The following is a 114,211-nucleotide window of genomic DNA, read 5'->3' on the forward strand; positions in this document are numbered from 1 at the left end:
CCAGGATCACGCGGATGCCGTACCCGACCGCGAGGGCGCCGCCGACGAGGGTCGCGATGAGCCAGATCCGCAGGCGCTGCGCCATCGCGTCCGCGCGTTCGAACTCGGCGCGGGCCTCCCGCACCTGCAGGTCGGACAGCTGACCGATGGCCTCCGTCGTCGGAGCCATCGCCCGGAGCAGGTCGTTCCGGGCCGCGTTCACGTCGGCCCGGTCCCCGCTTCTCAAGGCGCGGACGACGTCGGCGACGATCGCCACGTCCCGGTCGAGCTGCGGCGACAGATTCGCGACGAGCCGTGCCTCCTCGGGCGTGAGAGAGGTCGCCAGGTAGGCAGCCCAGCTTTTCGTCGCCCGTGCCAGCTGGCGCTCGAGGATCGTTGCCGCTTCGGCTGCCGGGATCGCGTGGAACTCGAATCCCCGCGCCGCGCTCAGGATGCCATCGAAGGCGTCGCGCATGGCGCCGAACTGGCTGAGCGGGATGACCCTGTCGGCATAGATCGATTCGAGGCCCCTGTAGTTCTTGTAGAGAGCGTAATTACTGAACGCTGTTGAGGTTATGAGGAGTGTACCCAGTGCCGCCAGAAGCGCGAGCAGCCTGCCCTTGATCGTGATCATCATCGATGGCGACCGTGTCGTTGTCCGAAGTTTGAACAACGTTCGCGGTCTAGCACCCTGCATGAACGTTTCAACGGCTTTCGCCGATCATGAAATAGAAATCCGCGGCCGTGCCATTCGAGTCATGCCCGATAATAACGCGGAAATGAGCATCGTTATTCAATAAATTGGCAAGTACTGACAGATATGCGAGGCGCAAAGCCAATCATACCTCCTGAGCGAGCTGTAGAGTTCGGGTCTCTGGCAGATCCGTCCCGTCCGACGACCGCGATGCCGCGCCGCCGGTCCGGTCCGCGCGGCACCACCTGATCGGCTGTCCCGATCGCATGATCCGGGTGCGCCGCCCGCATCGCGGCGTCAGTACGCTTCTGAGGTTGCGCCGCGCAGCCGGGACCGAGCCGGATCGCGGCGACGACGGCCGGAGGCCGCGGTGAGCACGCTCGAGGCGGCTGGGGATTCCGCATCGCGCTCGACAGTTGGCGCGAAGCCGGTTCGTCCGGACTGCACCTTGTTCTGACCGCGGAGGTCCCTCAGCGAGGGGCAAGTCCGAGTAGGCTCGGGTCGCGCGTCGACCTCCCGGGCCGGGGGCGCCCCCGAGCCGGCCGTCCAGACACGGGCGCGAGGCGGAGTCTGAAGGCGGCGGCCGCTCAGCTTTGCACCGCCTCGATGATTTCCTCGCCGATCGAGCCGGCTGGCGAGCGTGCCACGCCGTATCGCGGACAGGGTCGATGACGGCCGACGCGACCGCCGGACGATCGATCACATCCGCCGCCCGCGCCGATCCGGTGGCGATCCCGGAGCGGCGTCACCGGCCATCGCGGGGCGGACGCCGCGATTCGGATCGCCGGGGGGCCCCTGGTCCTGACCCGGGCCGTTTCCGGATCGGTCTGGCCATCGGGCGCCGCGGCGCGTACGGCAGGACAGCGCCGAGCGCGGCCGTACCGCGGCGGTCACGGCCGGGTCTCGGAGCCGGGCGGCACCGTCCGGCGCAGCAGATCGCAGTCCGGGCGCGTTCGGCGAGACCGGCGGCAAAGGATCGACGTCATGCTCTACATGGTCCACATGCAGGTCAACCTTCCGGCGTCCCTGCCGAAGGCGGAGGCGGATCGCCTCAAGGCCGAGGAGAAGGCCTACGCCCAGAAGCTCCAGCATGACGGGACGTGGCGGCACCTGTGGCGCATCGCCGGTCAGTACGCGAACTACAGTGTCTTCGACGTGGCCGGGAACGACGAGCTCCACCGAGTCCTGAGTTCGCTGCCGCTCTACCCGTTCATGGCCATCAGCGTGACGCCGCTGGCACAGCATCCCTCCGCCATCGCGGCCAACTGACGGGACCATCGCCATGCCCTTCATCATCGAGACCTTCGACAAGGCCGGCAGCCTGGACGTTCGCAGAGCCAACCGGGCGGAGCATCTCGTCTACCTCGACCGGATCAAGGACCGGCTCCTGGCCTGCGGTGCGAAGCTGAACGACGACGGGAGCGACGCCGGCGGCGGCCTGTACGTCGTCGACGTCGAGACCCGCGCGGAGGCCGAGGCGCTCATCCAGGCGGATCCGTTCCACACGGTCGGCCTGTTCGAGCGCGTCGAGATCAGACGCTGGCGCAAGGCCTACCTCGACGGCCGCAGCTATCTCTGAGGCCCGGAACGCGACCTTTCGAAGTGACGGCGGCGCTCCGGTTCGGGGTGACCGCACAAGAACCTGAGAACAGGAGGATACAATGATCCGTCGCAGCTGGGTGGCGGCCGCCGCATTCGGTGCCGCTGCCCTGACCGCCCTGCCCGCCTCCGCGCAATACGCGGATGGCGGCATCAAGATCGGCATCCTGACCGATATGTCCGGCGGCTACTCGGACCTGGCCGGGCGAGGCTCCGTGACGGCCGCGCAGCTCGCGGTGGAAGATTTCGGACGTCCGATCAATGGTCGGAAGGTCGAGCTGATCTTCGCCGATCACCAGAACAAGGCAGACATCGCCTCGTCGATCGCGCGCCGGTGGTTCGATACCGAGGGCGTCGACGCGATCTTCGACACCAACTCCTCGGTTGCCGGGCTGGCCGTGCGCGAGGTCGCGCGCAGCAAGGGAAAGATCGACATCAACTCCGGCGCCGGCTCCATGGCGCTGACCAACGCCGCGTGCTCGCCGACCGGCGCCCACTGGTCCTGGGACACCCACGCGCTCGCGGCCGGCACCGCTTCGGCGCTGGCCGACGATCCCAAGAACACGTGGTTCTTCATCACGGCCGACTACACCTTCGGGCACGATCTGGAGGCGCAGGTCGCCCGCGTCGTGAAGGCCAAGGGCGGCACGGTTCTCGGCTCGGTGAAGCACCCGTTCCCGAATCCCGATTTCTCGTCCTACCTCCTGCAGGCACAGGCCTCCGGCGCGAAGATCATCGGCATGGCCAACGCGGGGGCCGACACGATCAACACCATCAAGCAGGCGAGCGAGTTCGGGATCCTCCAGGGCGGGCAGAGGCTCGGCGGCCTCAACATCTTCCTGACGGACGTCTACGCCGTCGGATTGCCGGCGGCGCAGGGCATGATCCTGACGACGGGCTTCTACTGGGACTTCGACGAGCAGACGCGCGCCTTCGCCCGGCGCTTCGGCGAGCGGATGGGCGGCCGGATGCCGACCATGGTGCAGGCCGGCGACTACTCGGCGGTGCTCCACTTCCTGAAGGCGGCCGAAGCCGCCGGCACCGACGACGGCCTGACGGTGATGGCCAAGATGCGCGAGCTGCCGATCCAGGACTTCTTCGCCCGCAACGCCACGCTGCGCCCGGACGGTCGGATGGTGCACGACATGTACCTCGCCCAGGTAAAGTCCCCGGCGGAGTCGACGGGCCCGTGGGACTTCTACAAGATCCTGAAGACGATCCCGGGCGACCAGGCCTTCCAGCCGCTCTCCGAGAGCACGTGCAAGCTGGTGAAGGGCTGACGCGCGCCGTCGCGGCCGTCCGGCGCCGCGACGACGGTCGACAGCGGTGAGCGCCGCCCCTCGAGGCCGGCGCCGCGCGATCGGGACCGCCCAGAGGCGTTGATCGACCTGGGCGGGGCTGTGGCAGGACCACGAGACGTTATGGCCGCCGGGCCTGATGCGAAGTGCGACTGAGACCGTGGGCGGTAAGCCGCACGGTCCTCAGCACATGATTTCCCGGCAGCTCGATCCAGAAGATCTCGATCTTCGGACGATATGCCTCGGGCTGCCGCGAGGAAGCGCCTTGCCGATACGGGCCGGGCGCTTGCGCGGCATTGCGTGTCAGGCGCGCCTCACACGTCCAGGTTCGCGACGCTCAGCGCGTTCTCCTGGATGAACTCGCGCCGCGGCTCGACGACATCGCCCATCAGCTTCACGAACAGGTCGTCGGCGTCGGTGACATCCTTGACCTTGACCTGCAGCAGCGAGCGCACGTCGCGGTCCAGGGTGGTCTCCCAGAGCTGCTGGGCAGTCATCTCGCCCAGACCCTTGTAGCGCTGGAGCTGCAGACCCTTGCGGCCGAAGGCCATCACGGCCTCGAACAGCGCCACGGGCCCGTGAAGCACGGTCTCGTCGGACTTGCGCATCAGCGTGGCCGGCTCGCCGTAGATCTCGCGGAAGGCGTCGGCCCGCTCGGAGAGGCGGCGGGCCTCCTGCGAGGTGATCAGGCCGGCGTCGAGGGTCGACACCTGGCGGACGCCGCGGAGCGTCCGGCTGAGGCGATAACCGCCATCGAACGACTCGCCCTGCCAGCCGCGCTCGATCTCGTCCGCGATGGCGTCGAGACGGCGCGCGGTCATGTCGGCCAGCACCTCGGCCTCGCCCGCCCGCGACGCCGCCTCGGCGTCGAAGGCCCCGGCGAGCACCGCCTGCTCGACCACGGAGCGGTCGTAGCGCGTGTGCAGGCCCTGCAGGATGCTCCGGAACGTCCGGGCCTCCTCGACGAGGCTCTTGAGCTGCGCCCCGGCGAATTCCGCGCCGGTGGACAGCCGCAGGACCGCGCCGTCGGTGCCCTGGTCGATCAGGTAATCCTCGAGGGCGCGCTCGTCCTTCAGGTAGATCGCCCGGCGGCCGCGCTCGGCTTTGTAGAGCGGCGGCTGCGCGATGTAGAGGTGGCCGCGCTCGATCAGCTCCGGCATCTGCCGGAAGAAGAAGGTCAGCAGCAGCGTCCGGATGTGGGAGCCGTCCACGTCCGCGTCCGTCATGATGATGATGCGGTGGTAGCGCAGCTTCTCCGGATTGAAGCCCTCCCGGTCCGTGGAGGAGCGCCCGATCCCGGCGCCCAGCGCCGTGATCAGGGTGCCGATCTCGGCCGAGGACAGCATCCGGTCGGCGCGCACGCGCTCGACGTTGAGGATCTTGCCGCGCAGGGGTAGCACGGCCTGGAAGGTCCGGTCGCGGCCCTGCTTGGCCGAGCCGCCGGCGGAATCGCCCTCCACCAGCAGGATCTCGCACTTGGTCGGGTCGCGCTCCTGGCAATCGGCGAGCTTGCCGGGCAGCGAGGCGATGTCGAGGGCGCCCTTGCGGGTCACGGTCTCGCGCGCCTTGCGGGCAGCCTCGCGGGCGGAGGCCGCCAGCACGACCTTGCCCATGACCGACCGCGCCTGGCTCGGATTCTCCTCGAGCCACGTGGACAGGCCCTCGTTGAGGACGTTCTCGACGGCCGGGCGCACCTCGGATGAGACGAGCTTGTCCTTGGTCTGCGACGAGAATTTCGGGTCCGGCACCTGCACGGAGATGACCGCGGTGAGGCCCTCGCGGCAATCCTCGCCGGTCAGCGAGACCTTCTCCTTCTTGGCGATGCCCGACGACTCCGCGTAGCCGGTGACCTGACGGGTCAGGGCCGCCCGGAAGCCGGCCATGTGGGTGCCGCCGTCGCGCTGCGGGATGTTGTTGGTGAAGGGCAGGACCGTCTCGTTGAACGAATCGTTCCACCAGAACGCCACTTCGACGCGGATGCCGTCGCGCTCGGAGCTGACGACCACGGGGCTCGTCATCCCGTCGATCGGCTTGCGGGAGCGGTCGAGGTACCGGACGAAGGCCTCAATGCCGCCCTCGTAGTACAACTCCTCGCGCTTCTTCTCGGCGTGGCGGGCGTCGGTCAGGACGATGCGGACCCCGGAATTGAGGAAGGCGAGCTCGCGCAGGCGCTTCTCCAGCGTCCCGTAGTCGAACTCGATCATCGTGAAGGTCTCGGTCGAGGGCAGGAAGGTGACTTCCGTGCCGCGCCGGCCGTTACCGGGCCCGATCACATCCAGGGGCGCCACGGCGTCGCCGTGGCGGAACTCCATCGCGTGCTCCTTGTCGTTGCGCCAGATGCGCAGGCGTAGCCACGACGAGAGGGCGTTCACCACCGAGACACCGACGCCGTGCAGGCCGCCGGAGACCTTGTAGGAGTTCTGGTCGAACTTACCGCCGGCGTGCAGCTGGGTCATGATGACCTCGGCCGCCGAGACGCCCTCCTCCTTGTGGATGTCCACCGGGATGCCGCGCCCGTTGTCGGAGACGGTGCAGGAGCCGTCGGCGTTCAGGGTCACGGTGACGAGGTCGGCGTGACCCGCCAGAGCCTCGTCGATGGCGTTGTCCACGACCTCGTACACCATGTGGTGCAGGCCTGAGCCGTCGTCGGTATCGCCGATATACATGCCGGGCCGCTTGCGAACGGCGTCGAGGCCCTTCAGCACGCGGATGGATTCCGCGCCGTAATCGGCGGGCTCGGTCTGGGGGGTGTCGGCCATGAACTTCCTCGGGCAGGCGGGCCTGATCGCGTCGGTGCCAGATGCGCCGTCGGGCGCCCGCGCCTGAACTCTCGCTTGGTCCGCCTGATATAGGGGTTCCGCGTTGAGATTGCACGATTTTACGGGTCCGCGGCGGACCCGTCCCGCCGCTTTTGTGACGCCCGTCGCTTAACGCTGCGTTAGCCCTCGATGCCGCCCGCGCTCGCCGCGTCCAGGCGGTCGATCGCCTCCGGCGCGAGGGTCAGCCGGACGGCGCCGAGCAGCTCGTCGAGCTGCGCCACAGAGGTGGCGCTCGCGATGGGCGCGGTGATGCCGGGGCGGGCGATGATCCAGGCGAGCGCCACCTGGGCCGGGCTCGCGCCGTGGGCCCGCGCGACCGAATCGAGGACGTCCAGGAGCGCGAGGCCGCGCGGGTTGAGGTACTTGGCGACCCGGTTCTCCCGCGGGCGTCCCGCCGCGTCGTCGGCACTGCGGTACTTGCCGGTGAGGAAGCCGGCCGCCAGGGAGAAGTAGCCGATCACGCCGATCTGCTCGGCCCGGCAGAGCGGCTCCAGCTCGGCCTCGTAGCCGCGCTGGGCGAGACTGTAATCGGGTTGGAGGCACTCGTAGCGCGGCAGCCCGGCGGCGGCCGAGACCGACAGCGCCTCCGCGAGCCGGGCCGCGCTGTAGTTCGAGGCGCCGATCGCCCGGACCTTGCCGGCCGCGATCAGGCGCTCGTGGGCCCTCAGGGTCTCTTCGAGGGGCACCGTCGCGTCGTCGAGATGCGACTGGTAAAGGTCGATCCGGTCGACCCCGAGGCGCCGCAGCGAGGCCTCGCAGGCCCGCTCGATATGGGCCGCCGACAGGCCCTGGCCGGCCTCGCCCAGGTCCATGCCGACCTTGGTCGCCAGCACGATCCGATCGCGCGCACCCGACCGGGCCGCGAGCCATCGACCGATCACCGCCTCGGACTCCCCGCCGCTGTGGCCGGGGGCCCAGCGCGAGTAGACGTCGGCGGTGTCGATGAAGTCGAAGCCGCTCTCCACGAACCGGTCCAGGATCGCGAAGGACGCGGCCTCGTCGGCCGTCCAGCCGAAGACATTGCCGCCGAGGCAGAACGGCGCGACCGTCAGGTCGGAGCGGCCGATGCGTCGCTTGTCCACGCGCGTCAATCCTGCAGGAAGGGGTTGGACACGCGCTCCTCGCCGAGGGTGCTGGTCGGTCCGTGGCCGGGGATGAACGCGACGTCGTCGCCCAGCGGCAGGACCTTGTCCTTGATCGCGCGGATGAGCTGCTCGTGGTTGCCGCCGGGGAGGTCGGTGCGGCCGACCGAGCCCTTGAACACGACGTCGCCGACGAGGGCGAAGCGGGCGTCCCGGCTCACGAACACGACGCTGCCGGGCGAGTGGCCGGGGCAGTGGAGGATGTCGAAGCCGAGCCCGCCGACCGTGACGGCGTCGCCCTCGTCGAGCCAGCGGTCGGGCGTGACGGGCCGGGCGGCGCCGAGGCCGTAATTGGCCGCCGTCTCCGGCAGGGAGTCGAGCAGGAACTTGTCGGCCTGATGCGGGCCCTCGATCGGCACGCCGAGGCGCTCGCGCAGCTCGTCGGCGCCGGCGGCGTGGTCGACATGGCCGTGGGTCAGCAGGATCTTCTCCACCGTGACGCCCTGCTCGCGGATCGCCGCCTCGATCCGATCCAGATCGCCGCCGGGATCGACCACGGCACCGACCTTGGTCGTGTCGTCCCAGATCAGGGTGCAGTTCTGCTGGAAGGGCGTGACCGGGATGATCCCGGCGCGTGGCGTACCTGGCATGTCGTCCCGCGTGTTGGCGGCGCCGCTCCGGACGCCCGCGGCGCCAGTCTAGCGCAGAACGCGGATGGGCGGCACCCTGTGCGGCACGCTCAGGCCGCGTCGCCCCTGGGGCGGCGCAGACCGTCGTGGAGCGCCAGCATATCGGCCATGCCGAGCGCCCGCGAGCTCCAGCGTGTCTCCGAGGCGTTGACCTGCGTGAACCGGTCGTGGGACCGCCCGCCGTAGGCGCCGAACAGAGCCCGGCCCGCCTCGCAGGCACCGTCGCCGGGCGCCGTCTCGTCCGGCCGGTCGATCCGGTAGGACGGCGTCGGGGATCGGCCGGTCACGCCGATCCGCACCCAGGCGTCGCCGTGATGCTTCTGGCACATCCGCATCGTGCTCAGAACCTGGCGCAGGTAGGCTTCGCCGTCGGCGAGATCCGGCAGGACGTCGGCGATCGTCGCGTCCGGGGGATAGTGCTTCGTCCGGGCCATGTCCCACCTCGCTCCGGCGTGTCCTAACGCGTCGGCCGGCGGAGGGCGAGCCGGATTCCCGTCTTCCTCAAGCCGGCCGCCGCTTCAGCAAAGCGTCGAGCCCGCCGACGCGGAACCAATGGTAGCCGTAGCCTTCCAGGAACAGGCAGTGGCGGCCGTCGTCACCGACCTCGCTGCGCGAGCCGGTGAGCACGTCGACGAGGATGTCGTGCTCCGGATCGTCGGTTCCCGACGCCATCGCGACCTCGACGGGTTCCGGCGCGAGGTTGTGGACGCACAGGATCGCGTTGCCGCGCCATTCGTAGCGCAGCGCCAGGACCGACGCGCGTCCGGTCTCCAGCGCGACGACGTCGCCCCAGCCGATCTCCGGCGCCTCCTTGCGCTGCCGGATCATGCTCTGCATCCAGTTGAGCAGCGAGCCCTCCTCGTGTCGCTGATCGGCGACGTTCACGTGCGCGTAGCCGTACGGCCCGTGGTCGATCAGCGGCAGCACGGTCCGCTCGGCCGTCGAGAACCCGCCCTGGTGCTCGCTCGTCCACTGCATCGGGGTGCGGGCGCAGTCGCGCTCCGGCAGTGCCAGCTCGTCGCCCATGCCGATCTCGTCGCCGTAGCGCAGCACGGGCGTGCCCGGGAGGGTGAACATCAGCGAGTAGGCGAGCCGGATGCGGCGCGGATCGCCCGCCAGCATCGGCGCGAAGCGGCGGCGGATGCCGCGGTCGTAGAGCTGCATCCCCTTCTCGGGCCCGAAGGCGTCGAACACGCTCTGGCGCTGCTTGCCGGTGAGGCGCCCCAGGTCGAGCTCGTCGTGGTTCCGCAGGAAGATGCCCCACTGGCAGGAGAGCGGGCGCGGCTTCGTCTGCTCGATCGCCTTGACGAGGGGCCGGGCGTCGTGGGCCGCCAGGGCGTAGAAGGTCGCCTGATTGACCTGGAAGTTGAACATCATGTGCATGCGGTCGGCGTCGTCGCCGAAATAGTCGAGGTCCTGTTTCGGCAGGATGTTGGCCTCGGCGAGGATGATGGCGTCGCCCTGGCGCCACTGCAGGAACTCGCGCAGGTCGCGCAGCATCTCGAACTGCTCGCGGGGCTTGCCGCCGACATGGGCGCCCTTCTCGGCGATGACGAACGGCACCGCGTCCATGCGGAAGCCGGAGACGCCGAGCTGGATCCAGAAGCCCATGATCTTCAGGATCTCGGCCAGCACCTCCGGATTGGCGGTGTTGAGATCCGGCTGGAAGTTGAAGAAGCGGTGGAAGTACCAGGCCTTGGCCTTGGAATCGTAGGTCCAGGTGGTCTCCTGCACGCCCGGGAAGACCATGCCCTCGTCGGCGGTCGCGGGGCGCTCCTTCGACCAGACGTACCAGTCGCGGAACGGCGAGTCGGGGTCGGACCGCGCCGACTGGAACCAGGGATGCTGGTCGGAGGTGTGGTTGACCACGAGGTCGATGAGGACGCGCAGGCCCCGCTGCTTGGCCGCGTGGGTGAAGGCGACGAAGTCGCCGAGCGAGCCGTAATCCGGGTCGACGCCGTAATAATCGGCGATGTCGTAGCCGCCGTCCTTCTTGGGCGAGGGCTGGAACGGCATCAGCCAGACCGCGGTGGCACCGAGCCCCTGGATGTAGTCCAGGCGCCGCTCGAGTCCGGCGAAATCCCCGATGCCGTCGCCGTTGGCGTCCATGAAGGTGCCGACGGACAGGCAGTAGATGATGCCGTTCTTGTACCACAGATCGTTGATCATGAGCCCCCCGGCGTCGTCGCGCCTCACGAACGTGGGAGCCGGCCAAAGCGTTGCCGTTCGGCGTCACCTTAAATCAGCCGCGTTGTGCACGCCCTGTTCAGGCGCGCTCCCGAAAGGTCCGCGCCCGCCCCGTCGCGTCCCCCGAACCCGGCCCGTATGAACGCCATCCTGATCAAGCTGTTCGCGACTGCCCTGACGCTGAGCCAGGTCACGACACGGCCGGACGCGGTCCGGACGCAGTTCGATCCGGCGACGGACGGACCGGAGGTGGTGCGCCTGCTGCGCGACGGCTGCGCCCACATGCGCAAGGCCTTCGACATCGAGGACATCAATCTCGACGAGTTGATCAGCACCGCGATGGAGGATCCGTCGACGGTCGCCGGGCCGGCGGCGCCCAAGATCCTGCACGGGCTCGATCTGAACGAGTTGAACACGAGCTACAAGCAATTCTGCAAGGGCGAGAACCCCGCGAACTCGCCCTTCGACGCGAAGGCGGTCATCGAGTTCTACGACAACGCCACGAAGGACCTGCCCAGCGCCGAGGCCCTGCGCGACAAGGCCCTGCCGGGTATGACCCGGATCCTGGACGGCGCCGGCAAGCCCTTCGCGGAGGCGTCGGAGCCGAACGGCCGCCGCGTCGTGGTGCCGATCACGGCCGTCCCGAATCTCGTGCAGAAGGCCTTCATCGCCGCCGAGGACAAGCGCTTCGAGACCCATCACGGCATCGACGAGCGCGGGGTGATCCGGGCCTTCATCGCCAACCTCGCCTCCCCCGGACGCCCCGCGGGCGGCTCGACCATCACCCAGCAGGTGGTCAAGAATCTCTCGGTCGGCGACGACGTCACCTACGAGCGCAAGATCCGCGAGATGATCGTCGCGTCGCGGCTGGAGCGCATCCTCACGAAGCCGCAGATCCTCGGGCTCTACCTCAACGGCATCTATCTCGGGCGCGGGGCCTACGGCATCGAGATGGCGGCGCAGAGCTATTTCGGGAAGCCGGTGAGTCAGCTGACCCTGCCGGAAGCGGCGCTGCTCGCCGGCATGCCCAAGGGGCCGAACTTCTACAGTCCCGACAAGTATCCCGACCGGGCGCGGGAGCGGCGCGCCTACGTGCTCGCACGCCTCAAGGAAGAGGGCACGATCACCGAGGCCGAGATGAACGCGGCGATCAAGTCCGATCTCGGCCTGAAGCCGATCGAGACCGCGCGGCGCGACTCCGGCTTCTACGTGGTGGACTTCCTCAACCGGGAGGCGCGCACCTTCGCGGGGGTGGATTCGCTGACCTCCGGCTCGCTGACCGTCCGCTCGACGATCAACGCGGGCCTGCAGCGCGCCGTCGAGGAGGCCCTGCAGGACGGCCTCGCCAATTACGAGCGCGGCACCGGCCGTCAGGTCTTCACGGGGCCCGAGCTCAACCTCGCCGACAGCGTCCGCCGGATCCAGGCCGCGACCCCGGCACCGGAGGGCTCCGCATCGGCCGCGCCGGCGGTCACCGGCGCGCGGCCGGAGGCCGCGAAGCCCGACGCCAGGCCGGAGGCCGGGCCGGCCACGAGGCCGCGCCGCGGCGAGAAGGTCGCGGCCGTGCCGCTGAAGAAGCCGGCGTGGCTGCTGGCGCTGGAGAGCGCCCGCCCGGTGCTCTACGACGTCCACTGGCCGATGGCGGTGGTGCTGGAGACCGGCCGCGGCGGCATGAAGGTCGGCCTGGCTGACGGCCGCACCGCCGTCCTGGATCCCGGGATCGCCCGCGGCAAGCTGCAGCTCTACGACGTGATCCGCGTGAAGGTCAGCGCCGGCAAGGGCGGCCCGCGCGCGCAGCTCCGCGTCCGGCCGACCGTCCAGGGCGCGGCCCTGGTGCTGGAGAACCAGACCGGCCGGATCCTCGCGATGGCCGGCGGCTTCTCCTATCCGCTGAGCCAGCTCAACCGTGTCACCCAGACCGTGCGCCAGCCCGGCTCGACCCTGAAGCCGCTGACCTACCTCGCCGCGCTCAACGCCGGCCTGCAGCCGAACACCCTGGTGATGGATTCCGCCGTCACCCTCCCGCCGATCGGCGGGACCGGCGATTCCTGGTCGCCGAAGAACTACGAGGGCGGCGGCTCGGGGCCGACGACCCTGCGGCGCGGCCTCGAGTTCTCCAAGAACCTCGTCACCGCCCGGCTCCTCCAGGGCGGGATCGCCCCGAAGGCGCCGGCGAGCCTGAAGCGGGTCTGCGACATCGCCCTCGAGGCGCAGATCTACGCCGAGTGCGAGCCCTACTACCCGTTCGTGCTCGGGGCGCAGCCGGTGCGGATGCTCGACCTCGCGGGCTTCTACGCGGCTGTGGCCAACGAGGGCGCGCGCCCGGCCCCCTACGCGCTCGAGTCGGTCGAGCGGGACGGCAAGCCGCTCTACACGCACGCCACCAAGGAGCCGGTGCGGATCGCCTCGGCGGACCGCGTGGCCTTCTACCAGCTGAAGACCATGCTGCAGGGCGTGACGCAGCACGGCACGGCCGCGGCGCTCGCGAAGGTCTCGGCCTACGTCGCGGGCAAGACCGGCACCTCGGAGAACGAGAACGACGCGTGGTTCGCCGGCCTGACCAACGAGATCAGCGTGGTGGTCTGGGTCGGCTACGACAACGCCGACGGCACCCGCAAGACGCTCGGCCGCGGCCAGACCGGCGGCCACGTCTCGGTGCCGATCGCCTCGGCGATCCTCCAGGCGGCCTGGGCGAACGGCGTCGCCAAGACGCCGCTGCGGGGCCCCTCCCCCGAGGCGCGCCCGTTCATCGCCGACCTCCCGATCGACCCGCGCAGCGGCGTGCGGGTCGCCGGCGGCGGCTTCCTCGAGCATTTCCGCACCAGCGGCGACGGCCGGATGGCGGACACCCAGTACCGCCTTGTGCCCCGCGAGACGCTCTACGCCATGCGGCCCGACGCGCAGGACGGTGACCTCGCCGGCGACGACGGCGCGAGCGTCGCGGGCGACTACTACGGCAACATGACCGGCGAGCGGCCGCGGTCCGACTTCCTGGACCCGTTGGGCGAGCGTCCGGCGCCGCGCAGCCGCCGCGCGCAGGGGGACGTGGATCTCTACGGGCAGGATCCCTACAAGCCCTGGCCGGGCCAGACGAATCGCTCGCCCTTCGGCGGGGACGACGACGCGCGCCGCCCGCGCCGCCGCGATCCCGACTACCTGTTCGGCGAAGACCCCGGTTACTGACAGCCCTCCCCGACAGACGAGAACAACGTTGCGCCAGCAGCTCCCCGCGGCCCTGGCGGCCGCCCTCACGGCCGCGCTCCCGGTCCTCCCGGCCCACGCCCAGACGCCCGCCGCTAACACCGCCCCGGCGCCGGGGCCCGAGCGGATCAAGGAGGTGCCTTCGGTCACGGCCGTCGATCCGGCCGCTATCAAGCCGGGCCAGATCCTGTTCACCGACCATCGCGACAACCCGTCGACGCCGGAGAACGGCCTGATCCCGTATCTCGACTGGCTCAAGGCGCGGCCAGCCGAGGCTGCGGCGCTCGCCCCCTATCCGGGCTACAAGGAGCCGGACTACACGGTCACGGTGAACGGCGTGGCCAAGCCACGGCACGAGACCCTGAAGGTCTACGTCGCCGAGGGGCGCTTCGTCGTCCCGCGGCCGCCCGAGGCGATCGACCTGCAGGCCTTCGCGAACCTCGCCTTTGTCCAGAAGATGGATCCGGCGATCAAGCACCACACTCTGGCCGTCGCCGACGTGACGCCCAACAAGGACCCGGCGGCCGCCTTCGCCAAGCGGCCCGACCGGCTGTGGTGCGAGGGCGCGGGCGCCTGCATCGAGTCGCGCTACGACCTCGAGGGCAAGCTGCCGCTTGGCGTGAAGCTCGCCAACAAGCTCGAGGACGGTTCGGCCAAGAAGATCGCCGAGTTCGTCTCCTTCCAGAGCGAGCTGCGCGTGCTCGGGCCGGACCAGGGCGACCGGTTGAAGGCGCTGACGAAGATCGACACCGCGGTGACCGGCGGCCTGGAGCAGACGATCTTCTGGGTCAACCAGATCCTGCGCTTCGGCAAGTTCCTGGCCGTGTTCCAGCCGATGCCGAACGACCCGACCAAGACGGTGGTCACCGCCTACATGGCGCTCGCCGTAAAGGGCGACGTCCTCGACCGGAAGGCCGAGTACGCCCGCGTGCCGGTGCTCAAGAACCTGCTGCCCGCGCAGGTGCTGATGGGCAATTCCAGCTTCAACACCGGCAACTCGATCAGCGCCGGTCTGCCGGTCTACGCCCGCAACCGGATCGCCACCTTCGCGGACGCGCTCACCAAGCGGTGACGCGCCGGGTGCGCGTCACATCCCGCGGTTGCCGATCGTCGGCAGCGTCGGCTGGGTGTAGGCGCGGTTCACGTCGCGGCGGGTCTGGGTGCCGTTGGTGTTCCCGGAGGCCCGATAATTGTCGAGGTTGAAGGTCTCGGCGAGGCCGCTGCGGGAATCCGGGCCCTCGCTGGTGCTGCAGGCACAGAGGCCGCCGAGGGCCAGCGCGGAGAGGGCGAGAAGGGTCAAGCGCATCGCAGATCCTGAAAGCGTGCCGTATGCGGGCGGCGCCCGGCAGCGACCGGGCGGGGCCCGCGCGGGCTGTCTCGCGGCATGGTCAGTGCCGCGGCGCGCCCGTCAAGGTCGCGCGCAAGATGTAAATCGGTTCTGCCGTCTCCGATGCGCAGCGGCCACGGAAAATCCACCACAGGTCCCGAATGCGGCGGATAGGGTCGGCCAATCGTGTTGAGTTCGGCCCGCTCCCTCTGGCGAATCCCGGTCGTTTCGGGCGACAACCCTCCGCGATGAGCAACGTCTTGCCCTTCCGTCCGCGCCCGACAGTCACCCGCCTCGCTCGCTGCGAAGTTGTGACCGTGGCCGGCGATCTCCTCGCTCTGCTGGAGCAGCTCGAGGATGTGAGCGCCCGCGCCGCCGCGATGGGGCGTCCGGCGATCGAGGTCGAGCGCACCGTCCAGCATCTCCTGGATGCCGTGAGCGCCGTGGAGCGCGCCCTCGACTGCATCGGCGAGGGCGAGCAGTCGGCGCCGGGCTAGGCCCGCGTCTCCGGGCGCCTCGGAGACGCCGAGATTCGGCCCGCGGCGACGTCGGATCCTGCGCCGGCAGACCGCCTCCCGGCATTTCTATGCAGACAGTCAATCATCCGGAACCCTCCAGTACGCCTTGCGGTTGAGGGTCGGATGCTCACGTCGGGCGTCGGTTCCGGAGGGTGCTATGAGGCTTCGCACGAGCAGCTTGCTGGCCGTCATGGCGGCCGGCGGTCTCCTCGCCGGGACGGCGCTGCGCGCCCAGGCCGCGGAGGTCGGTTTCCTCGAGATGCTGTTCGGCGCCCGGCCGGCGCCGCAGCAGGCCCAGCCCGCGCCGGCCCCGGTCCCCGCCTTCGACGGCCGCGCCTTCGGCCGCCACGCGACCCCGCGGCTCGGAGCGGCGCGCCGCCGCCTTCAGACCCGCTACGCGGCGCTCCCGCTCAAGATCCGCGTGAAGGAGCGGGAGATCAGCGAGCGCCAGACGCCCATCGACATGACGGCCGGCGCGACGGCGGCACTCCTCAAAGACGAGACGCTGCGGCCCGGCGACATCGTGGTCCTGAACTCCGNGGTCCCCGCCTTCGACGGCCGCGCCTTCGGCCGCCACGCGACCCCGCGGCTCGGAGCGGCGCGCCGCCGCCTTCAGACCCGCTACGCGGCGCTCCCGCTCAAGATCCGCGTGAAGGAGCGGGAGATCAGCGAGCGCCAGACGCCCATCGACATGAAGGCCGGCGCGACGGCGGCACTCCTCAAAGACGAGACGCTGCGGCCCGGCGACATCGTGGTCCTGAACTCCGGCGCCCGGGTCTTCACCGGGAACCCCGACAAGCGCCACGCGATCCGGGATTTCGAGCCGGTCCAGAACTCCCGCTTCGTGAGCCGGGGGACGCGGAAGGTCCTGGCCGGCCTGTTCACGCCGGTCGGTGCCGTGCCGGCGCAGGAGGCGCGGCGGATGATGGCTCGCGCCCGCCAGCCGATGCCCGAAGTGGCGACCCCGATCCCCGCGCAGAAGACGGCCATGCGGGTGATCAACCCGTGGCAGAGTGGGCAGTGACCGGCGCGTCGGCGCTCAGAAGAACCGTTCCTTGATGACGATCGTGTCACCCGGCCGGACCGCGTAGGTCATCGGCACGATCCCGGAGATCAGCGACCCCCCGGCATCGCGGGTCAGGACGGCGTAGTCGCGCGCCGCCCGGGGCCCGAAGCCCGCGGCGATCGCCACGGCTGTCTCGACGGTCATCCCGTTCACGAACGGGTACTGGCCGGAGGTGGTGACCTCACCGAGGATGTAGAACGGCCGGTAGGCGTCCACCTCCACGGTGACGTGCGGCTCGCGCACGAAGCCGCTCGCGAGCTTGGCCTCGATCGCCTTGGCCGCCTGCGCGGTCGTCTGGCCGCCGACCTGCACGGTCCCGATCAGCGGCATGGCGATGCGCCCGCCGCCGTCAACCGCGTATATGTTGGACAGGTTGTCCTGACCGAACACGATCACCCGCAGCTTGTCGCCGGCCGCAAGCGTGTACCGCGCCGCGATCGAGCCGGTGCCGGTGGCGTCGAGCTGGTCGGTGCGGAAGCTCGGCCGCAGACAGCCGCCGAGCGCCAGAGTCGAGCCGAGTGCGAGGAGCAGAGCGCGCCGGTTCATCACCATCGCCGTCATGGATGCAGTTGCGGGACGGTCTAGGCCGTTAAGGTTAATGAAACTTGATCACCGCCCGGTCCGGGCGGAGCCGTCCCGGGCCGGCGGCACCCTTAACTCTTGAGCAACCTTAACGTCCACTAATGGCGGCGGGACGGCAGTAATGCCCGCCCGCTCAGTCTCCGCGTTCAGAGCGTCCGCATGTCCACGATCCGTCAACGCTCGACCTACGCCGTGCCCGGACCCCAGCCGCGCGCCGAGGAGGGTCTCGGCCTCGCGCAGCTCCCGCGGATCCTGCGGCGCTCGATCGGCTGGATCGTCGGGCCGACCCTGGTGGTCGCCCTCGGTGCGAGCGTCTTCGTCAACGTGGTCAGCCCCCGCTACACCGGCGAGGCCAAGGTCCTCCTGGAGAGCCGCGACCCGGCCTTCGCCCGCACCGCGCAGGAGCGCGGCGATCAGCTCGCGCCGATCGACGAGCAGGCGGTGGCGAGTCAGGTGCAGGTGGTGATGTCCCGCGACCTCGCCCGCGAGGCGATCCGCAGGCTCAAGCTCGTCGGCAACGCCGAGTTCGATCCGGGCGCGGGCAGCATCGGCGCGGTCCAGCGCGTGCTGATGATGCTCGGCATCGGCGCCAATCCCCTGGACCGCCCCGCCGAGGACCGGGTGCTCGACGCGTATTTCGACCACCTGCTGGTCTACCCCGCCGGCAAGTCGCGGATCCTGACGATCGAGTTCCGCGCGAAGGACCCGAAGCTCGCGGCCGAGGCCGCCAACACCATCGCGAAGCTCTACATCGGCTCCCTCGAGGCCGATAAGGTCGACACCGCCCGCTACGCCTCCACCTGGCTCGGCGGCAACATCGACGGGCTGCGCAAGCGCGTCGCCGAGGCCGAGGCCAAGGTCGAGGCGTTCCGCGCCAGGAACGGCCTCGTCGGCAGCACCGGCCTGGCCGGCCGGCCGCTGAACGCGCAGCAGCTCGGCGAATTGTCGAGCCAGCTCTCCGCGGCGCGGAGCCTGAAGGCCGACCTCGACGGCAAGGTGAAGGCCATCAAGGACCTGATCAAGGACGGGCGGGCCTTCGAGATCCCCGACGTCGCCAACAACGAGGTGATCCGCCGGATCGTCGAGAACCGGATCGCGGTGCGCGCGCAGCTCGCCCTCGAGTCGCGGACGCTTCTGCCGGCCCATCCGCGGATCAAGGAGCTGAACGCCCAGCTCGAGGACCTCGACGCGCAGATCAAGGCCTCGGCCGAGCGCGTGGTGCGCACCATGGAGAACGACGCCAAGATCGCCGGGGCCCGGGTCGAGAGCCTGCAGGGCGCCGTGGACGGTCAGCAGGACGTCGTCGTGCGCGGCAACGCCAGCGAGATCCAGCTCCGGGCGCTGGAGCGCGAGGCGAAGGCGCAGCGCGAGCAGCTCGAATCCTATCTCGGCCGCTACCGCGAAGCGGCGGCGCGCGACGGCGAGGCCGCGACGCCCGCCGACGCCCGCATCGTGTCCCGCGCGGTGACGCCCGAGGTTCCGTCCTTCCCGAAGAAGCTGCCGATCGTCGCCTTCGCGACGCTGCTGACTCTGATGCTGGCGGTCGGCGGCGTCATCGCCAGCGCGCTGCTCACCGAATCCGGCCGCGCCGCCGGTGACCGCGATGGCGATCCGGCGGACGATGACCGCCGTCGGGAGCCGGTGCTGGATCGGCCGTCCTTCACCTTCCCCGAGGCGACGCCGGCCGCGCGCTGGTCGGAGCCGTCGGGCGCGGCCGCTGCGGCGACAGCGGCCATCGGGCCGGCGGCGATCCGCACCGCCGACACGTTCGATCTGACGCCGCTCGTCGCCCGCATCGTCGCCGCGCCCCGCGCCCCGGAGGCGCAGACCGGTCGCCGGATCCTGATCGTCGAGACCGAGGCGCGTCGCGGGGTTCCGACGCTGCCCGAGGCCCTGACCCGCGCCCTCGGTGGCGAGGGCAGCCTCGTCTCCGTCGACCTGAACTTGCCGAGCGACGGCACGGCGCGGCTCGGCTTCTCCGACCTCATCGCCGGCGAGGCCGCCTTCCTCGACGTGATCCAAGCCCGCCGGGAGAGCGGCCAGCACCGGATCGAGGCGGGCCTGCAGGATTCCGCCGTCCTGTTCGACGAGCCGGACGCCCTGGCGCTGACCTTCGAGGCCATGGCCGAGGCCTACGACTGGGTGATCTGCCGGCTCCATGCCGCGCCGGGGGCCGTCGACCTGCTCGAACTCGTCGCCGGTTTCATGGACAGCGTCGTCATCGCGTCGAACGCCGATGCCGAGGACCCGGCGCTGGCCGACCTCTACGCCCTCGCGGAGGAGGCCGGCGCCGGCCAGATCCTGGTCGCGCAGGATCGTCCGGCCGCGTCGGAAGTCCAGGACGCCCGGGCGGAACTGCGCCTCAACGCCGCCTGAACCGGGACGGTCACGACCGGCGCCAGGTGCGGAGTCGTTTCAGGACGGCGTAGAGGCGCGGGTCGCGCTTGATCCGCCGCTTGGTGCGGGTCAGGCCGCGGCGGAGGGCGCCGTAGGTCCTGCCCCGGAGGGTGACCGGGATGATCGTCTCCACGAGGCTGATCGTCTCGTCGCAGATGCTGGCCTTGTAGCGGGCCTCGCCGACACCGAGATCGAAGCCCTGCCGGCCGCGGGCGGTCTGGTCGCGCACCAGATGCTGCAGCAGCAGGTCGCCGGGGCTGTACCGGGCGATCTCGGGATCGCCGTCGAACGCCGTCATCATGCCGCTGAAGCGCCGGTCGCTGACCGCGCCGCCGAAGGTCGCGAGGACGCGGCCGCTCTCGGCGAGGCACAGCGCGTACAGCTCCACCGCGGGCTCGGCGCCGGCCGACGCGGCCGTCAGGAAGGCCCGGATCGCGGGATCGGCGTAGGGGTCGGAGACGCCCATGCCGGCGAAGCGGGCGGCCTTCTGGGTGAAGAACGCCGTCAGCAGGCGCGCCGCCTCCTCGGCGGTTTCGGCGCGGCGGTAGGCGATCGCGCCGTGCGCCTCCACGAGGCGCTTCTCCTTGGAGCGCAGCTTCTTGCGGGCATCCGCGCTGAACACCCGGCGCACGGTCGCCTCCGGGTCCGGACCGAGCATCAGGCCGTAGCCGTCGCTGGCCTCCGCCTCGCCGCTCGCGGCGAGCGGGTTCGCCGTCCCGTCCCACATCCGGGGCTGATGCGTCAGCGCGAAGGCGTCGATCCCGTCCGCGCGGCCGGCGCGGATCAGGGCCGCCACGACGCTGCCGGGCGCGATCGCCGCCGCGTCGCGGGTGGCGAAGAGCGGCATGTGGTAGTTGGCGTGGGTGTCGCCGACCGTGCGCGCGAGGCGGAGGCCGCGCTCCCGCTGGATCGTGAACGGGATGAGGATGCGCGGCCGACCGTCCGCGTCCCGCAGCACCGCGACGCGCGCGCGCTCGGCCAGCCCCGTCGCCCGCAGGTAGGCGCTGATCCAGGCGAACCGCTGGTACGGAGTGCCGAGACACGCCGGATCGGCCTCGATGCGGCGCCAGAGCGCCTCGGCCGCGGCCAGATCGGGGATGATCTCCGCGACGAGCCCCCCGGCGATGCGCGAATCGACCATGTCCGTTCCCGCTACCTGGACACCGACCGCCATGACCCGATCTCCCGGGGACCGCTCACGGTCCCGTGCCGCCCGAACCCTGACGGGAGGCGACTGAACAGCCCGTGACTTCAATCGACGATGGTGCGATCCCGGCGCCGGACGGTCTCGCAAAGAACAGTCGTGGCTAACGACTGCTTGCGATCGCCGCCGCGCCGCATGCTTTCGGGTTTATTTACTTCGGCGCGCCAAGGCTGTGCCGAGCTGGGCCGCGGGCCCGAACGGTTCAGGGCCATGCTGTCGTCGCGTGCCAAGCATCGGGTCTTCGCGTCCGGCTTCCGCGCGATCCAGGCGCTCGGGGCGGATCGCTGGCTCAGCCCAGCGGCCCGCGGCCTCGGCGTGATCCTCACCTTCCACCACGTCAGCCCCGACCCGGTACCGGCCTTCGCGCCGAACCGCCTGCTCGGCATCACCCCCGAATTCCTCGACCTGACCCTGCGCGAGCTCGATGCCCGCGGCTTCGAGATTATCGGCCTCAATTCGGTGCCGGAGCGGCTGGCCGAGCCGGATTACGGGCCGCCCTTCGCGGTCCTGACCTTCGATGACGGCTACCGCGACAACGTCGTGCATGCCCGCCCCGTGCTGGCCCGGCACGGCGCGCCGTGGACGCTGTTCGTCACCAGCGGGTTCGCCGACCAGGCCGGGCGGCTCTGGTGGATCGAGCTGGAGCGGGCGATCGCGCGCCTGGACCGGGTGCGCATCGACGTCGGCGCGCGGAGCCTCGACCTTCCGGCGCGCAGCCCGCAGGAGAAGGCGCTGGCCTTCGAGGCCCTGTACCGCGACCTGCGCCGCGGCGACGAGGCGGATCTCCTCGACCGGATCGCCGCCCTCTGCCGTCAGGCCGGCTTCCCGCCGGGGCGCCTCGCCGCCGATCTGTGCCTGTCCTGGGCGGAACTGCGCGATCTCGCCGCCGACCCGGCCGTCACCGTCGGCGCGCACACGGTGAGCCATCCGATGCTGGCCAAGCACGCCAATGGGTTCGCCGCGCGCGAGATCGCCGAGGGGCGCGCGCGGATCGAGGCTGAACTCGGGCAACCGGTGCGGCACCTCTCGTACCCGGTCGGGGATCCGACCTCCGCCGGCCCGCGTGAATTCGCCCTGGCGCGGGAGATGGGCTTCGCGACGGCGGTGACCACGCGGCCCGGCCACCTCTTCGCCGAGCACGCCGCGCACCTCCAGGCCCTGCCCCGGGTGTCGGTGAACGGCTGCCACCAGACGCGCGCGGCCCTCGCCGGACTGCTCTCCGGCGTCCCGTTCCTGGCCTGGAATCGTGGGCGACGCCTCAACGTCGCCTGACGCCACGGCGTGCCCGCGAGCGGCCTCAGCGGAACAGCGCGTCGAACAGGTTCTGCGGCTGCTGCTGCGGCGGCGGAGCCGGCGCCGGCCCCTCGTTCGACGGGAAGAACTTCCGCGAGGGCTTCTGGCGAGGCTGCACCGGCACGCCGCGCGGCGCCTCCACGTCCACCTGACCGTTGGCGTTGAGCTGCTGGGCGGTCTTGGTCGCGTCCTTGCCGGGGCGCTTCGCCTTCTCGGGCTTGGCCGCCACGGCCGGGACGTCCTCCTGCTCCTTGGCCTCGGCGATCACGTCGCTGCCGCCCTTACAGTCGACCAGCCAGACGTCGTAGATCGGGTGCTCGATCGCGTGCAGGCCGGGGCTCGACGCGAACATCCAGCCGGTGAATATCCGGCGGTACTTGTTGTCGAGGGTGACCTCGTCGACCTCGAGGAACGCCGTGGTCTTGGCGCTCTCGGTCGGCGGGCGCGTGTAGCAGACCCGCGGGGTGAGCTGCAGGGCGCCGAACTGCACGGTCTCGTCGACCGCCACCTCGAAATTGACGATCCGGCCGGTGATCTTGTCGAGGCCGGAGAACACCGCGGTCGGGTTCTTGATCTTGTCGGCGGCGGCCGGGCCGGCGCAGACGAGGAGCGCGAGGCTCGGGGCGAGCGCGCGGCGTGCGAAGGCGGTGATGCGGCTCAAGGCTCGGACCCCTAGACGAGGGTGGCCGGCCGCGCCGAGGGCTGCGCGGCGGACGATCGGGATTGGCCCGTCATGAACACCGGAACGGTGGCGGCAAAAGGGCGCCCGGTCCGCGGCGGAGCGCGGCTCTACTCGCCCGGCGTCCAGGACACGTAGTCGCCGGTCGCGGCCGGTCGCTGGCCCCAGGACAGCTGCGAGCCCGCCGGCCGGTACGCGTTCGCGGTGCCGGTCTGGTTATCGATATGCGGCTTCTGCCACGCCTTCGGCTGGTAGTTCTCCTCGCTCGGCGCGACGTCGACGTTGTGGCAGAGCCAGCCGCGCCAGCCGGGCGGAACCTTCGAGGCGTCGGCGTAGCCGTTATAGACGACCCAGCGCCGCTCGGAGCCCACCGAGCGGTCGATCAGCGCGCCCTCCGCCTTGTAGTATTTGTTCCCGAAATCGTCCTCGCCGACGAAGATGCCGGTGCGCGCGGTCTGGAGCGCGAGGGAGACGGTTTGACCGTTCCACCACGTGAAGATGCGCAGCAAAGTGTCCTTCAGCGCCATCGCCGGTCCCGGAAATCGTGCCGCGCCGCGAGGGCGCCCGTCGGCGCCGTTATGGTGACCGCGCGCGTGCGAGTCCAGCGGCATGACCGAAGTGTCGCCCCGGGGCAACGCTCGGCCCGACGTTTCGGGCCCCGGTTCCGGGCTTGCGCGGGTTCCGCTCCTTACGGTTGTGAATCTAAAATTTTCCCGATCCGATTCCCGAAAGCCGGAAGGACACTTATCCCGGCCCGGGACGATATCCACAGGCTTTTGCGAGCCGGCACAACATCTAGCGGGGAACAAGGCCGGCGAACACCACTTGTTGACGTGAGAGTGAAGGCGGCGGTAATCTCCCTGCATCGGTCGCGCCCCGCGGAAGTGGTGCGTTGGGCAGGGGCGACCGTTCCTAATTTTCGTTCGCGGGACCGAGGCACGTCTCTCAGCCGGGCGTGGTCGGCCGCGAATCCCACTATCGGGCTAGACCCCGCGTCGCGCGGGGCCGGGACCCTTGTGTCCCGTCGGGAGAGGTGTGTTTCATGCGGTTCGAGCGTCGCTACACCACGGCCGGACAATCGCCCTACAGTGGGATCCCCTTCCGCAAGGCCCTGAGCGAGATCCGCAACCCGGACGGCTCGGTCGTGTTCCGCCTCGACGGCATCGACGTGCCGGAGAGCTGGAGCCAGGTCGCGAGCGACGTGCTCGCGCAGAAGTACTTCCGCAAGGCCGGTGTCCCGGCCCGCCTGCGCAGGATCGAGGAGAACGCGGTCCCCTCCTTCCTCTGGCGGTCGGTGCCGGACGAGGCCGCGCTCGCCGCGCTCCCCGAGGACGAGCGCTTCGTCTCCGAATCCTCGGCCACACAGGTCTTCGACCGGCTCGCGGGCTGCTGGACCTACTGGGGCTGGAAGGGCGGCTATTTCTCGTCGGAAGAGGACGCCTCGGCCTTCATGGACGAGCTGCGCTTCATGCTGGCCCGCCAGATGGTGGCGCCGAACTCGCCGCAATGGTTCAACACCGGCCTGCACTGGGCCTACGGCATCGATGGCCCGAGCCAGGGCCACTATTACTGCGACCCGCAGACCGGCGCGCTGACGAAGTCGGCCTCGGCCTACGAGCACCCGCAGCCGCACGCCTGCTTCATCCAGTCGGTCCAGGACGACCTCGTCAACGACGGCGGCATCATGGACCTGTGGGTCCGCGAGGCGCGCCTGTTCAAGTACGGCTCGGGCACCGGCTCGAACTTCTCGATGCTGCGCTCGGAGAACGAGAAGCTCGGCGGCGGCGGCAAGTCGTCCGGCCTGATGAGCTTCCTGAAGATCGGCGACCGGGCGGCCGGCGCGATCAAGTCGGGCGGCACCACGCGGCGCGCCGCCAAGATGGTGATCGTCGACATCGATCACCCGGATATCGAGGCCTTCATCGACTGGAAGGTGAAGGAGGAGCAGAAGGTCGCCGCCCTCGTGACCGGCTCGAAGGTCGTCTCCAAGCACCTGACCCTGGTGATGAAGGCCTGCACGCAGTGCGAGGCGGAAGGGGATGCCTGCTTCGATCCGGAGCGCAACCCGGCGCTCAAGCGCGAGATCAAGGCCGCCCGCCGCGCCTCCGTGCCGGACTCCTACATCAAGCGCGTCGTGCAGTTCGCCCGCCAGGGCTTCACCAAGATCGAGTTCCCCGTCTACGACACCGACTGGGATTCGGAGGCCTACCTCACGGTCGCCGGCCAGAACTCCAACAACTCGGTCTCGCTGACCGACGACTTCCTCCGCGCCGTCGAGGCGGATGCCGACTGGCAGCTCACCGCCCGCACCACCGGCAAGGTGACCAAGACCCTCAAGGCCCGCGACCTGTGGGAGCGGATCGGCGAGGCCGCCTGGGCGTCGGCGGATCCGGGCCTGCACTTCAACACCACGATGAACGACTGGCACACCTGCCCGGCGGGCGGGCGGATCCGGGCCTCGAACCCGTGCTCCGAGTACATGTTCCTCGACGACACCGCCTGCAACCTCGCCTCGGCGAACCTGCTGACGATGTATGACCGGGGCACCAAGCGCTTCGACGTGGAGGCGTTCGAACACCTCAACCGCCTCTGGACGGTCGTGCTCGAGATCTCCGTGATGATGGCGCAGTTCCCGTCCAAGGAGATCGCGGAACTCTCCTACCGCTACCGGACGCTCGGCCTCGGCTACGCCAATATCGGCGGCCTGCTGATGACGATGGGCCTTCCTTACGATTCCCACGCGGGCCGGGCCCTCGCCGGTGCGCTCACCGCGATCATGACCGGCGTCGCCTACGCGACCTCGGCCGAGATGGCGGCCGAGCTCGGCACCTTCCCGGCCTACGACGAGAACGCCGACGCGATGCTGCGGGTCATCCGCAACCACCGCCGGGCCGCCCACGGTGAGGCCGAGGGCTACGAATTCCTGAACGTCGCGCCGGTCGCCCTCGACCACGCCAACATCCCGCAGGCGGATCTGGGCGATCACGCCCGCGCCGCCTGGGACCGGGCCCTGAAGCTCGGCGAGGAGCACGGCTACCGCAACGCCCAGGCCACCGTGATCGCGCCGACCGGCACGATCGGACTCGTGATGGATTGCGATACGACCGGCATCGAGCCCGACTTCGCCCTGGTGAAGTTCAAGAAGCTCGCCGGCGGCGGCTACTTCAAGATCATCAACCAGGCCGCCCCGGACGCCCTGCGGGCGCTCGGCTACCGCGAATCCGAGATCGCCGAGATCGAGGCCTACGCGGTGGGCCACGGCTCCATGGGCCAGGCGCCGGGCATCAACCCGACGACGCTCCGCGCCAAGGGCTTCACGGACGAGAAGATCGCCGCGGTGGAGAAGGGCCTGAAGTCGGCCTTCGACATCAAGTTCGTGTTCAACCGCTGGACGCTCGGCGACGACTTCCTGACCCAGACCCTGAAGGTCCCCGCGGAAAAGCTGTCGGACCCGACCTTCGAGCTGCTGCCGTTCCTCGGCTTCACCAAGAAGGAGATCGAGGCCGCCAACACCCATATCTGCGGGGCGATGACGCTGGAGGGCGCACCGGGCCTGAAGCTCGAGCACTACCCGGTCTTCGACTGCGCCAACCCGTGCGGCCGGATCGGCAAGCGCTACCTATCTGTGGACAGCCACATCCGCATGATGGCGGCGGCCCAGCCCTTCATCTCGGGGGCAATCTCCAAGACCATCAACATGCCGAACGACGCGACGGTGGAGGATTGCAAAGCGGCCTACCTGCTGTCCTGGCGCCTCGCCCTGAAGGCGAACGCCCTCTACCGCGACGGCTCGAAGCTGTCGCAGCCGCTCAACGCCGCCCTCATCTCGGACGAGGACGACGAGGCGGATGAGGGGATCGAGGCTCTGATCCAGGCGCCGGCCGCCGCCAAGGCCGCCGCGGCCGCGGAGAAGATCGTCGAGCGCGTGATCGAGCGCGTCGAGCGGATCCGCTCCCGGGAGAAGCTGCCGGCCCGCCGCAAGGGCTACACCCAGAAGGCGGTCGTGGGCGGCCACAAGGTCTACCTGCGCACCGGTGAGTACGACGACGGCCGCCTCGGCGAGATCTTCATCGACATGCACAAGGAGGGCGCGACCTTCCGGAGCCTGATGAACAACTTCGCCATCGCGATCTCGCTCGGCCTCCAGTACGGCGTGCCGCTGGAGGAGTACGTGGAGGCCTTCACCTTCACGCGGTTCGAGCCGGCCGGCTTCGTGCAGGGCAACGACGCGATCAAGAACGCGACCTCGCTCCTCGACTACGTGTTCCGTGAGCTGGCGGTCTCGTATCTCGGCCGTGCCGACCTCGCCCATGTCAGCCCCGCCGAGATCGGCGGCACGGTGATCGGCGGCGGCGAGAGCGGCGACACGACGCGCGAGGGTCCGAAGCCGGCACCGGCCTCGTCGGTCGTCTCCCGCGGACTGCTCCGCGGTTCGGCCGACCGGCTGACGCTGATCCAGGGCGGTCCGGCCGGTGCCAGCCTCGGGGTCGGCGCGGCGAGCGCCGGGCAGTCGACCCCGGCCGGCGGCACGGTCCACGCGATCCGCGGCAGCACGGCGCTGAAGGCGGAGCCCGTGGCGGCCGGTCAGGCCGAGACGATCGCCGACACCCTCCCCTTTGCCAAGGCGGAGCGGAGCGTCGCCGACCGGCGGGCCGAGGCGAAGATGAAGGGCTACGTCGGCGAGGCCTGCCCGGAATGCGCGAACTTCACCCTGGTCCGCAACGGCACCTGCCTGAAGTGCGACACCTGCGGCTCCACGACGGGGTGCTCCTGAGCCCCGACCGTCCCGGCCTGAGGTGATCGGGCGAGCCATCGGGTGCGATGGCTCGCCCGACCCGTGTCCGCGATCTTGAAACCGTGATTCTCCGGCGGCGGCGGAAGGTCGTTCTCCGGCGCCGAGATGTCCGATCGACCATAGGGGCGACGACGCGGCCGGCCGCTCGGACAGGTCGGAGGCCCATCGCGTGGCCGACGCGCGATCAGTCCGCGTCGTCCGCGACGTAGGACGCGAGGCCGGCGCCGAAGGACCAGTCGTCGCGCCCGTTCGGCGACAGCACGATCAGCACATCCTCTGGACGAAGGCCGGGATCGGCGACGAGGTTGTCGGTGATCGCCCTGTAGAGCGCCTTCTTCCGCGCCGTGTCCCGCCAGTTCCCCGCGATGATGTTGATGATCACCACGTCGTCGGTCCGATGCAGGCCGAGATAGTCGGAATCGTAGATCAACTCGCCGGGCGCGTGCTGGTGGATGAGCTGGAAGCGGTCGTCGGCCGGGACGCCGAAGGCGTCGCGCAGACCGCTATGGACGCCGTCGGCGATGGCGCGGATATGAGCCGAGGATTTGCCCTTGAGGAGCGAGATTCGAACGAGGGGCATGGCTGGTGATCTCCCGCGGAGGCGAGCCGCGCGACCCGGCTCGCTTGACGGCCCCTCCGTACGCGCCCAGGATCGTCCGGAAAATTTGAAACTCCCGAACAGATCCTTCTGCAAAATCGAACGATGGCGGTGCGCACCAACCTCGACATGGACGTGCTCCGGACCTTCGTGACCGGGTTCGAGCTCGGCAGCTTCGCGCGCGCGGCCGACTGGCTGGGCCGTTCGCAGTCCGCCCTCAGCACGCAGCTCCGGAAGCTGGAGGAGCAGGTGGGCCAGCCACTCGTGCAGAAGGCCGGGCGCGGTCTTGCCCTCACCCCTGCCGGCGAGAGCATGCTCGGCTACGCGAAGCGTCTCCTCGAGCTCAACGACGAGGCCGTCGACCGACTTCGCGGCACGGAGCTCGAAGGCTGGGCGCGCCTCGGGCTCGCGCAGGATTTCGCCGAGAGCTGGCTTCCGGCGGTGCTCAAGCGGTTCTCGAGGGCCTACCCGCGGGTGCGGGTCGAGGTTCAGGTCGGGCTCGGCGCGCAGCTCGTCGAGAAGGCCGTGAAGGGCGATCTCGACGTGGCGCTGGTCTGGGGCGATGTCGGCGATGCGCCGCACGCGCGGCGCGTCACCGAGGTGCCGATCCACTGGATCGGGCGGCCGGACTGGCCGGGCCTCGCGAGCCTGGGGCGGGAGCCGCTGCCGTTCGCGGCCTTCGCCCCGCCCTGCACGTTCCGGTCCGCGGCCGTGTCCGCCCTGGACGGGAAAGGCCTGCCCTGGCGGCTGGTCTTCACGAGCCCCAGCCTCTCGGGCCTCTGGGCCGCGGCCGAAGGTGGCCTCGGCATCACCGCGCGGACCGCGATCGGCCTGCCGAAGTCGCTCGGCGTCCTCGATCCGGACGCGACAGGCCTGCCGCCACTCCCGAACGCGCAGCTGGCGCTTCATCAGGCGGAGGCCGAGCTGTCGCCGGCCGTCGCGCGGCTCACCGACATCCTTCTCGAAACGATCCGGGACCACGTCGCGTGAAGCTTGGCCGGTCCCTACCGGCACGCCGGGTGAGAGAGCCAACGTCATCGCCGCGGCGAGCACGCTGCGGACGTCTGTGCTCGGGACCGATCTCGCCGCGCTGTCCTAGATCGTCGTCCACGCGGTGCCGACGGACAGCCGGGGGGTACGGTGGTCTGACCCAGGCCGAGCGTGGGCGGCGTCGCCGAGCGCGGGCCCGAAGCCGAGGGCCGGCCCTGCTGTGACCGCCCCACCCTGCTGCCCCGGGGCGCCGGATCATCAATACCCCGTGCGGCGGCGTCCCCCGCACCACGAACCCGCGCGACGCTTAATCCGATTCCGGCACGGCCTGCCTTAAATTTCCTCACCTGTAGCTTTTGCGGCAATCCGAGCCGACATTCTGTATTAATCGTCTGGGATCCAGCAAAATCGCAGCTTGACGGCCCGACCTGAGTCGGGAGATCTGCCTCCCAGAGTGCCACGTCGAAGGGCACACCGCGCGAGCGGAATCTTGGAGAGGAAACGATGGTCTTCGCAGGTCGCGCTGCAGCCGCGGTGCTTTTATTGACGATGGTGTCGGCCCCGGCGCTGGCCGCGGACCCGATCAAGATCGGGCTGAGCGGCCCCTACACCGGGGGCTCGTCTTCGATGGGCGTCTCGATGCGGGACGGCGCCAAGCTCGCCGCCGCCGAGATCAACAAGGCCGGCGGCGTCCTCGGCCGGCCGATCCAGCTGATCGAGCGCGACGACGAGGCCAAGAACGAGGTCGGTGCGCAGGTCGCGCAGGAACTCATCAACAAGGAGAAGGTCGTCGCCACCGTCGGGTTCATCAATACCGGCGTCGCGCTCGCGGCCCAGCGCTTCTATCAGGAAGCCGAGATTCCGGTGTTCAACAACGTCGCCACCGGGACGATCATCACCAACCAGTTCAAGGAGCCGGATTACGACGCGAACTACGTCTTCCGGAACTCCGCCTACGACGTCCTGCAGGCCGGCCTGATGGTCGACGAGGCCCTCGCGCAGGGTCACAAGAAGATCGCGATCCTCGCTGACTCGACCAATTACGGCCAGCTCGGCCGCGAGGACATCGAGAAGTACCTCGCGACGAAGAACGTGAAGCCGGTCGCGGTCGAGAAGTTCAACATCAAGGACGTCGACATGACGGCCCAGCTGCTGAAGGCGCAGCAGGCCGGCGCCGAGGTGATCCTGGCCTACGGCATCGGGCCGGAGCTGGCGCAGATCGCCAACGGCATGTCGAAGCTCGGCTGGAAGGTCCCCATGATCACCAGCTGGCCGTCCTCGATGCAGAGCTTCATCGACATTGCCGGCCCGAACGGCAACGGCGTGATCATGCCGCAGACCTTCATCGAGGATCAGACCCTGCCGAAGCGCAAGGCGTTCCTGGAGAATTACTACAAGACCTACGGCGTGACGAAGATCCCGACCCCCGTGGCCGGCGCCCAGGCCTACGACTCGATCTATCTCCTCGCCGCGGCGATCAAGCAGGCCGGCAGCACCGACGGCCCGAAGATCCGCGCCGCGCTGGAGAACCTGAACGAGAAGGTCGAGGGCGTGGTCACCACCTACGACAAGCCCTTCACCGCCAAGGACCACAACGCGATCTCGCGCAACATGGTCGTGTTCGGGAAGGTGCAGGACGGCAAGATCGTCTACGACAAGGCCGAGGACGCCAAGAACGCCGGCGTCGTCCGGCTGAAGGAAAAGTCCTCGAACTGAGGTTTTGGACGCCGCGCCCGCGGGCGGTGCGGCGTCTCTTCCCGGCCCGGCGGCCCCTCGACCGGCCGGCCCAGCGCAGAGCGGTCCCGCGGCGCCCGCCGTGCGACCGGACGTCCCTCCGGCGACAGCGATCCCATGGAAATCCTGCTCCAGCTCATCGCCTCCGGCGTCGCGGTCGGCATGATCTACGCCGCCATCGCGTTCGGCTATCAGCTCACCTTCGCGACCTCGAAGACGCTCAACTTCGGCCAGGGCGAGGCGCTGGCGCTGGGCGCCCTGTTCGGGCTGACCCTGATGCCGTTCGTCGGCTACTGGCTGATGATCCCGCTGGTCCTGGTCTTCGGCTTCGCCCTCGGGGCGGTGGTGGAGCGCCTCGGCGTGCGCCCGGCCGTGAAGATCAAGTCCGAGTACGGGTGGATCATGGCGACCATCGCCCTCGGCATCATCTTCAAGAACGTCGCCGAGAACGTCTGGGGCCGGGACGACCTGAAATTCCCCTCCCCGCTCCCCGAGACGGCGCTGCAGATCGGCGGCGTGCGCGTCCTGCCGATGGAGCTGCTGATCGTCGCGGGTGCGCTGCTCATGATGCTCGCCGTCGAGATCTTCAATCGCAAGTCGATCTGGGGGAAGGCGGTCGTCGCCACCTCCAACGATATCGACGCCGCCGGGCTGATGGGCATCAACACCCAGAAGGTGATCACCCTCTCCTACTCGATCAGCGCCATGACGGCGGCCTTCGCGGGCGTGCTGGTGGCGCCCGTGACCCTGACCGGCGCCACGATGGGCTCGGTGCTGGCCCTGAAGGCCTTCGCGGTGGCGATCATCGGCGGCCTCGAGTCCGGCCTCGGCGTCATCGTCGGCGGCCTGATCCTCGGCGTCGCGGAGACGCTGACCGGCTTCTACATCTCGACCGGCTACAAGGACGTGCCGGGCCTGATCCTGCTCCTCGTCGTCCTCTCCATCCGCCCGGTCGGCCTGTTCGGCAAGGCCGTCATCAAGAAGGTCTGACCGTGACCGCCCGCGCAACCTTCACGGCAGCCTGAGCCATGGCGCAGACCCTCGCCCCCGCCGACGCGCCCGTCCCGGCCGCCGCCACGAGCCTGTCGCGCCACATCGGCGTCCTCGGCGCCGTGCTGCTGGTCGTCGGCCTCGCCGTGTTCCCGCACGTGGTCACGAGCTCGTACTACATCCACCTGATGGTGGTGATCGCCATCTACGCGATCCTGATCCTCGGGCTCGACATCGTCGTCGGCTATACCGGTCAGGTGAGCCTCGGCCATGCCGGCCTGTTCGGCATCGGCGCCTACGCGGCGGCGGTGCTATTCCTCCACTTCAAGCTCGGGATCTGGTGGGGGATCCTGGCCGGGATCGGCGTGACCTCGGCCTTCGGCGTGCTCCTGGCGGTGCCGGCCCTGCGGGTGACCGGCCCCTACCTCGCCATGGTGACGCTGGCCTTCGGCACGATCATCCAGATCTTCATCAACGAGCTCACGCCGCTGACCAACGGCCCGTTGGGCATCACCCTGCCGCCGGCCCGGGTCCTCGATTTCTCGCTCCTCGGCCTCCAGGCGCCCTGGGGCGCGGCCGGCCGCAAGCTCGAGTTCTACTACCTCGTCTGCCTCGCGCTGCTGGCCACGATCCTGGTGGTCAACCGGGTGGTGCGCTCGCCCTACGGCCGCGCCTTCGAGGCGCTGCGCGACTCGCCGATCGCCTGCGACTGCATGGGCGTCAGCGTCTACCGCTACAAGGTCTACGCCTTCGTGATCTCGGCGGCGCTGGCCGGCCTCGCCGGCGCGCTGTTCGCGTGGTCGGAGCGCTACGTGGCGCCGAACTCCTACGGGTTCGAGCTCACCGTGCTGTTCCTGCTCGCCGTCACGATGGGCGGCCGCAAGTCGCGGGCGGGGCCGATCATCGGCTCGGCGATCATCGTGATGATGCCGAACGTCCTCGCCGATATCGGTCTGGTGCGGATCATGGCGGGCATCATCGCCGCCGCGGCCCTGGTGGTGGGCGTGCTCGCCTTCCTGCGCCGCCGGGAGGACCGGTTCGCCCTGCTGGTGCCGGTCGGGCTCTGCCTCGCCTTCTTCCCGGCGACCCTGGCGCTCGAATCCGTCACCGACTTCCGGCTGACCGTGTTCGGCCTGATGATCCTGTTCGTCGTGTACTACCTGCCGGACGGGATCGTGGGCTTCCTGCGCGAGACGATCCCCGCCCTGCGCCCGGCCCACACCGCCGCGGGCAAGAGCCTCCACGCCGAGGGCGCGGCGCTGAGCGTGCAGAGCGGCGACCGTGGCGCCGACCCGCTCCTCTCCGTCGAGCAGGCCCTAATGCAGTTCGGCGGGCTCAAGGCGCTGGCCGGCGTCGACCTCACGGTGCGGCCGGGCACGATTCACGGGCTGATCGGGCCGAACGGCTCCGGCAAGAGCACGATGATGAACGTGCTCACCGGCATCTACCGGCCGACGGGCGGCAGCGTGACCCTGGCGCGCGGCCAGGGCACGAAGCGCCTCGACGGGCGCACCCCGTCGGAGATCGCGGCCGCCGGCGTCGCCCGCACCTTCCAGAACGTGCAGCTCTTCCGCGAGATGACGGCGCTGGAGAACGTGCTGGTCGGCCTCCACCACAGCTTCCGCGGCACCCTCTTCGACGCGATCCTCGGCACGCCACGTCGGCGCCGGGAGGAGCGCGAGCAGCGCGCCCGCGCCATGGCGATCCTCGACTTCGTGGGCCTCGGTTCCCTGGCGCAGATCGAGGCGCGCAACCTGCCCTACGGCAAGCAGCGCCTTCTCGAGATCGGCCGGGCGCTCGCCCTCGACCCGGTCCTGCTCCTCCTCGACGAGCCCGCCGCTGGCCTGACCGCCCCCGACATCGCCGAGCTGACCGCGATCATCCGCAAGATCCGCGACGCCGGGATCACGGTCATCCTGATCGAGCACCACATGGATGTCGTCATGGGCCTGTGCGACCGCGTCAGCGTCCTCGATTTCGGCCACAAGATCGCCGAGGGCAGCGCCCGCGAGGTGCAGGCCGACCCGAAGGTGGTGGAGGCCTATCTCGGCAGTCCCGTCGCCGACGAGGAGACAACCCATGCTTGAGGTCACGGGTCTGTCGGCCGGCTACGGTCAGGTCGAGGTCCTGCACGGCCTCGACTTCCAGGTCCCGAAGGGTCAGGTCGTCGCGCTGATCGGCTCCAACGGGGCCGGCAAGACCACCACGATGCGCGCCCTGTCAGGCATGATCCGCCCGCGGGCCGGCTCGATCCGCCTGAACGGGCGCGAGATCGGCGGCCTCGACAGCCACGACGTCGCCCGGTTCGGCCTCGCGCACTCGCCGGAGGGCCGGCGCGTGTTTCCGACGCTCTCGGTCGAGGACAACCTGACGCTCGGCGCCTTCCCGCGGCTGACCGGCTCGCGGCCGAAGGGCGACGTCGCGGCCGACCGCGAGCGGGCCTTCGAGATGTTCCCGCGACTCAAGGAGCGGCGCGCGCAGCTCGCCGGCACGCTCTCGGGCGGCGAGCAGCAGATGCTCGCCATGGGCCGGGCCCTGATGCTGCGGCCCGAGATCCTCCTGCTGGACGAGCCCTCCATGGGGCTCGCCCCGAAGCTGGTGGAGGAGGTCTTCCGGATCATCCGCCTGCTCAAGGCCGAGCAGGTGACGATGCTGCTCGTCGAGCAGTTCGCCATGGCGGCGCTCGGCGTCGCCGACCACGCCTACGTGCTGGAGAACGGCCGGATCCGCTTCCAGGGCCCGGCCCAGCAGATGCGCAACGATCCGGCCGTGCGCGCGGCGTATCTCGGCGGCAGCCACTGACGCCTGCGCGCCGATCCGTGCCGCCGCGCGCGCGCTCGGTCACGCGGATGCCCGGCGCACCGGCCCTCGCGCGGATCGGATCGGCCCCGCGGTCGACGAGGTCGCCTGCGGCCGCGCAGGTCCGCCCGCGCTCGAACGAGATCGAGGGATCGGCCGGGAGCCCGGGCACCCGCTGCATCAGGCGCGAGCCGGAGGCTCACCTTGCGGACCGGTCGAGCCCGGAAGCCCGTAGGCCGCGCCGCCGCTCTCCTGTAGACACCGACGGGACGCGGGCGGCGCGCGGGCCACACGGGAGGTTTCGATTTTGGACGACGGTTGGGCGACTGCCTTAGGCTTGGCTGCCGTCCTCGCCCTGGTTCTGGCGAACGGCTTCTTCGTTGCGGCAGAGTTCGCCCTGGTCGCGGTGCGCCGGAGCCGCGTCGCCGAACTCGTCGCCGAGCGCCGCGTGAACGCGAAGGCGCTGCTCTGGGCGACGGACCACCTCGACGCTCACCTCGCGGCGACGCAGCTCGGCATCACCATCTCGTCCCTGGCCCTGGGCTGGGTCGGCGAGCCCGCGCTGGCCCACCTGATCCTGCCAGCCCTGACGTGGCTGCCGGACATGCTCTCGACGGCGGCCGCCCACACGGTCGCGGTGGTGGTCTCCTTCGTCATCATGACGGCGCTGCACATCGTGCTGGGCGAGCTGGCACCGAAGAGCCTCGCGCTCCAGCGCAGCGAGCGCACCGCCCTGGCGGTGATCCGGCCGCTCAGCGTGTTCCTGTTCGTCTTCCGCCCGGCCATCCTGTTCCTCAACGGCCTCGGCAACGGCGTCCTGCGCCTGTGCGGCTTGCAGCCCGGCCACGGCGAGGGCGGCCACCACTCGACGGCGGAGCTCAACCTGCTGGTCGAGGCGAGTCGCGAGGCGGGCCTCATCCGCGAGGCGCAGCAGGAAGCGGTTGAGCGCATCTTCCGGCTGGGGGACCGCCGGATCCGCGAGATCATGACGCCGCGCCACGAGGTGGAGTGGGTCGACCTCGACGGATCGGCCGACGAGATCACGCGGGCGGTCCGCGCCTGCAGCCACGCCCATGTCGTGGTGAGCCGCGGCGGCATCGACGAGATCGTCGGCGTCCTCCGGAAGCAGGATCTGCTCGATCAGATCCTCGACGGGCGGGCCCTCGATATCGCCAGCGCGATGCGGCCGCCGAACGTCGTGCACGAGGGCATGACGGTCTTGACGGCGCTGGAGAGCTTCCAGCGCAACCCTGTGCAGCTGGCGGTGATCGTCGACGAGTACGGCAGCCTGGAGGGCATCGTCACGCAGACGGACCTCCTCGAGGCCATCGCGGGCGACATTCCCGAGATCGGGGAGGATCCGGCCGTCGTCGAGCGCGAGGACGGCTCGCTGCTGATCGACGGGATGATGCCGGCCGAGGACGCGTTCGAGCGCCTCGCCTTCGCCGATCCGCCGGACACGGACGACTACACGACGCTGGCCGGCTACGTCATCTACCAGCTCGGCCGCATCCCGGCAGCGGGCGACGCCCTCGTGGCGGAGGACTGGCGCCTGGAGGTGGTCGACATGGATGGCCGTCGGATCGACAAGGTCCTGGCCACCCCCCTCCCGGGGCACCGACCGGCGCGTGCTGTAGCCGACGGCCCGACCCCCGCGTGACGGTCCGGCATCGTCAGCACCGGGACCCGCAGCGGCGCGCCTCGGCCTTCTGCCACGCCGGCAAGGCGCCGCTCGCGACCGCAGGCGCGGCGGTGCTGGCNGGACCCCCGCCGGAGCGGCGCGGGCTCGCCTGCGAGCGGCCGGACCCCGCGGCCCGGAAGTCCCCGGGTCTATTCAGGAACTCGTGCTCCGGCCGGGCGTCGTGACCGTCGACGCACCGGCATCGGCCGCCGCCTGGGCGGCGGGTGGGCGCGTCAGCCAGCCGCCTGCCAGCGCGCCGCGTCCATCCGACGAGGTCGGCGCAGCAGGAAACGTAGCGCGCGGGCCCACTCGTCAGTAGCGCTCGTAGCGGTAGCCGCCGGAGCGCCGCCCTTCGAAGAAGCGCGCATCTCTGCGTCCGTAGCCGCCGAACTCACGCTGGCGGCGATAGCCGTGGGCGGGCGCCCAGGGCGGCGGACCGCCGTGGTGGAAGCCGCGCTCTCCGCGGGCCCAGGGCGGATCGGCCATCGCGGCCGAGGATGTCCCGAGGATCCCTCCGGCCAGGGTCAGTGTGCCGATCAGGATGACGATTGGCGTGCGGATCATGGATGACACCCTCTCAGCGGGGATGGCCCCGCGTCGGTCCAGATACGGCGTTCGACCGCAAACCGTTCCCCACCGCCGCGGAGGCCGATATCCGATCAGACCGGCGTACCCGCGAGCAGAAGCGCAGTATTCGGGCTCGCGTCGAACCTGCCCCCGACCTGGGCGATGATCTGCCCGCATCGCGCGCTCTGGAACGAGCGTGCTGAGCTTGGATGTGCGCCGTCACGACGGGGCGGGAGGAGCGAATCTACGGAACGGTATCGGCTGGCCTGCCGTTGAGGGGCTCCAAAACAGGAGACGCTCGATGACACGCTTGCCGATGATCGTTCTCGCTACCCTGGCTCTCGGGGGCAGCGCGCTCGCTGCCGAGCAGGGAGCTTCGTCCAAGACCCCGGGTCACGAGATGCAGGATCGTGGCAGCCGCGCCGGCAGCCCCGGCGCGTCCGGTTACGCACCCGGCCACGAGATGAAGTCGGGCGGGATGGAGTCGACCGGGTCGACCACCCATAGCGGAGGCAGCGGCACCAACACTTCGGGAACCAGCTCGACCGGCACCCGTCGCTGACGGAATCGTCGCCCCGTTCGGTCGCTCAGGCCGGACGGGGCGAGTGCGGCGCGGACGGAGCATCGAAATCGTGTCACCGCTGACGTTCGGCTCAGGACCCGCGTCTGCGCAAATAATCGATATTCGATTGAATTGATCGCTAATTTATTGCGATCTGACTCAGAAGTGGCCGTGTGCACTGACGTTCGAGATCGAGAATTCAAAACCTCGACCGCGGGCGCCGCTCTGCTGGGCGCTCGCTTCGGTCCCCGTGATTGGAACCGTTTGGACATCTGTGTGAACAAGCGTCGCGGCGACCGCCATCACGACCACGATCGGGACGATTGATCTCAGCCGGAGCGGTACGGTTCAGAGGAGCGTCCCCGGGTGAGCGCCCCCTTTTATGCCGATATCCGTCACACCGGATGCAACGGTTTCCTGTTCCTACGGCTTTCTGAGCGGTTCATCGACTCGAGGAACAGCATCACCATGTCGGTACGACTGATCACGACCGCCCTGCTCCTATCAGTAGGAGCCACGGCGGCTCTCGCCGCGCCCATGTCGTCCGATGACAAGGCCGCGCTCCAGCAGCAATGCATGGGCGACTTCACGACCTTCTGCGGTGACATGCCGCCCGACGAGGGCCCCGAGACGCAGGCGTGCTTCGAGAAGAACATGGCGAAGCTCTCGCCGGGCTGCCAGGGCGCCATCCAGAGCTACAAGCAGGGAAAGAAGGGCTGATCGGACAGCGCGGTCGGCGCCGTGCCGGTGCGGGAGACCGTCACCGGCTCCTCGCGGGTTGCCAGATCTGCGTCACCGTGAATCCGGCGCGGTCTCGAGATGCGCGGAGAAACCTGACCGACTTCTTGTGCGGGGGGCGGCGCGCGCCGCCCCCCAGTTTTCGGTCAGTAGCTGTAGGAGCGGCGGGGGTAGGCCTGGGGCGCGCCATAGCCGGTATCCCGCGGCTGGACCCGCGAGCCGTACTCGATCTCCCTGCGTCGCGCCTGCCGGTTGGCGAGGTAGCGGCCGCCCAGGCAGCCAGCGACGGCGCCGACGACGCCGCGTTCGGCCAGGTAGTGGCCGGCCAGTCCGCCGATGATCGCGCCCTTGATGCAGCCCTTCGCCTCAGCCGCACCGACGCTCATGAGTGTCACGAGAGCGATGACGGATGCTTGTCCAACGATGCGCATGCTGTTCCTCCACGTCGATCCGGAAGAGAATGCACCCGCGACACGACCGTTCCGGATGCCGGTGCCGCCGGCCGTCGATACCGACCGCGGACAACACCGATCTCCTCCCGGAACTCGTCGGGAGACGCTGATCGCACGGCACGCGGGCGACGGCCGCACCGTGCCGTCGACGATCCGGCGTCGCGCCCAGGGTCGGGCGAAGTCTGAGGCGCGCGTTCGCCCGACCGGACCGAGCCCCGACGCTCCGGAGGTCCGCCACGGCATCGTCCTCGGGATGATCCTGGGTCGTCCCAGCGACCCGTTCAGGCCCGGGCCGCCACGGCCCAACGGAGATCGACGATGCGCCGACTCGAGGGCCGCACGCGGACGCGATCGGTCACGCGTGGCGGACTAATCGCGCGAATCTGCCTACGAGCCGCTGCCGCGCCGGTCGGCTCCGCCCGCGATGTCAGGATCTGACGGCGATGCTCGAGCGCGCCGCGGCGCCCTAGCGTTGATTGATTTCGTGAGTCCGATCTCGCCCGGACATTGCATTGATGCCACGGCCTAGTCCGAGTCAGAAAGTCAGCGCTTCTCACGAAAGAGTTGTCTGTATATGGAGCGGCCCAGACAGCGGGGCCGTGTCCTGGTGCCTCGGGGGCCTCGGTGATGTCGCGTTTTGACGAGTCGGTCGTGCGCCAGCAACGGTTCATGGGACCGCTGCTCGTCGCGGCGATCCTGTTCGGGCTGGCGGGGCTGCCGGTTGCGGTCTGGCTCGACCTGCGCGGCCTGTCGGAGCGGATGCTCGCCACCCAGGCGATCGAGACCGGCCGGATCATCGACCAGATGCGGAGCTTCTACGCCAGCGACGTCGTCCAGGCCGTCAACACCGCGACCGGCCGGGTCGAGACACGCCACGATTACAAGGGCATGCCGAACGCGATCCCGATCCCCGCGACGCTCTCCCTGGAACTCGGCGAGCGGATCAGCGGCGGGGACGGCGCCGTGAAGTACCGGTTCGTCTCCGATCTCCCGTTCAAGGACCGCAAGCCGCACGAACTCGACGCCTTCGAGACGCAGGCGCTCGCGAACCTCCGGACACATCCCCAGACCGGCTTCGTCAGCGAGACGACGGGCTCGATCTTCGACCGCCAGGTCCGCGTCGCGGCGCCGATCCGCATGGAATCCGCCTGCGTCCGCTGCCACAACGCCCATCCCCTGAGCCCGAAGACCGACTGGAAGGTCGGCGACGTCCGCGGCATCCAGGAGATCGTCCTGCACCAGCCGATCGCCGCCAACGTCTTCGCCTTCAAGTACCTGCTCGGCTACTTCATCCTGGCCGCGCTCGCCGGCACCACCTTCCTGCTGCTGCAGGCGCGCCAGTCCCGCCTCATCGACCGGATGAACAGGGAGCTGACCGAGTCGAACGGTTTCCTGGCGTCGGTCTCGGTGCAGATCGCCAAGTACATCTCGCCCCAGGTCTACAAGAGCATCTTCAGCGGCGAGCGGGACGTGTCGGTGGCGACCGAGCGCAAGAAGCTGACGATCTTCTTCTCCGACATCAAGGACTTCACCGCCACCACCGAGCGCCTGCAGCCTGAGGAGCTGACAGCGCTCCTGAACGAGTACCTGACCGAGATGACCGCCATCGCGGTCAAGCACGGTGGCACGGTCGACAAGTATATCGGTGACGCGATGCTGGTGTTCTTCGGCGATCCGGAGAGCCGGGGCGTCCGCGAGGACGCGCAGGCCTGCGTCCGCATGGCGATCGAGATGCAGAAGCGCCTCGGCCAGCTCAACGCCCGCTGGCGGCGATCCGGCATCGAGCGCCCGTTCCAGGCCCGGATCGGCATCAATACGGGCTACTGCAACGTCGGGAATTTCGGCAGCGATGAGCGCATGGACTACACGATCATCGGTGCGGAGGCGAACCTCGCCGCCCGCCTGCAGGCGGCCGCGGTCCCCGGCGGCATCACTCTGAGCTACGAGACCTACGCGCTGGTGAGCGACATCGTGCAGGCGAGCCCTCAGGAGCCGATCCGCATGAAGGGCATCAGCCGCGAGGTCGTCCCCTACGCCATCGAGGGCGACCTGACCGCCGAGGCGCCGGAGACGATCTTCTCCGAGCACGCCCGGGGAATCGACTTCTACGTCGACGTCGACGCCCTGGAGTTGGAGGGCGCGGCACGGCTCCGGAAGCGCCTGCTCGACACCCTCGCCGCCGTCGACCGCCGCATGACCGGTGCGGGCGCCACCGCGGAGACCGTTACGCGGCCCTCCGCGGCCAGCTGAATTCCTGGCCGGAACGAGCCGCGGGTGCTCACAGGCTGCCGTGTCCGCGCGCGGGCCCCGCGAGGGTGGAGAGATCGATCGCCAGCGTGGCGCCGACCACGACGGCGTCCGGGATGGTCCAGCAATAGAGTGGGAACCGGGTCTGGTCCGGGCTCACAATGGATTGCGGGTTCGGCGTCAGCCGGATCGCCGGATTGATCTGGAAGCTGCAAGTCAGCTCCATCATCACCGACCGGGTCGGTATCTTGTCGGTCGGCCCAGCGCGCTCTGCGCCAGGGCGAGGTTAGACGGGGCGAGCGGGCTGAACGCCTGCGCGGTGACGACGAAGCCAGATAGGCGATGCTGGCGACCAGCCGGCCGACCTCGATGTCGAGGCGGCTGTCGGGCAGCTTGTCTTGGTAGGAGAGGAGCGACAGCCGGGTGGTCTGGCCGCCACCGGAGATCTCCTGAACGCTGTTGTTGCCGGTGAAATGGCTCGACAGGCTGCGCCCGTGCCGGTTCGTCACCGCTGCGTGGAACGAGGTGCCGTCGTTCCCGGCGAGGCGCTGCAGCTCGCCGTCGATGCCGAACGAGACCTGCCCGGCCCAGGCCGAACGTCTCACCCGCGCGATCCGGGACCTGCTGCGCCCGAAGAAGGCCGAGGCGCGGGCGCGGGCCGCCTGACGGACGCCGAGTATCGGCTCAGAGCGGCAGGGCGGACATCGCCAGGGCGCCGTGGTGGCGGATGGTGTTGGTGGCGGCGACCTGCCGCTCGAAGGCCGCCATCGACTTGGCCGGGACACCCTGGCTGTCGGGCAGGCGGATGGTCATCGGGTCCAGGAAGCGCCCATTGACGCTCACCTCGTAGTGAACGTGTGGCCCCGTCGAGAGCCCGGTCGAGCCCATGTAGGCGATCACCTGCCCCTGATGGACGGTCGTGCCGACAGCGACGCCGTGCGCGAGCCGCTGCAGGTGGTTGTAGGCCGTCACGTAGCCGTTGGCGTGATGGATCTCGATCCGGTTGCCGTAGCCGCCCCGCGGGCCCGCATACGCCACCGTTCCGTCGCCCGTCGCCATGATCGGCGTGCCGGCCTTGTTGGCCCAGTCGACGCCGTTGTGGAAGCGCGCGTAGTGGAGGATCGGGTGAACGCGCGTGCCGAACGGCGAGGTGATCCGCCCGTCCGCGATCGGCATGCGCATCAGAAACTTGCGGAGCGAGGTGCCCGCCTCGCTGAAGTAGCGCGCCGCCCCGGTCTCGGGCGTCTCGAACCGGTAGGCGCGGTGCTTCACGCCGTCGAGTGTCAGGGCGACGTAGCGCACCTCCGGCGGTCCGCCCGCCTTCTCGCTGGGGCTGAACAGCACCTCCAGCCGGTCGGACGGGGTGATCCGGTGCTGCATGTCCAGGCCGAACGCGAAGATGCCGACGATGCGCTCGGCGAGGATGCCGGGCAGGCCATTGCGCAGCACCGCCTCGTAGATGCTCCGGTAGAGGCTCGCGCCCGACCCGTCGGTCTCGTCGCCCGACCGCGCCGCAGCGACTTGGTCCGACGGCGGCGCGACCGTGACGAACCCCCCGGTATCCCGTTCCGCGACGACCTCCTCGACGCCGCCCGCGCCGTACAGCGTCACCCGCGCGATCTGGCGCACGGCCTGGCCGGCGCGCGATCGGATGAGGAGCAGGTCGACGTGCTGCCCCTCGGCGAGCCCGGTGCGGGCGTGCTCGCTGAAGGCGGCCAGGATGGCCGCCACGCGCGCCGGTTCGGCACCGTTCGCCGCCAGCGCGTCGGCCAGGGTCTCGCCGCGCTTCAGCACGATGTCGCGGGTCTCCGTGAGGCTCGTGACCGAGGCCGGCTCGGACTCGGCCAGGTCCGTGATGTTCTCCGGGACGACCCGCACCTCGATCGCGTGGAACGTGTCGCGGCTCGGCTCAGCGCCCACGGCCTTCGCGGCCGCGTCGCCCGGCGCATCGATAAGGATCTGAGAGAGCAGCCGCTGGGGCGCGTACGGCACGGCGATCCGCGGACCCGCTTCTCGCGCGACCTGCGCCTGCGCCTCCACGAGGGCGGTGACGTCCTCGTCGGTCAGGCCGGGCGCGTCCTCCGCGACCGGGACATCCGCGAGCGCGGAGCGCGTGATCGTGACCGTCGTCCCGGACGGATCGTCCCCCGGCTCGTCGGAGACCGTCGCGACCTGCCCGTCCTCTGCGAGCTGGCGCGTCGGATCGAAGGGCGGGATCTGGCCATCGACCGCGTCGCCGGCGGACAGGCTGGTCACGAGCCGCACGAAGGGCTGGGTCCGGATGAGCTCGCGCGCGCCGGCCTGTTCGGTGACCGGTGCTGAGAACTCCTCGCGGTCGGAGGCGACGAGCGGGTGCCGCACGAGGCGGTCGCCGCGTCGTCCGATTACACCCTGCCCCTCTGCCGCCTGCGCGGAGACCTGGCGAAATGTCGGCTTGGCCGGCGCGAGATCGGTGTCCACGGACAGGCGGAGCGCCGCCCCCATCAGGGCCGCGCCGCAGGTCGCGATCAGCGAGCTGGCGCAGAGCCAGCGCAGGTTGAGGCGCCGCCGGTCGAGCGGCGTCACGCCGTCGGCCGTCGCGACGGCGTCGCTGCGTGACAGGGCCCGGTGCAGAGTAAGCAGCGCGCCGCGCGATGCTCGTCCACCCTCGTTCATCCGATCCCCTCACGCTCAAGCTCGCCGCTTCGACGGCGAGTGCGGCCTGAATGAGGCTGTCCGACGCGTGCGGCGCGCTCCTCCGGCCACACGCATGCCTGGGTTTCCCGGCGCTCGGGTCGCCCCCGCCGCGACGACGGGCGGCCTCCATCGCCACGGTCTCACGACGTTCGGCCTCGGGAACGCGCGGAGCAGACCGCTGTTGCCCCAGTCGCCACAGAGGGATGGGTGTCCGGCCGACACGGCTCCGACGCCGACCCGCGACGGATTCGGAGAGCATGACAATGGTCGATATGGACAGGATCACGGGCGCCGCGCGTGACCTCGGCGGGACAGTTCAGGACGCGGTCGGCGACGCCGTCGGCTCGGACCGCCACGCGGTCGCGGGGCACCTCCGCGAAGCGCGGGGCACCGCCGAGGCGCTCTACGGCCAAGCCAAGGACGCCGTGCGGCACGCGGCCGACGAGGTCTCCGACCACGCCGCCGAGGCTTACGACCGGGGCCGCCACGTCGCCTGGGAAGGCCATCAAAGATCCGTCGCGTGGCCGCATGCCTCCCTGGTCGTGGCCGGTCTCGTCGGTTTCGGCCTCGGCTTCCTCGCCAGCCGTCTCTGACGTCCGCCGCCGCGGTTCAGTCGGTTCCGCGGCGACGAAACCGCGGCGTGCGGCGAGATCGCGGCAGGCCGGGCACGCGCTCCCCGGCACTGTGCCGGCACGCCGACCGACACTGTGCCTTAGTCCGGGAATGGGCCTGATATCATCGGGCCCGTCGCGACTTCTGTTCCGTTATGGAACAAAGTTTTTGGCTCTATTCTCGCTCTAGACACCGCATAGAGGTGTCTAATGCATCAGTTCATCGGCCTATTTGCCATCTTCGTCACGCTGGCCGGCGTGTTCCACACTTGGGGGGCGCCGCGCCGGGCGATCATCGGCCTGTGCCTGATCGGTGTCCTCGGCGTGTCCGCGACGCTCGTCGGCGTCCAGCCCAGGGTTGCCCCATCGCCGACGTCCCAGGCGCAGTCGCTCAGCGACGCGATGCAGCCCGTCTTCGAGGGTGTCTGGGACCCGCTCAGGCCGGGACGGCTCTTGGCGACGTCCCGGTGAGATCCTCGGTTCCGGGCTCGGCGCCCATGCCCCGTCCGTGAGCCGCTGTCGGCCGCTAGAAGGTCGAGCGCGCCTCGATGCTGGAATAGTAGCCGGACCCCTGCACGCGGTCCCGAACGTAGCCGGCGGCCACCGACATCTGGACGGGTCCGAAGCGGACGCCGGTCAGGTGCGCACCGATGCGGTACTGGCGGAAGAAGTCGTCGCCGAGGAACAGCGCCTCCGGCCCGATATAGACGCCGTCCGCGAGCATGTAGCCGACGCGCAGGCGTGAGTAGTAGGCATTGAACTTCGTCGAGTACGAGCCGTAGGCCGAGACCATGGTCCGGTCGGTCGGTGTCGCGTAGAAGTTGCCGGCAACCTTCAACCCGACGCCCGTGCCCACGACCGGATTGCCCGGATCGGGAATGGACAGCTGGTTGCTACGGACGTTGAAGCCGATGAATCCGGCGAGCGCGGCGTCCTTCCAGACCCACTCGTACCCGGCCTGAAGGGCGCCTTCCTGCTGGTAGCCGGTCACCCGCGTCGCGACGGACCGGCCGGGATACGAGTAGGTGCCGCCGATGGCGTCGACGCGGACCCGCAGGCCGTCCCGGGTGGGCGAGCCGTTCGGCGCGGCGGTGACCGTGACGGAGCCGAAGGCCGAACTGTTCGAGGTCACGCTGGTCGAGCCGTCGACGGCGACGGCCCAGCTGTCGTCGACCGCCTGTTGCGAGGCGCCGGTGTACCAGTCGGCGCTCGCACCCCGGGCCGGGAGGTCGGCGGCGGCGGCGTGGGTGGCGGACGCCGCCGCGCAGGCGCACGAGAGAACGAGAGCTGTCGTGAACGGAGTGAGAGGACGTCGGGCAGTCGGTTCCGCAGTCCCGCCCATATTCAACGGCTCCGTTAAGGTACGATTTACGCTTTAACAAACACTCGTCGACAATGGTTAACATCCGATTTTATCAGGACTGACTTTCGGCCTCGATGACGTCGCCGGGATCGAGCGGGTCGGTTTATACGCCCCCGACCGCCGGAGAGCCGAGGGGTGCGGTGCCCAGACGGGTGGCGCTCAGGCGGCGCGGGCGCGCCTCGCCGCGACGTCGAGGACGACCTGCAGGTCCTCGTTGCGGAAAGGCTTGTCGATCCGCAGGAAGGCGTCGGCGGATCGCGGCAGCTGGCCGTGCGGGCTGGCGAGGATGATCCGGATCTCCGGGTACCGTTCGACCACGGTCGCGGCGAGCTGGAGGCCGGCCATCACCGGCATGGATTGGTCGACGATCATCGCGTCGAAAGCGGCGTCGCGGGCGAGGATCTCGAGGGCGTGCGCCCCGGAGGCCGCCTGGACCACCGCGTGCCCGAGATCGGCGAGCACCTCGGCCACGCTGGCGCGCACGAGGCCGTCGCTCTCCACGAGCAGGATCGTCAGCCCGGCCGCCCGGGTCGGCGGGAGCTTGGCAACGGCCGGGGGCGCGGCGGGCAGCCAGAACTCGGCCAGGAATGGCTCGGCGCCGATCCCGTCGCGGATCAGTCGCCAGTGGCCGCCGCTCTCGGTGACGAGCGCCGCGGCCGCCGCCAGGGTCGATCCGGTTCCGGCCGGCAGCGGCGCGGTCTGCGGCCGGCGACCGCTGCTGACGAGCACGCGCACGTAGGCCATGGACCGCGCTGCCTCGGTGCCGACATCGTTGGGCGCACCCTCGACCGCCGCGATGGCGAAACCGGCCAAGCCGGCGTCGCGGATGTGGAAGGCGAGGTTGAGGAGCAGCAGCTCCAGCACGCGCTCGCTGCACAGGACGGGCGGCAACCCCGCGGGGATCCTGTTGAGCACCGGCATCTCGCCGAGGGCGTTCGCGGCCAGAAACGGCAGGTAGCCCTCGAAGGTGGTGGCGAGGTCGGTCTCGGCGAGGGTGATGCCGGTCTCGTCGCCGCGCACGAGGTGGAGCATCCGGCGGGTGAGGGCCGCGCCCCGACGGGCGCCGGCCGTGGCCCGTCCGACCAGGCGTTCCTGATCGTCCGCGAGGACGTGGCGACGCGTCAGCAGCGTCAGATTCGTCAGCACGACGGTGAGGACGTCGTTGAACTCGTGGACGATGCCGTCGGTCACCCGCCGGAGGACGAGGTTGCGGCGCGGCTCGACCTGCTGCGGCAGCGGCGCGCTCTCGCCGCCCGGCAGCTTCCGCATGAGGGCGAAGAGGCGCCGGTCGCCCCTCGCATCGGTGAGGCACAGCAGTCTCACTTGAACCTGCTGCTCGGGCCAGTCGTGCAGGTGCAGGACGACGTCCTGCGGTCCGTCGGCCGAGAGGGCGGCATCGCGCGCCCGATCGAGGACCGCCCGGTCATCGGCGACGAAGCAGGCCGCGAAGGGGGCGGCGAAGGGACGCCCGTCGCTGCCGCCCTCGGTCCGGGCCTCCAGCAGGGTCCGGCCGGTCTCGGGGTCGATCTCGCAGCAGGCCCAGCCGGAGATCGCCTCGAAGGTGGTCAGCCGTGCCTGGAGCCGCGCGACCTCGGAGCCGGCGCCGGCCATCATCAGCCCGGCGCTGCGGCGATGACCGGCGAAGACGTCCGAGAGCGCCGCGAACTCGCCGATCCACGTGCGGGGCGCCTCGGTCTCGTCGCCGGCGTCCTCTCCCTTCGTCTTGAGCAGACGGCGCAGGGGGCGCGTCAGGCGCTCCCCCGCGACGAAGCCGAGGCCCCCGGCGCAGGCCACGAGGGCGAGGCCGATGCCGAGCATCCGCCAGTCCGGGGCCGCGGCGCGCGCCGCGCCCGACGGGACAGCCTGCGCCGTCACGAGCCATCCCGGAGAGCCGATATCCGCCGCGACGCGCATCGGCGTCGTGGCCGAGACGGCCGTCGTCCGGAAAGGGCTCGGGGTCCCGGAGAGGACCCGGCTGTCCGGGGTAGCGACGAGGAAGCCGAGGGTCTCGGGCAGCGCCGCGGCCCGTCGCACGTCCTCCTCGATCTGGGCGAAGTAGCTCGGATCGGCATCGAGGCGCAGCAGCCCGTCCTGCCCGTGCGCGCCCAGCGCGACGGCGGTTCCGAACGGCGCGTCGGCCTCGGCGCCGTCGGCGACCACGATCACGCCGGCTGCGCGGCCGCGCAGGAACCAAGTCTGACGCGCGACGCTGCCGCCGACGCGGCGCTCATCCCGGGCCGCCAGCACGGTGCCGTCCGGCGCGACGAGCACGGCGTCACGGTAGACCGGGTTCAGGTCGAGCCACGCGCGCAGGCGCGCGGCGCGCTGGTCGGCGGAGAGCGGGCCGTCCCCGTCGCGGAACGTCAGGGCGGCGTTGCGCGCCTCGCCCACGGTCTGCCGCAGCCGCGCCTCGATGCCGGCGACGTAGGCGCGCGAGGCCGAGCCCACCATCTCCTGCGCAGACGGCACGGTTCCGGGCTGGGCGGCCGGGACGACGATCAGGACGGCGGCCGCGAACCCGGCGGCCGCGGCGATCGCCACCTGCAGCGCGTTGAGCAATCCGAGGGAGATCTGCAGCGGCTTCGCGGTCATCCGTACGCCCGGGGGTCAGTCCCGAGCGAGGCGCGATTTTCGTTAAGGGTCGATTAAGGCCCGCGCCGGATCGAGGCGGCGGCACCGGTTCCGGGTGCGGCCTGCCGGGCGGGCCGCGGGCATCGCAGCGACTATCCGTGGCGCCGTCCGTCGCATGCGCGGCGCCCTGGCCGTCTATCGCGCAGCTTGCGAACGGATCGTTAATGTATCCGGTGCGGCAACGCGCATCGATTTGGCCTCTGCAGCCCGATCGACTTCGACGGCTCGGCGGTCGACTGCGTTACCCACATTCCTCAGTTAACCGTAATTTCCGAACGAGTGAGTTCGACCGGATATTGCGAATGGGTTTGTTCATTGACCATCGTCGCTGTACAAACCCGGCTATAGAGCTGTTGCACCTCGATCCGAGGGATTTTGGCCCGGGAGGCTGTAGGGTGAGGCAGGCGTTGCGTTGGCTGGCCTGGGTTGGGGCGACAGTCGCCAGCCTTGCCCTGCTCAGCCAGCCGGTCGGGACGCAGGCCCAGCTCGCCATGAGCCTCGCCGCCATGGCGGCAATGATCGTGCTGTGGGCCGTGTTCGACGGGCCGCGGACGCGGTTCGTCTTCATGGCGCTCGGCAGCCTCGTGGTGCTCCGCTACATCCTGTGGCGGCTCACCAACACCCTGCCCTCGCCCGGCGACCCGGTCAGCTTCGGGTTCGGCCTGATCCTGCTGGTGGCGGAGCTCTACTGCGTCTTCATCCTGTTCGTCAGCCTGATCATCAACGCCGACCCGCTGCGGCGCGACCCGCCGCCGGCCGCGCCGGCCGCCGACCTGCCGACGGTCGACGTGTTCGTGCCGAGCTACAACGAGGACGCCGCGATCCTCGCCATGACCCTGGCGGCGGCGCGGCAGCTGAACTATCCGCCCGACAAGCTCACCGTGTGGTTGCTCGACGACGGCGGCACCGACCAGAAATGCAGCGATGCCGACCCGGCCAGGGCGGCGGCGGCGCGCGCCCGCCGGGGCGAGCTGCGAGCGCTGTGCGACGCGCTCGGCGCCCGCTATCTCACCCGCGCGCGCAATGAGCACGCCAAGGCGGGCAACCTCAACAACGGCCTCGCCCATGCCCGGGGCGATCTCGTGGCGGTGCTCGACGCCGACCACGTCCCGTTCCGCTCGTTCCTCACCGAGACCGTCGGCTACTTCGCCCAGGATCCGCGCCTGTTCCTCGTCCAGACGCCGCACGCGTTCCTCAACCCCGACCCGGTCGAGCGCAACCTGCGAACGTTCGAGCGCATGCCCTCGGAGAACGAGATGTTCTACGCGGTCACGCAGCGCGGCCTCGACAAGTGGAACGGTTCGTTCTTCTGCGGCTCGGCCGCCCTCCTGCGCCGCACCGCCCTCGACGAGGCCGGCGGCTTCTCGGGCATCACCATCACGGAGGATTGCGAGACCGCCTTCGAGCTGCACGCGCGCAACTGGACCAGCGCCTACGTCGACAAGCCACTGATCGCGGGCCTGCAGCCGGACACGCTGACGGACTTCATCGGCCAGCGCTCGCGCTGGTGCCAGGGGATGTTCCAGATCCTGCTCCTGAAGAACCCGGTCTTCCAGAAGGGCCTCAAGCCCATCCAGAAGATCGCCTACCTCTCCAGCATGACGTTCTGGTTCTTCCCGATCCCGCGGCTGATCTTCATGTTCGCGCCGCTCCTGCACATCTTCTTCGATCTGAAGATCTTCGTCGCCAGCGTCGACGAGTCGATCGCCTACACGCTGACCTACATCATCATCAACCTGATGATCCAGAACTACGTCTACGGGAAGTTCCGCTGGCCGTTCGTGTCGGAACTCTACGAGTACATCCAGGGCGTCTATCTGGCCAAGGCGATCGTGTCGGTCATCGCGTCGCCCCGCAAGCCGACCTTCAACGTCACCAACAAGGGCGCGACCCTCGACCACGACCACATCTCGTCGCTCGCGCTGCCGTTCTTCCTGATCTACCTGCTCCTGATGCTCGGCTGCGCCGTCGCGGCGTGGCGCTACCTCTACGAGCCCGGCGTGACCAACCTGATGCTGGTGGTCGGGCTGTGGAACTTCTTCAACCTGCTCACCGCGGGGGCCTCCCTCGGGGTCTGCGCCGAGCGGCGCCAGCTCGAGCGCACGCCCTCGCTGGCGATCGATCGCCGGGGTGTACTCACCCTGTCCGGGCACAGCGTCGACGTCTCGATCGAGCGCGTCTCCGCCGAAGCCTGCACCCTGCGCCTCCTCAGCGGCGCCCTCGACCCGGCGCTCACCCGCCCGCCGCTGCGGGGGACGCTCAGCGTCGAGCCGACGGCCGGCGCGCGCCGGAACACGCCGCTCCCGGTCGATCTGGACCAGACGACGCGCGACGGCCAGGAACTCGTCATGCGGGTGAATTTCGGCACGCTCGCGGTCCGCGACTACCCGGCGCTCGCGGGGCTGATGTACGGCGACGCCGAGGCGATGCGCCGATTCCAGCTGCGCCGGCGCCGGCACAAGGACATCCCCACGGGCACGCTGCAATTCGCGTGGTGGGGCCTGGTCGAGCCGTTCCGCGCCCTGCGCTACCTCCTGGCCAGCCAACGGCCGCGGCCCGTCGAGATCGAGGAAGCGCCGGTCTACGACACGCCCTCCGGAGCCGTCATCCCGGCGCCGGTGCCGTCCGTCCCGGCACCGGCCGCGGCGACCGGAGCGGCGCCACCCCTGCCCACGGCCGCCAAACCGACCGACACCGACAGCGGGGACGACTGGGTCCGCCTGATGATGGATTACGAGAACGAGCGCACCCTCGCCGAGCTTCGCGGCCGGCGCACGAGCGCGGCTTGACGGCGATGGGCGCCCGGCTGCGCCTCCCCGTGCTCGGAATGCTGCTCGGTCTCGCGAGCGTTCCGGCGCTGGCCCAGAGCTTCCTGGGCTCGGGCCCGGCGGAGCGGCTGACGGTCCCGCCCAGCGGCAACGCCCTGCGCGCGCCGACCGAGGACGGACCGGGCCCCGCCGGAGCCGCGACCGATCCCGCGCCAGCCCGAGCCGCCGCGGGCCGCCGCGCCGCAGACGGTGCCGCGCGCGGTGATCCAGTCGACCATCGCGCCGGCGCGTCGGCTTCCTTCCGGCCCGCGCGGCTTCCGCCTGACGGGGGAAGAGGATTCCCTGCGCTATCCGGTCTTCCTCACGGACGCGCAGACGCGGGGACCGGCACGGCTGCGCCTCTCGTACCTCTCGGCGATCTCGGTGGCGCCGGAGAGTTCCGAACTCGCCGCCTTCGTGAACGGCACGAAGGTCGGCTGGACCCGCATCCAGGCGCCGGGCGCCGTGAAGGTGGTGGAGTTCGCGATCGGCGACGGCGTGCTGAAGCCCGGCTACAACGCCGTGACCTTCACCGCCAGCCAGCGCCACCGCGTCGACTGCTCGATCGGCGCGACCTACGAACTGTGGACGCAGATCGACCCGTCGCGCTCCGGCTTGGTGGTCGGGACGGCCACCGACATGGACGTCCGGTCCCTCGCCGCCGCGGAGCCCGACGAGAGCGGCGCCCTGCCGATCCAGGTCATCCTGAACGAGCGCCCGAACCTGGCGCGCCTGGAGCGGATGATCGAGGCGGTCCAGGCGTTCGCGCTCGTGGGACGGGTCGCCCGCCCGACCGTGACCTTCGGCCCTCCGCTGCAGGGCCGCAACGGCATCAACCTCGTCGTCGGCACCGGCTCCGAGATCGCCGGCGTCGAAGGCGTCGCCGAGCTCGGCCCGATCACCGGGCCTCGTCTCGCCATGCTGCCGACGCGGCCGAACGCGCCGCCGACCCTGGTGGTCACCGGGGCCCGCGACGAGGACGTCCGCCAGGCGATCGCCAACCTCGCCGTCCCGGCCGACGCCGGGACGCCGGCCGGGCTCAAGGCCGTTCAGCTCTTCCGCGGCTACATGGTGCAGGGCGGCGAGAGCCTCACGCTCGATCGCCTGGGCGCGGCGTCCCGCGAGTTCTCGGGCCGCCTCCTCCATGTCGGGTTCGACCTGCGCTTCCCCGGCGATTTCGTTCCGGCCGATTACGGCAAGGTGATGCTGCACCTCGCCGGGGCCTACGTGGCCGGCCTGTCCTCGGACGCCCGCATCGTCATCGACATCAACGGACGCAACGCCGCCAGTGTCCCGCTGCCGGACGGGCGCGGCGAGGTGTTCGACGACAGCGCCATCCCCCTGCCCTTCAGCCTGTGGCGCCCGGGTGTGAACCACGTCGAGATCTCCGCACAGCTCCCGAATGCCGCCGACCAAGTCTGCGACACGCTGAGTCCGGCGGCCAAGCAGGCGCGGTTCCTGTTCCTCGACCGCTCGCGGATCGAGATCCCGCACTTCGCCCGGGCGGCGCGCAGCCCCGACCTCGCGGCGATCAAGGGCGGCGCCGTGCCCTTCGTCGTTCCGGGTCAGCGCCCGCGCCTCGTGCTGCCGACGCCGGACCGCGACAGCGCGGACGCCGCCGCGACCCTGGCCGCCCGGCTGGCCATGGCATCCGAGCGGGTCATCGATTTCGAGGTGGTCACCCAGCAGCAGGTGGCGTCCGATGCGAGCCAGCTCGTGGTCGCGCCCGCCCGCGCCCTCGACCCGGCGCTCCTGGAATCGGTCGGCTTCGATCCGCAGCAGGTCCAGCGGGTCTGGGAAGGCCGCGCCGACATGGTCGCCACCCCGGGCCAGTTCGGCCCCGAGGGCGTGCTCACCCTCGATCGCCTGCGCCGCAACCTGCCGATGCGCTGCGCCCTGCCGACCCTGATCCCGCAGGTGCGCCCGGCGCAGCCCGCCCAGGCCCAGCAGGCGCCGGCATCTCAGGGCGAGGCGAGCGCCAGGCCCGCGCCGACATCGCCCCCGAACTCCGCCCCGGCCTCCACGTCGGACCGCGAGCTCATCGACCGATGGGAGGCGTCGACGCGCGGCTCGCGCCAGATCTGGGCGACCCTCGATTCGGTCTGGAACGAGATCACCGGGACGGCGCGGTCCCTGCGGCAGGCGGTGACCGCGCAGGTTACTCCGGACGAGGCGGTCGAGGTCCCCGCCACGGCCTCGCTGCTGATCGCCGAGGGGCCGCCGGTCCAGTCGAGCAACACCGTGATCGTCACCGCCCCGAACGCGTCGCTGCTGAAGGCGTCCGTCTCCTGCCTCGTCGACCCCGTGGTCTGGGCGAAGCTCGGCGGCAGTGCCGCCTTCCTCGACGCCTCGAACGGCACGCTGGTGACGTCCCGGCCGGAGCGGATCGAACTCGTCGAGACGCAGCCGCGATCCCTGGCGAACCTGCGCCTCGTGTCCGCGGCGTGGCTGTCGATCAACACCGAGTACTACGTCGGCATGACCCTGGCGATGGCCCTCTGCCTCGGCCTCGCCACCACGAGCCTCGTGCGCAACGTCGGCAGGAAGAACTCATGAGCCGCCGCGACCGCGCCCCCCTCGCCGCGGCGTTCCTCGTCGCGGCGATCCTGCCGGCGGCGGCGGCCTCGCCGCAGGACGAGCCGGCCGTGCCTCCGAGTACCGCGCAACCGGGTACGCAGCCCGCTCAGTCTGCCAAGGCGGCGAGCCCGGGCCTCGCCGGCACGCTCGGCAACGACGCCGCGTGGCGGGCCTACCGCTCCCGGTTCATCACCGATCAGGGCCGCGTGGTCGACACCGCCAACGGTCTGATCAGCCACAGCGAGGGCCAGGGCTACGGCATGCTGCTCGCCGTGGCGGCGGGGGACCGGCTGAGCTTCGAGCGGATCTGGGGCTGGACCCGGGCCAACCTGATGGTCCGCGGCGACGAGCTGCTGGCGTGGCGCTGGTCGCCCGACAAGCGGCCGGCGGTGAGCGACATGAACAATGCCACCGACGGCGACATCCTCGTCGCCTGGGCACTCACCGAGGCGGCCGAGGCCTGGAACGAGCCGAGCTATCGCACCGCCGCGCGCCGGATCGCCATCGAGTTCGGGCGCAAGACGATCCTGTTCCGGGACCCGCACGGTGCGCTGCTGCTGCCCGCGGTCTCGGGCTTCTCGGCCCGGGAACGCCCGGACGGCCCGCTCGTCAACCTCTCCTACTGGATCTTCCCCGCCTTCCCGCGCCTCGCCCTCGTGGCCCCGGAATACGACTGGGCCGCCCTGACGCGCAGCGGCCTCGCCCTGCTGCGGCAGTCCCGTTTCGGTCCGAGCAACCTCCCCACCGAGTGGATCTCCGCCAAGGACGCCCCGCGTCCCGCGACCGGCTTCCCGCCCCTGTTCTCCTACAACGCCATCCGCATCCCGCTCTATCTCGCCTGGGCGGGGCTGGTGCGGCCCGACGACCTCGCGCCGTTCCAGACCCTGTGGTCGGGTTCGGACCGGGAGCGGCTGCCGATCGTCGACACCGGCGACGGGCGGAAGGTCGAGTGGCTCACGGAGGCCGGCTACATGGGCATCCCCGCCCTGGTGGCCTGCGCCCTCGACGGCACGGCCTTTCTGGAGGATGCCCGGGGCGATATCGGCAACCAGAACTACTATCCGGCAACCCTGAGCCTCCTCGCCCTGACCGCGGCCCGCATGCGCTACCCGTCATGCCTGAAGTCCTGACAGGTCGTCCGCCGGCCCGGGTCCGACCGGTCGCCCCCTGCCTCCTGATGCTGGCGCTCGCCGCCTCTCCGGCCGCGGCGCAGGTCGACGCGCGCTCGGGACCGGCGCGGCCGAATCCCGCCGCGCCGGCGCGGTCGGAGCCGCGCATCGTCTACGGCGACGGCCCGCGCGCGCCGGCGATCCTGGCCGACCCGGCGACGTCCCGCACGAACGACATGGTCGACGAGAGCGCGCTGCGCTACTATGCCGCCCAGAAGCAGACGGCGCGGATGAAGGCCGAGATCGCCCGTCTCAAGCGGCTCTACCCGGGCTGGAACGAGCCGCCGGACCTCAACGCGCTGCAGCCGAGCCCGCCCGAGGAGGCGCCGCTCTGGGACCTCTTCACCGCGGGGCGCTTCGACGACCTGCGCGCCGCGATCGCCGCCCGGCGCTCGATCGATCCGGCGTGGCAGCCCTCCGAAGAGCTGGCCCGCAAGCTCCGCCGGGCCGAGTTCCGGTCCCGGATCACGGCGCTGACCGGCAAGGACGCCGCCGCGGTCATCGATCTCTACCGCGCCGATCCCGGGGCCCTCGATCCGCTCGACGTGCAGAGCATCTGGACGGTCGCCGACGCGCTCGGCGATTCCGGGTCGGGCGACGAGGCGTTCGAGCTCTACAAGTCGATCCTCGACGGCAACGCCGATTCGGGCGTCCGCCTCGCCACCATCCAGAAGGCGATGGCGCATCTGCGCATGGCGCAGGCGGAGCGCCTGATCGAGATGGGACACCGCGGCGCGAACGGGGGTTCCGAGTTCGACGCGATCCGCCTCGACATCACCCGGGCGCGGATCGCCGCCTTCCTGCACGAGGAGAGCGCGGAGACCCCGACACCCGCCGATCTCGCGGCGTTCCAGACGGTCGCCCGCAAGAGCGGTGATCCCAGCCAGACCAGCCTCCTCGGCTGGTACGCCTACAAGCGCCGCCAGTTCCGGGAGGCGCTCGAGTGGTTCAAGCAGGCGATCGCCCGCGGCGGCGACGCCATGGTCGCCCACGGGCTCGCCCTGACCCTGCGCCAGCTCGACATGCAGCGCGAGGCCGAGGAGGTCGCCTACGCGTGGCGCGACCGGTTCGTCGGCAACGAGCTGCTCTACATCGACATCCTGGAGCAGAAGCTGACGCTGCCCCGCCCGCCCGCGATCGAGCCGGCGCGCATCGCCCGCTACGCGCAGGTCGTGACGGCCTCCACCTCGGGCGAAGGCGCCCAGGGGCTCGCGTGGTACGCCTACAATTCCTGCCAGTTCGACACGGCGCTCGAATGGTTCCAGCGGGCCGTCGCCTGGATGCCGAGCGAGGGGACCGTTTTCGGCTACGCCCTCACGCTCCAGCGGCTGAAGCGGCAGCGGCCCTTCCTGGAGGTCGTGAACCGCTACGACGGCCTCTTCCCGAAGGTGGTCGACCTGCTGTTCCGCGAGACGACCGGCGGATCGCCGCTGCCCTGCGATCCCGTACCCTCCACCGCGTCCGCGCCCGGGCGCCACGCGGCGCCCGCGGCGCGGTTCGAGACACCGCCGGTCAACCGGGTGCCGCGGCCGGACCTGCCGCCCGCGGCCGCGGACGCCAAACCCCTCGCCGTCCAGCGCAACGAATTTCCCCTGGCTGTCGCGATGGAGAACGCGCTTCGCTACCCGCCGCCGGCACTGGCCCGCGCGCTGGCCGAACCCGTACCCGCGGGAACCTACGCCCGCGAGCCCGCGACGCAGGCGCCGCCCTTGGTGGCGCGGCGCGTGCCCGGCGCGGGGCCGATGCCCTACGAGCGGTTCGGCTACGCCCTGCTGCCGGACTATCGCGGCGTCGACAAGCCGGAATCGCTGTCGCCCCCCGCCACCGGGACCCTGTGGCAGGACCAGCAGGCCGAGCGCGGTCGGCCCGAGAATTCGGAGGCGAAGCGATTCCAGATGCCCGGGCGCGCGGCCTACGACACCTCCGCCACGACCGAGCGGACCGCACCGTGAGGCGCGCGGCGCTCCGCGCGGCCGGGCTCCGCGCCCTGGCGTGGCTCCTGCTGCCCGCCGCCGCGCAGGCGCAGACGGTCCCGGTCCTGTCGCTGCCGGGCGCCGGGGCGCTGACCGCGGTCATCGAGACGCGGGAGCGCGACGGGTTCGACCAGCGGCTGCGCTACGCCGGCGGCGACGGTCGCAATCACGCCGAGATCGCCCTGCGTCGGGAGACCGCCGACCTGCTCCTCGCCTTCCCGCCGCGGCTGGCCAAGCCCAGCGAGGCCGGGATCGCTGGGGAGATCGCCGTCCGGTTCCCCGGACAGGCGATGATGGTGCGGCCGCCGGTGCACAACGCCTACGGCCCGGTGGGCATCGCGCTCGGCGCCGACTGCCTCTACGCGTGGCAGTGGATCGCGGGCGGGCGCGGCGGCATCCCGTGTTATGGTATGATGACGGACCCGCGGTCGCGGTCGAGAGTGGCGGTGCGTGGACCGCGATGGGCGAACGATATGGCGTATATTGCCGATACGGCTGAGGCGCTGCCGGAGACGGATCCGCTGCTCCTCGATAATCAGCTCTGCTACGCGCTCTACGCTGCCGCGCACCGGATGACGACCCGCAGGTCCGCCTTCGAGCGCCGCTGCCCGTCCGCCAGCGCGGTCGTCCCCTTGTCGCCGGGCCTCGTCGCGCGCCGCTTCGGCCTCGTAGCGGTTGAGCAGCGTGATCACCGGATGCATCTCCGGATCCGACAGGTCGCCGCAGGCCGCAATGGCGGATTCGATGAGGCGCCGCGACAGGCCGGTGCCCCGGACCGCTCCCGCGCCGCGAGCGAGATCCTGCAGCGCGGAGAGCGCCGCCTGCATCGCCGGCAGGAGCGCGTCCGGCAGCCCGGCGCGATCGTGCAGGTTGGCGAACAGGCGCGGGTCGCGCATGGCCCGGGCGACGCCGGCATGGTCCTGGCCCGACAGGTCGGCCAGGGCGGCGAGCGCGAAGTCCGTCCGGCCGGAGAGTACGGCGCGCAGGATCAGTCCCGCGGTCAGCTGCCGGGTCGCGCGCAGGTGCGTCACCAGCCGCGTCACCGCGGCCGCACCGAAGCCCTCGCAGGCCTCGAGCGCCACGCGCTCGCCGGCCTCGCGGCTCATCCGGTCGCAGCGCTCGGCGCCGAGCCAGGCGCGGTCGGTGACGAAGTCGGTGAGCGCCCGCGCCACCGCGATCCCGATGGCGTGGCGCACCTCCGGCGGGAGGTCGGCGCGGGCGAGAAGCGCCTCGCGCAGCGCGGCCGCGTCGCCGCGGCGCTCGATCATGCGCAGCATCCGGCCCGCGGTGATCTTCGCCGTCGGATTGGCCGCCAGCACCACCAGCGTGTCGGTCTCGCCGATCTCGGAGAGCGCGCCCGCAACCGCGTGCGAGAGGTGGTGCCGGGCGGCGATCACCGCGCGGGTGTCCTCGTCGCCGAGGGCGGCGGCGTCCACGAGGTCGGCGTCGGTGAGGACCGGCGAGCGCGCCAGAACCGGGCGCGCCACCTCGGGGACATCGCAGGACAGGGCGACGACCAGCGGGCGCGGCGTCCGCGCCGAGGCGGCGCAGGTCTCCGCGAGGGCCCGGCGAACCAGGGGCGACGGATCGTCGAGGAGCGCCAGCAGCGCGGTCTTGGCCTCCCACGCCGCGTCGGCGCCGAGATCGCCGTACAGGTAGGATCGGGTCAGCGCGGCGGTCGCCTCGGCCCGGCGCTCGGCCGAGGCGTCCTGCGTCCAGGCCAGAAACTCGCGGATGATCATCGACCGCTCCGGGGGGCGAACAGGCTGGTCCTGCTGCCGGACGAGGACGCCGCGGCCGCGAGTTCCGCGGGGCGGCGCGGCGGCAACGGCGGATTGAGGAGGGCGGCGCCGGCCGGCGTCGCTGCCGGTTCGGCGAGGGCGCCCGTCACGGCGGGCTCNGGCGGCGCGCTCGGGGAAGGCGCGGGCGGTCGAGATCAGGGCGGCCGCGCCCTTCGCGCCCAGCACGTGCGCCGCGTAGAGGTCGCCCGCGGTCGGCTCGCGGCCGAGGGCGCTCGTCAGGGCGTCGGCGTTCTGCTGCGTCAGGGCGCCCGCCAGCGTCGCGGAGATCTTGGGATCGCGGCGCAGGTCGAGGATCGCCTGCCGCTGCCCGGCGTCGGGGACCGTGTAGGTGCCGTCCGACTGCCGGGTGATCGCGTCGGCCTGGGCCTGCAGCCCCAGCCGCGGCCCGGCATTCTTCATCACCCCGAGCCAGGTCTGCTCGATGAACTGGAACAGGCCGGTGGCCGAGGAGGTCCCGGCCTTAGCGGCGGGATCGAGCGCGGATTCGCGCCGCGCCGTGGCGAGGAGATAATCGAAGCCGACGCCGCTCGCCGTCGCCCCATCGCGGATGGCCTGGACCACCGGCCCGGAGGCAGGCGTGCCCGGCAGCGCCCGCGCCTGGGGCGGCGGGCTCTCCGGTGGGCTCGACGGCGTGGTGAACAGGAACATCCGGGCGGGCACGGTGCTGGAGACCGCCCGAACCTGCGCCCGCTATGGTAAACAAGTCCTCAATCGGCCATGCGCGACCAAATCCTGTTTCAGGACCCGGTGAACTCGCCCGCACCCTTCGGGCGGCGCATCTGGAAACGCGTCTCGGCGGTGGCATGAAAGTAGTCGAAGTATCCGCCGCGCATGATCGGGTGCATCGCCGCCGTGTCGACCATGCCGTCGGCGATAAAGCGTTCGTCGACGTAGATCGACACCACCTGCCCGATCACCAGGAAGTTCTCCGCCTCGCCACCCCCGAGGGGCACCAGCGGCACGGTCTGGAGCCAGCGACACTCGAGCGCCGCCGGCGAGGCGGCCACGCGCGGCGGCCGCACCTTCTGCGAGGGGGCGGTCTCCAGGTTGGCGAAGGCGAACTCGCTCGTCCCGCGCGGCAGCGGCGCCGAGGAATCGTTCATCCCGTCGCGCAGGTCCCAGGTGGCGAGGCTGCAGACGAATTCCCGGCCCTCCTCGGCGAAGGTCATCGCGTCCTTCCGCCCGGAGGAGGAGAACGCGACCATGTTGTCGGCCACGGCGTTGAAGAACGAGTAGGGGGCGAGGTTGAGCGCGCCCGCGCGGTTCATGGCGCTGATCCAGCCGATCGGCCGCGGCGCGACGATGGCCTTGAGCGGATTGTGCGGGAGGGCGCGCGACTCGCGCGGCAGGTCGAGATCGTAGTGCACGGCCGGTCCCTTCAGAGGTAGGTGACGATCTCGTCGAGCGCCGGCCGCGGCCGGTCGGCGGGCACCTCGCGCGCCCGGCCGATATGGACGAAGCCCGCGAGCTTCTCGGTGGGCGCGAGGCCGAGGGCGTCGAGCACGCGGCGGTCGTAGGCGAACCACTCGGTCAGCCAGGACGTGGCGAAGCCGGCGGCGTTCGCGGCGATCACGAGGTTCATGGTGGCGGCACCGGCGGAGAGCACCTGCTCCCAGTCCGGGATCTTCACGTGCGGGCCCGCCCGCGAGACCACCGCGACGACGACCGGCGCCTGGGTCAGGCGGGCGCGTTCCTGCGTGAGCCGCTCGGGCGCCGCGTCGGGATTGTCGGCCGCGAAGGTCGCCGCGATGACCTCGCCCACGCGTTCCCGGGCCTCGCCGGCGATGACGATGAAGCGCCAGGGCGCGAGCTTGCCGTGGTCGGGCACCCGCGAGGCGGCCGCCAGAATGGTGTCCAGCTGCGCCCGGTCGGGCCCGGGCTCGTCCAGCAGCGCCGGCGGCACCGAGCGGCGGGTCTTCAGGAGATCGAGGGTGGCGGTCATGCGCTCCGTCCCGGTATCGCGTCCCGACCGGGATGTGGCATGCGCGGGCCGCCGGTGGAAGAGCGGCCTTGCCGCCGCCACGGTCGGGCGTCAGAAGCAGGCCCGGACGACCCCGGTCCGACGACCGGTGCGACGCGACGAGAAGGGCCGACCGATGCGCATGAGGCTTGCAGCGACCGCGCTGGCGATGCTCGCCGCCGGACCGCCGGCCGCGCGCGCGCAGCAGGACCCGTTCCAGAACCGCCTCGGCGGCGCCCTGCCCTCGCCGTCGATCACCACCCCCAACCTGCCGCCGTCCCTGCCCCCGGCCGAGCCGGAGGCGCAGCTGTCCCTGTCGGCGCTCCTGTCCGGCCCGGGCACGGCCCTGCGCCAGGGGCTTGCGTGGCGGATCTACGAGGATCGCGGCGACGGCACGCGCCCGTCGATCGTCGCCCGCTCGACCGAGGCCGAGCCGCACTTCACCCTCGCGCCGGGCGCTTATGTGGCCACGGTGACCTACGGCTTCGCCAGCGCCTCGAAGCGGATCGTCATGGGCGGGCAGCCGACGACCGACACGCTCCGCGTGGCAGCCGGCGCCCTGAAGCTCGCGGGCGCGGTGGGCGACCAGAAGATACCCCCCGGTCAGGTGACGTTCTCGGTCTTCGTCCCGGTGGGGACCAATTCCGAGGGCCGGCTCGTGCGCTCCAACATCAAGACCGGCGAGCTGCTGCGCCTGCCAGAGGGCACGTACCACGTGGTCTCCACCTACGGTGAGTCGAACGCGATCCAGCGGGCCGACCTGCGCGTCGAGAACGGCAAGGTCACGGAGGCGACCCTCAACCACCGCGCGGCGACGGTGACCCTGAAGCTCGTCGCCGCGCCCGGCGCCGAGGCCTTCGCGGGCACCGCCTTCTCGATCCTGACACCCGGCGGCGACACGATCCGCGAGGCGATCGGCGCGTTCCCGCAGGTGACCCTCGCCGAGGGCGATTACGTGCTGATCGCCCGCCACGACGGGCAGGTCTACACCCGCGAGTTTAAGGTCGAGAGCGGCCTCGACCGCGACATCGAGGTGGTGGCCAAGACCGGCTGAGGATCTCGGGCCGGCGGCCCCGCGCCGGTCTCACGCGAAGCGCCGCGCCAGAGCCACGCAGGCGGCGACGGCCAGCGCGGCGCCGATCATGGCAGGCTCGATCCGCTCGCCGAGGACCAGCGCGGCGACGCCGAGGCCCAGGAACGGCTGCAGCAGCTGGAGCTGGCCGACCGACGCGATCCCGCCGCGCGCCAGGGCGCGGTACCAGAAGACGAAGCCGATCAGCATGCTGAACAGGGCGACGTAGCCGAGGCCGGCCCAGGCCGGCAGCGGGATCGCGGCGAGCGCGGCCGGCCGGAGCACCAGGGCGAGGGGCAGGCTCACCGGCAGCGACAGCACGGTGGCCCAGGCGATCACCTGCCAGCCGCCCAGCCGGCGGGCCAGGACGCCGCCTTCGGCGTAGCCGAGCCCGCAGAGCAGGATCGCGGCCAGCATGAGGGCGTCGCCCGGGCCCGGCGGACCGTCGAGCCCCCGCGCGGCGAAGCCGACCGTGCGCAGCGCCAGGGCGGTGAGCAGCGGGAAGCCGACGACGACGCCCCGGAACCAGCGGACGTTGGCCAGCGCCGCCGCCCGGCGGCTCAGGGGCCCGCCGACATCCAGCGGCTTCTCGAGTGTCCCCGACGTCATTGTCTAAATCCTGGAGCGCGACCCGCCGCCTGTCCGATTACGAGACAAGAGATGGCGATTCCTCGGGAGCTGGGCAATAGTGTTGCCAACGTGAACTTTTGAATCGAGTGCGAAGACTGCGCATCCACGAAATGAGGTAGTCGCGCGCCGAAGAATCGTCCGGTGGCCAGGCGCGGAGCGTCTGTGGCGGCGGCCGGCCGCGCGGGAACACCGCGGCGCGGTGTCGAATTCCCGGTGCGGAAGGCCGGCGCGGCACCGATCCGGGCCGGTCGATCTGGGGAGCCGGGTGCGTGCCGACGATCTTCGATGCCCATACTTTCGCCCTCACCGCGCATGCGGGTCAGCTCGACAAGGGCGGCGAGCCGTGCATGCGGCACCTGGAACGCGTCGCGAACGCCGCCCAGGCCCGGGCCGGTCACGCCCGACTCATCGACGGGCTCGACATCGACCCGATGCGAGTCATGCAGGCCGCGCTCCTGCACGATGTGCTGGAGGACACGCCGCGCACGGCGGCCGACCTCCGCGCTGCCGGATTCGAGGCGGATATCGTCGCGACGGTGACGCTCCTCACGAAGCCGCCGAGCCGGATCGCCTATTCGGAGCGGATCAGCGCCCTGATCGCGGCCGGCGACCTCGCGGCGCTGCTGATCAAGATGTCCGATACGGAGGACAATTCTTGCCCGACCCGGATCCCGCCAAACGCCGGGTTCCTCCGCGAGCGCTACGCCACAGCGTTCGAGCGCCTGAAGGAAGCGGCCGCGGCGCACGGATACTCCGGCCGCTGACGGAGCGCGAAAATGCGGCCGACGCTTGAGCGCGCCGGCCCCGGGAACATTCGCACCGGCGGCCGGTAGATCCTGCATCATCTGCACGCTCCGCCCGCCGAGGAACCCGGCTTGACCCTCGAGACCCCGCAAGCGACGGCCCGCGTCGCGGGTCTCCCGATCCACGCGATGCTGGTCCCGGTCCCCATCGTCTGCTTCGTCGGGACGCTGGTGACCGACATCGCCTACTGGCGCACGGCCAACATGCAGTGGGCGAATTTCTCCGCCTGGCTCCTCAGCGTCGGACTGATCGTGTCGGCCCTCGCGGCGCTGGCGGGGCTGATCGACTTCCTCGGCGATCGCGGCATCCGTGGCCTCCGGCCGGCCTGGATCCACGCCGCCGGCAACGCCGTGGCCCTCGTCCTGAGCCTCGTCAACGTCTTCGTGCACAGTCGCGACGCCTACACGTCGGTGGTGCCGACCGGGCTGATCCTGTCGGCGGTCGTCGTGCTGATCCTGGCGGTGACCGGCTGGGCCGGAGCCTCGCTGGTGCACCGTCACGGCGTCGGCGTGCGGACCGGGGAGCCCGCCTGATGCGCCGGACCCATCTCCTCGCCGCCGGGCTGCTGCTGCCGCTCGCCGCCTGCGGACCGGATCCCATCGACCCGCAGGCCCAGATCGGCCCGAACCCGCCGCTGCCCGAGCTGCACCAATACCTGCTGCCGCCGATGCACGTCTCGAGCGCCGTCGGCTGGAAAGCGCGCGAGGCGCCCACGGTCGCGCCGGGGCTGCAGGTGAGGGCCCTCGCCACGGGCCTGAAGAACCCGCGCTCGCTCCTCGTCCTGCCGAACGGCGATGTCCTGGTGGCGGAGAGCGGCGGTCCGACGCCCCCGATCAACCGGCCCAAGGAGATCATCATGGGCTGGCTCGAGCGGAAGTCCCATTCCGCGGAAACCCCGGGTCAGCGCATCACCCTGCTGCGGGACGCAGACGGCGACGGCGTGGCCGAGCAGCGCACCGTGCTCCTCGACAAGCAGAACGCGCCCTTCGGTATGGCGCTGGTCGGGGGCGACCTCTACGTCGCCGAGACCGACGCGGTCGTGCGCTACCGCTACAGGCCCGGTGACACCGCGATCACCGAACCGGGCGTCAAGCTCGCGGACCTGCCGGCGGGCCGCATCAACCACCACTGGACCAAGAGCCTGACCGCGAGCCCGGACGGATCCAAGCTCTATGCCGGCGTCGGATCGAACAGCAACATCACGGAGAACGGCCTCGACGAGGAGAAGGATCGGGCCGCCATCTGGGAGATCGACCGCGCGACCGGCGCGCATCGGCTCTACGCCACCGGCCTGCGTAACCCCAACGGCCTGACCTTCGAGCCGCAGACCAAGACCCTGTGGTGCGTGGTCAACGAGCGCGACGAACTCGGGCCCGATCTCGTGCCCGACTACATGACCTCGGTGAGAGACGGCGGCTTCTACGGCTGGCCCTACAGCTACTGGGGCAACCACGTCGATCCGCGGGTGATGCCGCAGCGACCGGACTTGGCCGCCGCCGCACTCATGCCCGACTACGCGCTGAGCTCGCACGTGGCGCCCCTCGGCATGACCTTCTCCAGCGGCGCGGGTCTGCCGCAGGCCTATCGCGCCGGCGCCTTCGTGGGCGAGCACGGCAGCTGGAACCGGCAGCCCCTGAACGGCTACACGGTGGTCTACATCCCCTTCGAGAACGGCCGGCCGACCGGCAAGGCGCGGGACGTGGTCACTGGATTCCTCACGGATGATGGTCAGGCCCGCGGCCGCCCGGTCGGGCTGGCAATGGACGGCCACGGCGCGCTCCTCATCGCCGACGATGCCGGCGGCACCGTGTGGCGCGTGACCGGCTCCGCCTCGCAGACGCGGGCCGGGCCCACCGCGATTATCCGCTGACCCGGATCCGGATCGGCAATGTCAGTGCCGGAGAAGCGCCGATGACCCTGTCGACCCGTTCCCCAGCCGCGATCAGCGACGAGGGGCGCCACGCCCGCGACCGCGGCGATCCGATCACAGCGAATCCCTATGCACCGGACTCGGACGCCTGGGCGAGCTGGGACCGCGGCTACCGGATGCCCGACCAGCAGGCGCGCGCCGCGACCCCGGCGGCGGTCCGGGAGGACGCGCCGCCGGAGGCGTCCTGATCGGGCACCCGCGCGGTCTCGCGGACGGCGTGGCCGGAACAGGCGTGGCGGCGTGGGGTTGCCCGAGGACCGGTAGCGGCTCCGCGAGCCCGACTGCCGGACCGAGAGGGAGATCCGCCATGAAGCTCACGAGTCTCGCTATCGCCGCCCTGCTCGCGGCCGCGACCCCCGCACTGGCCGCCGAGAATGCCGGCGGCGCGACCAGCCGGTCGGGCACGGCCAACAGCACCGGCCCGAACGATGCGGGGTCCGGCTCGACGCCGGGCGCATCCGGGAGCGGTCCGTCGACCGGCTCGATGAGCCGCTCCGGCACGACGAACAGTACCGGCCCGAACGATGCCGGATCCGGTTCCAAGCCGCCGGCCGGCAGCCGCTGACCGGACAGCATGCGCAGCGAGCGGCCCGGAGATTCGTCCCGTCGCGGACCGGACTGCGCTCGCTGCGCCCCGCGCACATCTCAGGGAGGATTCATGTCGGCTGGTACCCGCACCGCACTCGTCGGGCTGCTGCTGCTCGGTCTCGCGGCCTGCGACGACAAGCAGGCACAGAACAACGCGCCGACCAAGCCCGATTCGACGAAGATGGAACCCCAGACCGATCAGTCGGCGCCGAATACGCAGAAGCGCTAGGAGCGCTCTCGGACCGTCCGGGCCGGGGTCGGGATGCGAGCCAAGTTGGTACGGTCCGCGAAGCGGGTTTCCTCTCCCGTGCGGGAGAGTGGGCGGGGCGCGGCTGTCCCGAGCTGAGATGCCCGTGATGTCATCGTCGGTGCGTGACCGCGAACGGCACCGGTGGTCGGCCGACGGGAACGGCCATCACGGTCGGAGCGGCGGGTCGCCGGTCTCGGGCGTGGCAGCCGCTCGTGTGGCGGGGGGATCACCGGACGGGTCGGCGATCAGAGGCACGGCGGCGCCGAAACCGAGGGCGGCCTCCGCGAGAATGTCGTCGAGTGCGTCGGCGACCCACACGGCGCCGTCGAGGACGGAAGTCAGGATACGGTTCATCGGCCACCTCCCTCCCGCATCCCGGGGCGCCGTCGCCGGACGGCGGCGTCCCGGGATGCGGTCTTCATCCGGTTCGCACCCGTCGTCTCAGACGAAGTGCATCGGGAGGGCGCGGTCGAGGATCTCGACGTAGGTGCCGGCCAGGACCGCGACGGTGGCGGCGGCGACGGCGGCGGCGAGGGTGAGGCGGGTAACGAGGGTCATCGAAGTCTCCATCAGGTCCGCGACTGTCTTCGCGGTGTGACCCTGATGTAAGCTCAAGCTTTCCCCGCCGAGGTGCTGCGGCACACCCCGGCGATGGACCCGTGCGCGGCCTCGATCGCCGCGCTTCCCAGGCGGCCCGTCAGGCGGCGCGCACTGTGGCGAGGAAGCGCCCGACCTCCGCGGACAGGTGCTCGGACTGGCGCGACAGCTCCGACGCGGCGCCCAGAACCTGGCTCGCCGCCGCGCCGGTCTCCTCCGCGGCGCCGGCCACGCCGGCGATGTTGCTCGTCACCTCGCCGGTGCCCTGCGCGGCCTGGGTGACGTTGCGGACGATCTCCTGCGTGGCCGCGCCCTGCTCCTCGACGGCGGCCGCGATCGAGGTGGCGACGCCGTTGATCTCGCGGATGCGCCCGGTGATCGTCCCGATGGCTGAGACCGCCTGACCGGTCACGCCCTGGATCCGGCCGATCTGGGTCGAGATCTCACCGGTGGCGCGGGCGGTCTGCTCCGCCAGCGCCTTCACCTCGGAGGCGACCACCGCGAAGCCGCGGCCCGCCGCGCCCGCGCGGGCAGCCTCGATCGTGGCGTTCAGCGCCAGGAGATTGGTCTGACCGGCGATCGAGGAGATCAGCCCCACCACGTCGCCGATCTTGGCGACGGCGCTGCTGAGTTCCTGCACGAGGGCGCCGGTCTCGTCCGCCTCGGTGGCGGCGGAGCGGGCCAGCTCGGCCGAGCCCTGGACCTGACGTCCGATCTCCTGAACCGAGGCGCCGAGTTCCTCGGCGGCGGCCGCGACGGTGCTGACGTTCGACGCGGCCTCCTCGGCGGCGGCCGCGACCGCACCGGACTGCGCCGAGGTCTGGCCCGCCATGGCCGACATGGAGCCTGCGGTGGCCTGCAGCTCCGTCGCGGAGGCCGAGACCTGCCCGACGATGCCGCCGACCGCCGCCTCGAAGCTGTCGGCCATCGCGCGCATGCCGATCCGGCGCTGCTCCTCGGCGGCGAGGCGCGCCTGGGCGGTCTCGGCCTCCAGCGCCTTCATCTGGACGAGCCCTTGCTTGAACACCGCGACGGCCGACGCGATGGTGCCGATCTCGGTCTTCGCGCCCTGGTACGGGATCTCGGCCGACAGGTCGCCGGCGATCAGTGCCTGCATCGGCCGTACCACCGAGGCGATGCCGCGGGTGACCCCGAGCACGATGATCACGCCCGACAGCACCGAGACCGTCAGGGCCAGTCCGATGGCGACGAGGCTCACAGTCCAGGTCTCGTTGAAGACGGCGGTGCTCTCGGCCTGCGCGGCGTCGGCACCGGCGTTGTTGATGGCGATCAGCTTCTCCAGGGCCTTGGAGGCGGCACGGCGGGGGATGAGGCCCTTCGACTCGTAGAGCTGATAGGCCTCGGCCTTCTTGCCGGTCCTCGAGAGCTCAACGACGTCGTTGCGCACCGCCTTGAAGGTCTGAGATTCCTGGTTGAACGCGTCGAACAGCGTCCGCTCCTCGGGCGAGCTCAGCAGCCCCTTGTAGACGGCGATCCGGTCGGCCAGCTTCCGATCGAAGCTGTCCATGTCCTTCTCGATGCTGGCGAGCAGTGCCGGATCCGTCGCCTGAGTATGGCGCAGGAGGAGGCCGCTGCTGCGGGCGGTGAGCGTGTCGATCTCGCCCAGCGCCCGGATGCTCGGCAGCCAATTCGTATCGATCTCGACCGCGTGCTCGCGCAGTTTGCGCGTACTCATGAGGCCGAGCGCGCCGAGTCCGACCACGAAAACGGTCAGAATCGCGAAGGCCACGACGAGCTTTGTGCGAATGGAGACATTCTGGAGCGACACGGCGGCCTCGCGGCAGCCCAATAGAACAGTGGCGCGGCTGCAGGGCGGATGATTAGCGAAATGTATTTAATATCCGCTAATTTCACTTTGACCTCCGCCGCGTCTGCCGGTCGAGCGGACCTCCTTGCGGCCGTAGCCGGGCCGCTCCGGCGCCGCGCCGCGCACCGGCATGGCCGAGAACGGTGACGCGGGCTGTCCCGGTCAGGCCTGACAGGTTGGCCCGCGTCCGATGCGCCTACCGAGGCGCGGGCTGGGGCATCTTCACGATCTTCCCGTCGGGCAGGATGATGTCGCCGGGGCTCTGTCCGGCCTCGCAGGGGCCGATATAGGTGGCGTCGATGACCATCTGGCGCCGCATCGGCTCCTTGGCGTTCGGCAGGCCGGTCAGCGTCGTATCCACCTCCATGTGGATCTTGCTGTTGAAGTCACCGCTGATCACCGTGCTGCCCGCGGCCGAGATCGGGCCGAGCTTGCACTCCGTCTCGCCCCTGTAGCCTGTGCTCGTCTTGACGATCGTGCGCTTCGAGCAGTTCTGACCGCCGCCGAACGCGGCCTGCGCGATCTGATCGGTCTTCTCGTCGATGCATTGGCGCGCCGTCGTGTTGCCGTCGGTCGAGGTGGTCTTGCTCTCCCAGAGGCCCGCCTTGCGTGCCGGCAACGTTTCGGCACAGGCCGCACCCGTCATCACGGATAGAGCCGCCGCGATCCCGACACCGACGATACGTCCTCGCATGGATGATCCCTGGGGTTTCCGCGACTCAGGCGCCGCAACGGCGCTTGGCTAACCGATGCGATACAGGCGAACAAGTCGCTACGGGCGCGGCGTGCGAGGCCGAACACTGGATCCAGATGCCCGTTCGACGCCGCGGATAGCCTGAACACCCGGCTGGAATAGCCAGGACATCTGTGTCGCGCGCCGGCACACCTTCGCCCCGGCGCGCCGCCGGCTCAGACCGCCCGCTTCAGGCCGACCGCGCCGGCCTCGAGACGCGCCTGGATCACCTGAACGACGTGTTCGGCGTCACGGCCGACCGCGCCGAAGCGGCCCGAGCCCCAGGTGTTCAGCCAGGGCAGGCCGATGAAGGAGATCCCCGGCTCATGCGTGACGCCGCGTCTGTGCTTCGGCTGGCCGGCGCCGTTGAAGACGGACGCGTCGAGCCACCGGAAGTCCGGCGCGAAGCCGATGCACCAGACGATGCTGGCGATGCCGGACCCGTGGAGGGGGAGCGCGGTTACGGGCTCGCCCGGCTCCCAGACCGGGCTGTAGGGCGCCTGGACGGGCGCCTCGATGCCGGCCTCGTCGATGTACGCGTCGATGGCCGCGTTGATGCCGTTGTAGGTCCGGTCGGCCTGGTCGAGCGAGCGCCGGAGATTGTCGCGGAAGCGGAGCGCGCCGTCGGCGTAGTCTTCCAGCACTCCGTGGAGCGCCATGCCCTCCAGGGCGAAGCGGCGCAGGTCGATGTCCCGCCCGCCGTCGCGGCCTGTCACGTAGTGGTTGGTGTTGTCCCGGACGCCGTCGCGCAGCGGATGATCGTCGACGGTCTTCTCGTAGTAGCCCATGTCGGCGAGCCACGCGACGACGTCGCGGCCGCGGTAGAAGCGGGCGCAGCGGGGCGCGTCGCCCACGGCGAGGTGGACCCGCCGTCCCGCGAGATGCAGGTCCTCGGCGATCTGCGCGCCGGACTGCCCCGAGCCGACGACCAGGACCGCGCCGTCGGGCAGCTGCGCCGGATTCCGGTACTGGTTGGAGTGGATCTGGGTGATCGCTCGCGGCAGCTTCTCGGCCATGCGCGGGACGATCGGCGTGTGGTAGCCGCCGGAGGCTACCACGATCTCGTCCGCCGTGTAGTCGCCCTCCGAGGTCCGGATGGCGAACAGCCCGTCGTCGCCCCGCGCCACGCGCGTGACCGCCACACCCTCCCGGATCGGCGGCCTCACCTTGGCGACGAAGGCCTTGAGGTAGGCGACGATCTCGTCCTTCTTCATGAACCCGTCCGGGTCCGGCCCGTCGTAGCGGTGGCCCGGCAGGTCGCACTGCCAGTTCGGCGTGACGAGGCAGAACGTGTCCCAGCGCTGTGTCGCCCAGGTATGCGCGGCCGTGTGCTTCTCGAAGATGAGATGCGCGATGCCCCGCTGCTTCAGGTGGTAGCTGATAGAGAGGCCGGCCTGCCCCCCGCCGACGATGGCGACGGGAACGTGACGGTTCGTGGACGTCATGGCTCCAACTCCGTGAGGGCTGCGCGAGCGCCGCGGGCGCAGCCGGCATAGGCGTCGAGATGGCGTGCGGCGCAGGCGCGCCAGGAATGGGCGGCCGCGCGCGCGAACCAGGCGTCCCAGTAGGGGTGCGGGTCGCGGAAGCGCCCGCGCAGGTCGATGGCGGCGACGAGGTCGTCGCCCGGCGTCGCGCCGAAGCTCGTCAGGAGGCGCGGTCCCGCCCGGCCGAGCACCGCGACCGCGAGGTTGCCGGCAGTGGCGCGCGTGTTGGTGTGGCCGCCCACCACCGGGACGCCGTACAGCGCGGCGGCGTCGGACAGGCCGGCCAGGATCGGGTCGGCAGCTGCGGCCTCTCGGGCCCAGAGCGCGTCGACGACGGCGAGCGGTCGTCCGCCCATCGCGGCGACGTCGCTGAGATTGACCATGATCCCGCAATACCCGGCGAAGTAGGGGTCGTCGGCCACGAAGCTGTCGAGGAAGCCCTCGATGGCGAGCAGCAGGTGCCCGTCGCCGTCGGGGATCGCCGCGCAATCGTCGCCGACCGGCACGGCCGCGTGCCGGCTCCCGAGCCCGAGCCGCCGCACCACCGCGTCGATGTCGCGTTTGTGGCCGACCCCGCGGGCCTCGCGGATCTGGCGGGCCAGCGCCCGGATGTCGATCCCGGCGGTCACGCGGCCCTGCGGAAGGTCAGGAGGCCGGTCTCGGGATCGTGCATCGGCGGGTAGGCCGCGAGGTCTGCCTCCATCAGGCGGTGCGGCCGCCCGTGCAGGTCCAGGGCGTCGCGGCTCACCCAGTGCAGGGTCTCGAACAGGGCGACGTTGCCCTCCTGGACGTGCGCGAGGAAGCGGGTGCAGCCCCGCGCGTGGGCCGAAGACACCGCGACACGGATGAGGCCGGTGCCGAGGGCGGCGGCGCTGCGGAACGGTTTGGCTACGGCGAGACGCGAGCCCCACCACGTTCCGGAACGCGCGCGGTCTTCGTGGATCCGCACGGTGCCGACGACGGAGTCCGCGTCGCCGCCGAGCGTCGACAGCGCGCAGATCGGGATAGCGTGCGCGTCGACCGCGTCGCGATCGTCCGCGCTGAAGATCCCCTGCTCCGCGCAGAAGACCTGCCGCCGCAGGCCGGCGCAGGCGCGCCGCTCCCAGGGCGCGATCGCGAACTTCACCCGGAAGTGGCTGGGCCGGTACGGCGGAACGGGGTCGAACATCAGGCCGCCTCCCCCGCGCGCTCGTAGGTGGAGAGCGCCGAGCAGGCACCGCACCGGCCGCAGCCGGCCTTGATGTCGGTGGAGCGCAGGTTCGCCCGCCCCAGCATCTCCGCGAGCGGCTTCAGGACGGCGTGCATGAAGTCGGGCCCGGGGGCCGGATGGCTCTCCAGAGGCGTGCCGGAAATCGGCACGAAGGGCACCACGAACGGGTAGACTCCCATCCCGATCAGCCGGTCGGCCATCGCGAGGATCGCCTCCGGCGCGTCGCCGAGGCCGGCGAGGATGTAGGTGGAGACCTGGCCGCGCCCGAAGACCGGAACGGCGGCCGCGAAGGCATCGTAGTAGCGCCCCAGGGGCACGCTCGCCTTGCCGGGCATGATCCGCGCCCGCACCTCGGGCGTGACGGCCTCGAGATGCATGCCCAGCGCGTCGATACCTGAAACCTTCATCCGCTCGAACCACCGGTCGTCGTCGGGGGGCTCGCACTGGGCCTGGATCGGCAGGTCGACGGCGGCCTTCACCGCGAAGGCGCTCTCGCACAGGATCGCGGCGCCGCGGTCGGTTGCGTTCGGCGTGCCGGTTGTCATGACCATGTGCTTCACGCCGTCGAGCAGCACGGCGGCGCGGGCGACCTCGGCGAGCTGCTCGGGCGTCTTGCGCGCCACGGTGCGGCCGGCGGCCAGCGACTGGCCAATCGAGCAGAACTGGCAGGTCTTGGCGCGGCTCTGGTAGCGGATGCAGGTTTGCAGCACCGTGGTGGCCAGCACGTCGCGCCCGTGCAGGACGGCGATCTTCGCGTAGGGCACGCCGTCGAAGGTGGAGAGCCCGTAGAAGCGCGGGCGGCCCGGGAAGGTGACGTGGCCGACCACGACGCCCGCGTGCTCGATCACCGCGATCCCGTCCGCGTCCGGCGGGCGCACCAGGAAGGGCGAGTCGAAGGCGGCCTCGGTGTGGACCGGCACCATCACGGTGCGGCCCGCGATGGTCATCGCCTTGTGGTCCGAGGGGCCGGCGCCGCCGCGGCGGCTCGGCGCTCCGGCGCGGCTGTCGGCGAGCCTAACGCCGCAGGATTGCAACGCGTTGATCAGGCGCTCCGTCGGCATTCCGATCAGGCCCGTCGAGGCCGGCGATGACGTGGGACTGCGCGTCGGAAGCGGGCTGCTGCTCATGGTCGGGGCTCCGGGAGGCGGTCTGCGAACGGGCCGGCCGCTGCACGAAGGCGGCGGGGCGGTCGTCGTGGAGCAGGCTGAGGAGCTCCGGCCGCGCATAGTGGCCGACCGAGTCCATCATCCGCTTGCGCTTGGTCACCAGCGCGAGATCCATGTCGGCGATCAGGATACCCTCGCCCGGTCCCAGGGGATCGGCGAGGTGCTTGCCCTCGGGCGACACGATGGCGGTGCAGTTCCCGCCGCGGCAGGCGCCGCGCAGGCGCTCGTCCGGGCAGACCTGCGCGACCTGCGCGTCGGTAAGCCACCCCGTGGCGTTGACCACGAAGCAGGCCGCCTCCAGGGCGTGGTGGCGGATCGTCACCTCCATCTGGTCGGCGAAGATCTGGCCGACGAGGGAGCCCGGGAACTGCGCGGCGTGGATCTCCTCGTGGCGCGCCATGAGGGCGTAGCGGGCGAGCGGGTTGTAGTGCTCCCAGCAGGCGAGCGCCCCCACGCGGCCGACCGCCGTCTCGACGACGGCGAGTCCGGCGCCGTCACCCTGCCCCCAGATCATGCGCTCGTGGTAGGTCGGGGTGATCTTCCGGCGCTTGAGCTTCAGGGCGCCGTCCGCGTCGAAAATCAGCTGCGCGTTGTACAGCGATCCGTGGTCGCGCTCGTTGACCCCGAGCACGATCACGGCCCCATGGCGCCGTGCGGCCGCGGAGACCGCCTGCGTCACCGGACCCGGCACGGCGACCGCGCGCTCGTAGAGGCGCAGGTGCTCGGGCCCCTGGAGGGCGGGCGGGAGGACGAACGAGAAGTAGGGGTAGTAGGGCACGAAGGTCTCGGGAAAGACCATGAAGCGCGCGCCCTTGGCGGCGGCCTCGTCGACGGCGTTGAGCACGCGCTCCAGGGTGCCGTCCGGGCTGTCGAGGTCCGGCGCGATCTGGATCGCGGCGGCCCGCACGATCCGGGTCTGTGACATCGGTGGTCCTCCGGCTGGGCCAGCGGCTGCGCGCGGGGCGCGGCCGCCGGTGGCATTGGCGCGGTCGTCAGACGGTCCAGGTGTCGATGATCACCGCGTTGTCGCGCTTGTGCAGGAGGATGCAGTCGAGCACGTCGAGGGGGTTGATCATGCGAATACCCTCGATGAAGGCCGCCTCGCCGTGCCCGTACAGGGCCTGTGTCGAGAAGCGGCAGGCGTAAACCTTGCCGCCCTCGGCCATGAACTTCTCGAGCTGGTTGTTGAAGTTGAGATGGCCCGGGAAGGCCTCGTCGCCGAGCCGGGGGAAGCCGCGCTGGACCCCGAGGGTGATGCCCGGGCCGTAGAGCAGGATCGAGGTCTCGAAGCCCTTGCGCTGCAGGCGCGTGGCCTGGAGCAGGTTGACGAGGCCGATCGAGCCCTCGAACGCGACGGTGTGGAAGGTGACGAGCGCCTTCTGGCCCGGTTCGGCCTTCACGTCCTCGAAGACCTTCTCCTCGTAGTCGACCAGGACGTCGCCCTTCTTGTGCGGCTCGCGGTTCACGGCAGGCATTGCTCACGCTCCTCGATGGTCTGAACCGCGGCAGGGGTGCTGCGCACGTTCAGCCAGTCGAATGGCAAGCGGTGTGCCAGATCGACACTGACATGAATGCATTCAATACGACGCTCTACGATGCATACAATCATGCGATCAATGTGCAGCCGTCGATCCGCCAAACTTTACTATCTGCCGCTCAATTCATCATCAGGGCCTGCGCAGATCGTCGCCAAGTGGCGCATAGCTCAGCGCCGAATATTGTACGCATTGCATGTAACATCGACGGCGTGATAGGCGCGTCGCGCGCCCGGTACGGCGCTTGCAAGCCATACAATCGATCGTTGATCGCTTTTCGGGTCGTGGGTGCTGGGCGGATGAAGGCTGGCGGGCGGGGAGGACGGTCGGTCGACCGGAACGACGCGGCCGATATCTGGACGCCGGAGCTCAGGCGCTGGGGCAAGCCCCACTACCTGGCCATCGCGGACGCGCTGGCGGACGACATCCGGACCGGTCACCTGCGTCCGGGCACGCGACTGCCGACCCAGCGCGCGCTCGCCGCCGCGCTCGATCTCAACTTCACGACCGTGTCCCGCGGCTATGTCGAGGCCCACAGGCGCGGCCTGATCGAGGGGCGCGTCGGCCGAGGCACGTTCGTGATCGACCCGGCGGACGCGCCCCTCCCCGCCGAGGCCCCGCGCCCCCGGCGGCCGGGCCCGGTCGACTTCACCATGAACCTGCCCCCGGAACCCGACCTGCCGTCTCTGCAGGCCCGCATGCGGTCGTCCTTCGCGGAGTTGTCCGGCAATCTCGCCGACCTCCTGCGCTACCAGGGCTTCGGCGGGACGGAGGCCGACAAGGAGGCCGCGCTGCGCTGGCTCGCGGGGCGCGGGATCGTGGCGGCGCGCGAGCGCCTGTTGATCTGCCCGGGCGCGCACAGCGCCCTCTCCAGCATTCTGGGACAGGTCGCGCAGGCCGGCGACACGATCTGCGCCGAGCGTATCACCTATCCGGGCATCCGGACCCTGGCGGCGCACCGGGGCCTGCGCCTCGTCGGCCTGCCGATGGACCGCCACGGGCTCGACCCCGACGCCTTCGCGGCCGCCTGCACGCGGGGGGCGCCGAAAGCCCTCTACCTCAATCCCCTGCTGCAGAACCCGACCACCGCGACGCTGTCCCGCGCGCGGCGCGAAGCCGTCATCGCGACGGCCCGCCGCTACGCGGTCGCCATCATCGAGGACGACGCCTACGCGCGGATCTGCCCGGCACCGCCGCCGAGCTTCGCCGAACTGGCGCCCGAGATCACATACTACGTCGCGGGCGTCGCGAAGTGTCTGGGTGCCGGGCTGCGCCTGGCCTTCCTGGTCGCCCCGAACGCGCGGGCCGCCCTACCCCTCGGCGACGCCCTGCGCGCCGCGACCGTGATGGCCTCGCCGATCTCGACCGCGCTGACGACGCGCTGGATCACGGACGGCACGGCGGACGCCATCGTTGACTTCGTCCGTGCCGAGTCGGCCGCGCGCCAGAGCCTGGCGGCCGCGCTGCTGCCGGCAGAGACCTACGTCGCGGACCCGCACGCCTTCCACGTCTGGATCAACCTGCCGGCGGGATGGACGCGCTCGGCCTTCGCGAGCCAGGGCCGCTCGGCAGGTCTCGGCGTGGTCGGCAGCGACCCGTTCTGCGTCGCTGGAGCGCCGCCAGAAGCCGTCCGGCTCTGCCTCGGAGGTCCCTCGACCCGGCAGCAGATCGGCCACGGCCTGGAGAGGCTGGCCCACGCGCTGGAGGGCTCGCCGGCTCTGGCCTCGACCTATATCTGAGGTGGCTCGAACCGGCTCGGGAGGACGAGTTCCGAACTCCAGTCATGTCGGAAACGTATCTGCAACCTGAACGCGCGGAATCGGCCGATTTTGGCGCTTATATTCATACTCCCGGTTGAAAACGCGGCAGTATACAGCTTCGAAAATCGCGCACTTCTCCGCTCGTCCTGTCGCAGCATACTGCGGTGTGGGTGATGGAAACTGTCAAATCGGGCAGTTGAGATTTAATTCATCGTTCACGATTGTGCGCAATCGTTATCGCAGGTGCTCCGGCACGACAATGAGTCGGCGACCGATCCCGAGAACGACCGCGTCAGCGCGCCGGGGATCATCGCGGACGACAGCGAGGGATGGGATCATGTTCGGCGCCCTGCGCGGTCGCGAAGATCTGGCAGCGAGATTCGACGCCCTCGACCGGTCTCAGGCCGTGATCGAGTTCGAGCCGGACGGGACCATCATCGCGGCCAACGCCAATTTCCTCACGATGATGGGCTACGACCTGCCGGACATCCGCGGCCAGCGCCACGGGATATTCGTAGAGGCGGCGGACCGGGACAGCCAAGCCTACCGCGACTTCTGGGACGCCCTGCGGCAGGGCACCCATCAGGTCGCCGAGTTCAGGCGGATCGCCCGGGGCGGCCGCTGCGTCTGGGTCCAGGCGAGCTACACTCCGGTGCTCGACCGCGCCGGCCGCGTCGTGAAGGTGGTCAAAGTCGCGTCCGACGTCACGGAGCAGAAGCGGCAGATGCTCGACTACGGAGGCCAGATCGAGGCCCTGCACCGCTCGCAGGCCGTAATCGCCTTCGATCCGACCGGCGTGATCCTGGAGGCCAACGCCAACTTCCTCGACGCTATGGGGTATCGCCTGGAGGAGATCCGCGGCCAGCATCACGGCCTCTTCGTGGACCCGGACGAGCGGGCAACGGCCGGCTACCGCGCGTTCTGGGATCGCCTCGGCCGGGGCGAGTTCGCGGGGGGCGAGTTCCGCCGCGTCGCCAAGGGCGGCCGCGACGTCTGGATCCAGGCGACCTACAACCCGATCCTCGATGCCGACGGTTGCGTCCTTAAGGTTGTGAAGTTCGCCGCCGACATCACCGCGCAGGTCCGGGAGCGCCACCGGCGCAGCGCGGCGCAGCGGGCGATCGGCGCCGACCTCGACGCGATCGGCACCGCCGTCGACGGCGCCAGCCGCCGGACCGCGGAGGCCGTCGAGCTCGCCGGGCGGGTTTCCGGCGACATCCAGAGCGTGGCCTCGGGCGCCGAGGAGCTGTCGGCGTCGGTGGGGGAGATCAGCCAGCAGGTCAGCCACGCCGCGCGGATGGCCGGCGAGGCCGTCGAGCAGGCCCGGCACACCGGGTCGATCGTGGAGGGCCTGAGCGGCCAGGCCGCGCAGATCGGAGACGTCGTGACCATGATCCAGGGGATCGCGGCGCAGACCAACCTGCTGGCCCTCAACGCCACGATCGAGGCGGCCCGGGCGGGTCTGGCCGGCAAGGGCTTCGCGGTCGTGGCCTCGGAGGTGAAGGCGCTGGCCGAGCAGACCGCCAAGGCCACGGATCAGATCCGCGACCAGATCACCACCACGCAGGCGACCACGCGCGAGGCGGTGTCGGCGATCGGCTCGATCCAGGGCACGATCCGGGCGCTCGACGAGATCTCGGCGGCGATCGCGGCCGCCGTGGAGGAGCAGTCGGCGGTGACCCAGGAGATCTCCGGCAGCATGCACGCGGCGGCCCGCGGCGTCGGGACCATCGCGGGCGGCATGGCGGCGATCGCGCGGGCCAACGAGCAGGTCGACGCGGCGACCCGGCAGGTCCGGGAAGCCTCGCGCGCCGTCGGCTGACGTCGCGCCCCCTTCCCATCGCGCGGGACGGATCCGCGCGTCGGCCGCTTTGGCCCGGGCGTGAAGCCCGTGATAGCGAGGGCGCGGCTCCGAGGCCGGCGCGGGTCGGCGGCGCGACGCGCGGGAAACGACCTTGGCGACGATTTGGCTGACGGCCCTGATCCGGGCGCTGACCTCCGGGACGGTGGTGGTGCTCGCCTCCGTCCTGGCCGAATGGCTGGGGCCGGTCTGGGGCGCGCTCGTCGTCAGCCTGCCGGTCTCCGCCGGACCGGCCTACGTGTTCATGGCGATGGAGCACGACGCCGCGTTCGTCGCCGGGGCCGCCCTGAACGGCTTCGCGGCGAACGCCGCGACCGGCCTGTTCCTGATCGTGTACGCCCACCGCGCGGCAGGTCGGGACATGACCGCGACCCTCGGGCCGGCGATCCTCGCGTGGCTCGCGGCGGCCCTGCCGGTCTCGGCGCTCGCGTGGACGCCGCTGACGGCGTTCCTGCTCAACGCCCTCGTCTACGGGGCCGGCGCCCTCTCGACCCGGCACGTGGTGCGCGCCACTCTCGTGCGGAGCGCCGTCGTCGCGCGGCCGCGCCCGCTCGATCTCCTCGTCCGCGCCAGCGCCGTCGCCCTGTTCGTCGCGGCTCTCCTGGCGCTGAGCACCGCCCTCGGTCCCGCCCGGACCGGGGTGATCGCCGCGTTCCCGGTCACGATGACGAGCGCCTTCGTCATCCTCCATCGTCGCATCGGCGGCGCCGCGATGGCGCGCTTGGCGAGCGTCGCGATCCGCGGGGTGTTCGGCTTCGGCCTGACCCTGCTGACGCTCCACCTGATGATCCAGCCGTTCGGGGCCGCGCTCGCGCTGACGGTCGCGCTCCTCGTTTCGCTGATCTACTCGGCCGGCCTCCTCATGGTGCAGCCCCGGCCCGGCCGTCGGGAGCCGAGCATCGCCACGCGCTGACGCGACCCGTTTGACGGTGACGGGAGCGTTCAAGGGCGCGGCTTCCGGAGCCTAAGCGGGTTGCCGCTGGCCCAGATTCTCGGCGAGGCGGACCAGGTAACCGTCGGGATCCTGCACGAGAAACTCCCGCTGACCACCCTCGACCGGACCCGTCCGGTACCAAGCCTCCCGCGGCTCCTCGAACAGCGGCCATCCCGCGGCCGCGAGCGCCGCCAGGATCGGGTCCAGCCGATCGACCATGATCTGGAAGTTGACCCCTCGGCCGCAGGGCGGATCCAGCGGGCCCGTGCTCCAGCGCCCGTTGTGCTGACACAGCATGATCTGCGCGCCGCCCCGCGCGAGGTAAGCGAAGCGCGCCGCAGGTCGATCGTAAGCGACCGTGAAGCCGAGCAGATCGCACCAGAAGCGCAGGCTGGCGTCGAGGTCCCGGACGCTGAGTTCCGGCGTGAGGGCCGCGAAGCCGCCACCCGGGGGATGCCCCGTACCGGGGGAGCGCGCACGCGCGATCGGATCGGCCAGCGGTTCCATCGCGGGATCAGGCCATGTCCGGCAGACGACGGTCAAGGTACGTGCGGGTGCGGTCGCGCCGGGCTTGCGGGGCTCGGTCCCGAGGCGGTCTTGGAAACCGCCGGGACGGGGCGCGGAGCGATCCGCGAGACCGGGATCGGTCCCGATCCCTTCGGACCCATGGCGGATGGCGGAGGTGGCCGCGGGAACGGCCGTCGCCCTGCGCCGGGACCATCGCCGGGGCCGCCGGTGCGACTCAGGACCGATCGTCCTCCGGCTCCAGCGCCCGCTTGCGCCAAGCCGTGAGCAGGCTGGCGAGGGCGTCCGGATCCAATCCATAGCTGTCCGGCAGCCCCGCGTTGCGCCCGACCAGATGACGGTTCATCGCCCCGACGCGGGTCTCGCCGGCGCTCGCGTCCTCGAAGACGACCATGCGATGCCCCGAGCCGGCCACGGTCACCGACTCGAAGCCGGTGACAGCTTGCCAGCGCGCGCGCCGCGCGCGGCCCAGCTGCACGATGGTGAAGCCCGTCTCATCGAGATGCAGCGTCGAGCCGCGGAGCGCGGTGAGAATAAGGAAGGGGACACCGCCGAGGAACAGCACGACGCCCGGCCAGAGCAGGACTTGCACGGTCGTGGAGCGCGTCTCGTGAAGCATCCAGAGCATCACCCCGCCGAATCCGGCAGCCATCAGGGCGAGGAACAGAAGTCTCCGCACCGAGGCCCGCAGGATCACGGGACCGGGGAACTGCGCCGCCAGCGAACCCACCGTGCGGCTCTCCGATTCGAGGAGGTCCGGCCGCAGCTGCCAGACGGCGACGGCCGCGCACACGCCGAAGAACACCGTCGTCGAGAAGCCGCCTTCCGCGTCGGTGACGATCATCCCGATGCCGGCGGCGACGAAGAGGAGGCTGATGCCGAGCAGCACGACGTGGCGGCCGCGATCCCAACGCGCTTGTCTCGACACGGACGCGATATCCTCCCGCGGTGCGGACGGCCGGACGGGGCCGTCCGGCCTCGAGATGCGACCATATCGCGGAGGAGCCGGCAAATCCTGGCCTCCCGACAGGTCATCGCCCCGATACCCGCGCCCGGCGAATCCGGCCGGCCAGTGCGGTCAGCTGCGTGAACGCCCGCCTCGTCGCCGGCAGCGGCCTGCTGCCCTGGGCATCCGCCCGCGACGGCCGCCAAATCCGGGTGCGCCAGGCCGGTGAGTGCGTCGGGAACGACGGCCGGCTCGCGGCCGCCGCGATCAAGGCCGGGGCGGGCATGGCGGCATGCCGGAGGACGAGGCGGTCGACGATCTGGCCGCCAGCGTCTGGTCCAAGTGCTGGACGGTCGGTGTCCGCCGTTTCCCGGCCGTCGCCTGCACGACCCCGACCGGCAGGTCACGTCCGCGCTGCGGAGCCTGATCGACCCCCTACGGGACCCTGCCGCTCACGCGCCCCGCCAGTCGCGGGCGACCTCGGCCGCGAAGGCGCGGTAGCTGCGCGGCCTGCGGCCGAGCAGCCCGGCGAAGCGCTCCAGTTCGGCCTCCGTCGCGACGGCGCCGTCCTCCTGGTAGCGGCGCATCATCACCCGCAGGTCGTATGCGAGCCAGGCGGGTGCGAAGGCGCGGAGTCGCTGCTCCAGGCCGTCGAGATCGTCGCCGCCGTAGCGCACCGCGCGTCCGAGCGCCTCGGCCCAGATCTCCGCCAGGGCGTCGCCCGTCAGGGCGTCCGGCCCGACGACGTCGTAGGTCTCGGCCGGCAGCCTCTCCGGCGCGCGCTCGCGGCGCAGCAGCGCGATCGCCGCCGCCTCGGCGATGTCGCGGGTATCGACCATCGAGACGCCGGCCTGCCCGAGGGGCACGCCGAAGATCCCGGCCCCGAGGAGCGGCTCCTTCTGGGCGAGGTCGTTCTGCATGAAGTAGGCGGGCCGCAGTACCGTCGCGGGCAGGTCGAGGGCCGCGATCATCCGCTCGACGGCGTGCTTGCCGGTGAAGTGCGGGGCATCGACGTAGGCCTCGCTCTTGAAGACCGAGAGGTAGACGATGCCGCGCACGCCCGCGTCCCGGGCGAGGCTGAGCGCCGTGATCGCCTGGGTCAGCTCGTCCGGCACGTTGGCGACGAGGAGGAACAGCGTATCGACCCCCGCCAGCGCCGCGCGCATCGCGTCGATGTCGGCGGGATCGCCGCGGACGGCCTCGACACCGGACGGGAAGCGCGCCGTCTCGGGGGCGCGGGTCAGGGCGCGCACGGCGGCGCCTTCCGCGACGAGGTGATCGACGACGGCGGAGCCGATGCGGCCCGTGGCACCGGTGACGAGGATGGTCATGGAGGATCTCCTGGATGCGGGGCGGCCCGGGGCGGGCCGCCGATGCCCCGAAGATGCGCCGTTCCTTTTCTGAGCCATAGACGGCAAGATCGGGACTGGGTGTCCCGGATTTGGAACAGCATATGGACCTCGCGGCGCTCGCCGACTTCAACCTCGTCGCTGGCCACGGCGGCTTCGGTCGCGCCGCCCGGGCGAGCGGGCGGCCGAAGGCGACGCTGTCGCGCCGCGTCGCCGAGCTCGAGGCGAGCCTCGGGACGCGGCTGATCTCTTCCGTCGTCTTGGCAGTCTGGTCGGCGAGCGCTTTTACCTCAGTCGCCACCACCGCGAAGCCCCGCCCTGCGGCGCCAGCGCGCGCGGCCTCGATCGTGGCGTTCAAGGCCAGCAGGTTGGTCTGGGCGGCGATGCCCGAGATCATCCCGACCATGTCGCCGATCCGCGCCGCGTTCTGGCTGAGCGCCTGGACGAGGTGGGCGGTCTGGTCGGCCTCGCCGACCGCGGCCTGAGCGAGCCCAAGCCGTTCGAGGGCCCCAACGCCACCGTCTTTGCGAGCGCTGCGAAGCAATCCAGGGCGCAGGGCCGCGTTCTCCTCGCGCAGCCGGGCGATCTCCGCGGACGCCTCGGCGAGCGCCGCGCGCGGATCCGCGCCGCTCCGGGCCGGATTGCCGGCCGGAAGCCGGGTCGCCGCCGCCCAGCCCAGACCGCGCTCGATCACATGGTCACTGACGATCGACTGGAACCGGCTCTCCCGGGCCAGCCGGTCCGCGAGCTGCGCATCGTCCAGGGCGAATCCGAGCCTCGGCAGCAGGGCGCGCAGGGCGTCCAGCAGGGTCAGGCCGGCCGCTCCGCCGGGCCGCCAGTCCGGCGCGTCGGTCAGCGCGTTGACGAGGCCGCGCACGGCGAGATGACCCGCGTCCAGAGGGACGCCGAGGTCCCATTCCAGGTCTATGAACGTGCCCGCCGGGCCGGAGACGAGGTTCTTCGGGATGGCGTCGAGCGCCCGTGCCGGGAGGATCGTGTCCGGTCCCAGCGGCGCGCCGTCCGCGAAGCAGCGTGAGACGGCCGCCAGCCACGTCCCGGCCCAGGCTGAGACCGCGTCCAGGCACCAGCCCTCCCGCGCCAGACGGGCCTCGAGATCCGACGCCCAGAGGGGGCCCGGCACGTAGGTCTCCGACGGCAACAGGTTCGTCACCCCCGCGACCGCGGCGGGAAGACCGGGGTTCGCGCGCGCGCGGCGCACCGCGATCCGCGATCCGGCCTCCGAGAAGGTGACAAAGCGCTCGAATTCCGGGCGGCGGCGCAGTCCGACGTGGATCGCCAGCCGGTCATCCGGCGGCAGCGGCGCTGCCGACGCCGCGACCGCGAAGGCCGGCGCCAGATCGCCGGTGAGCCCCAGATCCGCCACCTGCGCCCAGGCGCGCCGCGGCGAGAACAGCGCGCCCGCACAGGCTGCGGGATCCGGGCCGGCCGCGCCGATGGCGAGCATCCCGGGGTCGAACCCCCCCGGGCGCTCCAATCCTCGCTCGGCGATGAGGCTCAGGGGCCGCCCCTGATCCGGGAACGGGAACCACCAATCCTGATGGACCAGGCCGCGGGCCCGCAGGGACCGCTTCAAGCCTGCCCGCGTCGGCAGCCGGGCGCCGTCGGATCGGGGACGCCCTTCGAGGCTCGGGAAGCCGCGCTCCCCCGCCGTCTCGGACCCCGAGGCGAGGCCGGGGAGCGACAGGGCGTTGTCGATGACGAGGATCAGCCGCCCGCCGGGCCGCAGCCGCTCCTGGGCCCAGGCGATCGTCGCGTCGAGGACGCACCCGCGCCCGTCGTCGCGACCGGGCAGAAGACCCAGCAGGACGACGGCATCGAAGCGCGTCGCGGCCGGCAGGTCGGCGCCATCCGCCGTTGTGACCACCTCGGCGGCGGGAGCCCAGCGCGCCCTGCCCCCCGCGTCGGGCCTCGGCCCCAACAGCAGGAGGCGGCCGGTCAACCACGGCAGGAAGGGGTGCAGCACCTCCGCGCACGGCTCTCCCGGTGGGGTCGGCGCGCCTATTGCCAGTTTATCCCGTTCCATACTTCCTGATTGCCAACAGTAGAGTGTCCGGTTTTTCCCGCGCGACAGGAGGTTGGGGGAAATTAATGTCCGAAATGGACACGCGACAGTTGCGTGTCTACTTACGATTGGCGTTAACCTGCAAACAAAACTGGCCTGTTTCGCCGAGGTCAAGAGGGATGAATTTCGTCAGCGCGATTTCGTTGGCCGGGCCGCACGTGCTGGTCACGAGCACCTTCCCCGATGCGCTCAACAGAAATCCCGGGATCCGGAGCGATCTCGCCGAGGGTTTCGGCGAACTTCTCGGCGCCGAGCGGGTCATGCAGGCGCCTCTGGAACTCGCGGTCGCGGCAATCCGGGCGTCCCGCCCGGATGTCGTGGTCGCGGTCGGAAGCCTCGTGCCTGATCTGGCGGATCTGCGCGCGCTTCGCCGGGCGGTGGACGCCGTCGGCGGCGTGCTGATCTTCTGGCTGACCGATGACCCGTACGAGTTCGACTACGCCTTCAAGGCGGAACTCTACGCCGACATCGTCGTGAGCAACGATTCCTGGGCGGCGCAGCACTACCGTCACCCGGACGTCCATCACCTGCCGCTGGCGGCCGCGCCCAACCGGCACTTCCGGCCGATCCTCCCGGTCGCGGAGCGGGAGACCGTCCTGTTCTTCTGCGGCGTCGCCTACCCGAACCGCATCGCCCTGATGCGTCGGATCGACGATCTCCTGTGCCGCCACGTCGTGGAGATCCTGGGCGCCGGGTGGCCGGACACGCTCCGGTGCGCGGTGAACCGCCGCCTCACGCCGGCGCAGATGGCCGACTACGCCGCGGCGGCCCGGCTGACGCTCAATATCGGCCGCGACCTCGACGTGGCCAACCGCCGGCTGTCGCTCCCGCAGGCGACGCCGGGGCCCCGGACCTTCGAGGTCGCCCTGTCGGGCTCGGCGCAGGCCTTCTTCGTCACCGGCCTGGAAGTCTGCGCGCATTTCGAGCCGGATACGGAGATCCTGCTGGTGGACGGCGCGGCCGATATCGCGCGCGCCATCGAGCGGTCGCTCGACGAGCCCGCCGCCATCGAGGCGATCGCGCGCCGGGCGCAGGCGCGGGCGCTGCGCGAGCACACCTACCGGCATCGGGCGGCCCGCCTGCTCGACCTGAGCCGCCTGACGGTCGCGGCCTGATCACGTCGCCGCTGAGACAGACCCGACCGACCATGTCCGACCTGTCGATCCTGTTGCTGGACACCGAGCCGCAGACGCACAATCGCTACCTCGTGCTCGCCATCGCGGACGCGCTGCGGCGCCATCCTGTGGTCGGCCGGGTCCATGTCGGCGGGCATGGCGATGCCCTGGTCACCTTCGTCGAGCAGGGCCTCGACACGCTGATCGCTTTCGGCGGCGCCCGCGCGCACGCGCCGCTGGTCGGGCGGCTCGCGGGGCTCGCCCGCACCAGCGTGCTCTGGACCACGGAGGATCCGTACGAGCGCGAGGCGAACGTGCGCGGCTCGGCGGCCTTCGATCTGGTCTTCACGAACGACCGGGCCACGGTCCCGGCCTACGGGGGGCGGGCGCACCACCTCGCTCTCGGCGCCTCGTCGCACTTCCACGATCTGGCGGTGATCGAGGACGACGCGCGCTACCGCTACGATCTCCTCTTCATCGGAACGGCGTGGCCGAACCGGGTCGCGACCCTGAACGCGCTGTCGGCGAAGCTGCCGCGGGACGTGAAGTTCAAGCTGGCGCTGCCGTGGAACGAGCACATCGGCCCGCCCGAGCTCGAGGACGAGGCGCTCGTCACGGACTGGCGCTGCGGGAACCGCGACTTCGCTCTTCTGGCGAACCGCAGTCGCGTCGTGCTGACCCTGCCTCGGATCTTCTCGTCGGCGCGGGCCGATCAGGCGACCGGCTCGACGCCGCCGCCGCGGCTGTTTGAGACCGCGCTCGCCGGCGGCTACCAGGTCGTGGTCTCGCCCGAGCCGGAGACGGCCGCGTACTACGCGCCCGGCGCCGAGATCGCCCTCTGCGGCGACGAGGCCGGTGCGGTCGAGGCGATCCTCACGGCCCTGACCGAGCCGGAGGCCCGCATCGCCCGCGCCCGCGCCGCGCAGGCGCGGACGCGGGCCGAACACCTCTACGACCACCGCGTCGCGACCATCCTGGACGCGGTGAGCGACCACCGGCAGGCGCAGGCGCGTCGGCCGCACCGGGCGAAGACCGCGATCCGCACGGTCCTGATGCTCACGCACAACCGGATGGGGCATCGCCCCTTTGGCGGGGTCGAGGTCTATCAGGAACTGCTGACCGAACTCGGCGAGCCGTACCGGGTCCTGTTCCTGTTCCCCGTCTTCGGCGACGGGCGCTGGTCGCTGCGGCTCGAGGGGCCCGGGATCGCGGAGAGCTTCGCCTGCGGCGCCGTCACGCCGCCGCTCTCAACGGACCCGTTCGTGGAGGGACTCGTCCAGCGATTGCTGTTCGAGCATCAGGTCGACCTCGTCCACATCCATCATCTGATGCACGTCCCGCTGTCCCTGCCGCTCATCGCGCGGGCCTGCGGCATACCCACCGTCTATCACCTGCACGACCATTTCCTGATCTGCGAGCGCTGGCTGCTGCTCGATCACAACGGCCGGTTCTGCGACGTCGTCAATCGCGGCGCGGACCAGTGCGACGCCTGCCTGGTCTCGGGCAACAACTATCCGCCCGGCTCGAAGGCGCGCCGCGACGGCATGATGACCCTGGTGACCGACGCGATCGACGCGTTCGTCACGAGCACGCCGGAGACGGCGCGATACCTCAGGCGCTATTTCCCGGGCATTCCCGCCGAGCGGATCGTCGCGATCCCGATGGTGGCGCCGACCGCCGCACCCGCCGACGCGCGGTCGGTCGCCCGGCGCAAGCGCGACGCCGATCGGCTGACCGTCGCGATCCTCGGCAACCTCGCGGCCCACAAGGGTGGGCAGCAGGCGATCAACCTGATCCGCAGCTGCGAGGCCTATCCCATCCACTTCAAGGTGATCGGCCGGATCGACGACCCGTACCGCGACGCGGTCGCGGGCTTCGGATCGGATCAGGTCAGCGTCACCGGCGCCTACGAGCCGCACGCGATCGGCGGCCTGCTGGCCGGGTGCGATGTCTCGCTGCACCTCTCGACCTGGCCCGAGACGTTCGTGATCGCGCTGACCGAAGCGTGGCAGGCGGGCCTCGTCCCCATCGTCGCCGATATCGGCGCCCTCGCCGAGCGCGTCGAGGACGGGATCGACGGTTTCAAGGTGCCGCCTGACGACGCTGGCGCCGTCCGCACCCGTCTCATCGGCCTGCACTACGATCGCGCACGCCTGGGCCGGATGCAGGCCCTCATCGGCCGCAAATCCTTCCCCGACGTCGACAGCCACCTCGCGTCGGTGCGCGCTCTCTACGAGCGCCTGATCGAGGCGCGGCCCCTCCGCCACGGACGGGTACCCAGCCACCTGCGACACGGGTTCGACCTCCGGCTCGAGACTCTGGGGCTGCGGACGAATGCAGCCTCGTGGACCAGCACCGCGATCCAGTGGGACGAGGCCGCCCACGCTCCGGCCGCGCCGTCCGCCGCGCCGTCCGCCGCGACGGCGGGCGCACGGGCGCGCCCGGTTCCGGAGCTGCCCGACGCCGTCCGGCGGCTGACATTGAGGCCGATCCGGCGCAGCGAGTGCGGCTGCCGCCTCGACGTGCTGCGCACGGACGAGCGCCTCAACCGAAGTCTGGATCTCACGTCGGTGGTCGCGCGGGCCTCCGTGTTCCTGCGCGGGTGGCTGCACGTCTCGGGACCGCCGCCGAAGGCGATCTACCTGCGGCTGACCGGCCGCAGCGGGACATCGTGGGTCGCCCTTCAGAGCGATCCGCGTCCGGACGTGGCCACGTGGTATGGAGAACCTGCCGCAGCGACGTCGGGCTACTGCGGCCATATCGACATTTCCGGACTTGAGTTCGGCCGCCATGCCCTCGCGATCGCACAGGTCGCCGGCGGTCAGCTGCGTGTCCTCGACGACATCGCATCCATCTTCATCGCGCCCGACACCGGAGATCCGGCGCGCTTCATTCCTGAGCCTCGCCGAGTCATCAACGGGCCGCCGCAGAGCGTCAGCCTGCGCCACAGCCTCTCGGAATGCGCGGATGCGATCACGGTAGTGTCGGGGCAGCTCTGGGCTGCGGAAGTCGAATTCTCGCCCGTGTCTCCAAGGCTTCCGAAGGAGATTTTCGCGGTCATTCGGACCGCGGACGGTCAGGCGTGGCGTGCTCCCGTCCTGAAAGTCGATGCGCGCACAGTGCGCATCACCGCTCCCTTTCCCGACGTCGATCCGAGCGTCTGCACCGTCTCGCTGGCTGAGCCGCACAGCAAGAGCTTGCGGACGCTGGCAACCTTGTTCCGAACGCACGTCACCGCCGCGTCATGACGCGGCCCGCCAGGAGCCAGGGCTCGTCGGAGGCCGACGGCATCTCGCCGGCGCCTCGTCCCCGGTACGCCGTCCTCGCCGCGTGCGCACGAGCGTCCGAAGTTTGATTGAACTTGGCAGGCACTCGCGTCTGTCGGCGCTTGTCGGCTCGGGCGGCGCTCGGTCGCACCATTCCCGCAGGAGCGGCGGATCATGCGTCCGCTTTCGAGATCCGCACGGCTGCGCGTGGAGCGGGCGCTCGCGGGCCGTGACCGCCATCCGTAGAAGCCGCTGCGTGAGACTCCGAGCACGCGGCACATGAGACGCACCGGCCAAGGCCGCGCATGCTGCTCGATGACGGCGAAGGTCACTCGGGCATCTCCGCGCAGATGCCGACGGCTCTTCTATCACGTCGCGCTCCGTGCGCGTGCGGTCGAGCTCCCGCCGCAGTCGGGCGATCTCGGCGGCCTGATCGGACGGGGACGCGACCGGGCTCGGCGGCGAGGCTCCCGTCGATCCGGCAGAGCGCGGCCGGGGCGCCGCCCCCTTCAGCGTGGCGCACCCTTGCCTCAGCATCGCAGGCTGGATCCCGAGCTCGGCCGCGACCCGCATCTGCGGCCGGCCGCCGCTCTCCGGCAGGGCGACCGCTTCGCGTTTGAACTCCGGCGTGAACTCTCGTTTTCGGTGTCGAGAGATCGGACGAGATGGGTCCGACCGATCGTGGCGACGAGGTGGGCCGGCACCCTGAGTCGCACGGACCAGCGCCCATAGCGGCATCGCAGATGGTCGACGCGCCGCACCGCGGGCCCCATCACCTCTCGGCTACGGTGACACCGTGCCACGAAAGCGGGTCGGGCGAAGCGAGAAAAACCCTTTTTCTACAATGTCTTAGGGCTTGATGGCGGAGACGGAGGGATTCGAACCCTCGATACCCATTTCTGGGTATGCTCATTTAGCAAACGAGTGCCTTCAGCCGCTCGGCCACGTCTCCGGCGCTCTGGCTCTAGAAGGTCGGATCCGGCGGGTCAACCCGATCGTGGCGGGCGGCGGCCACGCGGCGGCGCTCGACGTGCTTGGCGACGCGCAGATGCCGCGAGATCGCGTAGTTCATCGCCGTCAGGAAGCCGTAGGTGCCCCGCACGAAGTGGCGGCGGCCGAGATAGGCCTTCAGGAAATTGCCCGGCAGCTCGACGAACACCCGCCACGTCGGGATCACCACGCCTCGCGAGTCCAGGTCGTCCGCCTGCTGGTCGGAGTAGCGGTTCAGCTTGTCGAGCTGGTCGCCGAGCGAGCGCACCGAGAAATGGTGGATCACGCCCCGGAGCCGGCCCGGATTCACCCCCGGCTCCAGCGCCACCCGGTCGTGGACCGGCGAGGCGGCGTAGCGGCCGCGGTCCTTCCGATAGAGCCGGACCGGCGTCAGCGTGTAGGCGAGCGGGTGCGGCCGGCCCTCGCCGGGGAAGATCTCGGCGATGCAGATCCGCCACGCCGGCCGGCGCGGCTCGCCCGCGGCCCACAGGCCCCGGATTTCCCGGACCAGATCCGGCGGCACCACCTCGTCGGCGTCGACGTTCAGGAGCCAGACGTGCCGGCACTGCTCCTCGGCGAAGCGCTTCTGCGGGCCGTAGCCCGGCCAGGGATGGTGCAGCACCCGCGCCCCCAGCGACTCGGCCAGCGCCTGCGTCCCGTCCGTGGAACCCGAATCGACCACCACCAGATCGTCGGTCAGGTCGCGCACCGCCCGGATCGTCGCGCCGATCCGGTCCGCCTCGTTGTGGGCGATGATGAAGACCGACAGCGGCAGCGGCCCGTCGGGTCCCCGCATCGGGGCGGCGGCACCCGCCGCAGCGCGGCTCACGCGAGCCAGTCCGGCACCCGGTCGAGGGCGATCAGCGCGTCGACGTCGACGCGCGGGCGCACCACGGCCGCCCGGTCGCCCCGCACCAGAACCTCCGGTACCAGGGGCCGGGTGTTGTAGGTGCAGGACTGCACGGCCCCGTAGGCGCCGGCGCTCATCACGGCGATCAGGTCGCCGGGCTTCACCTCCGGCATCTCGCGGTTGAGGGCGAGATAGTCGCCGCTCTCGCAGACCGGGCCGACCACGTCGGCGACGCGGCGCGGGGTCTCGGACCCCGGCTCGATGACCGGCCGCAGGCCGTGATAGGCCTCGTACAGGGTCGGGCGGATCAGGTCGTTCATCGCCGCGTCGACGATCACGAAGGTCCGCCCCGCGCTGTGCTTCACGTAGAGCACCCGCGTCAGCAGGATCCCGGCATTGCCGACGATCATCCGGCCGATCTCGAAGACCGGGCGCAGGCCGAGGGGGGCGAAATGCGGCCGCAGGGTCGCGGCCAGCGCGGCGGGGTCCGGCGGCGGCGCGTTGTCGTCGCGGTAGGGAATCCCGAGGCCGCCGCCGAAGTCGATGTGGTGCAGGGGGTGCCCGGCCGCCAGAAGCTCCCGCGCGAGGCCGGCGAGCAGCCGGGCCGCGTCGGCGAAGGGCGCCAGATCGGTGATCTGGCTGCCGATATGCATGTCGACGCCGTGCACCGCGATGCCCGGCAGGGCGGAAGCGGCGGCGTAGACCGCCGGCGCCCGGGTGATCGGGATGCCGAACTTGTTCTCGTACTTGCCGGTCGAGATCTTGGCGTGCGTGCCGGCATCCACGTCGGGGTTCACCCGGACCGAGACCGGCGCCCGGAGGCCGAGACCCACGGCCACCTCGGACAGGACCGCGAGCTCCGGCTCGCTCTCGACGTTGAAGCAGAAGATGCCGGCTTCGAGCGCGGCCGCCATCTCGGCGCGGGTCTTGCCCACGCCCGAGAACACGATCTTGGCGGGATCCACGCCGGCGGCCAGCGCCCGCCGCAACTCGCCGCCCGAGACGATGTCCATCCCCGCGCCCCGGGCCGCGAGGGCCCGCAGGACGGCCTGGTTCGAGTTCGCCTTCATGGCGAAGCAGACCAGCGCGTCGTCGCCCGCGAACGCCTCCGCGAAGACGCGGTAGTGCCGCTCCAGCGTGGCGGTACTGTAGCAGTAGAACGGTGTGCCGACCTCCGCGGCGAGGCCGGTCAGGTCGACCTCCTCGGCGTGCAGGCGGCCGTCGCGATAGTGGAAATGGTGCATCTCGGCCGTGTCTCGTCGCCGCGTGTCGTCCGTGCCGGAACGCGGGCTGTTTCCCGTGAAACACCCCGCCGCGCGCCGCGGCGGGCGCGCGCCGATGACCGTTCCCGACCGGGGCACCGGGCGCGCGGCACCGCGACGGCGTGCCGGCCTCCGCCCTCTACAGCAGCGGGTCCAGAATGAAAGGCTCCTTCGGCACCCGGTAGCCGCGCCGCGCGCCGCGGCTGGTCTCCACCGGTNGTGGCGGGCGCCGGCGCGGCCCTGCTGCCGCGCTCGCTCGTCGGGGGCGACGTGGCCGCCGGGCGCCTGGCCTGCTGGGGCTGGCTGGAGGGGCCGCCGACGGAGCTCTGGGCGCTCCACACGTCCCGGCGCCTCGTCAGTCCCAAGGTGAACGCCTTCGTCGCTCACCTCGCCGCCGCGCTGTCGACGGGCCTGTCCGGCCGCCGATAGCCACCCGCCCGGGACGCGTCCCCCTCGGCAGTCCGGCGCCGCGTCCGGGCTTACCGGCTCGGGCCGGCCATGGTCCGGCCCAGCCAGTCCACGAACGCCGCCGCCGGACCCGCGGGCGGCAGGGCTCGCACCAGGACGAAATACCGGAGCCCGCTCATGACAGCCCCGCCGCAGGCGGGCACGAGGCGCCCGTCGGCGCGATAGGGCGCGACGATCAGCGACCGGCCCAGCGCGATGCCCGAGCCGCCGAGCGAAGCCCGCAGCGCCAGCTGCGCGAGGTTGAAGTAGAGGTTCTGGATCCGGCCGTCCCGGGGCGGGCCGTGGATGCGGATCCAGCGATCCCACTCCTCCGAGACGCTCGCGGCGGCCTCCCACGGCGTCGCGTCGTGGAGCAGGACGACGGCCCCGCCGGGCTCCGCCGCCGCGTCGCGGTAGGCCGGGGCGCAGACCGGGTAGACCGGTTCGGGATGGTCGAAGACGATCGTCGCGCCGGCGGGCGGGGCCGGGCCGTAGCGGATCGCCACGTCGACGCCGGCCCGCACCATGCGTCCCGGATCCAGGTCGTGGGTCTCCCCGAAGACGGCGACGTCGATGTCGGGATGCGTGTCGCTGAAGGCCCTCAGGCGGGGGGCGAGCCATTCCGAGGCCAGGGACGGGATGCAGCTGATCCGCAGCGTCTCCCGGCCCTCGCGCCGTTCCGCCCGGAGCAGGGCCTCGCCCATGCCGTCGAATCCGCTCCGCGCCGCGGCGTACAGGTCGTGGCCCTCGGCGGTCAGGCGGATCTCCCGGGCACCCCGCTCCAGCAGGGCGTATCCCAGGCGCTGCTCCAGCCGCTGGATCCGCTGCGTGACCGCGCTCTGCGTGACCGCCAGGCGATCGCCGGCCTTGGCGAAGCCGCCCGCCTCGACCAGGGCGCGGAAGAAGAACAGGTCGCCGGCGAGGCGCGCGTCGAGCCTTACGGGCATACCCGACCATAAGCTGGCCTAATAGTCCGCGCCAGAGAATATAATTGGCCGCCTCCCCGACTTTCGCGCAGGTTCGGCGCGCACGGACCGAGCAGGATCGGAAGCGCCATGGCAGCGGCCAGCGAGATGCAGAACCGAGCGTGGGTCGACCGGATCCCGGAGGCGGTGAGGTGCGCCGGCCCGACGATCTGGACCAACCCGGCGCTGGACGCCACGGCGTCGGTCCTGCCCGGGCTCGCGATCGGCCGCGCCGACGTGGACGGGGCCGCGGCGCGCTGGCAGCGCTTCGCACCGCTCCTGGCACGCCTCTTCCCCGAAGAGGGCGCCGGCCGGATCGATTCGCCGCTCGGCCGGCTCGAAGGACGCCTGTCGCGGGAGATCCTGGACGGCGCCGACGGGCGCGTGCTCGTGAAGGCCGACCACGCGCTGCCGGTCACCGGCTGCATCAAGGCGCGCGGCGGCGTCTACGAGGTCCTGGCCTACGCCGAGGCGCTGGCCGATCGGGCCGGGCTCATCGCCGAGGGGCGATCCTACGCGGCCTTCGCCGACCCGGAGTTCCGCGCCCTGTTCGCCCGCCACGTCATCGCGGTCGGCAGCACCGGCAACCTCGGCTTCAGCGTCGGGCTGATGGGCCGGGCGCTCGGCTTCGCGGTCGAGGTCCACATGTCCCACGACGCCAAGGCGTGGAAGAAGCAGCGCCTGCGCGAACTCGGAGCCCGCGTCGTCGAGCATCGCGGCGATTACGGCGCCGCGGTCGCGGCGGCGCGCGGCGCCTTCGCCGGCCGGGCAGACGCCCACTTCGTCGACGACGAGGATTCCGTCGATCTGTTCCTCGGCTACGCGGCCGCGGCCCTCGACCTGCAGCGCCAGCTCGCGGAGGCCGGAATCGCGGTCGGGCCGGCGCGTCCCCTGTTCGTCTACCTGCCCTGCGGCGTCGGCGGGGCGCCGGGCGGCGTCGCCTTCGGCCTGAAGCTGCTGTTCGGTGACGCCGTGCGCCCGGTCTTCGTCGAGCCCGTCGCGTCCCCGTGCATGCTGGTCCAGCTCGCGGCCGGTCTCGACCGCTCGGTGAGCGTCTACGAGGTCGGCCTCGACAATCGCACGGCGGCGGACGGGCTGGCCTGCGCCTCCGCGTCGATGCTGGTCGCCCGGACGCTCGAGAAGCTCGTCGCGGCCGTGGTCACGGTGCCCGACGACGCGCTCTACCGCTGGCTCAAGGTGATGTGGACCGAGGCGGGCCTCCGCCTGGAGCCCTCGGCGGCGGCCGGGTTCGCGGCGGCCGGGCGCTACGCCGCGACGCTGCCCGCTGCTGCGCGCGCCGACCTCGCCCTGCGGGGGGCGGCGTCGAGGATATCGCGGACGTAGTCGAGGAACGGGCCGCGGATGTGCTTCAGCGCCGGAACCGGGAAGTACCCCTTCTTGCGGTCGATCACCTCGGCCGGGACGACCGCCCGCGCGGCCTCCTTCAGGATGTACTTGCCGCCGTCCCGGACCTTGAGCTCCGCCGGGATGCGGGCCGCCAGCTCGACGAGTTCGTGGTCGAGGAACGGCACCCGCGCCTCGGCCGGGCCCGACTTGGCAGACCCGCGCGGGGTCTCGGCTCCGCGCGCGCATCATCGAACCGGAGCCAGACCATGGACCCCGCCCAGCCCGCGCAACCGGGCCGCCCGTACCTGGGCTTCGCGCTGCTCTACGCCGCCTACTGCATCTCCTACGTGGACCGCGCCGCGATCGCCCTGGCCCTGACCCAGATCGGCCGGGAATTCGGCCTGAGCCCGACCGAGTACGGCGTCGTCCTCAGCGTCTTCTTCTTCGGCTACTCGCTGATGCAGCTGCCCGGGGGCTGGCTCGCGGACCGGTTCGGCTCGAAATACGTCGTCATCGGCACGGCCGTCGCGTGGTCGATCTTCACCGCCCTGACCGGCCTCGCGTGGTCGTTCACGTCCCTGATCGCGATCCGGCTGATCTTCGGCCTGGCCGAGGGCGGCTTTCCCGCGGCCTGCATCAAGGCCGTGTCCGAGCAGTTCACGGGGCCGGCACGCCCGAAGATGTCGTCGCTGATGATCTCGTCGAACTACGTCGGAAGCCTGCTCGCGCCGCTGGTGATGGCCCCGCTGCTGATCTACTTCGGCTGGCGCCACGCCTTCTTCGTGGTCGGCGCCGCGGGCCTGATCTTCGGGCTCGTCTATTATCGGCTGATCCCGCACCGCCCGCCCGCGCAGGCCTCCGGCACCGCCCGCTCCGGACGCGGCCGGTCGGCTCCGTCGCGCGCGCTGCTCCGCAACCCGCTCCTGTGGCAGCTGATGCTCGTCTGGTTCGGCCTCGGCTGCATCAACAAGGGCCTCGACGCCTGGATGCCCACCTACCTGCTCCAGGCGCGCGGCCTCGACCTCAAGGCGGTCGGCCTGCTGACCCCCCTCCCCTTCGTCATGGCAAGCATCGCAACGGCGATCGGCGGCTGGGTCATGATCCGGTTCTTCGACGGCCGGGAGAAGTACATGATCGTGGTCAGCACGGTGCTGACCGGAATCTTCCTGTACCTGATGTACAAGGCACCGACGATCGCGGGGGTGATCACCTTCCAGTCGATCACCTACTTCTTCAAGTCGTTCGTCTTCGCCGCGGCCTTCGCCCTGCCGACCAAGCTCATGCGCGACGACCAGATCGGCACCAGCGTCGGCATGGTCAATCTGGGCGGCCAGTGCGCCGGCTTCATCGCGCCGCTGGTGATGGGCGTGCTCGTCGACCATTACGGCACCTACGACGCCGCGTTCGACTTCCTGCTGACCGCCGCGGCCGTCGCGACCCTGGTCGCCCTGACGATCCGCAGCCGCTCCACCGCTGCCCTGCCGCAGGCGGCCTGAAGCAGGGTTCCAGCGATCCGCCCGTTCAATCCCGAGGGAGATCCCGCCGTGACCGACCTTTGCGACCTGTCCGCTGTGGACCTGCGCCGCCTCATCGGGCGCGGAGACATCTCCCCCGTCGAACTCCTGGACGCGTGTCTCGACCGGATCGCCCGGATCAACCCGGCGGTGAACGCGGTGGTGGCCCTCGACACCGAGCGGGCGCGGGAAGCGGCGCGGCGCGCGGAGGCCGCGGTACGCGGCGGCGAGCCCCTGGGCCCGCTCCACGGCCTCCCGGTCGGCATCAAGGACACCGAGGACACGGCCGGGCTGCGCACGACCTACGGCAGCCCGATCCACGCCGACAACGTCCCGGCCCGGGACCTCGGCGTCGTGGCGCGCCTGCGCGCCGCCGGCGCCATCGTGCTCGCCAAGACCAACACGCCCGAATTCGCGGCGGGCGCGAACACGCGCAACACCGTCCACGGTGCGACCGGCAACGCCTTCGATCCGACGCTCTCCGCGGCGGGCTCGTCCGGCGGCTCGGCGGTCGCCCTCGCCTGCGGCATGGTCCCGCTCGCGTCCGGTTCGGATACCGGGGGATCGCTGCGCAACCCGGCCGCCTACGCGGGGATCGTCGGGATGCGCCCCTCTTCCGGTCTCGTCCCGAACGAGCGGCGCGGGCTCGGCTGGGCCAATCTCCCGGTGAACGGGCCCATGGCCCGGACGGTCGGCGACGCCGCCCTGATGCTCGGCGTGATGGCCGACGACGATCCGCGCGATCCGCTGGCGTACACGCTGCCCGGCGAGCCCGTGCGCGGGCGCGCGGAGCGCTACGACCCGCCCCACGCGCTCGACCTCGGCGCGCTCCGCGTCGCGTTCACGGAAGATTTCGGCTTCGCGCCGACCGAGCAGCACGTCCGGCGGGTCTTCCGCCGGCGCGTCGCGTCGCTGTCGCCGCTCTTCGCCGCCGCCGAGGCGGCGACGCCGGACTGCGCGGGGGCGGATGAGGCCTTCGCGATCCTGCGGGCCGCGCAGTTCCTCGCCCTGCACCTCGACAATTACCGCACCCGGCCGCAGCGGCTCGGCCCGAACGTCCGCGCGAATGTCGAGGAGGGCCTCGGCTACACCCTCGCCGACTACGCCCGCGCGGCGAGCCTCCAGACCACCATCTACCGGAGTTTCGTCGCCTTCTTCGGCCGCTACGACCTGCTGATCAGCCCGACCATCACCCTCTCGCCGCGCCCCTGGAGCGAGCTGTACCCGGCCCGGATCGACGGTGCCGCCACGCGCTCGTACTTCCACTGGCTGGCCCTGGCCTACGGCGTGACCCTCGCCGGCCACCCGGCGATCAGCCTGCCCCTCGGCGTCGACGAGGCCGGCCTGCCCTTCGGCGTGCAGGTCGTGGCCCGCCGCGGCGGCGACGCCGCCCTGCTCGCTGCGGCGGCGGCCATCGAGGCGCGTTGCGCCGACCAGCCGGAGCTGACCCGCCCGAAACCGGACCTCGCGGCACTGGCCGACCGGCCGCCGATCGCGCGGAGCCCCGGCTTCTACGATCTCGGCTGAGTGTTCACGCGATCCGGGGCGATCGCCGCGACCGGCCGGCCCTCACTCCATCAGGTCGGTGAGGGCCCCGATCTCGTCGGCGTTCTTCCAGACCGTCTCGCAGCCGATCACCGTGTCGGTGGCGTCGATCGTCAGGGTAAATGCCGGGGGAACCCGCTCGGTCCCGACGAGTCTCAGGCGGACGCCCCACCGCGACATGTCGTGCACCACGCAGGGGATGGCGGGATGGCCCGCGACCGAGATCCGTCCGTTCAGGTTGACGGAGACGCGCCGGGCGTTGCGCTGGTTATCCATAAGTACTCCGCGCTCAAGCGCCGGAGCTTAGGGGACAACCGATCAATGAGCCGTTCACAAACTGGGCCCAATTGCGCCTAGAACCGGTGTCGTTCCGGCTGAACCCGGGGCTTTCCACTACCGATTCGGAAGCCACCGCGACACGAACGGCCGCGGCCGCGCTGTGGCGGGCCGATCGCCCGCGTCCTCGCGCGCCCCGGAGTCCGGCAGCAGCGACGCGATCAGGCTGAGCAGCTTCTCCCGCTCCTCGCCGGTGAACAGCACGAGGAACGACCCGAGGTCCAATTGCACCTCCGGCATGTCGGCTCCGGGCCGATGGGCGATGTAGGGCTGCCCGGTCGGGACGTCGCGCATCAGGGACCAGCGGTCGCCGCCGACGCCGACATGGAATTCCCGCGCGATCCTCGGAGCCTGTTCAATCATCGCCTGTCCAGCGCGCGCTCAGCGTGCGATTCTCGACGGCATAGAGCGCGCTCATGCGCTGCGAAATAACTTGATCCAAGAATTCACAGATTTGCGTGTTCGCCGCCCGGCCGGGCGCGGGCGGCCCGTGCCCGGCCGGCGCCGCGTCCCCGGGACTGTCCGCCGCGGTTGAAGCGCCCCGCGTCGGCCGGGTACCCTGCCCGCCATCCGAGACCGGATTCGAGCGCGGAGCGGGCCCTGGACGATGCCGGATAGGTCGGTTGCCGATGCGATGCCCGTCCTCGTTCTGCAGGGCGGCGGAGCGCTGGGCTCCTACCAGGCCGGCGTCCACGAGGGCCTCTGCGCCTGCGGTCTCGCACCGGACTGGGTGGCGGGCATCAGCATCGGGGCGATCAACGCCGCACTGATCGCCGGTAACCCGGTCGAGCGCCGCGCCGAGCGGCTGCGGGCCTTCTGGAACCTCGTGTCGTCCGGCCTGCAGGGCGTCCCGCTCTTCCCGGGCGATCGGGCGCGGTCCTGGTTCAACGAGGCCAGCGCCGCCCTGGTCGCGGGATTCGGCGTGCCCGGCTTCTTCACGCCGCGATGGCCGCCGGCCCCGTTCTATCCGCCGGGGGCGCCGCAGGCGCTCAGTCTCTACGACAGCGGCGCGCTGAGGGGCACGCTGGAGCGGCTCGTCGACTTCGACCGCATCAACGCCGGCGCCGTGCGCCTGAGCGTGGGCGCGGTCAACGTGCGCACCGGCAACTTCGCCTATTTCGACAACACGCGGGACAGGATCGGCCCCGAGCACATCATGGCGTCGGGCGCGCTCCCGCCGGGCTTTCCGCCCGTGGAGATCGACGGCGAGCATTACTGGGACGGCGGCCTCGTCTCGAACACGCCGCTCGAGTACGTCCTCGACCAGGAGCGGACGCGGGATCTCCAGATCGTCCAGGTCGACCTGTTCCCGGCGCGCGGACCGATGCCGCGGACCCTGTCCGAGGCGGCCGAGCGGGAGAAGGACATCCGCTACTCCAGCCGCACCCGCCTGAACACGGACGCGGCGGTGCGGACCCGGAAGGCGAAGGCGGCCTTCCGACGCCTGGTCGAGAGGCTGCCGCCCGAACTGCGGGACGATCCGGACGTCGCCCTCCTGTCCGACATGAGCCGCCAGACCGCCGTGACGATCATGCAGGTGATCTACCGGCGCAAGACCTACGAAGGGAACGCCAAGGATTACGAGTTCTCCCGGCGGACCATGCTGGACCATTGGGCGGCCGGCCTCGGTGACATCCGCCGTGCCTTCCGGCACCGCGGCTGGCTCGACCAGGCCCGCGACGCCGACGGCATCACCGTCTTCGATCTGACGCGGGACGCCCGCGACTGAGTCCCAGTTCACGCAGCAGAGCAGCGGCCATGACACGCGACGAGATCCTCCGTGCCCCCTCGATGCCGGCCTTCAGCCCGAGCTACCCGCGCGGCCCCTACCGGTTCGTCCGGCGCGAGTACCTGATCATCACCTACGAGACCGATCCCGACGCCCTGCGGGCGGCCCTGCCGGAACCGCTCGAACCGGCACCGGGTAACCTCGCCTTCTACGAGTGGATGAAGATGCCGGATTCCTCCGGCTTCGGAGATTACGAGGAGAGCGGCTCGGCGATCGTCGCGACCTACAAGGGGCAGCCCTGCAATTTCTCCGTCCAGATGTATCTCGATGACGAGCCGCCGATCACCGCCGGGCGCGAGATCTGGGGATTCCCCAAGAAGTACGGGATCCCGCGGCTCTCCGTGAAGAAGGACACGCTGACCGGGACGCTGCACTACGACGACGAGCGCGTGGCCATGGGCACGATGACCTACAAGCACCGCAGCCTGGAGGACAGCCTCGACGCGGTGCGCGAGGGGATCGGTCACCTCAACGTCAACCTGAAGCTCATTCCAGACGTGGACGGCTCACCGAAGGTGGCCCAGCTCGTCGGATACCGGCTCCGCGACGTGGTCGTCCACGGCGCCTGGGACGGCGAGGCCCGGCTCCACCTCATCCCGCACGTCAATTGCCGGGTCGCCGACCTTCCGGTGCGCCGGATCGTGCGCGGGCGGCACCAGATCGTCGATTTCACGCTCCCCTACGGCGAGGTGCTGCACGACTATCTGGCCTGATCCCCGTCCGTCCGGATGGCGGCGGTCCGGCGCCCGTTCAGCGATACGCGTGGGGGCGTGAGCGCTCGAAGGCGTCCGCGCAGGCCGTGTCGAAGAGCCTGCAGGGCGCCGGGGCGTCGCCCGGCTCGGCCAGCATCGGCTGCCCGCCGATGTCTCCGGCGGAGTGGACCTGCGAGTACCGCGACCGCGGATCGAAGTAGGGATCCGAGGTGTAGCTGCTCATGAAGGCGCCGCCGGCCGGCATATCGCTCTCGGAGAGCGCGGCGCTGACCTGAAGCGGCAGCGACAGCGCCGGGACCAGAAGCCAGAGGCATCGTCTGTTCATCGGCGCGCTCCTCCCCGAGCGCACGAGATCGGCGGGGCGGCGATCCGTGCGCCCAATCTATCCAGGCTGGAATGTCGTCACCGCCGCGGGATGCGCGGCCGTTCTGCTCGAGCGGACTGACGGTCTGCCGCGCGCCCGTGTTCGGCCTTTCCCGGCGGGTTCGCGTCGTGGTCGCGAGGCGCCGTTGTCCGATCCGCCCGTCCCGGTCTCACCAAGATCGTGCAAGATGGCCGCGAGCTGCAATCAAATAAGCTTTTCAGCAGTAAAAGCCGGATTTTTTTCCAAAATCTTTTTCAATTCCTGACGCGCCGATGTGCGGCCGCGGCGTGTATCGGAGGAGGGTCCGGCGACCGGCACGCCTCACGCTTTAGAGAGCCAACGCCGTTTTAAGTTCCTTAAATCAGCTTTAGTTTGTCGCTCCGAATTCATTCGTACCGCGGTTTTGCGAACTCTATATCTGTCGCGAGCGGGGCATACGTCCCGTTTTTTCTTCGCAAACGAGGCTTGATCGGCCCATCGTCCGCGCAGACACGCCGCGCGACGGGAGCCGGATCACGGCGGGACACCCGACTGATCACATGGAACTCGTCCGGTTCGCTCTGAAGTTCCGCAAGAGCTTCTATGTTCTTGCCGTCCTCATGTTCCTCGCGGGCCTCGGCTCGATCGCCGTGGCGCCGAAGGACGTGCTCCCCGCCGTCGATATTCCGGTGGTGGTCGTGGTGTGGACCTACAACGGTCTCGACGCGACCGACATGGTCCAGCGCATCACGAACTACAGCGAGTTCTCGCTGTCGAGCAACGTGAACAACATCCGGCGAATCGAATCGACATCGATCCAGGGCACGGTCACCGAGCGGATCTACTTCGACTCCGCCGTCAGCATCGATCTGGCGATGACCCAGGTCGACTCGGCGATGAACGCGATCCGCTCGCGCATGCCGCCGGGCGTGCAGCCCCCCGTCATCATGCGCTTCTCAGCCTCCTCGGTGCCGGTCATCCAGATGGCGCTGTCGTCCCCCAAGCTGCCGCTCACCAGGGTCTTCGACTACGCGCAGTACCGGACCCGGCGGCGGCTCGCCGAGGTGCCGGGCTCCACGCTGCCCTCCCCTTACGGCGGCGCGCCGCGTCAGGTCATGGTCGACCTCGACCCCGCCAAGTTGCGCGCGATCGGCATGACGCCGCTCGATGTCCTGAACGCGGTCCTCAAGCAGAACCTCGTCGTGCCCTCGGGCCTCGCGAAGATCGGGACGCAGCAATACACGGTGCGGCTGAATTCGAGCCCTCAGCTGGTCGATCAGCTCAACCGCATTCCGATCAAGGTCGAGAACAACCAGCCGGTCCTGCTGCGCGACGTCGCCCACGTCCGCGACGGTTCCCCCCCGCAGATCAACATCGTCCGCGCCGACGGCCACCACTCCGTGCTCCTCCAGGTCCTCAAGAACGGCGCGGCCTCGACCCTCGACGTCGTGAACGCCGTCAAGGCCGCCCTGCCGGACATCCACGCGGCCGCGCCGAAGGGCATGACCATCACGCCGCTGTTCGATCAGTCGGTCTTCGTCTCCGACGCCATCTCCGACGTGGTGCGCGAGGCGGTGATCGCGGCCGGGCTCACCGGCCTCGCCATCCTGCTGTTCCTGGGCTCCTGGCGGTCGACCATCGTGGTGCTGGTCTCGATCCCGCTCTGCATCCTGACGTCCCTGTCGATCCTGGTCGCCCTCGGCCAGACCATCAACGTCATGACGCTGGGCGGCCTCGCCCTGGCCGTCGGCATCCTGGTGGACGACGCGACGGTGGCCATCGAGAACACCTACCGGATGTTCGAGGAGGGCTTCTCCTTCCGGCGCTCGGTGGTGGAGGGCGTGGCCGGCATCGCCAAGCCGGCCCTGATCTCCACGCTGGCGATCTGCTCGGCCTTCTCGGCCGTCTTCTTCCTCACCGACGCGCCCCGCTACCTCTTCGTCCCGCAGGCCGAGGCGGTCGTCTTCGCGATGCTGACCTCCTACCTCCTGTCGCGGACGCTGGTGGCGATCCTCATCGACGTCCTCGTCGCCCCGGAATACGCCCGGCATCACGGCGGCGCGGCCGCCGCGGCCGACCGCGTGTCGCCACCCCGCCGCCGCTCGGTCCTCGGCCGGGTCCTCGGCGTCGCGACCCGGCCGGTCGGCTGGGCGCTCCGGTATCCGCTGCGCGGCGCCCTGGCCTTCCGCAACGCGTTCGAGCGCGGCTTCGCGCGCTTCCACGCCGGCTATGTCGGCCTCCTCGCCGCGGTGCTCGGCCATCCGGCCCGCGCGCTGTGCGGCGCGCTCGCCGTCTTCGCGGTGACGGCCGCGATCTTCCCCTTCGTCGGCCAGGACTACTTTCCGCAGATCGAAGCCAGCCAGATGACCCTGCATATCCGCACGCGTCCGGGGGAGCGGATCGAGCAGGCGGAGAAGACCTTCGCGCAGGTCGAGGACGTGGTCCGGCAGGTGGTCCCGAAGGACGAGCTCGGGCTTATCCTGGATAACATCGGCCTCCCGGCCTCCAACTACAACTTCGCCTTCCTGGACGCCTCGTTCGTCGCGTACAACGACGGGCAGATGCTCATCAACCTGAAGGGCGAGCACAAGCCGATCTCATTCTACGAGAAGCGGCTGCGCCGGGTCCTGCACCAGGCGTTCCCCGAGGGCATCTTCTACTTCCAGCCGTCCGACATCATCACGCAGATCCTGAATTTCGGGACCGTCGCGCAGATCGACGTGCAGGTCTCCGGGCGGCACGATGCCGAGGACCTCGCGGTGGCGCAGGACCTCGTCCGCCGCATCGCGGCCGTCCGGGGTGCCGTCGACGTCCACCTGCATCAGGTCGTCGACGCCCCGCAGATGTACGTGAACGTCGACCGCAGGCTGGCCTCCGAGATGGGCGTCAGCGAGCAGTCCATCGCGCAGAACCTCAACGTCTCGCTCTCCGGCTCCTTCCAGGTCAGCCCGAACTTCTGGGCCGATCCCAAGTCCGGCATGCCGTACCAGCTCTGGGTTCAGACGCCGGAATGGCGCAACGCCGACATCGCGCAGCTGATGAACACGCCGGTCTCGGTGCACGCGACCGCGCAGGACCGGCCCGGCATCCCGATCCTGCTGTCGAACATCGCCACGATGCAGCGGCAGCCGGAGCAGACGGTCATCAACCACGTCAATCAGCAGCCGACCTTCGACATCCTCGCCAACGTCCAGAACGCCGATCTCGGCAGCGTCCGCAACGCCGTGGACCGGATCGTCGCCGAGGAGCAGGTCCGGCTCCCGGCCCCGGACAAGATCCATGTCCGCGGTCAGATCGAGAGCATGGAGAGCGCGTTCTCGCGCATCGAGCTCGGGCTGGGGATCGCGCTGGTGGCGGTCTACCTGCTCCTCGTCCTGAACTACCAGACCTGGATCGATCCCTTCGTGGTCATCGCCGCCCTGCCGCTGGCCTTCTGCGGCATCGTGATGAGCCTGTTCATCACCAGCACGGCGTTCTCGATCCCCGCCCTGTTCGGCGCGATCATGTCGGTCGGCGTGGCGAGCGCGAACTCGATCCTGCTCGTCACCTTCGCCAAGGAGCACCGCGAGGCCACCGGCTGCTCGGCCCGCGAGGCCGCGCTGATGGCCGGCCATACCCGCCTCCGGCCGGTGCTCATGACCGCCTCCGCGATGTTCCTGGGCCTGATCCCGATGGCGATCGGGGCCGGCGAGGGCGCCGAGCAGAACGCCGCCCTCGCCCGCGCGGTCATGGGCGGGATCGGGATGGGCACCGTCTCGACCCTGCTCTTCGTCCCCCTTCTCTACACCCTGCTCCGCCGCAACCCGATCAAGCCCCTCGAGGATTATTGATGACCCGATTCACCGACGCCCCCGGGAGCGGCGCTGAGGCTGCCGCGCGGGCGCACCAGCACGCGGTCGAGATCGACCCGCTGCGGCAGGACGGGGCCGGCGAGGCCTTCGTCCACGCGGTGCCGCCGCCGCCGCGCAAGCGCCCGTTCCTCGTGACGTTCCTGGCACTCGGCAGCGCCCTCGGCCTCGGCGCCTGGCACCATTGGGAAACCTACCAGGCCTCCCTGGAGACCCAGGCCGAGGCCGTGAACTTCGTTCCGACGGTCCGCACCGGGCCGGCGCAGGTGGATGACGGGCCGATCACGCTGACCCTGCCGGGCCAGACCGAGGCCTTCGACCATGCCGACATCTTCGCCCGCGCCACCGGCTACATCGCCGAGCGCCGGGTCGACATCGGGTCGCGGGTGAGGAAGGGCGATCTCCTGGTCCGGATCGCCGCGCCGGACCTCGACCAGCAGGCCCGGCAGGCCGAGGCCCAGCTCGGCCAGTTCAAGGCGCAGCTCGCGGTCGCGCAGGCGGATGTCGAGCAGGCCAAGGCCAGCGTGACGCTCGCGAACGCCACCGATGCCCGCACCGCGACCCTGGCCGGGCAAGGCTGGGCCTCGAAGCAGAATGCCGACCAGACCCGGGCCGGTATGCTGACCGCGACCGCCTCCCTGGCCGCCGCGCAGGCGAAGGTGAAGGTCGCGGAGGCCAACATCACCGCCCAGCAGGCCACCGTCGACCGGCTCCGCACGCTGACGACCTTCGAGAACGTCGTCGCACCGTTCGACGGCATCGTGACCGCCCGCAAGGTCGATGTCGGCGATCTCGTCCACGGCGATGCCGGATCCGGGTCGCCGCTCTTCACCATCGACAGCACCGACGTCCTGCGCGTCGCGGTCCAGGTGCCGCAATCGGCCGCCGTGGGCATCCACGACGGAGTGAAGGCGCGCGTCCAGGTCGCGCAGATCCCGGACCGCACCTTCGCCGGCACGGTCTCGCGCAGCTCGGTGGCTCTCCAATCCTCGGTGCGGACGCTGGACACCGAGGTCGACGTCGCCAATCCGGACCGGGTCCTGCGGCCTGGCCTCTACGTCGCCGTCACCTTCGAGGTGCCGCGCACCCATCCGCGCGTGATCGTGCCGTCCGAGGCGCTCATCTTCGACGCGGGCGGCACGCGGGTGGCCGTGGTCGGTGCGGACGACACCGTGCGCCTCCGGCCGATCACGATCGCGCGCGATCTCGGCACGCGCCTCGAGCTGCGCAGCGGCCTCGAGAGCGGCGAGGCCGTGGTCCTCAATCCGCCGGCCGGCCTGCGGGACGGCAGCCGCGTCCTCACCAGGGGCTCCGTCGCCGCGCAGACCCCGACAGCCAAGCTCTCCGAGCAGGCGAGCGCGGAGTGAGACGCATGGTCCAGATCCCCCGCGCCCCTGTAAGCTTCGCCGCCTCGATTCCGCGGACCGGCAGCCGCGACCGGACACCATTTGACTCCGGGACCGAAGAGGATAATTCCACCCCTCCCTCCGAGCCGCAGGAGACCAGACAGGGCCGGCGAATACATAATAAGAAGGAAAAACGGATGGCCAGCGTATTGGTAGTCGAGGACGACCGTAGGGTCGCCGCCGAGATCGGGTCGGCCCTCGCGGAATACGGTTTTCAGGTGGACGAGGCGCCGAGCGGCAGCATCGGATTACGCAAGGCCCTCGACGGTAACTTTGACGTGATCGTGCTCGACCGGATGCTACCGGAGATCGATGGCCTGTCGCTGCTCACCGAGCTGCGCGCCGCCAAGGTCTCGACGCCGGTCCTGATCCTCAGCGCCCTGTCGGCCGTCAACGAGCGCGTCGACGGGCTGCGCGCCGGCGGCGACGACTATCTCGCCAAGCCGTTCGAGTTCATCGAACTCACCGCCCGCGTCGACGCGCTCGCCCGGCGCAAGATGGCGGCCGAGGCGGTGAACGAACTCGTCGTCGGCGATCTCCGCCTGGATCTGATCGAGCGCGTGCTCTACTGCGCGGACCGCGAGATCGAACTCCTGCCGAAGGAGTTCGCGATCATCGAGTTCCTGATGGAGAACGCCGGCACGCTGGTGAGCCGGAAGATGATCTTCGAGTCGGTCTGGGGCTACAGTTTCAATCACCAGTCGAGCGTCATCGACGTCCATATCGGCAAGATCCGCAAGAAGCTCGATCCCGACGGGCTGAACCCGCGGATCCACACGGTGCGTAACACGGGCTTCATCCTCCGTGCGCCTTCTTGAGGTCCGGCGCACCAGCGGTTTTCGTGTCGCGTGCCTGTTCTTCGCGACCTTCGGGACCGCGTCGCTCGCCCTGTCGGGCTTCCTCTACGTCGACACGCGCAGCTACGGCCGCAAGGCCGCGTTCGAGTGGGTCGAGTGGGAATCGAAGCACCTCCTGAACCTGTCGCCGCGCGCGCTGCGCGAGCGGATCGACGCGTCGGAGGATTTCGCCGAGGGGGGGCGGCCGCTCGTCCTGTTCGGGCCCGACCACGTGCGCCGCGCCGGCGCGCCGATCGCCTTCCCCGACCAGGCGCCGATCGGCCGGCCGTTCATCCTGTTGCAGCCATTGGGTCACCGCAGCCGCACGCTGTTCAGCCAGCTCACCCAGCTCCCGAGCGGCGAGTACGTCCTGGTGAGCCGCTCGGCCCAGGATCTTCAGGCCCTCGAGAAGGCGCTGGTCGAGACCTTCGTCTGGGGCATGGCCGCCACCATCGTGATCGGTCTGATCGGTGCCGTCGTGTTCGGTGCCGGCTCACTGCGGCAGAACGATGCGATCACCAAGGCGGTCGAGCGCATCATGCGCGGCGACCTGAGCGAGCGCCTCCCGACCCGCGGCGTCTCGGCCGACCTCGCCCACCTCACCCGCGTCGTCAACGACATGCTGGATCAGCTCGAGCGGCTGATGCTGGAGATCAAGGGCGTCAACGAGAACATCGCCCACGACCTGCGCACGCCGCTGACGCGGGTCGTGGGCACGCTGGAGCGGTCGCTGCGCAAGGCGGACAGCGTGGAGGCTTTCCGCGCCTGCAACGAGGATGTCCTGGCCGAGGTCAAGACCATCGTCATCCGGTTCTCGGCGCTCCTGCGCATCTCCGAGATGGAGGACCGCCTGCGGCGGTCGGGCTTCACCCAGGTCGATCTCGGGCGGCTGCTCGAGGACGCGGTGGAGTATTACGAGCCCCTGGCCATCGAGCGCGGCATCGCGCTCCTCTGGGAGCGGCCGGACCACACCTGCGCGATCGAGGGCGACCGCAGCCTGATCTTCGAGGCGGCGAGCAACCTGATCGACAATGCCCTGAAGTTCACGCCGGCCGGCGGACAGGTGACGGTCGCGCTGCTCCAGAACCCGACGGCCATCCAGGTCACGGATACCGGCTGCGGCATCCCCGCGGAGGAGCTGAGTGCCGTTCGCGCCCGGTACCGCCGCGGGGCACTGAAGACCGACAAGAGCGGATTCGGGATCGGCCTGAGCCTGGTCGATTCCATCGCGCGGCTGCACAGCGCCACCTTCGCGATCGCCAGCGACGGGACCGGATGCCGCGTGACCCTCAGCTGGACCCACACGGTCTCGGACAGTCCGTCCATCGCTCTCCTGCCGGCCGCTCCGCTCTGACACCGTCGCGCCCGGCCAATCCCGTCCCGCGGGATGTGCCGGGCGCGGTGCCGTCGAGGGGGGCTCAGTAGGACGGCTGGCGGTGGTGGCGCTCGCGGCTGTTGAGACGGCTCCACTGGCGATTGGCCGGGACGGTCTCGATGGCGGTGGGCCGTTGGATCGCGGCGCTGTAGCCGGTCGCGCCTTCCCACATGCCGCCCGCCTTGTCGTTGCCCTCGGCGGCGGACCACGCGTCGAGGCCGCTGCCGTTCGTCCGGATGATGAGGCTCGGATCGATCGTCGCGCCGCGGTCCTGGGCGAGAGCAGGTCCCGCGATCAGCACCGCGCCCATGGAGCAGGCCAGGATGATGGTCTTCATGATGATCTCCCGTTTCAGAAGCTGTCGCTCGCCGGCGACGTGGGAGTAAGATGTGGGAAGACCGCTTTAAACTCTATATTTTATTGCGGAATAATTCTTTCCGTCTTTGATCCGCGTTCAATCTTGAAAGGATTTTTGAATTTTCCTCGGTGCGGAGGCCTGGGACGGCCTCCATCGCGCCTGCCGCGACCGGGCTCCGGGCCCGCGGCGCCCGGGGCTGACTGGCAGAGCCTTCCGGCGCGGAACCGCAGCGGACATGAAAAAGCCGACCGGTTGCCCGGTCGGCGAAGTCTTATGGGTCTGAAGCTCTGGGTCAGACCGGCCCTGCCCTGGTACCCGGGCCAGCCACTCTGAAACCATAGCATCCGCTCGCTCGGCGGCGAAGCAAGCCGCTGAAGAGCTGAGTCCGTTGTACAGGATTCTCCGCCGACCGCAAGCAAAAGATCTTTTATTTTTAAATGAACCCGAATGAACGCGACGATTTACAAGACGCTCAAAACAAAAAAGCCCAGCCTTGCGGCTGGGCTCAAGATCAGACGATGCGCCGTCGAAGACTCGTCGGAACAGTTCAGAAATCCCGCTGCACGCGGAACCGGAATTGGGCCGCATCCTGCGAATTGACGTAGCGCAGGGCGTTCTTGGAGATGTCGGGGGTGACGCCGCTGTTGAGCGCCGTGCGGACGTACTCGCCCTCGACGCCGATATCGAGGTCCTTCACCGGGGTCCAGATCAGGCTGGCGCCGGTGATCATCTGATTATTGCCCCGCAGGATGGGACTGGTGGAGAAGGCCAGAGCGTTCGACGCGCTGGCGCCCGCCGGGGCGAAGCCGAAGCCCAGGAGACCCAGCGCGTTGCGCCCCTTGGAGTTGTAGTCGATCTGCGCGTAGCTGCCGAAGAAGGCCGACCGCCAGGCGGGCGACCAGTAATGGAGAAGGGACGCGACAGCGGAGAACGAGGTCGACAGCTCGAGGCGGCCGGTCGCGGGATTGAGCACCGCGTCCGCGTAATACTGCGCGAACGAGCCGCCGCCGACCGGCGCCGCGCCGAGGGCGTCGTACGGAGCCGTGTAGTTCGAGATGCCCGTATAGGCGATGGCGCCCTGTCCGTAGGCGCCCTGCAGGTAGAGCGTGTCGCCGGTCGCGATGAACGGCAGGTTGACCTTCACGCCGCCCTGAACCGCCCAGCCATAGGCGTTCGAGGCGCGCCCCGTGGGCGAGATGCCCAGTCCGGTCGTCGCTGTGCTGATGCCGGCGACGGTGCTGCCGGCGTCTCCTGCATTGATCTCGTGGACGGCGGCGGAGAGCTGCGCCGAACCCCAGGCCTGATCGATGCGGGCCACACCGATGAAGTCCGGCATGCGGCTCTTCTGGGTGACGTCGACGAAGGCGACGTTTCCGGGCCCGACGACGATCGGCGCCAGCCAGGTCGCGGGCGTGAACGGGTTGAAGGCGTTGCTGTAGCCCGCGAAGCCGCCGCCGGCCGTGAAGGCACCGACAGCCGAGCCGGTGCCGAAGATCGGGAAGCGCCGGTAGGTCGGATCTTCCATCGAGGCACTCAGCGTGATGCCGTTCCCGAGGACCGCCGAGTAGGCGAGCAGGTTGGTGCTGAACGTGTCCGAACCGGCCGTGCCGCCGATCAGCTCGAAATCGTGCGCGTAGAAGTCGAAGAACGAGGACGCGCGGCCCGCGGTGAGCCCGGCGAACTGGATGAAGGCCTTGTCGGCGTTGACGTAGGTCTGCGTGCGGCCGAAGGCGTCGGCGCCCAGGCCCGCGATGGCCAAGCTCTCGCGCTGCCGGGATCCCGAGGTCAGGAACGGGCCGCTGCGATTGGCGACGTCGATGCGCAGGAAGGCGCGTAGCGTTCCGTAGTCGGTCTGCGTCCGCGAATCGAGGTTCAGCCGCATCAGGCCGAGATAGCCGGTGAGGTCGCCGCCGCCGCCCGTGCGGACTTTGCTCGTCTGATACAGGAAGTCATAACGCGCCCTCCCGGACAAGCGAATGCAAGTATCTGTTCCGGGAATGTAGAAGAAACCGGCGCCATAGGCGTTGCAAACGCGCACGAACTCGACCGGCGCCGCCTTCCTTGTCGGGAGATCGGCAGCGGAGGCACCGCCGATCGGGATCATCAGGGCCGAGGAGCCCAACAACAGCGCCTTGAATCTGGTCATCATATCCCCGCATCCGACGCCGTGGACGTGCCACTGCAAGCGTCAACCCAATGATCCGCGTTCACGCACGTGTTCGGGTCTCGACACGGTGCGACGTCGCAGTGTTTCTGAGATTTGGCCGCTCTACCGGTCGGCAGCTTGACCGTATCCGTCAAGTAATGATTTTACAAATAAATTGCGTTTGCAATTTTCAACTGGAATTGACTTCATTAAAGATGTTTTTAGTTCTGAAACGATCACGGAAACGGGAGCACGCGTGCGACGCGAGGCGGTGATCGCGGGTAGCGGCGAACAGCCGTCCGCTACCCACCACGAGCGCTTCCGGTGATCCGTCGACAGATCCCGGGGCGGCGGTCAGAGGGCCCGTCCCCGCGCGTCGCTGACCGGGAGATCGATCTGACGGGTGGCCCCGATGCCGGCCCGATGCCGAACCTGTCGGCCGCGCCCGCCTTCGATCGATGCCGGACGTGACCCCGGTAGCGCCGCCGCCGGGCGTAACCGCCGCATGCCCCGCCTAAGAGACCGGATCGCGACCGCCGTTAAGCACGTTTATCAAGAGTTCAAGATTGCAAAGCTCGGCCATATCCCGCGGCCAGCAACATGATTTACAAAGTTCTAACGTAGCGCGTCCAATTTGCGGCGACGGTGCGGAGGATCGAATGTCGGAACCGCTGACCCTCGCGCCGCATCCGCCCGGCGGCGCCGATACCGCCCCCGGCTGGCGCAGCACGCCCGCCGCGCAGCTCGACCGGCATCCGCGCTCCGACGTCGGGACGATCGTGATCCACTGGATCGTCGCCATCGCCATGGTGGCGAGCCTCCTCACCGGCCTGCGCATCTCGGCCGACGCGCCTGTCGCGCGGACCGCGAAGTTCCTGGCACCCATGCTTCCGCAAGGGGAAGTCTGGACCGTCCACTTCGTGGCCGGCCTGACCCTGTTCTTCGGCATCACCGCCTATCTGATCTACCTCGTGCGCGGGCGGCTCACGGATCGCAACGGCCTGTCGCGGCTCCGCGCCCTCCGCGTCAGCGGGCGGACCAAGGCGGCCCGGAAGGCCCGGTGGGGCGGCATCAACGTCGCGCTGCACTGGCTGATCTACGCCGTCACGCTGGTCCTGACGGGCACCGGGGTCGCGCTCTATCTCGGCTACGGCGGCTGGGTCGTCTGGCTGCACGCCACCTGCGCGCTGGTGGCCCTGGCCTACATCGCGGTCCATACCCTCGCGCATTTCATGTACGGCGGGCTGTGGCAGCTCCTGCGGCTGTTCCGCCCGGCGGCCCTTGCGGACGGCGCGGCGCGGCGGCGACGGCCGCTCCTGGCGGCAGCCGTGATCGGTCTCCCGGTCGTCGGCGGCCTGGCCCTGGCGGACGTGAAGGGTCGCTCCACCCTGGTGGTCGACAAGGTGTCGGCCGGCCCCGACCTGTCCAAGCTCCTCGAGGATCCGGTCTGGCGGACCGCGCGGCCGGTCTCGGTCCGGACGATGCAGGGGGCCAATTTCGGTGGGACCGGCGAGACCACGGTCGAGATCCGCGCCGTCCGCGACGACGCGAACGTGTACTTCGCCTTCCGCTGGTGGGATCCGTCGCGCTCGCTCAAGCGCGTCCCGCTGATCAAGAAGGCGGACGGCTGGCACCTCCTCGACGTTGACGCCGCGCGCGCGGACGTGACCGGCTACTACGAGGACAAGCTGGCGGTGATCTTCTCGCGGTCCGACGCGTTCGGCAGCGGCGGCGCGACCCATCTCGGCGCCCGGCCCCTGCCGGACGCGCCCGCCCCGCTCAACGGCCGCGGCTACCACTACACCACCGACGGCAGCTACATCGACATGTGGCAGTGGAAGGCGGCCCGCGGCGGCATGCTCGGCGTCGTCGAGGACATGCATATCGGCCCGCCCACCGATCCCACCGCCGCCGAGCGGGCCGTGAAGGGCCGCTACCAGGCCGGCTACTGGGGCGACCCCGGCACCAGCGCGTACCGCTACAACTTCAAGTTTGAGGGTCCGGGCGGCTACGCGGGCGCGGTCGAGCCGCTGCGGCTTCCCAGGGACTGGCAGGCGACGGTGGCGAGGCTGGGTACCGTGGATCTCGCCGTCGATGCCAGCACCTCGCCGGGCTCGGCGTGGTGGATGGTCGAGAAGACCGAGACGGTGCCGTACTCGGCGGCCGCCGACGCGGAGATCCCGGTCGGGACCGTCATGCCGGGCGTGCTCCTGACCGACGGCTATACCGGGGACCGCGCCGGGATCTCGGCGGCGGCCGACTGGGCCGACGACCACTGGACCCTGGTGGCCTCGCGCAAGATCGCGACCGGCAGCAAGTACGACGTCGATTTCCTGCCCGGGAACACCTTCTACCTGTACGTCTCGGCCTTCGACCACACGCAGACGCGCCACACGCGGCACATGCGGCCGGTCGAAGTCCTGCTGCGCTGAGGCCGGAGCGCGCCATGGCCGATCATGTCACCCTCGTCATCAACGGACGGCGCGTCGGCGCCCGTGCCGGTCAGACCCTGCTCGACGCGGGTCTGGCGGCCGGCCGGGCGATCCCGCACGACTGCGCCACCGGTCAGTGCGACACCTGCCGCGTCCGGATCCACGCGGGCGCGGTGGACGATGCGGGGACGCGCGTCGGCGACACCGTGCAGGCCTGCCGGGCCCGCCTGACCACCGACGCGGTCATCGAGTTCGATGAGGTTCCCGAGACCGTCCGGCGGTCCGGGACCGTGGACCGCGTGGTCGATCTCACCGCCGAGATCGTCGAAGTCACGGTCGCGCTGCGCAAGCGGCTGACCTACCTGCCGGGGCAGTATGTCCGGGTCTCCTTCGCCGGGCTGCCCGCGCGGGACTACAGTCCGACGCTGCGCGCGGACGGGTCGGGCGAACTGAACGAGCTGATCTTCCAGATCCGCCGCCAGCCCGACGGCGCGGTCTCGCCGCTGCTCGGCGGCAGGATCGGACCGGGCGCGGCGGTGAAGGTCGAGGGCCCGTTCGGGACCGCCTTCCACCGTCTCGGCCGCCGGCGCCTCGTCATCGTCTCGTCGGGCGTCGGCTGGGCGCCCGCCTGGGCGGTCGCGCGCGCGAGCCGCCTGCGCGAACCGGAGCGCGACCTGCTTGTCGTGGCCGGCGCACGGCACCCGCATAACCTCTACATGCGCCCGGCGCTCGACTGGCTGCGCGAGCGGGGAGCGACGACGATCCTGACCTGCAGCGGCGGCAACCCGCCGCCGGATGCGCGGGCCGGGCGGCCGACCCTTCACATGCCGATGCTCACCCGGGACGACACCGTCCTCGCGGCCGGCGCCCCCGAGATGGTCGCGGCAGTCCAGTTCCTCGCCGCGGCCACCGGTGCGACCTGCTACGCCGATCCCTTCTACGCGGCCGCGCGCGGCGCGGACGGCAACCCGGCGTCCGACGCCAATTTCCTTCAGCGCTTTCTGCAGCGCGTGGCGGGTCATCGGAGCGCTAAAACGCAGCCTGTCGCCTAGCAGATCGTCAACCACACCTTCAGTATACGGTATCCGGTGACCTTGAGTTAAGCACTCGCGGCGCATTCTCCTTTTATGGCGCTGTTATTCACGAATCCTGGGCGTATCATCGCGGGCGGGATCATCCTCCTCGCGCAGTCGGCCGCCGTCCGCGCGGACGATCTCCCGGTCGTCGGGACGGGCGACGGGATCGAGATGCTCCAGGCCGTGGCGGCCGCCTACAACGCCGAGAGCGGGCAGACCCGCGTGTCGGTCCCGCCGAGCATCGGCTCCGGCGGCGCCGTGGCGGCCGTGGGCGGCGAGCGCCAGAGGCTCGGACGGGTGGCGCGCCCGCTGACCGAGGCGGAGAAAGCCCAGGGCTTGGTCGAAGTGCCGCTCGCCCGCATCCCCTCGGCGATCTTCGTCCACCAGGGGGCCGGCGTCACGAACCTGACGAGCACGCAGGTCGCGGCGATCTTCGCGGGCACGATCGACAACTGGAGCGCCCTCGGCGGACCCGACCTCAAGATCCGCGTCGTCCGCCGCGAGGACACGGACAGCACGCTGTCGGTGCTGCGGGCGACCATGCCGGGCTGGCGCGACCTCGTCCTGACCAGCCGCTCGAAGACAGCGACGACGACTCAGGACGCGATCGCTACGGTGCGTGAGACGCCCG

Annotated in this window: 91 protein-coding genes, 1 tRNA gene and 9 pseudogenes (2 of these 101 only partly in view); 52 read left to right on the forward strand and 49 right to left on the reverse strand. The window is 70.6% G+C overall.

Annotation, left to right across the window (positions count from 1 at the left end):
• A protein-coding gene (locus MMR14E_RS00575) for a methyl-accepting chemotaxis protein (RefSeq protein WP_331312329.1) crosses the window boundary here: on the reverse strand, positions 1 to 616 show its 5' end (the start). 1,052 nt of this gene lie to the left of the window's left edge; only the first 616 of its 1,668 coding nucleotides appear in the window; its start codon is at positions 614 to 616; the stop codon falls past the left edge of the window.
• Between the two features lie 1,041 nt (positions 617 to 1,657).
• Here MMR14E_RS00575 and catC point away from each other — a divergent pair.
• From catC to MMR14E_RS00590, 3 genes are all read left to right on the forward strand, one after another.
• Positions 1,658 to 1,942, forward strand: coding sequence for a muconolactone Delta-isomerase (gene catC, locus MMR14E_RS00580; RefSeq protein ID WP_331312330.1), 285 nt, complete (start codon positions 1,658 to 1,660; stop codon positions 1,940 to 1,942).
• A 13-nt stretch (positions 1,943 to 1,955) separates the two neighbouring features.
• Complete coding sequence (locus MMR14E_RS00585) at positions 1,956 to 2,252, forward strand: YciI family protein (protein WP_331312331.1); 297 nt, start codon at positions 1,956 to 1,958, stop codon at positions 2,250 to 2,252.
• Between the two features lie 82 nt (positions 2,253 to 2,334).
• Entirely contained in the window at positions 2,335 to 3,552 is a 1,218-nt protein-coding gene (locus MMR14E_RS00590; protein ID WP_331312332.1) for an ABC transporter substrate-binding protein, read from the forward strand.
• Positions 3,553 to 3,884: 332 nt separating this feature from the next.
• Here MMR14E_RS00590 and gyrB read toward each other — a convergent pair whose 3' ends face one another.
• From gyrB to MMR14E_RS00615, 5 genes are all read right to left on the reverse strand, one after another.
• Positions 3,885 to 6,329 carry a DNA topoisomerase (ATP-hydrolyzing) subunit B gene (gyrB, locus tag MMR14E_RS00595; protein ID WP_331312333.1) on the reverse strand — a complete coding sequence of 815 codons (2,445 nt, stop codon included), beginning with the start codon at positions 6,327 to 6,329 and terminating at the stop codon, positions 3,885 to 3,887.
• Positions 6,330 to 6,508: 179 nt separating this feature from the next.
• On the reverse strand, positions 6,509 to 7,471 hold the full coding sequence (locus tag MMR14E_RS00600; RefSeq protein ID WP_331312334.1) for an aldo/keto reductase: 963 nt from the start codon (positions 7,469 to 7,471) through the stop codon (positions 6,509 to 6,511).
• Positions 7,472 to 7,476: 5 nt separating this feature from the next.
• Entirely contained in the window at positions 7,477 to 8,121 is a 645-nt protein-coding gene (locus MMR14E_RS00605; RefSeq protein ID WP_331312335.1) for an MBL fold metallo-hydrolase, read from the reverse strand.
• Positions 8,122 to 8,210: 89 nt separating this feature from the next.
• Complete coding sequence (locus tag MMR14E_RS00610) at positions 8,211 to 8,594, reverse strand: hypothetical protein (protein ID WP_331312336.1); 384 nt, start codon at positions 8,592 to 8,594, stop codon at positions 8,211 to 8,213.
• 67 nt (positions 8,595 to 8,661) lie between these two features.
• Positions 8,662 to 10,329, reverse strand: a complete 1,668-nt coding sequence (locus tag MMR14E_RS00615) for an alpha-amylase family protein (protein ID WP_331312337.1) — start codon at positions 10,327 to 10,329, stop codon at positions 8,662 to 8,664.
• A gap of 156 nt (positions 10,330 to 10,485) precedes the next feature.
• Between MMR14E_RS00615 and MMR14E_RS00620 the strand changes: the two genes are divergently transcribed.
• Together MMR14E_RS00620 and MMR14E_RS00625 are read left to right on the forward strand one after the other, a co-directional pair.
• Entirely contained in the window at positions 10,486 to 13,530 is a 3,045-nt protein-coding gene (locus tag MMR14E_RS00620; RefSeq protein ID WP_331312338.1) for a penicillin-binding protein 1A, read from the forward strand.
• 28 nt (positions 13,531 to 13,558) lie between these two features.
• Entirely contained in the window at positions 13,559 to 14,620 is a 1,062-nt protein-coding gene (locus MMR14E_RS00625; protein ID WP_331312339.1) for a hypothetical protein, read from the forward strand.
• A 15-nt stretch (positions 14,621 to 14,635) separates the two neighbouring features.
• Here MMR14E_RS00625 and MMR14E_RS00630 read toward each other — a convergent pair whose 3' ends face one another.
• Positions 14,636 to 14,854, reverse strand: coding sequence for a hypothetical protein (locus MMR14E_RS00630; protein WP_331312340.1), 219 nt, complete (start codon positions 14,852 to 14,854; stop codon positions 14,636 to 14,638).
• A 269-nt stretch (positions 14,855 to 15,123) separates the two neighbouring features.
• Here MMR14E_RS00630 and MMR14E_RS00635 point away from each other — a divergent pair, with 269 nt between their 5' ends.
• The gene (locus MMR14E_RS00635) at positions 15,124 to 15,372 is read left to right on the forward strand and encodes a hypothetical protein (protein WP_012317333.1); all 249 of its coding nucleotides are present in this window, start codon (positions 15,124 to 15,126) and stop codon (positions 15,370 to 15,372) included.
• 1,060 nt (positions 15,373 to 16,432) lie between these two features.
• Here the strand turns inward: MMR14E_RS00635 and MMR14E_RS00640 are convergent.
• Positions 16,433 to 17,011, reverse strand: a complete 579-nt coding sequence (locus tag MMR14E_RS00640) for a polysaccharide biosynthesis/export family protein (protein ID WP_331312484.1) — start codon at positions 17,009 to 17,011, stop codon at positions 16,433 to 16,435.
• 189 nt (positions 17,012 to 17,200) lie between these two features.
• Between MMR14E_RS00640 and MMR14E_RS00645 the strand changes: the two genes are divergently transcribed.
• Positions 17,201 to 19,417, forward strand: coding sequence for an exopolysaccharide transport family protein (locus MMR14E_RS00645; protein WP_331312341.1), 2,217 nt, complete (start codon positions 17,201 to 17,203; stop codon positions 19,415 to 19,417).
• Positions 19,418 to 19,427: 10 nt separating this feature from the next.
• On the opposite strand, the gene MMR14E_RS00650 is transcribed toward MMR14E_RS00645, so the two are convergent.
• On the reverse strand, positions 19,428 to 20,612 hold the full coding sequence (locus MMR14E_RS00650) for a GNAT family N-acetyltransferase (RefSeq protein ID WP_331312342.1): 1,185 nt from the start codon (positions 20,610 to 20,612) through the stop codon (positions 19,428 to 19,430).
• 240 nt (positions 20,613 to 20,852) lie between these two features.
• Here MMR14E_RS00650 and MMR14E_RS00655 point away from each other — a divergent pair, with 240 nt between their 5' ends.
• On the forward strand, positions 20,853 to 21,914 hold the full coding sequence (locus MMR14E_RS00655) for a polysaccharide deacetylase family protein (protein WP_331312343.1): 1,062 nt from the start codon (positions 20,853 to 20,855) through the stop codon (positions 21,912 to 21,914).
• A 25-nt stretch (positions 21,915 to 21,939) separates the two neighbouring features.
• Here the strand turns inward: MMR14E_RS00655 and MMR14E_RS00660 are convergent, their stop codons facing one another.
• Positions 21,940 to 22,596 (reverse strand): DUF2155 domain-containing protein, encoded by a 657-nt coding sequence (locus MMR14E_RS00660; protein WP_331312344.1) that lies wholly within the window; start codon positions 22,594 to 22,596, stop codon positions 21,940 to 21,942.
• Positions 22,597 to 22,724: 128 nt separating this feature from the next.
• On the reverse strand, positions 22,725 to 23,141 hold the full coding sequence (locus MMR14E_RS00665; RefSeq protein WP_331312345.1) for an NADH:ubiquinone oxidoreductase subunit NDUFA12: 417 nt from the start codon (positions 23,139 to 23,141) through the stop codon (positions 22,725 to 22,727).
• A gap of 515 nt (positions 23,142 to 23,656) precedes the next feature.
• On the opposite strand from MMR14E_RS00665, the gene MMR14E_RS00670 reads away from it, so the two are divergent.
• On the forward strand, positions 23,657 to 27,388 hold the full coding sequence (locus tag MMR14E_RS00670) for a vitamin B12-dependent ribonucleotide reductase (protein WP_331312346.1): 3,732 nt from the start codon (positions 23,657 to 23,659) through the stop codon (positions 27,386 to 27,388).
• A 205-nt stretch (positions 27,389 to 27,593) separates the two neighbouring features.
• Here MMR14E_RS00670 and MMR14E_RS00675 read toward each other — a convergent pair whose 3' ends face one another.
• A complete protein-coding gene (locus MMR14E_RS00675; RefSeq protein ID WP_331312347.1) occupies positions 27,594 to 27,989 on the reverse strand; it encodes a tautomerase family protein in 396 nt (131 codons plus the stop codon).
• Between the two features lie 123 nt (positions 27,990 to 28,112).
• On the opposite strand from MMR14E_RS00675, the gene MMR14E_RS00680 reads away from it, so the two are divergent.
• From MMR14E_RS00680 to MMR14E_RS00705, 6 genes are all read left to right on the forward strand, one after another.
• A complete protein-coding gene (locus MMR14E_RS00680) occupies positions 28,113 to 28,997 on the forward strand; it encodes a LysR substrate-binding domain-containing protein (protein ID WP_331312348.1) in 885 nt (294 codons plus the stop codon).
• Between the two features lie 504 nt (positions 28,998 to 29,501).
• Positions 29,502 to 30,713 carry an ABC transporter substrate-binding protein gene (locus tag MMR14E_RS00685; RefSeq protein WP_331312349.1) on the forward strand — a complete coding sequence of 404 codons (1,212 nt, stop codon included), beginning with the start codon at positions 29,502 to 29,504 and terminating at the stop codon, positions 30,711 to 30,713.
• A gap of 135 nt (positions 30,714 to 30,848) precedes the next feature.
• Positions 30,849 to 31,721, forward strand: coding sequence for a branched-chain amino acid ABC transporter permease (locus tag MMR14E_RS00690; protein WP_331312350.1), 873 nt, complete (start codon positions 30,849 to 30,851; stop codon positions 31,719 to 31,721).
• Between the two features lie 38 nt (positions 31,722 to 31,759).
• Positions 31,760 to 33,808: a branched-chain amino acid ABC transporter ATP-binding protein/permease gene (locus MMR14E_RS00695; RefSeq protein WP_331312351.1), complete on the forward strand. Its 2,049-nt coding sequence runs from the start codon at positions 31,760 to 31,762 to the stop codon at positions 33,806 to 33,808.
• Entirely contained in the window at positions 33,801 to 34,523 is a 723-nt protein-coding gene (locus MMR14E_RS00700) for an ABC transporter ATP-binding protein (protein WP_238199672.1), read from the forward strand. The genes MMR14E_RS00695 and MMR14E_RS00700 overlap by 8 nt, the downstream gene beginning before the upstream one ends.
• Before the next feature lie 334 nt (positions 34,524 to 34,857).
• Positions 34,858 to 36,180, forward strand: a complete 1,323-nt coding sequence (locus MMR14E_RS00705) for a hemolysin family protein (RefSeq protein ID WP_331312352.1) — start codon at positions 34,858 to 34,860, stop codon at positions 36,178 to 36,180.
• A gap of 333 nt (positions 36,181 to 36,513) precedes the next feature.
• On the opposite strand, the gene MMR14E_RS00710 is transcribed toward MMR14E_RS00705, so the two are convergent.
• Entirely contained in the window at positions 36,514 to 36,765 is a 252-nt protein-coding gene (locus MMR14E_RS00710) for a hypothetical protein (protein ID WP_331312353.1), read from the reverse strand.
• Positions 36,766 to 37,069: 304 nt separating this feature from the next.
• Here MMR14E_RS00710 and MMR14E_RS00715 point away from each other — a divergent pair, with 304 nt between their 5' ends.
• Together MMR14E_RS00715 and MMR14E_RS00720 are read left to right on the forward strand one after the other, a co-directional pair.
• The gene (locus MMR14E_RS00715; RefSeq protein ID WP_331312354.1) at positions 37,070 to 37,330 is read left to right on the forward strand and encodes a hypothetical protein; all 261 of its coding nucleotides are present in this window, start codon (positions 37,070 to 37,072) and stop codon (positions 37,328 to 37,330) included.
• A gap of 468 nt (positions 37,331 to 37,798) precedes the next feature.
• Positions 37,799 to 38,050 (forward strand): hypothetical protein, encoded by a 252-nt coding sequence (locus MMR14E_RS00720; RefSeq protein WP_331312355.1) that lies wholly within the window; start codon positions 37,799 to 37,801, stop codon positions 38,048 to 38,050.
• A 164-nt stretch (positions 38,051 to 38,214) separates the two neighbouring features.
• On the opposite strand, the gene MMR14E_RS00725 is transcribed toward MMR14E_RS00720, so the two are convergent.
• On the reverse strand, positions 38,215 to 38,499 hold the full coding sequence (locus MMR14E_RS00725; RefSeq protein ID WP_331312356.1) for a hypothetical protein: 285 nt from the start codon (positions 38,497 to 38,499) through the stop codon (positions 38,215 to 38,217).
• 648 nt (positions 38,500 to 39,147) lie between these two features.
• Between MMR14E_RS00725 and MMR14E_RS00730 the strand changes: the two genes are divergently transcribed.
• Entirely contained in the window at positions 39,148 to 40,770 is a 1,623-nt protein-coding gene (locus tag MMR14E_RS00730; protein WP_331312357.1) for an adenylate/guanylate cyclase domain-containing protein, read from the forward strand.
• A gap of 28 nt (positions 40,771 to 40,798) precedes the next feature.
• Here MMR14E_RS00730 and MMR14E_RS00735 read toward each other — a convergent pair whose 3' ends face one another.
• From MMR14E_RS00735 to MMR14E_RS00745, 3 genes and pseudogenes are all read right to left on the reverse strand, one after another.
• Positions 40,799 to 40,996, reverse strand: coding sequence for a hypothetical protein (locus tag MMR14E_RS00735; RefSeq protein WP_331312358.1), 198 nt, complete (start codon positions 40,994 to 40,996; stop codon positions 40,799 to 40,801).
• 154 nt (positions 40,997 to 41,150) lie between these two features.
• Positions 41,151 to 41,552: pseudogene (locus MMR14E_RS00740) on the reverse strand (carbohydrate porin); the annotation flags it as partial.
• Complete coding sequence (locus MMR14E_RS00745; RefSeq protein ID WP_331312359.1) at positions 41,452 to 43,422, reverse strand: M23 family metallopeptidase; 1,971 nt, start codon at positions 43,420 to 43,422, stop codon at positions 41,452 to 41,454. The pseudogene MMR14E_RS00740 and the gene MMR14E_RS00745, both read right to left, overlap by 101 nt.
• Positions 43,423 to 43,706: 284 nt before the next feature.
• Between MMR14E_RS00745 and MMR14E_RS00750 the strand changes: the two genes are divergently transcribed.
• Both MMR14E_RS00750 and MMR14E_RS00755 read left to right on the forward strand, forming a co-directional pair.
• Positions 43,707 to 44,036 carry a CsbD family protein gene (locus tag MMR14E_RS00750; protein WP_331312485.1) on the forward strand — a complete coding sequence of 110 codons (330 nt, stop codon included), beginning with the start codon at positions 43,707 to 43,709 and terminating at the stop codon, positions 44,034 to 44,036.
• Positions 44,037 to 44,264: 228 nt separating this feature from the next.
• Complete coding sequence (locus MMR14E_RS00755; protein WP_331312360.1) at positions 44,265 to 44,525, forward strand: hypothetical protein; 261 nt, start codon at positions 44,265 to 44,267, stop codon at positions 44,523 to 44,525.
• A gap of 55 nt (positions 44,526 to 44,580) precedes the next feature.
• Here MMR14E_RS00755 and bcsS read toward each other — a convergent pair whose 3' ends face one another.
• Positions 44,581 to 45,396, reverse strand: coding sequence for a cellulose biosynthesis protein BcsS (gene bcsS / locus MMR14E_RS00760; protein WP_331312361.1), 816 nt, complete (start codon positions 45,394 to 45,396; stop codon positions 44,581 to 44,583).
• Positions 45,397 to 45,576: 180 nt separating this feature from the next.
• On the reverse strand, positions 45,577 to 48,009 hold the full coding sequence (locus MMR14E_RS00765; protein WP_331312362.1) for a response regulator: 2,433 nt from the start codon (positions 48,007 to 48,009) through the stop codon (positions 45,577 to 45,579).
• Between the two features lie 434 nt (positions 48,010 to 48,443).
• On the opposite strand from MMR14E_RS00765, the gene bcsA reads away from it, so the two are divergent.
• From bcsA to MMR14E_RS00795, 6 genes and pseudogenes are all read left to right on the forward strand, one after another.
• Positions 48,444 to 50,837 carry a UDP-forming cellulose synthase catalytic subunit gene (bcsA, locus tag MMR14E_RS00770; RefSeq protein WP_331312363.1) on the forward strand — a complete coding sequence of 798 codons (2,394 nt, stop codon included), beginning with the start codon at positions 48,444 to 48,446 and terminating at the stop codon, positions 50,835 to 50,837.
• Between the two features lie 240 nt (positions 50,838 to 51,077).
• Entirely contained in the window at positions 51,078 to 53,411 is a 2,334-nt protein-coding gene (locus MMR14E_RS00775) for a cellulose biosynthesis cyclic di-GMP-binding regulatory protein BcsB (RefSeq protein WP_331312364.1), read from the forward strand.
• Entirely contained in the window at positions 53,408 to 54,562 is a 1,155-nt protein-coding gene (locus MMR14E_RS00780) for a glycosyl hydrolase family 8 (protein WP_331312365.1), read from the forward strand. Before MMR14E_RS00775 ends, MMR14E_RS00780 begins: the two co-directional genes overlap by 4 nt.
• Positions 54,547 to 56,553 carry a hypothetical protein gene (locus MMR14E_RS00785; RefSeq protein ID WP_331312366.1) on the forward strand — a complete coding sequence of 669 codons (2,007 nt, stop codon included), beginning with the start codon at positions 54,547 to 54,549 and terminating at the stop codon, positions 56,551 to 56,553. Before MMR14E_RS00780 ends, MMR14E_RS00785 begins: the two co-directional genes overlap by 16 nt.
• Positions 56,550 to 56,894 (forward strand): annotated as a pseudogene (locus tag MMR14E_RS00790) (hypothetical protein); the annotation flags it as partial. The gene MMR14E_RS00785 and the pseudogene MMR14E_RS00790, both read left to right, overlap by 4 nt.
• A 153-nt stretch (positions 56,895 to 57,047) precedes the next feature.
• Positions 57,048 to 57,152 (forward strand): annotated as a pseudogene (locus MMR14E_RS00795) (MarR family transcriptional regulator); the annotation flags it as partial.
• On the opposite strand, the gene MMR14E_RS00800 reads toward MMR14E_RS00795, so the two are convergent.
• The 4 genes and pseudogenes from MMR14E_RS00800 to MMR14E_RS00820 form a co-directional block, all read right to left on the reverse strand.
• Positions 57,128 to 57,193, reverse strand: coding sequence for a hypothetical protein (locus MMR14E_RS00800; protein ID WP_331312487.1), 66 nt, complete (start codon positions 57,191 to 57,193; stop codon positions 57,128 to 57,130). The pseudogene MMR14E_RS00795 and the gene MMR14E_RS00800 sit on opposite strands and share 25 nt — an antisense overlap.
• A 157-nt stretch (positions 57,194 to 57,350) precedes the next feature.
• Positions 57,351 to 59,024: pseudogene (locus MMR14E_RS29115) on the reverse strand (DUF2336 domain-containing protein); the annotation flags it as partial.
• Between the two features lie 89 nt (positions 59,025 to 59,113).
• The gene (locus MMR14E_RS00815) at positions 59,114 to 59,743 is read right to left on the reverse strand and encodes a flavin reductase family protein (RefSeq protein ID WP_331312367.1); all 630 of its coding nucleotides are present in this window, start codon (positions 59,741 to 59,743) and stop codon (positions 59,114 to 59,116) included.
• Positions 59,744 to 59,754: 11 nt separating this feature from the next.
• Positions 59,755 to 60,318: a nitroreductase gene (locus MMR14E_RS00820; RefSeq protein ID WP_331312368.1), complete on the reverse strand. Its 564-nt coding sequence runs from the start codon at positions 60,316 to 60,318 to the stop codon at positions 59,755 to 59,757.
• 154 nt (positions 60,319 to 60,472) lie between these two features.
• Here MMR14E_RS00820 and MMR14E_RS00825 point away from each other — a divergent pair, with 154 nt between their 5' ends.
• Positions 60,473 to 61,390: a hypothetical protein gene (locus tag MMR14E_RS00825; protein WP_331312369.1), complete on the forward strand. Its 918-nt coding sequence runs from the start codon at positions 60,473 to 60,475 to the stop codon at positions 61,388 to 61,390.
• 30 nt (positions 61,391 to 61,420) lie between these two features.
• Here MMR14E_RS00825 and MMR14E_RS00830 read toward each other — a convergent pair whose 3' ends face one another.
• Positions 61,421 to 62,017 (reverse strand): DMT family transporter, encoded by a 597-nt coding sequence (locus tag MMR14E_RS00830; RefSeq protein ID WP_331312370.1) that lies wholly within the window; start codon positions 62,015 to 62,017, stop codon positions 61,421 to 61,423.
• 290 nt (positions 62,018 to 62,307) lie between these two features.
• Here MMR14E_RS00830 and MMR14E_RS00835 point away from each other — a divergent pair, with 290 nt between their 5' ends.
• The 6 genes from MMR14E_RS00835 (at position 62,308) to MMR14E_RS00860 (ending at position 65,589) form a co-directional block, all read left to right on the forward strand.
• Positions 62,308 to 62,802: an HD domain-containing protein gene (locus MMR14E_RS00835; RefSeq protein ID WP_331312371.1), complete on the forward strand. Its 495-nt coding sequence runs from the start codon at positions 62,308 to 62,310 to the stop codon at positions 62,800 to 62,802.
• Between the two features lie 168 nt (positions 62,803 to 62,970).
• A complete protein-coding gene (locus tag MMR14E_RS00840) occupies positions 62,971 to 63,375 on the forward strand; it encodes a DUF2231 domain-containing protein (RefSeq protein ID WP_419539276.1) in 405 nt (134 codons plus the stop codon).
• Positions 63,375 to 64,712, forward strand: a complete 1,338-nt coding sequence (locus tag MMR14E_RS00845) for a sorbosone dehydrogenase family protein (protein ID WP_331312373.1) — start codon at positions 63,375 to 63,377, stop codon at positions 64,710 to 64,712. The genes MMR14E_RS00840 and MMR14E_RS00845 overlap by 1 nt, the downstream gene beginning before the upstream one ends.
• Before the next feature lie 41 nt (positions 64,713 to 64,753).
• Positions 64,754 to 64,960 carry a hypothetical protein gene (locus MMR14E_RS00850; protein WP_331312374.1) on the forward strand — a complete coding sequence of 69 codons (207 nt, stop codon included), beginning with the start codon at positions 64,754 to 64,756 and terminating at the stop codon, positions 64,958 to 64,960.
• A 119-nt stretch (positions 64,961 to 65,079) separates the two neighbouring features.
• Positions 65,080 to 65,337, forward strand: a complete 258-nt coding sequence (locus MMR14E_RS00855; protein WP_331312375.1) for a hypothetical protein — start codon at positions 65,080 to 65,082, stop codon at positions 65,335 to 65,337.
• A 93-nt stretch (positions 65,338 to 65,430) separates the two neighbouring features.
• Positions 65,431 to 65,589 carry a hypothetical protein gene (locus tag MMR14E_RS00860; RefSeq protein WP_331312376.1) on the forward strand — a complete coding sequence of 53 codons (159 nt, stop codon included), beginning with the start codon at positions 65,431 to 65,433 and terminating at the stop codon, positions 65,587 to 65,589.
• A 186-nt stretch (positions 65,590 to 65,775) separates the two neighbouring features.
• On the opposite strand, the gene MMR14E_RS00865 is transcribed toward MMR14E_RS00860, so the two are convergent.
• From MMR14E_RS00865 to MMR14E_RS00905, 9 genes and pseudogenes are all read right to left on the reverse strand, one after another.
• Positions 65,776 to 65,964, reverse strand: coding sequence for a hypothetical protein (locus MMR14E_RS00865; RefSeq protein WP_331312377.1), 189 nt, complete (start codon positions 65,962 to 65,964; stop codon positions 65,776 to 65,778).
• 343 nt (positions 65,965 to 66,307) lie between these two features.
• On the reverse strand, positions 66,308 to 67,996 hold the full coding sequence (locus tag MMR14E_RS00870) for a methyl-accepting chemotaxis protein (RefSeq protein WP_331312378.1): 1,689 nt from the start codon (positions 67,994 to 67,996) through the stop codon (positions 66,308 to 66,310).
• A 235-nt stretch (positions 67,997 to 68,231) separates the two neighbouring features.
• Positions 68,232 to 68,681: a DUF3617 domain-containing protein gene (locus tag MMR14E_RS00875; protein WP_331312379.1), complete on the reverse strand. Its 450-nt coding sequence runs from the start codon at positions 68,679 to 68,681 to the stop codon at positions 68,232 to 68,234.
• A gap of 263 nt (positions 68,682 to 68,944) precedes the next feature.
• Entirely contained in the window at positions 68,945 to 70,213 is a 1,269-nt protein-coding gene (locus MMR14E_RS00880) for an MSMEG_0569 family flavin-dependent oxidoreductase (protein WP_331312380.1), read from the reverse strand.
• Positions 70,214 to 70,323: 110 nt separating this feature from the next.
• A pseudogene (locus MMR14E_RS00885) lies at positions 70,324 to 70,881 on the reverse strand (AIR synthase related protein); the annotation flags it as partial.
• Positions 70,878 to 71,420, reverse strand: coding sequence for an MSMEG_0567/Sll0786 family nitrogen starvation N-acetyltransferase (locus MMR14E_RS00890; RefSeq protein WP_331312381.1), 543 nt, complete (start codon positions 71,418 to 71,420; stop codon positions 70,878 to 70,880). The gene MMR14E_RS00890 and the pseudogene MMR14E_RS00885, both read right to left, overlap by 4 nt.
• A complete protein-coding gene (locus MMR14E_RS00895) occupies positions 71,420 to 72,523 on the reverse strand; it encodes an MSMEG_0568 family radical SAM protein (RefSeq protein ID WP_331312382.1) in 1,104 nt (367 codons plus the stop codon). The genes MMR14E_RS00890 and MMR14E_RS00895 overlap by 1 nt, the downstream gene beginning before the upstream one ends.
• On the reverse strand, positions 72,477 to 73,553 hold the full coding sequence (locus tag MMR14E_RS00900) for a Nit6803 family nitrilase (protein WP_331312383.1): 1,077 nt from the start codon (positions 73,551 to 73,553) through the stop codon (positions 72,477 to 72,479). The genes MMR14E_RS00895 and MMR14E_RS00900 overlap by 47 nt, the downstream gene beginning before the upstream one ends.
• Positions 73,554 to 73,620: 67 nt before the next feature.
• The gene (locus MMR14E_RS00905; protein WP_012317268.1) at positions 73,621 to 74,103 is read right to left on the reverse strand and encodes an MSMEG_0572/Sll0783 family nitrogen starvation response protein; all 483 of its coding nucleotides are present in this window, start codon (positions 74,101 to 74,103) and stop codon (positions 73,621 to 73,623) included.
• A gap of 359 nt (positions 74,104 to 74,462) precedes the next feature.
• Here MMR14E_RS00905 and MMR14E_RS00910 point away from each other — a divergent pair, with 359 nt between their 5' ends.
• The 3 genes from MMR14E_RS00910 (at position 74,463) to MMR14E_RS00920 (ending at position 78,697) form a co-directional block, all read left to right on the forward strand.
• On the forward strand, positions 74,463 to 75,902 hold the full coding sequence (locus tag MMR14E_RS00910; RefSeq protein ID WP_331312384.1) for a PLP-dependent aminotransferase family protein: 1,440 nt from the start codon (positions 74,463 to 74,465) through the stop codon (positions 75,900 to 75,902).
• Positions 75,903 to 76,260: 358 nt separating this feature from the next.
• On the forward strand, positions 76,261 to 77,745 hold the full coding sequence (locus tag MMR14E_RS00915; protein ID WP_331312385.1) for a PAS domain-containing methyl-accepting chemotaxis protein: 1,485 nt from the start codon (positions 76,261 to 76,263) through the stop codon (positions 77,743 to 77,745).
• 133 nt (positions 77,746 to 77,878) lie between these two features.
• Complete coding sequence (locus MMR14E_RS00920) at positions 77,879 to 78,697, forward strand: hypothetical protein (RefSeq protein WP_331312386.1); 819 nt, start codon at positions 77,879 to 77,881, stop codon at positions 78,695 to 78,697.
• Between the two features lie 51 nt (positions 78,698 to 78,748).
• Here MMR14E_RS00920 and MMR14E_RS00925 read toward each other — a convergent pair whose 3' ends face one another.
• From MMR14E_RS00925 to MMR14E_RS00935, 3 genes are all read right to left on the reverse strand, one after another.
• On the reverse strand, positions 78,749 to 79,225 hold the full coding sequence (locus tag MMR14E_RS00925; RefSeq protein WP_331312387.1) for a VOC family protein: 477 nt from the start codon (positions 79,223 to 79,225) through the stop codon (positions 78,749 to 78,751).
• Between the two features lie 235 nt (positions 79,226 to 79,460).
• Positions 79,461 to 80,171 carry a hypothetical protein gene (locus MMR14E_RS00930; protein ID WP_331312388.1) on the reverse strand — a complete coding sequence of 237 codons (711 nt, stop codon included), beginning with the start codon at positions 80,169 to 80,171 and terminating at the stop codon, positions 79,461 to 79,463.
• Between the two features lie 470 nt (positions 80,172 to 80,641).
• Complete coding sequence (locus MMR14E_RS00935; protein WP_331312389.1) at positions 80,642 to 81,520, reverse strand: NmrA family NAD(P)-binding protein; 879 nt, start codon at positions 81,518 to 81,520, stop codon at positions 80,642 to 80,644.
• Between the two features lie 122 nt (positions 81,521 to 81,642).
• Between MMR14E_RS00935 and MMR14E_RS00940 the strand changes: the two are divergent.
• A pseudogene (locus tag MMR14E_RS00940) lies at positions 81,643 to 81,783 on the forward strand (LysR family transcriptional regulator); the annotation flags it as partial.
• Here the strand turns inward: MMR14E_RS00940 and MMR14E_RS00945 are convergent.
• A pseudogene (locus MMR14E_RS00945) lies at positions 81,777 to 82,031 on the reverse strand (methyl-accepting chemotaxis protein); the annotation flags it as partial. The pseudogenes MMR14E_RS00940 and MMR14E_RS00945 overlap by 7 nt on opposite strands.
• A 1,709-nt stretch (positions 82,032 to 83,740) precedes the next feature.
• Between MMR14E_RS00945 and MMR14E_RS00950 the strand changes: the two are divergent.
• Positions 83,741 to 84,736, forward strand: coding sequence for a glycosyltransferase family protein (locus tag MMR14E_RS00950; RefSeq protein WP_331312390.1), 996 nt, complete (start codon positions 83,741 to 83,743; stop codon positions 84,734 to 84,736).
• Positions 84,737 to 84,768: 32 nt separating this feature from the next.
• The gene (locus tag MMR14E_RS00955) at positions 84,769 to 87,984 is read left to right on the forward strand and encodes a glycosyltransferase family protein (protein ID WP_331312391.1); all 3,216 of its coding nucleotides are present in this window, start codon (positions 84,769 to 84,771) and stop codon (positions 87,982 to 87,984) included.
• On the opposite strand, the pseudogene MMR14E_RS29120 reads toward MMR14E_RS00955, so the two are convergent.
• From MMR14E_RS29120 to lysA, 5 genes and pseudogenes are all read right to left on the reverse strand, one after another.
• Positions 87,969 to 88,602, reverse strand: a pseudogene (locus MMR14E_RS29120) (IS3 family transposase); the annotation flags it as partial. The gene MMR14E_RS00955 and the pseudogene MMR14E_RS29120 overlap by 16 nt on opposite strands.
• Positions 88,533 to 88,775 carry a DUF6538 domain-containing protein gene (locus MMR14E_RS29125; protein WP_419539272.1) on the reverse strand — a complete coding sequence of 81 codons (243 nt, stop codon included), beginning with the start codon at positions 88,773 to 88,775 and terminating at the stop codon, positions 88,533 to 88,535. The gene MMR14E_RS29125 and the pseudogene MMR14E_RS29120, both read right to left, overlap by 70 nt.
• 87 nt (positions 88,776 to 88,862) lie before the next feature.
• Positions 88,863 to 88,954: transfer RNA gene (locus MMR14E_RS00965), tRNA-Ser, on the reverse strand.
• Between the two features lie 12 nt (positions 88,955 to 88,966).
• A complete protein-coding gene (locus MMR14E_RS00970) occupies positions 88,967 to 89,788 on the reverse strand; it encodes a glycosyltransferase family 2 protein (RefSeq protein WP_331312488.1) in 822 nt (273 codons plus the stop codon).
• A gap of 29 nt (positions 89,789 to 89,817) precedes the next feature.
• Positions 89,818 to 91,086, reverse strand: coding sequence for a diaminopimelate decarboxylase (lysA, locus tag MMR14E_RS00975; protein WP_331312392.1), 1,269 nt, complete (start codon positions 91,084 to 91,086; stop codon positions 89,818 to 89,820).
• Positions 91,087 to 91,323: 237 nt separating this feature from the next.
• On the opposite strand from lysA, the gene MMR14E_RS00980 reads away from it, so the two are divergent.
• Positions 91,324 to 91,533 carry a LysR substrate-binding domain-containing protein gene (locus MMR14E_RS00980; RefSeq protein ID WP_419539273.1) on the forward strand — a complete coding sequence of 70 codons (210 nt, stop codon included), beginning with the start codon at positions 91,324 to 91,326 and terminating at the stop codon, positions 91,531 to 91,533.
• 50 nt (positions 91,534 to 91,583) lie between these two features.
• Here the strand turns inward: MMR14E_RS00980 and MMR14E_RS00985 are convergent, their stop codons facing one another.
• The gene (locus tag MMR14E_RS00985; protein ID WP_331312393.1) at positions 91,584 to 92,498 is read right to left on the reverse strand and encodes a LysR substrate-binding domain-containing protein; all 915 of its coding nucleotides are present in this window, start codon (positions 92,496 to 92,498) and stop codon (positions 91,584 to 91,586) included.
• Positions 92,499 to 92,606: 108 nt separating this feature from the next.
• Between MMR14E_RS00985 and MMR14E_RS00990 the strand changes: the two genes are divergently transcribed.
• Positions 92,607 to 93,860: a D-serine ammonia-lyase gene (locus MMR14E_RS00990; RefSeq protein ID WP_331312394.1), complete on the forward strand. Its 1,254-nt coding sequence runs from the start codon at positions 92,607 to 92,609 to the stop codon at positions 93,858 to 93,860.
• Here MMR14E_RS00990 and MMR14E_RS00995 read toward each other — a convergent pair.
• Positions 93,818 to 94,057 (reverse strand): annotated as a pseudogene (locus MMR14E_RS00995) (asparagine synthase-related protein); the annotation flags it as partial. The gene MMR14E_RS00990 and the pseudogene MMR14E_RS00995 sit on opposite strands and share 43 nt — an antisense overlap.
• A 72-nt stretch (positions 94,058 to 94,129) precedes the next feature.
• Here MMR14E_RS00995 and MMR14E_RS01000 point away from each other — a divergent pair.
• Both MMR14E_RS01000 and MMR14E_RS01005 read left to right on the forward strand, forming a co-directional pair.
• On the forward strand, positions 94,130 to 95,359 hold the full coding sequence (locus MMR14E_RS01000; RefSeq protein ID WP_331312395.1) for an MFS transporter: 1,230 nt from the start codon (positions 94,130 to 94,132) through the stop codon (positions 95,357 to 95,359).
• Between the two features lie 48 nt (positions 95,360 to 95,407).
• The gene (locus tag MMR14E_RS01005; RefSeq protein WP_331312396.1) at positions 95,408 to 96,904 is read left to right on the forward strand and encodes an amidase; all 1,497 of its coding nucleotides are present in this window, start codon (positions 95,408 to 95,410) and stop codon (positions 96,902 to 96,904) included.
• Positions 96,905 to 96,946: 42 nt separating this feature from the next.
• Here MMR14E_RS01005 and MMR14E_RS01010 read toward each other — a convergent pair whose 3' ends face one another.
• Both MMR14E_RS01010 and MMR14E_RS01015 read right to left on the reverse strand, forming a co-directional pair.
• On the reverse strand, positions 96,947 to 97,198 hold the full coding sequence (locus tag MMR14E_RS01010; protein WP_331312397.1) for a PilZ domain-containing protein: 252 nt from the start codon (positions 97,196 to 97,198) through the stop codon (positions 96,947 to 96,949).
• A 117-nt stretch (positions 97,199 to 97,315) separates the two neighbouring features.
• The gene (locus tag MMR14E_RS01015; RefSeq protein WP_331312398.1) at positions 97,316 to 97,621 is read right to left on the reverse strand and encodes a hypothetical protein; all 306 of its coding nucleotides are present in this window, start codon (positions 97,619 to 97,621) and stop codon (positions 97,316 to 97,318) included.
• Between the two features lie 244 nt (positions 97,622 to 97,865).
• Here MMR14E_RS01015 and MMR14E_RS01020 point away from each other — a divergent pair, with 244 nt between their 5' ends.
• Together MMR14E_RS01020 and MMR14E_RS01025 are read left to right on the forward strand one after the other, a co-directional pair.
• Complete coding sequence (locus tag MMR14E_RS01020) at positions 97,866 to 98,987, forward strand: patatin-like phospholipase family protein (RefSeq protein ID WP_419539274.1); 1,122 nt, start codon at positions 97,866 to 97,868, stop codon at positions 98,985 to 98,987.
• 29 nt (positions 98,988 to 99,016) lie between these two features.
• Positions 99,017 to 99,760, forward strand: a complete 744-nt coding sequence (locus MMR14E_RS01025) for an acetoacetate decarboxylase (protein WP_331312400.1) — start codon at positions 99,017 to 99,019, stop codon at positions 99,758 to 99,760.
• Positions 99,761 to 99,797: 37 nt separating this feature from the next.
• Here MMR14E_RS01025 and MMR14E_RS01030 read toward each other — a convergent pair whose 3' ends face one another.
• Positions 99,798 to 100,085 carry a hypothetical protein gene (locus tag MMR14E_RS01030; protein WP_331312401.1) on the reverse strand — a complete coding sequence of 96 codons (288 nt, stop codon included), beginning with the start codon at positions 100,083 to 100,085 and terminating at the stop codon, positions 99,798 to 99,800.
• Positions 100,086 to 100,663: 578 nt separating this feature from the next.
• On the opposite strand from MMR14E_RS01030, the gene MMR14E_RS01035 reads away from it, so the two are divergent.
• The 4 genes from MMR14E_RS01035 to MMR14E_RS01050 all read left to right on the forward strand — a co-directional run bounded on the left by MMR14E_RS01035 (position 100,664) and on the right by MMR14E_RS01050 (position 107,547).
• Positions 100,664 to 103,933 carry an efflux RND transporter permease subunit gene (locus MMR14E_RS01035; RefSeq protein ID WP_331312402.1) on the forward strand — a complete coding sequence of 1,090 codons (3,270 nt, stop codon included), beginning with the start codon at positions 100,664 to 100,666 and terminating at the stop codon, positions 103,931 to 103,933.
• The gene (locus MMR14E_RS01040; RefSeq protein ID WP_331312403.1) at positions 103,933 to 105,318 is read left to right on the forward strand and encodes an efflux RND transporter periplasmic adaptor subunit; all 1,386 of its coding nucleotides are present in this window, start codon (positions 103,933 to 103,935) and stop codon (positions 105,316 to 105,318) included. Before MMR14E_RS01035 ends, MMR14E_RS01040 begins: the two co-directional genes overlap by 1 nt.
• A 176-nt stretch (positions 105,319 to 105,494) precedes the next feature.
• Positions 105,495 to 106,175, forward strand: coding sequence for a response regulator transcription factor (locus tag MMR14E_RS01045; RefSeq protein WP_331312489.1), 681 nt, complete (start codon positions 105,495 to 105,497; stop codon positions 106,173 to 106,175).
• Positions 106,162 to 107,547: a sensor histidine kinase gene (locus MMR14E_RS01050; protein ID WP_331312404.1), complete on the forward strand. Its 1,386-nt coding sequence runs from the start codon at positions 106,162 to 106,164 to the stop codon at positions 107,545 to 107,547. Before MMR14E_RS01045 ends, MMR14E_RS01050 begins: the two co-directional genes overlap by 14 nt.
• A gap of 64 nt (positions 107,548 to 107,611) precedes the next feature.
• Here the strand turns inward: MMR14E_RS01050 and MMR14E_RS01055 are convergent, their stop codons facing one another.
• A complete protein-coding gene (locus MMR14E_RS01055) occupies positions 107,612 to 107,905 on the reverse strand; it encodes a hypothetical protein (protein WP_331312405.1) in 294 nt (97 codons plus the stop codon).
• Between the two features lie 568 nt (positions 107,906 to 108,473).
• Positions 108,474 to 110,072 carry a porin gene (locus MMR14E_RS01060; RefSeq protein WP_419539277.1) on the reverse strand — a complete coding sequence of 533 codons (1,599 nt, stop codon included), beginning with the start codon at positions 110,070 to 110,072 and terminating at the stop codon, positions 108,474 to 108,476.
• A gap of 659 nt (positions 110,073 to 110,731) precedes the next feature.
• On the opposite strand from MMR14E_RS01060, the gene MMR14E_RS01065 reads away from it, so the two are divergent.
• From MMR14E_RS01065 to MMR14E_RS01075, 3 genes are all read left to right on the forward strand, one after another.
• On the forward strand, positions 110,732 to 112,504 hold the full coding sequence (locus MMR14E_RS01065) for an ethylbenzene dehydrogenase-related protein (protein ID WP_331312407.1): 1,773 nt from the start codon (positions 110,732 to 110,734) through the stop codon (positions 112,502 to 112,504).
• Positions 112,505 to 112,518: 14 nt separating this feature from the next.
• Positions 112,519 to 113,556, forward strand: a complete 1,038-nt coding sequence (locus MMR14E_RS01070) for a 2Fe-2S iron-sulfur cluster-binding protein (protein WP_331312408.1) — start codon at positions 112,519 to 112,521, stop codon at positions 113,554 to 113,556.
• 75 nt (positions 113,557 to 113,631) lie between these two features.
• Positions 113,632 to 114,211, forward strand: the 5' portion of a protein-coding gene (locus MMR14E_RS01075; RefSeq protein WP_331312409.1) for a PstS family phosphate ABC transporter substrate-binding protein. 230 nt of this gene lie beyond the right edge of the window; 580 of the gene's 810 nt are visible here — the first part of the coding sequence; it begins with the start codon at positions 113,632 to 113,634; its stop codon lies off the right edge, out of view.

This window comes from Methylobacterium mesophilicum (assembly GCF_036441335.1).
In the GTDB taxonomy this organism is placed as follows: domain Bacteria; phylum Pseudomonadota; class Alphaproteobacteria; order Rhizobiales; family Beijerinckiaceae; genus Methylobacterium; species Methylobacterium mesophilicum_B.

Coding starts and splice junctions, on each gene's coding strand:
- MMR14E_RS01010 (WP_331312397.1), bottom strand. CDS start 97,198: ATGGATAACCAGCGCAACGCCCGGCGCGTCTCCGTCAACCTGAACGGA.
- MMR14E_RS00630 (WP_331312340.1), bottom strand. CDS start 14,854: ATGCGCTTGACCCTTCTCGCCCTCTCCGCGCTGGCCCTCGGCGGCCTC.
- MMR14E_RS00900 (WP_331312383.1), bottom strand. CDS start 73,553: ATGTCACAGACCCGGATCGTGCGGGCCGCCGCGATCCAGATCGCGCCG.
- MMR14E_RS01000 (WP_331312395.1), top strand. CDS start 94,130: ATGGACCCCGCCCAGCCCGCGCAACCGGGCCGCCCGTACCTGGGCTTC.
- MMR14E_RS00715 (WP_331312354.1), top strand. CDS start 37,070: ATGACACGCTTGCCGATGATCGTTCTCGCTACCCTGGCTCTCGGGGGC.
- MMR14E_RS00780 (WP_331312365.1), top strand. CDS start 53,408: ATGAGCCGCCGCGACCGCGCCCCCCTCGCCGCGGCGTTCCTCGTCGCG.
- MMR14E_RS00865 (WP_331312377.1), bottom strand. CDS start 65,964: ATGAACCGTATCCTGACTTCCGTCCTCGACGGCGCCGTGTGGGTCGCC.
- MMR14E_RS00890 (WP_331312381.1), bottom strand. CDS start 71,420: ATGTTCGACCCCGTTCCGCCGTACCGGCCCAGCCACTTCCGGGTGAAG.
- MMR14E_RS00910 (WP_331312384.1), top strand. CDS start 74,463: ATGAAGGCTGGCGGGCGGGGAGGACGGTCGGTCGACCGGAACGACGCG.
- MMR14E_RS00955 (WP_331312391.1), top strand. CDS start 84,769: ATGTCCGACCTGTCGATCCTGTTGCTGGACACCGAGCCGCAGACGCAC.
- MMR14E_RS00710 (WP_331312353.1), bottom strand. CDS start 36,765: ATGATCCGCACGCCAATCGTCATCCTGATCGGCACACTGACCCTGGCC.
- MMR14E_RS00655 (WP_331312343.1), top strand. CDS start 20,853: ATGCTGTCGTCGCGTGCCAAGCATCGGGTCTTCGCGTCCGGCTTCCGC.
- MMR14E_RS00935 (WP_331312389.1), bottom strand. CDS start 81,520: ATGACCATCCTCGTCACCGGTGCCACGGGCCGCATCGGCTCCGCCGTC.
- MMR14E_RS01020 (WP_419539274.1), top strand. CDS start 97,866: ATGCCGGATAGGTCGGTTGCCGATGCGATGCCCGTCCTCGTTCTGCAG.
- MMR14E_RS00685 (WP_331312349.1), top strand. CDS start 29,502: ATGGTCTTCGCAGGTCGCGCTGCAGCCGCGGTGCTTTTATTGACGATG.
- MMR14E_RS00765 (WP_331312362.1), bottom strand. CDS start 48,009: ATGACCGCGAAGCCGCTGCAGATCTCCCTCGGATTGCTCAACGCGCTG.
- MMR14E_RS00925 (WP_331312387.1), bottom strand. CDS start 79,225: ATGGAACCGCTGGCCGATCCGATCGCGCGTGCGCGCTCCCCCGGTACG.
- MMR14E_RS00725 (WP_331312356.1), bottom strand. CDS start 38,499: ATGCGCATCGTTGGACAAGCATCCGTCATCGCTCTCGTGACACTCATG.
- MMR14E_RS00905 (WP_012317268.1), bottom strand. CDS start 74,103: ATGCCTGCCGTGAACCGCGAGCCGCACAAGAAGGGCGACGTCCTGGTC.
- MMR14E_RS00735 (WP_331312358.1), bottom strand. CDS start 40,996: ATGATGGAGCTGACTTGCAGCTTCCAGATCAATCCGGCGATCCGGCTG.
- MMR14E_RS00640 (WP_331312484.1), bottom strand. CDS start 17,011: ATGGTGATGAACCGGCGCGCTCTGCTCCTCGCACTCGGCTCGACTCTG.
- MMR14E_RS00590 (WP_331312332.1), top strand. CDS start 2,335: ATGATCCGTCGCAGCTGGGTGGCGGCCGCCGCATTCGGTGCCGCTGCC.
- MMR14E_RS01035 (WP_331312402.1), top strand. CDS start 100,664: ATGGAACTCGTCCGGTTCGCTCTGAAGTTCCGCAAGAGCTTCTATGTT.
- MMR14E_RS00650 (WP_331312342.1), bottom strand. CDS start 20,612: ATGGCGGTCGGTGTCCAGGTAGCGGGAACGGACATGGTCGATTCGCGC.
- MMR14E_RS00680 (WP_331312348.1), top strand. CDS start 28,113: ATGGCGGTGCGCACCAACCTCGACATGGACGTGCTCCGGACCTTCGTG.
- MMR14E_RS00880 (WP_331312380.1), bottom strand. CDS start 70,213: ATGACGTCCACGAACCGTCACGTTCCCGTCGCCATCGTCGGCGGGGGG.
- MMR14E_RS00845 (WP_331312373.1), top strand. CDS start 63,375: ATGCGCCGGACCCATCTCCTCGCCGCCGGGCTGCTGCTGCCGCTCGCC.
- MMR14E_RS00610 (WP_331312336.1), bottom strand. CDS start 8,594: ATGGCCCGGACGAAGCACTATCCCCCGGACGCGACGATCGCCGACGTC.
- MMR14E_RS00895 (WP_331312382.1), bottom strand. CDS start 72,523: ATGCCGACGGAGCGCCTGATCAACGCGTTGCAATCCTGCGGCGTTAGG.
- MMR14E_RS00825 (WP_331312369.1), top strand. CDS start 60,473: ATGCGCATGAGGCTTGCAGCGACCGCGCTGGCGATGCTCGCCGCCGGA.
- MMR14E_RS00970 (WP_331312488.1), bottom strand. CDS start 89,788: ATGCGGGGACCCGACGGGCCGCTGCCGCTGTCGGTCTTCATCATCGCC.
- MMR14E_RS00620 (WP_331312338.1), top strand. CDS start 10,486: ATGAACGCCATCCTGATCAAGCTGTTCGCGACTGCCCTGACGCTGAGC.
- MMR14E_RS00850 (WP_331312374.1), top strand. CDS start 64,754: ATGACCCTGTCGACCCGTTCCCCAGCCGCGATCAGCGACGAGGGGCGC.
- MMR14E_RS00615 (WP_331312337.1), bottom strand. CDS start 10,329: ATGATCAACGATCTGTGGTACAAGAACGGCATCATCTACTGCCTGTCC.
- catC (WP_331312330.1), top strand. CDS start 1,658: ATGCTCTACATGGTCCACATGCAGGTCAACCTTCCGGCGTCCCTGCCG.
- MMR14E_RS00875 (WP_331312379.1), bottom strand. CDS start 68,681: ATGACGGGTGCGGCCTGTGCCGAAACGTTGCCGGCACGCAAGGCGGGC.
- MMR14E_RS00755 (WP_331312360.1), top strand. CDS start 44,265: ATGCATCAGTTCATCGGCCTATTTGCCATCTTCGTCACGCTGGCCGGC.
- MMR14E_RS00690 (WP_331312350.1), top strand. CDS start 30,849: ATGGAAATCCTGCTCCAGCTCATCGCCTCCGGCGTCGCGGTCGGCATG.
- lysA (WP_331312392.1), bottom strand. CDS start 91,086: ATGCACCATTTCCACTATCGCGACGGCCGCCTGCACGCCGAGGAGGTC.
- MMR14E_RS00645 (WP_331312341.1), top strand. CDS start 17,201: ATGTCCACGATCCGTCAACGCTCGACCTACGCCGTGCCCGGACCCCAG.
- MMR14E_RS00785 (WP_331312366.1), top strand. CDS start 54,547: ATGCCTGAAGTCCTGACAGGTCGTCCGCCGGCCCGGGTCCGACCGGTC.
- MMR14E_RS00855 (WP_331312375.1), top strand. CDS start 65,080: ATGAAGCTCACGAGTCTCGCTATCGCCGCCCTGCTCGCGGCCGCGACC.
- MMR14E_RS00720 (WP_331312355.1), top strand. CDS start 37,799: ATGTCGGTACGACTGATCACGACCGCCCTGCTCCTATCAGTAGGAGCC.
- MMR14E_RS01045 (WP_331312489.1), top strand. CDS start 105,495: ATGGCCAGCGTATTGGTAGTCGAGGACGACCGTAGGGTCGCCGCCGAG.
- MMR14E_RS00700 (WP_238199672.1), top strand. CDS start 33,801: ATGCTTGAGGTCACGGGTCTGTCGGCCGGCTACGGTCAGGTCGAGGTC.
- MMR14E_RS00665 (WP_331312345.1), bottom strand. CDS start 23,141: ATGGCGCTGAAGGACACTTTGCTGCGCATCTTCACGTGGTGGAACGGT.
- MMR14E_RS00750 (WP_331312485.1), top strand. CDS start 43,707: ATGGTCGATATGGACAGGATCACGGGCGCCGCGCGTGACCTCGGCGGG.
- MMR14E_RS01060 (WP_419539277.1), bottom strand. CDS start 110,072: ATGACCAGATTCAAGGCGCTGTTGTTGGGCTCCTCGGCCCTGATGATC.
- gyrB (WP_331312333.1), bottom strand. CDS start 6,329: ATGGCCGACACCCCCCAGACCGAGCCCGCCGATTACGGCGCGGAATCC.
- MMR14E_RS00730 (WP_331312357.1), top strand. CDS start 39,148: ATGTCGCGTTTTGACGAGTCGGTCGTGCGCCAGCAACGGTTCATGGGA.
- MMR14E_RS00820 (WP_331312368.1), bottom strand. CDS start 60,318: ATGACCGCCACCCTCGATCTCCTGAAGACCCGCCGCTCGGTGCCGCCG.
- MMR14E_RS00695 (WP_331312351.1), top strand. CDS start 31,760: ATGGCGCAGACCCTCGCCCCCGCCGACGCGCCCGTCCCGGCCGCCGCC.
- MMR14E_RS00830 (WP_331312370.1), bottom strand. CDS start 62,017: ATGACGTCGGGGACACTCGAGAAGCCGCTGGATGTCGGCGGGCCCCTG.
- MMR14E_RS00605 (WP_331312335.1), bottom strand. CDS start 8,121: ATGCCAGGTACGCCACGCGCCGGGATCATCCCGGTCACGCCCTTCCAG.
- bcsS (WP_331312361.1), bottom strand. CDS start 45,396: ATGGGCGGGACTGCGGAACCGACTGCCCGACGTCCTCTCACTCCGTTC.
- MMR14E_RS00840 (WP_419539276.1), top strand. CDS start 62,971: ATGCTGGTCCCGGTCCCCATCGTCTGCTTCGTCGGGACGCTGGTGACC.
- MMR14E_RS01040 (WP_331312403.1), top strand. CDS start 103,933: ATGACCCGATTCACCGACGCCCCCGGGAGCGGCGCTGAGGCTGCCGCG.
- MMR14E_RS00670 (WP_331312346.1), top strand. CDS start 23,657: ATGCGGTTCGAGCGTCGCTACACCACGGCCGGACAATCGCCCTACAGT.
- MMR14E_RS00985 (WP_331312393.1), bottom strand. CDS start 92,498: ATGCCCGTAAGGCTCGACGCGCGCCTCGCCGGCGACCTGTTCTTCTTC.
- MMR14E_RS01065 (WP_331312407.1), top strand. CDS start 110,732: ATGTCGGAACCGCTGACCCTCGCGCCGCATCCGCCCGGCGGCGCCGAT.
- MMR14E_RS00675 (WP_331312347.1), bottom strand. CDS start 27,989: ATGCCCCTCGTTCGAATCTCGCTCCTCAAGGGCAAATCCTCGGCTCAT.
- MMR14E_RS01030 (WP_331312401.1), bottom strand. CDS start 100,085: ATGAACAGACGATGCCTCTGGCTTCTGGTCCCGGCGCTGTCGCTGCCG.
- MMR14E_RS00950 (WP_331312390.1), top strand. CDS start 83,741: ATGAATTTCGTCAGCGCGATTTCGTTGGCCGGGCCGCACGTGCTGGTC.
- MMR14E_RS29125 (WP_419539272.1), bottom strand. CDS start 88,775: ATGGGGCCCGCGGTGCGGCGCGTCGACCATCTGCGATGCCGCTATGGG.
- MMR14E_RS01055 (WP_331312405.1), bottom strand. CDS start 107,905: ATGAAGACCATCATCCTGGCCTGCTCCATGGGCGCGGTGCTGATCGCG.
- MMR14E_RS00990 (WP_331312394.1), top strand. CDS start 92,607: ATGGCAGCGGCCAGCGAGATGCAGAACCGAGCGTGGGTCGACCGGATC.
- MMR14E_RS01015 (WP_331312398.1), bottom strand. CDS start 97,621: ATGATTGAACAGGCTCCGAGGATCGCGCGGGAATTCCATGTCGGCGTC.
- MMR14E_RS00635 (WP_012317333.1), top strand. CDS start 15,124: ATGAGCAACGTCTTGCCCTTCCGTCCGCGCCCGACAGTCACCCGCCTC.
- MMR14E_RS01070 (WP_331312408.1), top strand. CDS start 112,519: ATGGCCGATCATGTCACCCTCGTCATCAACGGACGGCGCGTCGGCGCC.
- MMR14E_RS00585 (WP_331312331.1), top strand. CDS start 1,956: ATGCCCTTCATCATCGAGACCTTCGACAAGGCCGGCAGCCTGGACGTT.
- MMR14E_RS00860 (WP_331312376.1), top strand. CDS start 65,431: ATGTCGGCTGGTACCCGCACCGCACTCGTCGGGCTGCTGCTGCTCGGT.
- MMR14E_RS00745 (WP_331312359.1), bottom strand. CDS start 43,422: ATGAACGAGGGTGGACGAGCATCGCGCGGCGCGCTGCTTACTCTGCAC.
- MMR14E_RS00915 (WP_331312385.1), top strand. CDS start 76,261: ATGTTCGGCGCCCTGCGCGGTCGCGAAGATCTGGCAGCGAGATTCGAC.
- MMR14E_RS01025 (WP_331312400.1), top strand. CDS start 99,017: ATGACACGCGACGAGATCCTCCGTGCCCCCTCGATGCCGGCCTTCAGC.